Raw genomic sequence first — 115,343 nt, 5'->3', positions numbered from 1 at the left:
TGTGACGAATGCGCCGTCTTGGGAGCCGCAGGCGGTGCTCGACTTCTTCCGCACCTCGGCACGCAATCTCGGCAAGGCCGAGGTGGCTGCGGGGGTGCGCCATCACGTCGCGCTGTCGATCGTCGGCGCCGACCGCATGCCGGACAACGCGTATTTCACGGCCAAGGTTGCACAGGAAGCGGTGATCGACGCGGCCGGTGTGCCATACACGATCGTGCGCGCCACGCAGTTCATGGAATTCATCGGGGCCATCGCGGATTACGGTACGGATGGCGGCACTGTGCGCATTGGCGACGGGATGTTCCAGCCGATCGCTGCGGATGACGTCGCGGCGGCGCTTGCGCAGGTCGCGCTGGGGGCGCCGCTAAACGGCACCATCGACATCGCCGGACCGGACCGCGCGCCCTTCGCGCAGATCGTTTCGCGCTATCTGAAGTCGGTGGGCGACGCGCGCACCGTCGTGACGGATCCCGACGCGCGATACTACGGCGGCCAAGTCGAGGAACTGTCGCTCGTGCCGCTGGGCGATGCGCGGATAGGTCGCACCAGTCTCGATCAGTGGCTGGCGCGCGCTCATGTGAAGTGATCCATAAATTCGGCAGGTAGCTCGCGACGGAAGGCGCCGTGCTGAACCAACTCAACGGCGGACCACTTCGCACCTTCACGAAGGGGCAGAACTTCACCGATATGCCTGGCGACCGGCACGACGTCAGTGCCAACGCGAGCAAGACGGAGCCCGCCAAGCTGCTTGCGGTGTTCGTCGTGGACACGAATGAGACCGTGCTAACCACGCCATTGAAGCGTTAACAGAGCACAGCGCCTGATGTGTGCCGCGACTAACCCTTGCGAGGCGTACAGGTTTGTACGCCAAAGCCGAGGCCGGCGGGGAAAAGCAACCTGGATCATGGGCCAGATGGGACAGTTCCAGCACATCCAGTAAACGAAGCAATTGCCGGGGCGTATTTGCACCCAATGCAATCCACCCGTCAGTTGTTGCGCGTGCCGAGGCCGCGGACGGGATGCTTCCCGGCTGGCGATGATCAGCGCCAAAGGTGGCGCGCGAAGAACGTCAGCGTGCGGTCCCAGGCGACCTGCGCCCAAGCGGCGTCGTACTGGGTACCGGCGATGCGGCCGTCGCCGATGGCCTCCTCGTTGGCAAAGGCATGGTGCGCGAGGTAACGGTGGAACGTCGCGTCGACGCCGCCGGCGCGCAGCTTCTCCTCGAGCTTGTCGAAGTCCTCGGCCGCAAAGAACGCGTCCTGCGCGGCCGAGTGAACGAGCACCGGCACCTTGATATTGGCAGGATCGATCGCTTCCAGCGGCGGCATGCCGTAGAACGGCACACCTGCGTTCAGCTCGGGGATGGAGTTCAGCGACAGCAGTGTCAGCGCACCACCCATGCAGAAGCCGGTGATACCGATGCGGCTGCTCAGGGTGCCGAGGTACTGCACGGCGCCGCGGATGTCCTGCGCCACGGCGTCGCCGAAGTTCAGCTTGGACATCAGGTGGTGGGCCTCTTCCTGCTCGACCGTGCTGGCGCCGCGGTAGAGGTCAGGTACCAGCGCGTAGTAACCGGCACGCCCAAGGCGGTCGGCCACGCCGCGAATCTGGTTGTTCAGCCCCCACCACTCCTGGACAACGATGATGGCCGGCGCGCCGTCAGTGAGATCCGGCCTGGCAAGGTAGCCGTTGACCGACTGGCCGTCGGGACGGATGAACGAGACGGTCTGACCGATGTGTCGCATGATTGGCTGCTCCTGTCGTTTGCTGTGGACCAGATGGGCCGGATGATAGCGCAAGGGGGCGCTCCGGAATGCGCGGGCAGCGGCGCGCAGCGTGGCCAGCTCGCCGGTGGCGGCCTCGTTGGCCGCCTGCCAGATGGTCTGGACCGCCCCGGCCGCTGCTCGATCAGCGCTCAATGTCAGCTCGAGAGTGGCCGCCTACCACCCGAAGCACGTTACCTTCTGGCGTAACCTGCCGCGGAATGTCGTTGTATGTCAGCCTGCCGGGCCTTGCCCCTTGTGGCCGGCCGTAACGGTGAGATTTTCGCTACTCGAGGCGTCCGGCTGCTTGTTGCAGGAGGACCCACACGACTATTCTTCGGTTTGTGTGCCGATGGCTTCAGGTATTTCGTGGCGGAACTGCGCGCCTCCGGCGGGTTCCATACTTCTATGTAGCGCTCCCCGGCAAACGCCGATGTTGCAAGTACCATTGTTACCAGGCCGTACATTAGATTCTTGGCCAATATCGTCTCCGCGTTGTGTTTTGGCGACCGCAGCAAGTCGGCTTCTGGTCGCACCGTATTCTCGCACGCCGGGCGCGAGCCAACTCGGGTGTTCGCCGGACGCGACAGCCTGTTCGTGCACGACCGGAGACGGTCCTTCAGCGCCGGAGGATTGTTCTTGACGATTTCCGCGTCGCGCGGCATCAAGAAATCGACCACGACGTCGATCGCTTCCCCGCCATCTCGCGTTGTGACCTGGCGAACCAGCTGGAAGCGCCGAAGCCCCTCGCGCTGCGCGTATCCATGGCATTAAAGAGCGCCGATCAAGGTCGCGTATTCGCCATCGCCGAGTGCTTCCGCATCTAGCCCTACGTCCACATCGAGCTCCCCATTCCCGATCAATCAAGCCGTTGCGTACATTGCTGACGTGCCCCAGGCTGACTCCGGAGATTTCCGACAACTCGGTGACGCGCCAAGCACGGTCGGGCCCGCGCAGCATGGCGCGTAGAACCCGGGCCGACTTCGGCCTGAACAGCGACTTTAGTTCGCGTTGTTCGGCGGCGGGCTTGTCTGCCGCCCACCCGGGGGGCTGCTATCTGCCAGAATTGCGGGCTTCATCCCGTCCCAGGCAACACATGCAGGCTCAAAGCATTCTCTACGCCACGCTGACGCAGCGCGAACTTGAAGTCCTGGGGCTGATCGCATCCGGCATGAGTTGCCGCGCCGTTGCCGCTGCATTGCAGATCAGCGTGCTGACCGCCCGCAAGCATCGCAGCAACTTGCTGGCCAAGACGGGCTTGCGCAATGCGGCGCAGCTTGCCGCCTACGCGGTGGCGCACGGCTTTCGTCGATCTCGCGCGGCCCATCGAGGCGGCAATGGCGGCGCATCCGGCGGGCGTGCCACCGGCTGTGCTGACGCAGCGTGAGCGTGACATTGCGCAACGGGTAGCAGCGGGGCATACCAGCAAGCGGATTGCCAGGGAACTCGGCCTGAGCAACCTGACCGTGCGCAAGCATCGGGAGAACCTGTACCGGAAACTCGGCGTGGGCAATGCGGCCGGCGTGGCGATCTATTGCCTGCGCCATGGCCTCTGGCGCCATGAGTGAATCCCTGTGCTACCGGAGATACGGCATTGGCAGTATTGCAAGCCGCGTGCGCGCGGCGGGATGATGCTGCGCAAGGCTTGACCGCGAAGTCCGGAAAGCCAGAGCTGGCGCGGGATTCATGGAACTGTATGTCAATTGAATAATATTTAAAAGAGATTTTCGCGCGCTGGAGAGTTTGTTGGTTTCAATGGGGACAGGCATGTTGCAGAACAAGAATGCCGGGGCGGCGCCCGGGGACAGCGACGGGCTTGTCCCAGGGGGCGCGCCCGCGTACCAGGCCAATCGTCCAGTGCGCGGGCGGCGGCGCGAGCAACAGCAGGCCATCCTCGACGCCAGCCATGCGGCCCGGGAGTGTGAGCGGCAGCGCATCGCCTGCAGCCTGCACGACGAAGTGGGCCAGGCGCTTGCCCTCGCGCTATTGCGGCTGGGCCAGTTGGAGAAGCTGGCATGCCCGCCGCAGGCACGCGCGCTGATCGGCGAGGCGCGTACGCTGGTGGCGGAGGCTGCCGCCAGCGTACGCGCGGCGACGATCGATCTCGGCCTTGGCCTGCTGGCGCAGGGGCCGCTCGACGACGCGCTGCGTAGCCTGGCGCATTGCGCAGGGGAAGGATCGAGCGGGGTTCCCCGCCTGCTGCTGGATCTGCGCGGCCCCCAGGCGCCGCTTGAGCAAGCTGCCACCGCGGTGTTGCTGCGCGTGGTGAAGGAGCTGCTTGCCAACGTTCGCAAGCATAGCGGCGCATCCCAGGTGTGGGTGCGTACGGCCTGTAAGCGCGGCCACGTCACGGTCAGCGTGGAGGACGACGGCCGTGGCTTCGATCCGGGCTCTGTTGCCGGCCAGGGCAGTGCTGGGGGCGGTTTTGGCCTTCCCAGCAGCGCGGCACAGCTTCGCGCGCTGGGGGCACGCCTCGAAGTGGGCTCCGCGCACGGCAGCGGCACGCACGTGCGCATCGTGATGCCCACGGGGCACTGGCGGGCGGCGGGCGTCGATACCGGCGGCTCGGCGCACCGCGACGTAATCCACACCATGCCGCGAGGTTGAGCATGCCGCAAACTCGTGTTTTGCTTGCCGACGATCACACGCTCTTCCGGGAGGGACTTGCCGCCTTGCTTGAGCGCGAAGCGGACATGACCGTTGTCGGCCAGGCCGGCGACGGCATGGAAGCCTTGCGCATGGCGCAGGCCTTGCTCCCGGACGTGATCGCCCTCGATCTCGGCATGCCGGTACTCAACGGCATCGACGCGCTCTGCCGCATCGTGCCGGACGTGCCCTCGGCGCGCGTCCTGTGCCTCTCGGCGCATGGCGAGCAGCGCAGGATCGCCGCCGCGCTGGACGCCGGCGCGCTTGGCTACCTGCTCAAGGATTGCGCCTGCGACGAACTCGGCAAGGCCATCCGCACGGTGGCGGGAGGACGTTCCTATCTCAGTCCCGAGGTGGCCACCGCGATGGTCGCCAGCCTGCGCTGCGCGCGGCACCACGGCTCGATCGAGCCGAGCGCGCAGCTCAGCACGCGCGAGCGGCAGATCCTGCAGTTGCTGGTGGAGGGGCACTCCACCCGGGAGATTGCCGAACGGCTGCACATCAGCGGCAAAACGGTGGGTACCCATCGCGAGCACATCATGGCCAAGCTCCAGGTCAAGGGCATTGCCCAGCTGACGCGCTACGCGATTCGCGAAGACCTCTTCTAGGCGCTACGCCGCCGGCGGCCGCGATATCCGTGCTGCTGATGCGCGAATCAGCATTCCTGAAGGTGCGAATCAGGCCGCGGCACAGTTCGGCGGCGCCCGCGATAACCGACCATGAATGCCAGACGAACGGTGCATGCGCGATGGCGGCGGGGCACGGCGCGTCGGCGGAGGGTGGGGCCTGGATGCCGCCACCGTCCCTTCTCGGCAAACGATCTGGAGCAAAAAAAATGGCAAACGTCGATACCGTGGGTCTGTGGAAGCAGTGGATGGGCGCCCTGCAGGCGACCGCCTTCCCCAATGGCATGTCCGCACAGCAGCAGTTCAGCGCCGGCTCAACCACCCTGAACGTGGACCTGGGCAACGCCGACCCGGACATCATCAATGCCTATGTGTACGGCATCGGCGATGTCGTGCCTGCCAACAGCCCGGCCTATGCGCCGGTGGGCGGCCTTCTGGCCACGTACGCGACCTTCCTCGACTGGATCGACCTTGGCGCCATGGTTAATCCGAACCTGGACAGCCAGGTCAACCAGGCCGCGGCGGCGCTCAATGCCGCGCAGACCGCATTCAACAATGTCCAGGTAGCGGCCTATACGGCTTACGGGGCGTACAAGAACGTCAATCCCTCGCCGCCTCCCTTCCAGACTTGGGTGCAGCAGAGCTATCCGTCCTACCTGAGCGCCAACAATGCGCTGATCGGCGCCGCCAGCGCGTATGACGAGATCATGATCAAGGCCTATGGGGCCGGCTATAGCGTGGTGCAGCAGGCGCGGGCCAAGGTGGGCATCAACGGCGCGCAGAGCATGACGCTGCAGAACCCGTACAACATGCCGGTCAAGGTGGGCAGCGTCGCACCCGCAGGCAGCCAGCCGGTGGTGATCGGTGGCACCAATCCGGTGCCGGTGAACAACCTGATCTCGGCCTTCGCGCCGTCCTATTCCCTGCAGGCGTTTAGCGCCAAGTACGCCGAGTGGCAGCAGGCCAGCGTCGCCGGCAAGAACAACGCCGGCGCGTCGATCTCGGTGACTTCCGCTTCGAAGACTTACGACTTCGACGAGTTCGGCTGGAGCACCTCGGTAGACGCCAGCCTGTTCGGCGACTTCTTCTCCTTCTTCGGCAGCGGTTCGGCCAGCGGGCAAAAGACCAGCATCAATACCACCAGCAGTGACTTCAGCCTGACCGTGGACTTCACCGGCTTCGGCACCTTCCCGGTCGGCCCGGGGCTGTGGTGGGACAACGGCGGGCTGGTGTCGACCTACCATCAGCGGCTCAAATCCGGCGCGCCGGCCTTCTTCGCCGACAGCGGCTCGCTGGCGCGGATGGCGACGCAGATCGTGGTGGGCTTCCAGCCGACCGTGAAGTTGAAGATGGCGGCCAGCGACTACAGCAACGTCAAGAACACCTGGCAGGCGCAGGCGACCGCGTCGATCGGCATCGGCCCTTTCCGCATCGGCTCGGCCACGGTGTCGACCAACGGCACCAAGCAGGACATCAAGTGGGACGATGCATCTGCCACGGTCACGATCGGGCCGGTCAGCAGCACCCTGCCGATCCTGCTTGGGGTAGTAAGCCAGCAGCTGGGCACCTGAGGCCGTCGCGATCGCAGTCCCTCGCGCGCTCGGGCGAGGGGCTGCGCCGCCCAGCCGTTCATCCTGTCCATCCTGCCGGGAGGTCTCGCCGTGCTATCCGACCTTGCGCTCTGGCGCATGTATGCCGCGGCACTTGCCGGCCATGCGGGCGTGGCTGGCAACGACGTGTTCTCCGTCGCGGGGGCCGCCACCTTCAGCGGACTGGGCAACGCGGATGCGCAGGTGGGCAACTGGTGCACCTACCAGCTGGGCGACGGCATTCCCGCTGCCGCGGGTGTCTACGCGCCACACAGCGGCTTGTTTGCCGCCTACTGGCTTTGCCTGAGCTACCTGGTGGAAAGCGCCGCAGGGCAGCCCGCGCTGTTGCGGGCGGCTGCCGGGACGGGCAGCCTGCAGGCCGACCTCGCGCGCTACCGCCAGGCGGTGCGGGCGTGGCGGCCCGGGCCGCCCATGCCCGCGGGCGTCAACGCCGCGGCCAACGCCATGGCGCCTGCGCAAGCGCATCAAGCGCTGCTGGCGGCGTTGGGTGAACGCGTGCCGGCGCTCACGGCAGCCCTGAATCGCTGCTTGCTGGCATCGCAACAAGAGGCCTCGGACCTGAACATGGCCGCCAGCCTCTATGCGGCGGGCGTGGTATTCCGCTGCCCGCAATACGCGCTCGATGGCTGGCCTGCGGGGCTGGCCGCATGGCGCGCGGCGCCGGCCGGCGGCGCTACGGCCTGGTCGGTGTTCCTGCCGCCTCCGGCGCTGGCCGCTCCGGCCGGGGCCGCGCCTGCTGCTGCCTTGCCGGCGGCGGGAAGCTGGCCTTCCTTCCTGGGGCTGCAAGGCGCCGGCGGCGCGGCGGTCGCGGATGCAATCAACGCGGCGCCGCTAGCGGCCATGGTCGAAGGTGCGCCGAATGGCCTGCCTGACGGCGTCAACGGATTGGCTTTGTCGCTGGGTGGGTTCGGCGTCTTCGCGCTGACTCCTGGCAGTTGGTTCGACGCCGGCCTGCTGGATGGCGGCCAGGCCGCGCTGCCGGCGGGGGCGCCCGACTTCTTCGGGGCCGCCGGCGCGCTCGCGTTGCTGCCAACAGGAGCGGTCATCGGCTATCAGCCGCGCATCGCGCTGCGCGCGGGCAGTCCGCACCAGGCGCAGGCACTCGCTGCTTCGCTGACGCGGGTCGGCCCCTTTGCCGTTCAGGGCGCCGCCCAGGATGCCCCGGGCGCCGTGGCATGCCGGGGCTGCAACGGTACCGAAGTCTCGTTCGATGGCAGCGGCTCGGATGTCCCGGTCTTGCTGGGCGTGATCAGCAAGCCGGTTTCGTAGCGCTGGCGGGAATACGCCCACCGGCACGTCAATCGCAGTAGCGTTTTCAAGGAGAGCAACCATGATGGACGACTGGAAAGTCAGCGCGTATCGCGACCCCGCGAACGGCCAAGGCGTCTGGGTGTACTACGAGAATCCGAACTTCCCGGCTATCCATATGAGCCGTTGCGTTGACAATGCCACGCGCGACCATATGGCGACGAACGACCGCACCGCTTACTACTACGGCAATAACCAACCGCCCACGTTCAACAACGCCGCCGTGCCGATGCCTACCCGGATCACGCTGGAGGCCGCTTGGCGCGACTATTTCACCGTGATGTGAAGTTCACCGTTCCACACGTTGCATCCTTCAAGGAGCCAGCCATGGCCAAGTATTGCCAGGAAAAATTCACCGAAGCCAACAACGGAACAGAGGTCAAGGTCTGCTGGCGGCAGGACAAGCACGTCCACGACGCCACGCTCATCACCACCATCGAGCTCTGGCTCCAGGCCCAGCGGGGAGGGCAATGGGGTGTGCGCCCCGGCAGCTATGAGTCCAACCTGTCGTCCTGCGCCGTGAACGCGGTCAGCTTCGACTAGTGCGCGATCCAGGGCGGGGCCGGTGCTCCCGCCCGACAGGGCCCTGACGTTCTGCCGCCGTAGTCGCCTTCTCACCCAACGGTTCGAGCGAAGACTGTTATGCCTACGCTGAACAAGCTGGGTGAATGGTCCACCGCGCAATCGCGTTCGGCCTTTCATTCGTCATCCGAAGCAGGGTGATTACTACGGAATTCCAAACTTAACCGCTGACGTGCCGGTGACGTACAACGTCTCGAATGTGGCTCTGCCAAGCTCTAAGACCAATCTGATGACGGTCGACATGGCATGAGTGATCGGCGCGACGGCAGAATGACATTGCCGCGTCCATCGACTTCGAAATATGGGATGACTGGAGGATGGGAATCCACTGTCCAGTCGAATGCGATGGATCCGACCACCACCGCAGGCTTTTGCATATAGTTGGGCCCTGCCCCTTCGCAGGCAGCCTTGAGCTCTGGCGAAGCAGGCTTGAATTTGCCAAGAATCGAAGCAGTCAGCTAGCCGACAAGTAATGCGGCAAAGCCGGCCGGCATTGTGCTAGCCACGTGACCATTGCTGCGGCTTGCCGGTGTTCATATTTGATCCTCTTCAGACGGGGTTGGGCGCAAGGGCACGGCGGATGTCACGCGAAATGTACCGTTCTCGATAATAGTTATCAAATTTCAACGCAAAAAGTGGAATAAGACGCACTTAAGTCAGGGCTGCCAGTAAGGCAATGTTATCGGGGGACTCAGCGGCAGCAAGCGGCCACTTTCGGCCATTGCCCGGCGCTATAGCGTCGGCAGTTGTGCGTCGGCTCCGTACCAGGCACCGGACGCTCGCTACCCCGCCACCAGGATGTGTGGGGGTCGATTGGCCGAAGGTGGCCATGACCTTTAGCCTTCCACAATATCAACCACAATATGGAAAGAACGGGATTCCGGTGAGTTCGGTAGACTTCGCGTAAACTGCGCCGAATCCCCGTTCGCTAATTGGTCGGCGTGTGGCGACGGTCGAAGCTCCCGTTATACGAGGAGGCGTCACGCATGCATACAGTGCCTTTGCCGGATAGCCATGCCATCGACCCGCACGCTAATGCGCCCGTGCGCGACCTGCGCCGTGTGCCCATCCATCCCGATCACTGGTTCCCATTGGCTTGGTCAAATGAGGTCAAGCGGGGCAAAGCCCACGGGGTGCATTTTGCCGGCGATCCGATCGTACTGATTCGTACCGTGTCCGGTACGATATTCGCACTGGAGGATCGTTGCGCACACCGGCAGGTGCCGCTGCACGCGGGCGTGGTGGAAGGCGAGTCCATCCGCTGTGGCTATCACGGCTGGACTTATGACTGCACCGGCCGCTGCATCGATGTGCCATACCTCGGGCGTGAGCGCCTGCCCAACGGCGTGCGTGCCTATCCCTGCCGCGAGGTGCACGGCCTGATCTTTGTCTTTCCTGGCGATGGGGCGCTTGCCAAGGAGCGGCCGCTGCCCGCTCTGCCATCGGTGGCGGACAAGGCGTACAAGACGCGTCGCTTTGGCCGCGAGGTCAAGTGCCACTACTCCTTCATGCATGAGAACCTGATGGACATGAACCACCAGTTCCTACACCGGCGGCAGATGGGACAGATGCGCGCGCGCTCGCTGGGCCGCCGTCGCGGAGAGGACTGGGTGGAAGTGGACTACACGTTCGCGCGCATGGAAGGCAAGCAGCCTGTGGGCGAGGCGCTGGTGTTTGGCGCCAGCAAGAAGAACTGCGACCGGGACAACAAGGACGTGATGACGGTGCGCACCATATATCCGTACCAGACCCTCCAGATCCGCTCGGGCGACGGCACGTTGGTGATGGACCTGTGGATCGTCTACGTGCCGCTGGACGCGGCGCAGCGCACCAACCGGACGTTTGGCCTGCTTTCCATCCGCAAGCCCGGCATTCCGTTTGCACTGGACCTGGCATGGCCGCTGCTGGTCTGGTTCACAGAACGCATCTTCAGGGAGGACCGCTGGATCGTCGAGCGCGAGCAAGAGGCCCACGACAAGCAGGGGGGCGACTGGAATCACGAGGTATTTCCGGTAATCAACGAATTGCGAGACCTGCTGCGCAACTGCGGCGGCCGCGCCGTCATCCCGCTCCGCGAGGTGGTGACACGGCCTGACGGCGAGGCCAACGGGGACTAGGGTATCGAGATAGCAGTTGTACTTTGGACGCGGCCGTTCACCTCCCGGTACTCGCGATGGCTATGACGGGTCGGTGAGAGATTGTCGGAGCTTCGCACTTGTCATCCTGCGGAAGCTGGCGCGACTGCGGCGATTGGACGCGCTATCTTCCCCGAAATCCAGGCTTTATGTGAGGTGGCTTGGGGCACAGTAGCGCCGGGGGCGGAATTCAGCGGTTCGCCGACGTCAGGCGAATTGCTGGTAAGCGGACCGTCAATCGCTAACATTATCTCGGTTGGCTCTTATGGCTCGGCAATGCCCTGTTGGATGGGGCGTTGTGCCTTCACAGAACACGCGCATGGCGTGGTCAGAAAAGCGGCATGTCGCCCTGCCTTTTCGAACTAGAATCCTCAGAGGAGGTGCCAATCATGTCAGCGATCAAGTACATTAGTCCGGACCATCCTGCCTACCAGGCCGCGCTGCATAGGACAACCCGCTACCCTGCGGAGCACGTCACGTTGGCTGCTAGCACCAGAAAGCGGCTGCGCCCCGGTGTACCGCATCGCAAGATCGGGCGCGGTAAGGTTGGCATCGGCGGCAGGGGCAGCGGAAAGTAGGCGCTTGAAGCGCCGATGACCACGGCCGCAACAAACCAGACACCGACGGTTTCTGTGCCTGTATGCTGCCTGACCGCACTATTGTGCTCCGATAGTGCTGGCGCTGGATGGCCACGTCGCCACGCTGACGCTGAGCCGCCCGCCCGCCAACGCCTTCACCGCCGACGGCCTGTAGCAGCTGCGCGATCTGGTGGCGAAGATCGATGCCAACCCCGAGATCCGCGCCGTCGTCGTGACCGGAGCCGGTGAGAAGTTTTTCAGCGCCGGCGCCGACCTGAACGGCTTCGCCGACGGCGACCGTGCCCATGCGCGCGCGATGGCGCAGCAGTTCGGCAGTGCCTTCGAAGCGCTGCAGAACGCGCGCCCCGTGGTCCGTCTGCAATTCGAAGCTGCTGAGTTCACGCGGCACCCGTTTGTCACATACAGCCGCGCCGAGCATGAACTAATCGGGCGACGACGGGGCTCGATGATGAAGGCATCCCGCTTTTCTCGCTTACTGAATACTCGGCACGATTCCAAGCTTCTCGGCCAGCATTCGTTCGTAGACGCCGAAGTGCAGATCGACCTCGGCCTGACTGACTACCACGACGTCGAAATTCACCTGATCGGATTTGAGCCCGAACATGGTCGCCAACGCCACGTCGAGGTGAGGCGCGACATCCCTATCTTTCGGAAAGGTTGTGCCGACGCTTATTGTGTACGTCTTTTCACTGTCCGCGGTTACCTCGACCAGGCGCGCCGCTGCACTGAGATTGTTTTCGATGGCAATCCTGGCCAACTCCGCCACACTTCGCGTCTTCTCCGTAGGGAAGCCGCGCACGCACCGGATGCGAACGCGGTGTTTGCCCAATGTCATCCAGTCGGAATCAAACTCCATGTCTTATATCCTTTTGCAATGCCTATCTGCAAACCGGAGAATGCGCCATGCCGGCGCCTGCGGCGCGGCATGGCGCGTTCATCCTGGCTTATCCCAGCCCGGACTCAGGAAACACTGACGTCGATGCGTCGCGGACGCGCGGCTTCACGACGTGGAATCGTCAACCTCAGTACGCCGTCCTGCAGGTTCGCCTCGATCTTCGTCGAATCGAGGTCGGGACTCAGCGAGAACGTCCTCGCGAAACGCGGCTGCCGGATTTCAGCGTGTTGTACCCGCAGGCCCGAGGGCATCGATACGATAGCCTGCGCCTCGATGCGAAGGTTCCCGTCATGGACGCTGACTTCCAGCTGGTCGCGGGTCACACCAGGCAGGTCCGCCCACAACGTAACGCCCCCCGCATCCTCGACGATATCGACCGGCGGGAGCAACGTCACGGTAGGCATCGCCTTTTCATCCTGGGCTGGTGCGACAGCACCTTGAGGCTGTGCAACGACTTGATTCATCTCTGACATGGCAATCTCCCGGTTCACTGGACGGCAATCGCGCGTGCCTTGGAGGCTTCCCGCTTGCCCACGCTGATCGACAGGCAACCATTCGCGTAGCGAGCCTGAACCTTGTCAGGATCGGCGCTTTGCGGCAGCTCGATGACGCGCCTGAACGAGCCGACGAAGCGCTCACGCGCATAGCGCTTGCTATCTGGCGAGTCGTCCGCATAGGAAGGACCGCGCTCTCCACTGATCGTCAGTAGCCCCTTGTCGATAGAGACCTCCAGGTTTTCCCGTTTCAGCCCGGGCGCGAACGCAACGATCTCGATGGTGTCGTCCGTCGACCCGATATTCACCGGCGGGAAGGCGCCGGAGCGCCCGGAGCGGATACTGGAGGGGAAGCCGCCAAACACGTCCGCCATCTGCCTTTGCAGGCGGTCGAGTTCACTGAAGAGATCGGCTCCAAAAACTGCGTGACTCATGATCTTATCTCCTTCAAACAGCAAGGAGGCGAAGGGGCTTGCGCGCTCCCGTTCGCCTGCCTTGGTGGCAGCAAACAAACAGAAACGCAGCGCGACGTCGCGACTGCTTGAGCCGGAAATAAAAGCAGCTAGTCAGATTTCAAGAGTACGATGGAGCAATTATTTTGGGGGTTGCATACAGCACCCTCCCTCGGCCCGCCACTTGTGGCGGCCGCATCTGGCGCTGGCTCGCCATCATCTTCGGCTTGCACGAACCGCTCAGCGGCGCCGTTGGGCAGTACTGACGATTCCTGTGCAACCGGAATACGATCGTGCCCGTCAGCCCCAAAAGCGCGTACAAACAGGTCGCGATTTTCCCTGAGTTGCCTTACTGAGTGACGTAGATACCTCAGAACACGATATGCGGTGTCCGGGCTGTCACCCTCTGCCTGAATATGCCGGATATGGGTGATCTGTATGCGGACGCGCTTGCGAGATTCTTCGATTGCCCGGTCTTGCCGCAAGCGTCGCGCGTCAACAGGGCTATATGCAACCTTTGACATGGTGCGCTCCCAGATTGCAAAGGCATCACGAATGGTCACTAAAGCACAGGTGCAGAACGTCCGAGCTGGGTGAGCCAGTATCGGACCAATCAACGCACACCGGGCGACTCGTCGCCCTGCAAAAAAATTTAGGAAAAGAAGGCTGTTGTGTCAACGAAGCGGGGGCAGCAGCTTTGCGAGCGTCACGATTGCCCGTTCTGTTCTGCGCGCTGCGGCGAGCCGCTACGGGTCAAGCTGGCGGAATCAAAATGGCGTAGCCGGCCAGAAAGCGTGGCCACCTCGGCTTTGGCGTTCGCATCGTCACCGGATAAAAACAACACGCGGCGGCCACCTTCTGCTTGCGGATCGCCAGACACCAGTGCGGGTTGCAGGTGATTGAACGCCTTGACAACACGCGCGCCGGGCACGAGGTCTGCAAACACTGCGCTCGAAGAGCGGCCATGCAGGTCCGCGGGGCGAAACAGCGGGGCCTCAATTGGATTGTTTGCGTCGACGACAGTCCGCCCGCCAAATTCGGGCAGCCCGCTCAGTGCCAGTGGCAGCTTCGACCAGTTCGCAGCCACCAGCACGATGTCCTGCGCTGTGGCTGCCTCGCGCGTGCCCGGGCGAATCGAAGGCCCGATTGCTTTCACGGCATCCCGAAGCGTTTCAGGCCCACGACTGTTGGCCACCACCGCCTGGATGCCGTGCCGAGCCAGCGCCGTGGCGAACGCCATGCCTATCGCGCCCGCGCCGATGATGCCAATGGTCTTTCCGTAGCTTGCTTGCATGACGAACTCCTTGTTCAAGCGGTGAAGCCGCCATCGGCAACGATCTCGGCACCCGTCACGAAGGCTGCGTCCGGGCCGGCGAGGAATGCCACCACGCCGGCAATCTCATGTGGCTGCCCGTATCGGCCCAAGGCAATGCCGGGCCCTACGATCTCGCTAACCGGGCCGCCGGCGGGGTTCATATCGGTGTCGGTCGGGCCAGGGTGAACGGTGTTGACCGTGATGCCTTTCGGCCCCAGATCACGCACCAGACTGCGATTGAAGCCGGCAATTGCACCCTTGGTCAGCGTGTAGAGCGATGCCGTGGGAAACGCTGCGTAGCGCACCATCGACGAACCGATATGGATCACGCGCCCGCCCGCCTTCATATGCCGCACCGCTTCCTGAGTGGCCACAAATACGCCGGTCACGTTCACTGCAATCATGCGCTCGTAGGCGTCGAACGGGATGTCCTCGATAGCGCCGCCCAGGCCCATGCCAGCGTTGTTGACGAGGATATCGAGACCACCGAATGCGTCGACCGTCGCGGCCACGGCTAGGCGCACCGCCGCGGGATCGCCCGCGTCTGCGGCGAGCGCGATGGCCCGGCCGCCGGCCGCTTCGATCTCGCTTACTACCGTGGCGGCTTTATCCGGTGAGGCACTGTAGGTCAGCGCCACGGCCGCGCCGTCGGCGGCCAGGCGGCGGGCAATGGCGGCGCCGATGGAGCGCGAACCGCCAGTAACTAGGGCGATCTTGCCGGACAGGGAAAGCGTCTGTTGAGTCATTTTTAGCTCCGGTTAGGGTGAATCACGAGGTGTGAACGAAGTATGGGCGCGCGATTCCCCGGTGATTAGTCGAAAATGCCTGAAATCATCTTCAAGCAATCGTGTAAGCTGAGTCGGATGGAAACCCTCGCCAACCTCGAATCCTTTGTGCGCAGCGCCGAAACCGGTAGCTTTTCGGCGGCGGGTCGCCGACTGGCCCTGACGCCCGCGGCCGTCAGCCGCAACGTGGCCATGCTCGAGCGCAATCTGGGCGTGCGACTGTTTCAGCGCTCGACACGCAAGCTGACGCTTACCGAGGCTGGCGAACGCTTCCTTGCATCCATCGGCGGCAACCTGGACGCTCTCCAAGCCGCCATCGCCGCCATGTCGAACCAACACGGCGAACCGGCTGGCGTGCTGAAAGTCAGCCTGGCCCCATCGTTCGGCATGGCTTACGTGCTGCCATTGCTTCCCGATTTCCTGAAGCGTTATCCGGCGATCCGCCCGGAATGGCATTTCGAGAATCGCGCGATCGATTTGATTGCCGAAGGGTTCGACGCGGCTATAGGCGGGGGCTTCGAGCTGACGCCGGGTCTCGTGTCGCGCGCACTGGCACCGGCGCATGTCGTCGCGGTGGCGTCGCCTGCGTATCTGCGGGAACGCACGCTGCCTGCCGATCCATCCATGCTGAACGTCATGGATGGCATCGTCATGCGCTCCGGACGCACAGGACGCACGCGCCAATGGACCATGCGCGATGCCGCCGGCAACGAGGTTGCCGCGACCATGCCCGAACGCATTGTGGTGAGCGACCCGGCCGCCATGCGTGAAGCCGCGCTACTGGGGCTCGGTGTGACACTGCTGGCTGTACCGGATGTGTTGCCATGGATTGAACGTGGCGAACTGGTGCGCTTACTGCCACGCTGGTATGCCGATGCAGGCGCCATTTCGTTGTACTACCCTACGCGCACACTGATACCAACCAAGACGCGCGTATTCATCGAATACGTTGTGGAAGCATTTCGCCAAATGCAGATGGCCGAACGCCTGGCAGGCAGCCTCGGCATTTAGCGTTGCCTGCCGAGATATGCCGCTTCGGCGTCCGGTCTGGCCCGAATTTGAGTCATTCGCCTACGCCCGCTCATTCGCTGCCAAGCTCTCCTCGATCGAGGCCGGCGACTCGATCATCGCGCTCGCGTAGTAGCCAATACACCACTCCGAGAACGAGTGTCGCCCCTGAAAGCGCAGCGATTGTGGCAGCGTCGGTTGCCTTCGTATCTAGAATGACGAACTTTCGACTCAGTGCAATCAGCGAAATGAGAATGACTGTCTTGACCTGAACGATGCTCTCCCGGCGCAGCGCAACCCGAATGATGGAGTGCTTGAACTCCAGTGCGATGAGCAGCGTCGTCACCATGCCCCGAAGAGATTTTGGAACACTTCATGATCGAGCGGGCTCACCGTGCCGCTGAGCACATGTGGCAGCACACCAAGGGTCAATTGGACGAGAGCTATCGCGATCACTACGGCGATGATCAGGCTCAGCGCTACGACGACGACTTGTTCGAAGCGTTCGTACAGGGACAAGAGGCGCCATTGCTCGCGCATCTCTGCCAGGAGCTTCTGCGAGGTGCGAGGCTTTGCTGCCATTTGTTCCTCCAATTTGGCTTCGTGCTTGCCGTCCGAGCGTAGGAGACCGACTATTAATTCGTGATGCTGGGCAGAGATTCGAACCACCGCGAAGCGGTTTAGGCAGTATGCCTCCAAGTCGGTGGCTGGCCCGCCGTGGGGAATCAAACGCGGGTTAGCCTGGCTGCCAGAGCCGCATGGTGTGGCCTTAGTCCACACCCGGCGATTTCCAGCACGGAGGCCAGCATGGGAAACGATAGCACGGCGTACGTCGGTCTCGACGTACACAAGGGATCGATCACTGCAGCTTATGCCATCGGCATGGGAGAGGTGGAATTGCTCGGCAAGATCGGTACCTGGAAGACGGACGTCGATCGCCTATGCCAGCGCAGGCAGTCCAAGGCGCAGCACGTACGCATCGTCTATGAAGCAGGCCCTTGCGGCTATGGCCTCTACCGCTAACTGGTCCAGAGGGGATTCGACTGCATGGTGTGCGCGCCATCACTGATTCCACGAAAGCCTGGCGAGCGGGTCAAGGCCGACCGGCGCGACGCGCTCAAATTGGCGCGCTCGGGCTGCGACCAGGAGGCGCACTGGACCGTGCAGGTTCACAGAAACACCATCTCTCACGAGCGTGCCTCGGGTCATCCCGCGGACCTTCTCGCATAAGCAGCACAACATGACTTATTGATTAAATATATTGCCATACCTACATCAATGCAGTACATAAATGGCTACGTAATCATTTTTATGGTCAGCGAAGATGGAAGGAAAACAGTCAGTTGTTGTGCGAGGCACCAGCCAGCGAGAGTCGGGTGCTGGTTAGCGGGGGGAAAATTATAGGCAATCAGCCGAAAAGTTCTGCCCGAGGCCTTTCGGCTCTCCCCAAGTGGAATCGGTTCGTGAAGCGAAAGCCGCTTCTATTCGGCTTCACCTATTCCCTTCCGCAGCACGCCGTATCACTGTCGAAAGGTTGGCTCCGGCCAGTCTCTGCGCGGCAGTCCGGCTATCACCAGTCCAGAAGTCCCGTTCGGCAGCGAGAATCCGCTCCTCCGTATTGCGCATGTGCAGGAAGGCCGCCTGGCGGGCGCGTTGCGGATCCTGGGTTTCGATCGCAGCGCAGATCTCCGCATGCTCGGTGCGGACATGCGCAGCCAGATCACTTCGTCTGGCTTCATTGCCGCGCGTGAGACGAATGGCGTCTCTCAATGCCCGCGTCAACATGCCGAGTAGCTCGGTGTAGTGAGGATTGCCAGTGGCACGGGACACCGCAAGATGGAATGCCAGGTCTTCTTCAACGCCGTCGCCGCCCGCCCGCACTGCAGAGTCGATCTCGCGCAATGCGTTCCGGATGTCGTCCATTTGCCTTTCGCTACGGCGCTCCGCAGCCAATGCGGCCATTTCCGCCTCAATCCCACGACGCAGTTCCAGGATTCGCACGACCCCCAAGGCCGGGTCGGAACCGCCACGCCCAAGGCGGAATACCTCTGCGGTCGCCGGATTGAGCACAACCGTACCGCTCCCCTGCCGGCTTTCCACGAGGCCCTCGGACTTAAGGCGGGAAATGGCTTCACGAATCACGGTGCGGCTCACGCCGTACTGCTCGGTCATGAACTTTTCCGTCGGCAGACGAGCATTGACGGGGTACAGACCGCGTCGGATCTGCCCAGCGAGATGTTCGGTGACGCGGTCGGCCAATGTGGGCTCAAAACCGCCTTTCCCCGCTGGCTGCTGGTCTGCTTCCGTCAGATTTTCTGTTGTGCTCTGCAAGGTAATGCTCCACTTGTCGTTGCTTCGCCGCGCCTCAGCGCTGTGGCAGCCCTAGTTCACATCATAGCATCCCGAACAAATTTGCTTGACATCTTCATCATATGAATTTGTAATACAAATCACAAGAACACAACGACTTCGTGCGACGCTGTCGCGAACCAACGAGGAGACTGCATCAATGCCGGCCCAGGATCACAATCAGTCGCTTGAAAATGCTTACGTATGCAGGCGCATGCCTGCGGAGATCGAAGCCGCGCTGAAAGAGCGCTTCGTCGTAAAGCTGAATGAAAGCGACGAACTGACGGATTCCGCCACAATCATCGAGCGCGCCAAGGGCGTGAGCGTTCTGCTGGTGACCGCGACAGAGCGCATTGACGGCAATGTGTTGCGCGCACTGTCGCCCACCCTCAAGACGGTGGCCACTCTCTCGGTAGGCTACGACCACATCGACTTGGCCACGGCTCGCGAGCTCGGCATCGAGGTTCTGCATACGCCTGACGTCCTGAGCGATGCTTGTGCCGAAGTCGCGCTAATGCTCCTGCTCAATGCCGCACGGCGCGGTTATGAAGCAGATCGCATGGTCCGCAGCGGCCAATGGCCAGGTTGGGCGCCCACTCAACTGCTGGGCAAAGGCCTGGTCGGCAAGCGGCTCGGCATATTCGGCATGGGGCGCATCGGCCGAGCCATCGCGACGCGTGCCCGCGCATTCGGCATGCAAATCCACTACCACAACCGCTCCCGACTCGGGCCAGAGGTCGCCGAGGGCGCCATCTACCACACGACCCTCGAAAGCCTCTGCCGACACAGCGAGATGCTGCTGGTCGCGGCACCGGGTTCACCACAGCTCAAAGGAACGCTCGATCAAGCGCACATCCGAGCACTGCCCCCTGGCGCTGTCGTCGTCAACATTTCCCGCGGCGACATCGTGGATGACGATGCGCTGATCGAAGCGCTGAACGACGGCCACGTCTTTTCAGCTGGTCTTGATGTTTTCGCCAACGAGCCGAACGTCGATCCGCGCTATCGCGCTCTCGACAACGTCTTTCTCAGTCCGCATATCGGCAGCGCGACAGAGGAAACGCGCAACGCCATGGGATGGCTTCTGATCGACGGGATCGCGGCACTGCGCCGCGGCGAACGACCCGCCAACCTGCTTTCCTGATTCCCCCCTTCAAGTCAAAGCGACCGGAGTCCCTTTTCATGCAGATCCAGAATCCTTCTCTCTTCCGCCAGCAGTGCCACGTGAATGGCCAATGGGTAGACGCTGCTGACGGCGAAGTGGTGCCCGTCACAAATCCTGCAACAGGGCAACAGCTCGGTACTGTGCCCCGCATGACGGCCGCCGACGTCCAGGCAGCCATCGCGGCCGCGGACCGAGCCCTTCCAGCATGGCGCGCAACCAGCTCGCGCGAACGCAGCCGCCTGCTGCGTCGATGGTTCGATCTCTGCATGGCCAACCAGGAGGACCTGGCAACGATCCTCACGCTTGAGCAAGGCAAACCGCTGAAAGAGTCCCGGGGTGAAATTGCCTACGGGTCTGGCTTTATTGAATGGTTCTCGGAAGAAGCACGTCGAATCTATGGCGATGTGATTCCTGCGCCGTCATCGGACCGCCGCATCATCGTCATCAAGCAGCCCATCGGCGTCGTCGCCGCCATCACCCCGTGGAATTTCCCGAATGCGATGATCACGCGCAAGGCTGGCGCCGCCTTGGCTGCAGGCTGCACGATCGTGATCAAGCCTGCCTCTGCCACGCCCTTCTCTGCGCTGGCGCTCGCCGCTCTGGCCAAGGAAGCAGGAATCCCTGATGGGGTACTGAATGTGGTCACCGGTTCCGCCTCCGTTGTGGGGGGTGAGCTCACATCGAGCCCCGTCGTGCGCAAGCTGTCATTCACGGGCTCCACCGATGTCGGCAAGACTCTCCTCGAGCAATGCGCCGGTACGGTGAAGAAGGTTTCTATGGAACTGGGCGGCAACGCGCCATTCCTCATCTTCGACGACGCCGACCTCGACGCTGCCGTCGCCGGCGTCATGGCCTCGAAGTTTCGCAATGCCGGTCAGACCTGCGTCTGCGCGAACCGCATCTTCGTCCAGGACGGCGTCTACGACGCGTTCGCAGAGAAGCTCAGGATTGCAGTGGAAGCTCAAGTCGTCGGCGATGGCATGGCACCGGGCGTGGATCTCGGACCGCTGATTGACGACGCGGCGATCGAGAAGGTTCGCGAACACATCGACGACGCCGTCTCTCTGGGTGCTCAGGTATTCACCGGCGGCAAGGCCCACGCCCTCGGCGGCCGCTTCTTCAAGCCGACGATCCTCACGGACGTGTCGCCGAAGGCGAAGCTCATGAATGAGGAGACTTTCGGCCCGGTGGCCCCCCTCATCCGCTTCAAGACCGAGGAAGAAGCCGTCGCAATGGCAAATGACACGCCCTTCGGATTGGCTGCCTATTTCTATACAACTAACTACGCCCGCTCCTGGCGCGTGGCAGAAGCGCTCGAATGCGGCATCGTGGGCCTGAACGAGGGCCTGATCTCCACCGAGGTCGCACCGTTCGGCGGTGTGAAGGAGTCGGGTGTCGGCCGGGAGGGATCCAAATACGGCATCGAGGACTACATCGAGGTCAAGTACATCTGCGCTGGCGGCCTGGCATTGCGCTGAGCCGCGAGACAACAACAGGAGACAGAATCATGAAGAAAACAGTGGGCATGATTGGCATTGGCATGATGGGCCATGGCATCGCGACGAATGTGGCAAAGCATGGTTATCCCTTGGTGGTCCTCGAACATCCAGGTAATCAGCCACTCGACGCACTGCTGAAGGCGGGGGCGAAAACCGTACCGGCTATCTCGGAGCTCGCCGGCCAGGTCGACATCGTCATTCTCTGCGTTACCGGATCCCCCGAGGTCGAGGATGTGCTTTTCAGCGCCCAAGGCCTCCTCAGCGCCCTGCGGCCCGGTACCGTGGTCATCGATTGCTCGACGGCGATCCCCTCTTCGACCGAGCGCATCGCCGCCGCCGTGCAAAAGGCCGGTGGCAGGTTCATGGACGCGCCAATGACGCGTACGCCCAAAGAAGCGGCCGAGGGACGCCTGAACCTGATCGTCGGCGGCGACGAGTCGCTCTACCAAGAATGCCTGCCACTGCTGCAGAGCTTCGCCGAAAACATCACCTTCGCCGGGCCTGTCGGTTCCGGACACCGGCTCAAGCTGTTGCACAACTTCGTGTCTCTGGGTTTCTCCGCAGTCCTGGCGGAGGCTGCCGCCTGTGCAGCACGCGCTGATGTCAGTCCCGAGGTCCTTGTGGATGTGCTGGCCAAGGGCGGCGGTGCCGGTGTCATCCTGGAACGCCTGCGTCCCTTCATTGAGCGGGGCGACAGCTCCGGGTTCCGCTTCACCATCTCCAACGCGCTGAAGGACATGACCTACTACGACACCATGGCGAGCGAAGTGGGCGCCAGTCACGCGACTGCCTCAGCGATCCGCGAAACCTATGCCGGCGCCTATGACCAACGGTCCCATGGCACCGTGCCGGAGCTTGTCGCACTGCTGGCCGAGCCGGCATCCGTTCGCTGATCGTCCCCGGAAACCGACACCATGATTACAAACCAGCAATACAAGATTGCCGTCATTCCAGGCGATGGCATTGGCAACGAAGTGGTCCCCGAAGGCATCCGGGTCCTGGAAGCCGCCAGCGCTAAGTTCGGCTTCAAGCTCGCCTTCACGACCTATGACTGGAGCTGCGCCCGCTACCACGCCCAAGGAAGCATGATGCCGTCCGATGGAATCGAGCGGCTACGCGACTCTGACGCCATCTTTCTCGGCGCAGTCGGCTTCCCCGGCGTGCCGGACCACGTATCACTGTGGAACCTCCTCATCCCGATCCGCCGCGAATTCGACCAGTACGTGAACCTGCGACCGGTCAGGCTTCTGCCCGGTGTTCCCTGCCCGCTCGCCAACAAGGAGCCCGGCGACATCGACTTCTGGATCGTGCGCGAGAACACCGAAGGCGAATACTCGCAAGTTGGCGGACGCATGTTCGCCGGCACGGAACATGAGTTTGTCACGCAGGAGGCCATCTTCACTCGTCGCGGAACCGATCGAATCATGCGCTATGCGTTTGATCTCGCTAAGAAGCTAGGACGGAATCACGTGACATCGGCAACCAAGTCCAATGGCATCTTCCATTCCATGCCATTCTGGGACGAGCGGTTTGCCGCAGTGGGTGCCGACTATCCCGACATCCGCACCGACCAGTACCACATCGATATCCTGGCAGCGCGGTTTGCGATGTCCCCGGAGCGCTTCGACGTCGTGGTTGGATCGAACCTGTTCGGCGACATCCTCTCCGATCTCGGCCCCGGTATCACGGGAACGATTGCAGTGGCGCCGAGCGCAAACATCAACCCGGAGCGGAAGTACCCGTCGATGTTTGAACCGGTGCATGGCTCAGCCCCGGACATCGCCGGACAAGGCATTGCGAATCCCATCGGTCAGATCTGGTCTGGGGCCATGATGCTGGAACACCTCGGACAGCCTGAGGCAGCGGCCGCGATCATGAAGGCCATCGAAGCTGTCCTTACGCATCCCGATCGCGTACTAACGCCTGACCTGGGTGGAAGGGCCAGTACACAGGAAATGGGCGCCGAAATCGCCAGGGCGGTTCTCGCATGACACAAGCCTCCGGGGTAGCGAGTCGCCCGCTTGTGCTGCTGACTGATGCCATCGTCCCGGAGGCGCATGCTCGACTGGCGGCTAACGCCGACGTCGAGTTACTGCCTCCAGGACTGATCGGCGCGGCTAGTGATAAAGCCCTTCGAGATCGCATTGCGCAGGTTGACGGTCTGATCGTACGGCGACAACTCCCTGGCGATCTGTTCGAGCGCGAGCATCGTCTTCGCGCCGTCGTTCGTCATGGTGTTGGTGTGGACTTCATTCCAGTAGACCGCGCAACGGCTCACGGCATCCCAGTGGCCAATACGCCGGACACGAACTCGAACGCCGTTGCCGAATTTGTGGTATCTGCCATGCTCGCAATGACCAGACGGCTGGCAACCTTCGACAATGCCGTGCGTGACGGCGACTGGAACCGCCGCATGCTCGCGGCAGAGCAATCCAGGGAACTTCGCGGCTCCACACTGGGAATCATTGGCTTCGGTGCCATCGGGCGCCGGGTCGCGGAGATCGCAGGCGCGGGCTTCGGCATGAAGCTGCTTGCGCATACGTCGACACCATCCAGGCTCCCGCCGCACGTCGCCCCGGCGGAACTCTCCGCTTTATTCGCCCACAGCGATTACATCGTACTTGCGTGCCCTCTTACCGCAGCAACAAGAGGCATGGTGAACAAGACGCTTTTGGCGCATGCGCGTCCGACTACCGTGCTCGTCAATGTGGCACGGGGGCCAATCATCCAGCAGGCGGATCTGATCGACGCTTTGCGCAGCGGCACCATAGGCGGGGCCGTACTCGATGTATATGAACAACATCCGCTCCCGGACGACAGCCCGCTTCGAGATCTGCAGAACGTCCTTTTGACACCGCATATCGCTGGCCTCACCCAAGACGCCTCGATGGCCATGGGGCTGGCCGCCGCCGACACGATGCTCGCCCTGCTGCGAGGCGAACGACCACGCAACATCGTCAACCCCGAATTCAACGCCGTCAATCAGGAGACAATCCAATGAAGATCACCCGCATTACCGCAATTCCCCTGTCCTATTGTCTGCCCGAAGGCAAAACGGTCACCATGGGCGTGGGTAGTACGCTCAAGCGTGACGCGATCATCATCCGCGTTGAAACGTCCGAAGGCATCGTGGGCTATGGCGAGTCGCATCCCGGGCGCAGTCCTGGCGCCATCACCAGCCTTATTCACAACACGCTGTCGCCGCTGCTGGTTGGCATGGACGCCACGGACGTGGTCGGCACCTGGCAGCGCGTGCATCGCATGCAGTTTTCCAGCCACGGTCTTGGCGCCGGCGCCGCGCTGGCGCATTCTGGCATCGACATGGCACTCTGGGATATCCGCGGCAAGGCGGCGAACATGCCGCTCTACAAGCTGCTGGGCGGCTCGCGTCGACGCATTCCGGCCTATGCCGGCGGCATCGCGCTCGGATACCAGCCTGCGGCGTCGCTGGCCGAAGAGGCCCAGTCCTATATCGAACAGGGCTACAAGGCCGTCAAACTGCGAATCGGCGACTCGGTCAAGGCGGATATCGAGCGGGTACGCCATGTGCGCCGCGTGCTCGGCGATGACATCGACATCCTGACCGATGCGAATACGGCCTACACGATCGCCGACGTGCGCCGTGTTATGCCTGTGCTGGCGGAAATTCAAGCGGGCTGGCTCGAAGAGCCATTCGCCTGCAATGATTTCGCTTCGTATCGCGAGGCTGCCCTGATTTCCCCTGTCGTCCCGATCGCGGCTGGCGAGAATCACTTCATGCGATTCGAGTTTGCGCAACTGCTGGAAGCCGGGGCAGTCCAGGTCTGGCAGCCCGACCTGTCCAAGACGGGCGGCATTACGGAAGGCATGCGCATCGCCGCCATGGCCTCGGCCTTCCGCATCCCCATCCACGCCCACAGCTCCGCTACGGGCCTCAATCATGCCGCGACGCTGCATTTCCTCGCTGCAACCGAGAACGCCGGCTACTTCGAAGCCTGCGTTTCGCATTTCAATCCCTTCCGGGACATGTTCGGCAAGACCTTCGAAATCGGCAGTGATGGTTGCGTGGTCCCGCCGGAAGCACCGGGCCTGGGCGTCGAAGTCGACGAGGAAATCTTCAAGCAGTACCCGTTGATCGACGGCCCCGGTTACGTCGTCAAGTTCTGAGCAAATACGCTCAGCAGACACCGATCCACCACATACAAAGATGGTGAAGGAGACAAAGATGCCTAGCAGAAGAACCGCGTGCAAATGGATTCTGTCATCTCTGGCGGGCGCCGCCGGCGCGACCGCCTTCGGTGGCGCCATGGGCGCTGCAAGCGATGCGTACCCGGACAAGCCCATTCGCATCGTCGTGCCATATACCCCCGGCGGCTTCAACGACACGCTCGCGCGCACCGTGGGCGAGAAGCTGACCAAGCTCTGGAAGCAGCCGGTGGTCGTTGACAATCGGCCAGGTGGCAACACATTGATCGGCAATTCGATGGTTGCGAAAGCCGCTCCCGATGGCTACACGTTGCTGATTACGCCCCTGCCGTTCGCCGCACTTCCCGCGTTGTACGGCACGAAGCTTCCCTACAACGCGACCAAGGATTTTTCTCCGGTCATCTGGGCTGCCAGCACCCAGAACGTGCTGGTGGCGCGAAACGACCTTGGACTTGCGACCGTCAAGGACATCGTCGATTTTGCCAAGAAGAATCCCGGCAAGCTGAACTACGGCTCCACTGGATCCGGCTCCTCCAATCATCTGTCGATGGAGCTCTTCGAGAAGATGACCGGTACCAAGCTGACGCACGTCCCGTATAAGGGCAGTGGCCCGGCTGTTCTCGCCCTGCTCGGCGGTGAAATCGATGTGTTGTTCGACAACTTGCCCAATGTGATGAACCAGATCCGAGCCGGCAAGTTCAAGCCTGTGGCCGTCACCGGTCTGCAGCAATCCACGCTGCTGCCAGACGTGCCGACCGTCGCTGAATCGGGGGTGCCGGGCTACGAGGTAAACGTCTGGTTCGGCATTCAGGCACCCGCTGGCACGCCAAAGGAGGTCGTCCAGAAACTCAACCAGGAAATCGCGAAGGCATTGGCCGATCCGGAAATCATGAAGCGATTCCGCGAACAGGGTGTGGAGGTTGTGGGTAGCTCCCCGACCAAATTCGCCACACTCGTGGAAGCCGAGATCCAGAAATGGGGAAGCGTGGTCCGCGATGCGAACGTCCGATTGGAGTAACTGCTGCGTCGAGAAAGTGTCCGCACGGTAGCGGACACGCTCTGATCCGCGAGCATTCTTCAATATCCCGCCGTACGTCCGGCGGGCTTTTTGTTTATCCCCGATCTGTCGGCGGACGTTGGCAGCGAACCGTTGCAGTGCCGTGCAAGCTGTCGGACCAGATCACTTTCTGCGCAAGCCTGCCCGAAGCGGCGTCAGAGATCCCTTGACCGGCCAGGAATCAGTCGTGAACCAGAAAAAGGCCCTGCAGGTTATGTTTGCAGGGCCTTTTGCTTGCCGTTTCCTCTTTCCGCTCTGCTTGCCGAATTCCCGTACAGTGCGACCGGACAAACGCGATCGGCCCTTGAGACCAGACGAGGTCTCAAGGGCCGATCACAATCCGGGCTGGCTTATTCAGCGACCACGTTTGCCGACTTCGCGACAGCGCCCCACTTGTCGGCTTCGCTCTTGATATAGCGTGCAAACTCATCAGGCTTAGTTGCCACCACTTCGGCGCCAAGCGTCGCCAACTGGCTCTTCACTTCCGGCATGGCAAGCACCTTCATCAGTGCAGCACTCAGTTGCTTGATGATTTCTGGCGAAGTTCCGGCGGGTGCAACAAGACCGCCCCAGGAAGAGGCGTCGAATCCCTTAAGCACGGATTCATCGATTGTTGGTGCATTGGGGAACGCCGGCACTTGCTTCTTACTTGCCACTGCGATGAGCTTGAGCTTGCCTCCGGTCACGAACGGACGCGCAGCGACGGCCGTAGTGAACATCATGGAGACCTGCCCGGCCATCACATCGGTCATGGCTGGGCCATCGCCCTTATAGGGCACGTGCATCATGTCCAGCTTCAGCCCAGAGTTGAACATCTCGCCAACCAGGTGATTGGAGGAGCCATTGCCGGCCGAGGCAAATGTGTACTTCCCCGGATTGGCCTTGACTTCTGCCACCAGCCCCTTGATATTCGCCGCTTTGACCTTCGGTCCGGCCACCAGGACGATCGGCACCGTGGTGGTTTGCCCGATTGGGGCGAAGCTCTTGTTGACGTCGTAGCCGAGGTGCGGGTAGATCGACTGGCTGATGGCATTCGGGCCGACGTTCGCCATCAGAAGCGTATAGCCATCTGCCGGCGACTTGGCCACCATCTCAGCCGCGATGTTTCCGTTTGCGCCGGGCCGGTTCTCGACCACAAACGTGCCACCGGTGACTTCCTTCAGCTTTTCGCTCAGCACACGCGCGGTCGTATCGGATGCGCCACCCGGCGGGTATGGCACAACAATGCGCACAGGCTTATCCGGGTAGGCTGCCATGGCGATGCCTGACGCCAAGGCCGAAGCAGCGATGGCCGCACGCCACGCAGTTTTGATGAGTGCATTCATGATATGTCTCCTTCAATTCTAGTTTATCGAGGATGGATGGGAATCAGTACCGCGCCCCTGGCGAGCGGCTTCACCGTCTTGCTGTAGATGTTCAGCCAGCCTTGCTCCGTAGCACCCTGGATTGGTGCTGCGTCGACCCGACGCGAAGCCATCTCCTTCTCGTCAACAAGCAAGTTGATCTGCCGTCCGGGGATGTCGATCTCGATTTCGTCGCCATCCTTGACAAGAGCCAAGGGGCCACCGGCTGCGGCTTCAGGGCACACCTGACCGACCGCGACACCGCGGTTCAAGCCAGATAGCTGGCCATCCGTCACGACGGCGACCTTGCCGTTGAAGCCCGCGCCTTCGACGGCAGCAACGAATGACGACGCCAAGGCCACGCCTGGACCGCCAATCGGCCCCATACCACGCAGGCACGCTACGGTCCCCTCCGTGATACGTCCATCCGCCAACGCCGCGATAGCTTCCTCCTGAGAGTGAAACACCATCGCTTTGCCACGGAAGCTTTCCGCCTTCTCGCCGGCATTGCCGAGCTTGAGAATGCTACCCTCCGGTGCAAGCGATCCTTTCAGGATGACCAGCGACGGCTTCGTAGAGATGGGGTTGTCCAACGTGCGCAGGATCGACGGCGATGGCGCCTCGTATTCGTCGAGAATTGCCTTCCACGTCTTGCCGGAGACCGTCAAGCACTCCTGCTCGATCATGGACGCCAGATGTTTGATCGTCGCAAGGGTGCCACCCGCCGCTTCAAGCTCCTCCGTACGGTGCGGACCGTTGGGCTTGACGGTCGCAAGCAACGGCACCTCGCGGCCAAGCCGGTCAAAGAGATCGTAGAGATCCACATCCGTTCCGGCTTCCTCCGCAACACCTTGCAGGTGACGAAGCACGTTGATCGACGTCGACAGTGCCAATGCGACGCGCACGGCGTTTCGGAAGGCCGCCGGCGTCAGAATGCTGCGGGGCGTCAGACCTTCATTGACCATCTCGACAATGCGTGCGCCGGCTGCCCGGGCCTGGTCGACCATCGCAGGAGAGTTGGCCAGGACCGGACTGGCGCCCGGCAGCGTCAGACCCAATGCCTCGCAGACGATGTGCATGGAGTTCGCAGTCCCAAGACCAGCGCACACACCGGGGCTGCGCACGGCGCGCTTGCACATGCCGTCCAGGTCTTCGAAGGAGAGTTGACCAGTCACGTGCATGCCGACCTTCTCGAAGACATCTTCGATGTCCACATGCTCGCCCTTGTACTGACCACTGGCCTGATAGCCGCAAATCACCACCAGTGTCGGAATGTTTAGCCGCGCAGCGGCCATCATTTGTCCGGGCGTCGTCTTGTCGCAGGAAGCCAGGCAGACCATGCCATCGAGTTGTGCGCCCTCGACTTGCACCTCGATGTCGTTCACGATGAGGTCGCGGGACGGGAGGATGTAGCGGCCCTGCTTGCCTGCGCTGGTAATGAAGTCGCTCGGGGCGGCGGTGCGGACCTCGAAGGGTACGCCCCCCGCTGCGCGGATCGCCGCCTTCACGTGGGCGGATACGCCATCGAGGTGACTGAAGCAGCTCGACAGCTCCGACGAGGTGTTGACCACGGCAATCTTCGGCTTGTCCAGGTCGGCATCGCTCAGTCCCAGGGCTTGCCATTGGGCCTTGCGCAGAGCCCAACGGGTCGTACCCGGGGCGAAATTGCTACGGTATTTCGGGGAATTCATTGCAAGGCTCCAAGGAAGGCACCATTGTTTTCCAGTACCTGCTGGATATCGGACGCCGGAACATGGTGAACGCTAATGCCGCGTGCCGCTGCCGTTGCAGCGGTAAGCCCGGCCGCTTCGCCCATAGCGAAGCATTGCGCGGTTACTCTGATCGAGGCCTGCGCGCCATGAGTGGCCGATGCACAACGGCCAGCCACCATCAGGTTGTCGAAGCCTTCCAGCAGAAGCGAACGCAGGGGAATCTGGAAGTACGTGCCAGGCGGCAACCAAATCCATTTGGTCGCCCTACCCGCAGCGTGGTCCTCCATTGGCCATGCACAGCACCCGATGGCATCGTCGAAGCGCGCTCCTTCGAGAACATCCTTGTCAGTAAGGACGTAGCTTCCGACGGTACGCCGACTTTCACGGATGCCGATCACCGCGCCCGTATCCATGACGAAGGCCGACTCGAATCCCGGCACGTACTTTCGGAATGCCTTCAGGTATGTGCAGACTTGTTCCCGCCCCGCAATCTCTGCCCGTGACATGACACTGAGGTCGAACGGGTTGGGCGATTTACCGTCAACCGCCACTTTCGTGATGTTCAGATGCGCAAGCCCTGGCCGTTCGGCAAATACGCCGCCGGCGGTGCGAGGAAGGTCGTAGCCGTCGGCGACAGCCCGCTCAAGCCTTTCGCGAAGAGCCGGACGGCTCAAGCGGGCCAGCGAGTCGGTGTCTACGCCGCCGAACCGCACCATGGTGGTAGGAAACTGAAGATCGCCTTCCGAAATTTCGCAAGGCGCGCCAGCGAAGTTCACCAGGTCGGCATCGCCAGAGCAGTCCACGAACGACTTTGCCCGGATGGCGAGTCGCCCTTCCTTGGTCTCGATCAGCACGGCGTCCAGTTCGCGCTCTTTCATGGCGACACCAACCACCATTGCATGAAACAAGACCTCGACCTTTGCTTCCTGGACGAGCTGATCGAGAGCGACCTTCATGGCGAACAGATCGTAAGGCAACGAAGCCGTCTCGAGCCATCGAGTCGTTTCACCGAGGCCGTCAAGTGACCGCAGTCGCTCGATGACTTCGTTGCAGAACCCGCCCACAATCTGCTGTACCTCTGTATCGGTGACCGCGTAGAGGCCGCAGATGCTGCCCAAGCTCACCGACGTCAGGGTGCCACCTAAAAAGCCTTCGCGCTCCAGAAGCAGTACCTTGGCACCCGTCCGCGACGCGGCAATGGCGGCGGCCACCCCAGCAGCGCCACCTCCAACGACGCAGACGTCTGCAGTGCGAAACACGGATGTAGACCGAGCTGGCTCGGACACCGCCCCCAATGAATACGTAGTCATTTTGTCCCCGAAAAAATGCGTGATGCCGGGTCGCCGACCCGAATCACGCTTTCCACCGTTTTGGTTACGTAGTCATTATAAACAGAATCGCAAAACTGCCAAGCTCAAGATGTTGTGCGTCGCAATACGAGGTCATTAGGAAGCACAAACGTGTGCGGGGCCAATTCCGGCGAAGTCATACGACGCTGGAGCCGGTCTACTACCTGCTCAACCATGGCTGGCAAGGGCTGCTGGACAGTGCTCAAGCTGATGCACTCCCACCGCGCCATGGGAATATCGTCATAGCCGACGATCCAAATGTCGTTCGGGACTTGCTTGCCACTGCGCCGGGCGGCATCCAGGACACCGATCGCAACAATGTCATTTGTGCAAAACACTGCATCGACATCAGGGCGTTCTGCGAGCAGTGTCTGCATCGCTCGAAAGCCATTGTCGTAGCTAAAGTCGGCGGCATCAGCCCGCACAAATGCGTTCCCCTGGCTCAATTCGCCAAGGCCTTCCATAAAGCCTCGCTCGCGTTCGCGAATCGTGCTTGCCTTGGAACTCTTGCTGGACGCGGCTGAGATCAATCCAATGCACTTTCTGCCCGCGGACACGAAATAGTTTGCAACCCGCCGGCCGCCGGCATAGTTGTCGCTCACGATCGTGTCGAACAAGTCTGTTTCGACAGAGCGATTGATCAGGATGATCGGCTTCTCGGCCGCGACTCGGGTCAGCATCTCCCTGGATTCATCCAGCGCGGCGGCAAAGATGACGCCATCGGTTGCGCTTTCGGCAAGCGCACGTACCGTTGCCTCGTCCATCTTTCCTTCAAGCTCCCAGACCGTTGTGCGGAAGCCCCGACTAGCGAGCCGCTCAACTAACAGTTGGAGCAGCATCGGGTACAACGGGTTAGACAGGCTCGCGATGACGACCGCAACCGTCCCGCTGCGACGCGTCTTCATCTGTCGAGCTGCCGCACTGGGCGAATACTCGTGGTCTTGTATGACCTTCAAGACCCGCGCCTTGGTCTCCGGCTTCACCGATGGCAAATCCTGAAGCACACGGGAGACGGTCGTTTGCGAAACCCCTGCCAAGTTGGCAATGTCGATGCTGGTAAGCCTCTTGCTCATGGTGAGGTAGGAACTGCACACATTTCTGTAAATGCCCCGGATTCTAAACGAACCCTTCGAGGCCGCCACGATATCGACAGTGCCGGTGGCCCACAGGCTACTTTGATAAACCGATCAGAATGGTCCTGCGCGGCGCGGCAAAGTGTATTGCGAGAGACGACCGTCGACTGTCCGCGGGGTCCCTCGTCACAATCCAATACTTTCGTGATTGAAATTATTCATTGGGCATCTGGAACGGAGCGCTTGCGCGTCGAGGAACTCCTTTACAAGATGGGCATTTACCGGAACTGGCCAGCCCCAGCTAGCGCCCCGTCCGTCCAGCCGCATCATCGGTGAAGTGGTAGAGGTGCGTGTTGTCCGGCGCCTCGCCGATCCTCTCGCCGCTCGGGCGGAACTCGACCTGGCGCCGGTAGTTTTCGCTGTCGGCCCTGGCGTCGCGGGTCGCGAGCTTCAGCGCCTCGGGATAGGGCATGGGGTCCTTCGATTTCTCGATTTCGAGTAGCATCGTCTGTTCGTTGACACGAACGCTGTACCTGCCGAGGTTGAAAAGGAGGTACATCGCCAGAAGGTTGTCATAGTCTTGGTAAGCCCCGGCGTCGCGGCGGAAGTCTAGCGACAGGACCGAGGGAAAGCGGTCGGGCAAGTCCTTGAAGGCCACTTTCTCTTCCTCTTGTGGGTCGACATAGGCCGAACCCCGGTACTTTTTATACAGCACCACGTCCATGCTGTACTTGCGCCGGCCCCACTCCTTGATGAGCTTCATCGCCATATCGGTAGGGACGTTGGCGGTGGCTGCCGCCACCACGCGCCGTCCTGAAAGAACTCTCGCGCTGGTCACCTCCAGGTCGCGGTAGCCAGCCCCAAACCTGAAGGCGGCGCCGATGGTCTTGGCGCAGTTTAGGCGCAGGTAGTCGTACTTTACTTGGCCTCGGTGATACTCGGTGTTACTACGCTGCTGGTGATAGTCTTCGTTGATGCGCCGGAAAAAAGCTGCCAGTGCCGCCCTTTCCGCCGCTGGCACGCCGTAGACACGCACACCGATGACTGAGCGCTTGTAGATTTCGCCGAAGTCCAGCCCAAACGATGCTGTCTCGGCGACCATGGAGATTGTCTTGAACAGATATTCCTGCTTGGGTATGGCGATCATCAGATCGGCGTTGTAGTAGCCGCTCGCGTGCTTGATGTCTCGGTCCGCATAAAAGTTGGCCGAATACACCACCTCGTCGCCAGCCAGATCGTCACGGAGCGCCAGTGCGATATGGCCGGCCGATCCGCGTTTGGACGTGCCAAAGCTGATCAGCAACTCCAGATCATAGGGATCCTCGCGAAGCCTTGCTGCGATCTGCTCAATGTTGGCGGGCTCCGGCCCGCCCTTACTGCCGAATTCGGTGGCAAGGGCCAACCGTGGCGATAGAATCGCTACAGCGACGAACCAGAGCACCAGCCTCGTTCTCATTATTCCCCCAGCCCTCGGCCAGTGCGTGCCTTACGCAACCTGAACGTCGCGTGACGATTCATGGACGCCCAATGGCTAACCAATGCGAACACTCGAGTGCGCCCGCACCACGCCCCGCCGAGCCACGAGTGATTCGCGGCACGCGGGGCGCACGCACCCACATGCTGCCGTTGGGCTTTGAGTCGATATGGCGCAGTAACCCCGCTCGCGTCCAGCGCTAAGGTTAGCATCGCCTCGTTGCCGGCATGCAGGGTAAACGAGGGTGGATACTCAGTGAGGTGGGTCAGTGCATGTGCTCGGGGATCGATTTCCAATGCTGCCTCCCTTCCCGCCAACGCTCACAGCATATGCGCCTTCAGAACCATTTGGAACGCCTTTTCCGGAGACATCCCCTCCATCACCAGCATTACAAGCTCATCCCGGTAGTTGACGTGTTCCGTGTATGGTGTGGGCAAGGTGTTCAGTACTTCTCGCACCAGAAATTTGACGTCGGCAGTTTTCATTCGCTCCTCGCGTGAGGCCTATCGATCCGGCATTCATCAACTCGGCCAGCGCGCGGTGTCGCCTGGCGTCGGCCGGCACTCATTGTTGGAAATCCATGGGGCGCGCTAGCGTGCGGGGCCGATTCCGACGCCACAGTTTGTGGCACACAGTACTAAGAGGGACGCCCTGGATTCGCAAATATGTGACGCCTCACATATTTTCGAATCCCGGCCACCCCTCATCGTCGTCCCGCCTCTGCTGAAAATCCCCCTTTCGTCCTTGACATTGTTCTCCCTTCACCTAGGATGATGTAATCGATTGCATTGCCAGTTTTGCCATCCACTCTGCGGCCTGGCAATATTTTTCTCACTGAAATGTAATCGATTACATTTAACGGAAACCACGAAGGAGACATCGACATGCAGGAACGCCGTCGGAAGTTTTATGGCTGGGGCTACGAAGGGGACACCGTTACGCCGGAGGAAATCTCGGAGTTCGAGGCCGCGTGGAGCCGCCTGCTAGGTGTCGAGCATTTCGAGGCCATGCCCTTTCCCACTGCGGACGAAATCGAGCTTCGCGCGCCGCGCGTTCAGCCGCCGGCAACGCTGCGCGAGATCTGCACGACCGACCACTACGACCGCCTTTATCACACCTATGGCGCCGGTACGGTGGACGTGGCGCGGGCCATTCGGAAGGAGTTCCCGAATCCGCCAGACGTCGTCGCGTATCCCAAGACCGAACAGGAGATCGTCGATCTCTTCGACTGGTGCGGCCGCCAACAGCTCGCCGTTGTTCCCTACGGCGGCGGCTCCAGCGTGGTCGGCGGGGTGAACCCCCCGGAGCACGACCGGTACCGTGGCGTCCTCACGCTCGACCTCAAACACTTCGACAAGGTGCTGGAAGTCGACCAGACCTCGCAAGCCGCGCGCATCCAGGCCGGGGTGCTCGGGCCGAGCCTGGAACGCCAACTCAAGCCGACCGGGCTGACCATGCGCTTTTTCCTGCAGGCATGGGAGTTCTCGTCGCTGGGGGGCTGGATCGCGACCCGCGCTGCCGGGCATTTCGCCACTGCATACACGCAGATCGACGACCACATCGAAAGCCTAAAGGTCGTGACCCCCGCGGGCAATATCGAGTCGCGCCGCTTTCCAGTATCGGGCTCGGGCCCCAATCCCGACCGGCTGTTTCTGGGCTCGGAGGGCGCGCTTGGCATCATTACCGAGGCCTGGGTCAAGCTGCACCGCCGCCCAATCTTCCGCAAGCAGACCACGGTGCGCTTCCGCGATTATGCGAAGGCCGTGGAGGCGACGCGGCTGCTGTCCCAGTCGGGCCTGAACCCCGCGAACGCGCGGTTGGTCGAGCGGGAGGAGGCAGCCTACACCGGCTCAAGCGACGGCACCTATGACATCCTCGTGCTGGGCTTCGAGTCGGCGGATCACCCGGTCGATGCGTGGATGGCGCGCGCGCTGGAGATCTGCGCAGCATGCGCCGGCGAGTGGGATACCGCTGCGGCAACCAAGGAGGAAGGTGCCGATTCGGCCACGGCAAGCTGGCGCAACAAGTTCCTGCGCGGACCCTATCTGCGCGAGTACGCCATTGCACGCGGCGTCATGCGCGAGACCATGGAAACAGCCGTCACGTGGGACCGCTTCGCCGCACTTCACCAGCACGTCAAGGCCGAGACTCATCGCATCATCCACGAAGTGACGGGCCGCCCGGGCTCCGTGACCTGCCGCTTCACCCACCTGTATCCGGACGGCCCTGCGCCTTACTTCACCTGGTTTGCCTATGGGGACAAGGCCCGCATTCCCGAGCAGTACATGGCAATCAAGCGGGTGGCGGAACAGGCCATGGTGGACGCCGGCGGCACCGTCACCCACCACCACGCGCTCGGACGGGACCATCGTCCCTGGTATGACAAGGAGCGGCCCGAGCTGTTCTGCACCGCACTGAAGGCGGCAAAGCAAGCGTTCGACCCGAAGCAGATCCTGAATCCCGGCGTGCTGTTCGACCCGAGCTGAAGCTCGGGCATTCACAGGAGGCAAAACCATGGCAGGACCTTTGGAAGGCATCCGGGTGCTCGACCTGAGCCGCATCCTTGCGGGACCGTGGAGCACCCAGTTGCTGTCGGACCTCGGTGCCGACGTGATCAAGGTGGAGCGGCCCGGCAGCGGGGACGATACGCGCGCCTGGGGGCCGCCCTTCCTTGCCCGGGAAGACGGCACCCTGACGGCTGAGTCGGCCTATTTTCTTTGCGCCAATCGTGGCAAGCGCTCGATCACCGTGGACGTCAGCAGCGAGGAGGGACAGGCCGTGCTTCGCGAACTGGCGAAGACGGCCGACGTCTTCGTCGAGAACTATAAATGCGGCGACATGCGGCGCTATGGCCTGGACTACGACACGCTGGCGGAGCTCAATCCACGCCTGGTGTACTGTTCGATCACCGGCTTCGGGCAGACCGGGCCCTACAGTCACCGGGCCGGCTACGACTTCGTTGTACAGGCCATGGGCGGGCTCATGAGCATCACCGGCGAGTGCGACGATCTCCCCGGCGGAGGGCCGCAGAAATGCGGCGTACCTATCTCGGACCTGATGACAGGGATGTACGCATCGGTGGCCATCGTCAGCGCCTTGTTCGAACGGGTCGAGAGCGCACGCGGCCAGTACATCGACATGAGCCTGCTCGACACGCAGGTCGCGTGGCTTGCGAACCAGGCTTCCAACTACCTGGTAGCGGGTTCCGAGCCACGACGTTGGGGTAACGCCCATCCGAACCTCGCGCCCTACCAATCGTTCGCGACCAGCGATGGCGCGCTGATCGTTGCCGTCGGCAACGACCGGCAGTTCGGCGCGCTGTGCGGCGCACTGGACCAGGGCGAACTGGCACGCGACGAGCGCTACGCGACCAACGCCGCGCGCCTGAAGCACCGCGAGAGCCTGGTGTTCTTGCTGGCGGACCGATTCCGTGGCCGCGACACGGCAACCTGGCTGGTCGGACTGGAAGCCGCCGGCGTGCCGTGCGGACCAATCCATACGATTCCGCAGGCCTTGTCGGATCCGCAAGTGCAGTCGCGCGGCATGGTGTTCTCGCTTCCCCATGGAAGCGGAGCGATCGCGCCGCAGATCGCCAACCCAATCAAGTTCTCCCGCTCCACTGTCGAGTATCGGCGTGCCCCGCCAGTGCTCGGCGAGCATACGGACGACATCCTGAGCCGCGACCTCGGCTGGTCCGCGGACCGGATCTCGGGATTGCGCAAGGGAGGAACGATTTGAACCGCAGGTAGCACAAGCGCGGTCCCGAAGCAGGATCGCATCAGGAGACAGGAGACCCATCATGCATCGATATCTACGACAAGCGTCCGCCGCCCTGCTTTGCCTGGCAGCGATCTCCGCGTGGCAGCACGCGGCGGCCAAGGACTGGCCCGTCCAGCCGGTCCGCGTGGTCCTGCCCTATCCGCCCGGCGGCGCTTCGGATGTCACCGCCAGGCTGCTGAGCACAAAGCTTAGCCAGGCCTGGGGAGAATCGGTCGTCATCGAGAATCGGCCGGGGGCCAACGGCATCATTGCCAACGAACTCGTGGCGAAATCGGCCGCGGACGGATATACGGTGCTGATGGCCAACCTTGGTCCGAATGCGATCAATCCTGCGGTCTATTCGAAATTGCCTTATGACTCGGTCAAGGATTTCGCGCCCGTGATCCTGGCGACTAGCGTTCCGCTGGTCATTGTCACGGCGGCGAACTCCCCCATCAAGGATCTGAGGCAACTGATCGCCATGGCCAAGGATAAGCCTGGCGAGATCACCTTCGGCTCGGCAGGCAACGGGGCGAGCAACCACCTCGCGGGCGAGCTGCTCAATACCATGGCGGGCGTCAAGATGGCGCATGTCCCTTACAAGGGCGACGCACCCTCCTTGACCGACGTGCTGGGCGGGCAGATCCATGTCGCGCTGCCGACGGCCCTGGCCGGCATGCCGCAGGTCAAAAGCGGCAAGCTACGCGCGCTTGCGGTCACCAGCAAGATGCGCCTCCCGTCCTTGCCGGATGTTCCCACGGTAGACGAAGCACTGGGCATTAACGGCTATGAGGCCGTATCCTGGGGCGGCTTCATGGTGCCGACGGGCACCCCGGCGGCCATCATCACCAAGATGAATGCTGAGTTCAACAAGGCGCTGCAATATCAGGACATTCGGGAGAAGCTGCTGGCTCAGGGCGCCGAGATCGTCGGCGGCACGCCGGAGTCGTTTGACGCCTTCCTTCGCGCCGAACTCGCCAAATGGAAGAAGGTTGCGGACTCTGCGAAGGTGCGGCTCGACTAGCCGCGGCAAGCGCCGGTCGCATTGCCTCGACCGGCGCTTGCGTGGCGTTCCTCACCAGCGGACTTGCCGCCCGACGATACAATGCGGCGTCAGGCTGGGCCGCCAGGGCACCCTTGGATGGGCTCATCCTTCATTCCAACCTTACTCTTCCCTTCGCTTTCGAGGCATGCCGAATATGGTCAACGTGAAACAGGTCGCTCTCCTTGCCGGCGTGTCTTCTGCCACCGTATCGCGCGCGTTGTCGGCACCCGAACTGCTGCGGCCTGAGACTCTGAAGCGCGTGCAGGAAGCGATTGCCAGCCTCGACTACGTGCCTTTTGCCGCTGCCCGGATCCTGCGTTCGGGACGGACCATGTCCATCGGCATCATTGCGCCGACGCTGATGAACGAACTGTACGCAAGAGCCGTGGACACCCTGGAGAAGCAGCTCGAAGCGCTCGGCTATACCGTTCTTCTGACGTGCCATCGCGACAACAGCGAAATCGAGTTGCGCTGTGCGCGGGAAATGCTGGAGCGGCGCGTGGACGGCATCGCCATCATCGGCTCGCAGCACCACCCCGACGTCTTCTCCCTTATCCATAAGCACAATGTCCCCTATGTGCTGATGTGGGCAACGGATCGCGAAGGCAGCCATCCGACGGTTGGCTACGACAACCGGCTCGCGATGCGGCGGCTGACCGCCTATCTGGTAGGCCTTGGGCACCGCGAATTCGCCGTCCTCCCGGGGCCGCTGAACACCCAGCATCTGTCGGTCCAGCGGCTGGAAGGCGTCAAGGACGTGCTCAGCGAACATAGCATCGCACTGCGCGAGGAACTGGTCCTGCCCACGCCCTATGAGGTCGAGCCGGCCCGCGCCGCAGCGCGCGCCTGTCTGACCAGTCCACATCGGCCTACCGCACTGATCTGCATAAACGACTTCATCGCGGTCGCCGCCATCGCCGAGTGCCGCGCTCTGGGCCGGTCCATTCCGGACGATATCTCCGTGACCGGTTTCGGGGACTGGCAGGTCGCAGAACTTATCACGCCTACCCTGACAACCATGCGGTCGAATCCCGTGCGTATCGGCGAACTGACCGCGAGGAACATTATTGCGCAGATAGAAGGCGCGGCACGGCGGGAAGATCTGCAGGACGAATTCGAGCCGGAGCTGATCGTTCGGGAAAGTACTGCTGCGGTGAAAATCGTTGCGGCGCCTTAGTCCCGTGCGGGCGCGGAAAAACAGCGCTCCAAATTGTAGGGGGCGCACGCCGTGCGGACTTCCGCCAGCCGTGACCGCGAGAGCGCCCCTCCGCCGGCGTCACGGCGCAAGGCGTCTGGGCCTCCATTTGCCGCGCGGCAGGCATGCCGGAATCGTGGGCAGGCACGGCTTCCGCCCAGGTGGACCACCGCGGTCACCAAAGCCGAGCTCGCAAATCGTACGGTATCCCCGCCGTCCGATAGCAGAAAATTCAACATCCGATCGGTCGGGCGGTGCTCCAGTTTGTGCACCTAGGCAAAACTGTGGCCGGCATCTTGATCCCGCATTGATTGAAAAGGAATGCCAGCCCTAGGATTGCTTTCACTTGTGACCCTCTTCTTCTTGTTTGAGGGCGATGCTAAGCGCTGGGGCAAGTTGCCAGCACCCCTCCATAGTGGGGCGGATCGGGGCTGCGCAAACCGGCCCCTGCCGCCCCGCGTCTTCGTAGAAAATGGCAGCGCACGAACTACCTCATTAGCATGTCAAAACGTGCACTGGAGAGGCGGCGTCTCACATGGAATACCGTCACTATCGCCGTCCATTTTTACCGCTGGGCAGTTCTTTAGGTAGAAGCGGGCTTCCGCGCAGGAAGACATCTGGCTACAGTGCTGTTTGCCCTCGCAGCGGAAGACTGGTTCCGGCGTTGGGGCAATAATCGAAACCGCGATCGACTGTGGCTCGGCGGCGACTCCCACATTGTCCAGCGGCGCGTGAGTTTTGTAGTAGATGAAAACGGCCGCGGCGGCCGCGACTAGCAGCAAGCTCTTGTACATGTTGACCCCAACCCTGCTTTTTTTATCCAACTGCAAGCATGCCACAACAACATCGTAGTCGATCTGCCGCCCTACCCGGATAAGGTTCCAGGAGGAACTGATGTGCAATTGACAGCCCATAGCCTTAGTCGGCCCGACCCCACGCAGCTGCATCAGGCGCTTGCTGCGCTCGCCTTCACGCGCAATCTCGCTGATAGCTTGATCATATTCGTCCAGCTTCTCCTCCAGCCTGCCCGCATGGCTCAGCAGGTCCTGGATGCATCGATTCGCCCAGCCGGGCAAGGCTTTCAGATGGGGGCCGATCTCCTTGCGCAGTCGCTCCGGCTTCTGCGGCAATACCACACCGAATTTGGCCAGCAACCCCCGCAGGCGGTAGTAAGTAGCGGTACGCTCTTCTACGAATCCCTGTCGGGTTCGATGCAAGCTCAGGGTTGCTTGCTGGTGCTCGTCCTTGACCGGCACAAAGCGCATGCTCGGCCGCGTCACCGCCTCGCAGATGGCCGCCGCGTCGGCGTGATCGTGGATTGGGCGGCGGGCTTTTCGGGGGGCGGTTTAAGCCACTAGCGGGGCGCGACATGAGGCCGACAGCCGTGTTCAACTGGGGCCGACTTCGTTCGTGAGCGGCTTGCCGCTTTCGAACTCCGTCACGCTGCGCAAGGTTGTTTCGCAAATGGTCGTCACGGCCTCGCGCGTGAGGAAGGCTTGGTGCCCGGTCACGATCACGTTAGGAAACGTGATTAGCTGCTGCATGACGGCGTCGTCGACGATGGTGCCGGACAGGTCGCGGAAGAACAGCTCCGCCTCTTGCTCGTACACGTCGATCGCCAGCCCGCCGAGTTGCCCGCTCCTGAGCGCTTCGATGACTGCTTCCGTGTCGATCAGCCCGCCGCGGCTGGTGTTGATCAGCAGGGCGCCGCGCTTGGCGCGCGCCAGCGTTTCGGCGTTGATGATGTGATGGGTCTCGGGCGTGAGCGGGCAGTGCAGCGAGATGCAGTCCGCGCTTGCGCCGATTTCTCCCTCGTCCGCGTAGCGGCCGCCAAGGGCCTCGAACTCCGGCGATGGGTACTTGTCGTAGCCGATCACGTTGCAGCCGAAGCCGACCATGATTTTCGCAAACACGCGCCCGATCTTGCCGGTGCCGATCACGGCCACGGTCTTGCCGTACAGGTCGAAGCCCATCAGGCCTTCGAGCGAGAAATTGAAATCCCGCGTGCGGTTGTAGGCCCGGTGGATCTTGCGGTTGACCGCCAACAGCAGCGCCACAGCATGCTCGGCGACCGAATTTGGCGAGTAGTCGACCACGCGCACTACCTTGATGCCGAGCGCCTGCGCGGCTTTCAGGTCGACGTTGTTGAACCCGGTGCAGCGCAGCGCGACCAGCTTGGTGCCGCCGCGCGCGAGCGCTTCCAGCACAGTCGCATCGGCCCGGTCATTGACGAAGATGCAGACGGCGCCGTGGCCGGCGGCGAGGCCCACCGTTTCACTGTCCAGGGGGACTTCGAAGTATTTGAGCCGATGGCCTTGCGCCGCATTCGCGGCGTCGAGATGTTGACGATCGTAGGACTTTGCGCTGAAGACGGCGATTTCCATGATGTGTCTCCGCGGCGAATCGCATGGCGCGCTTCGCCCAGGTTGCGCCACTATCCGCCAGCCAGTGTGGCGGCGACCTGTACGAACAGGATTTTCACGATGGTCATAGACGGGAAGATCATCGAGTAGCCGAGGTCGGGCCGGTCGGTGGGGGCGACGCGGTTGGCAAAGGCAAGGATGGCGGGATTGCCGGTCGCACCGCAGATCACGCCCACCGCCAGGTCGAACGGCAGCCTGAAGACCCAGAGGCAGAAGATCGCAGTGATCAGCAGCAGGGCGAGCAGGATCACCACGCCATAGATCAGGAAGGACACCCCGGTCACGCCGATGGTGGCGAAGAACTTCGGCCCGGATGCAATGCCCACCTGGGCGAGGAAGATGGTCAGCCCGAAGTTGCGCAGGACCAGGTTGGCCGACAGCGGCATGGTCCAGACGAACGGCCCGAAACGGCGCACCTGGCCGAGCACAAGGGCTACCAGCAGCAGCGCGGCGAGCCCCAGCGCCAGCGTGCCGACGCCGGGAATCGGCACCGGGATCAGCCCGACCAGCAGCCCGAGGGCAGCGCCGATGCCGATCGAGATAAAGCTCAGCTCGGCGGTGCCCTTGATGGAGTCGCCGAACAGCACGCGAATCGGCTTCATGTGGGCGCGATTGACCAGCAGGCCGACACGGTCACCGAACTCGAGGATGAGGTCGTCGCTGGGCATCAGGTCGGCATCGCCGCGCCGCACGTGGGCGATCGAGCAGACCATGCCTTCGGGAAAACGGATATCGCGCAGCCTGTGCCCGACCACGAGCCGGCTTGAGGCGAACACGCGCATATAGTCCAGGTCTTCGCGATGGCTCGTCATGCGGCCCGGCTGCAGTTCCCCGCACAGCGAGGTGGCTTCACGCAGCACGGCCGGGTCGGTGGCGGTCGCGAGCAGCACGTCGTTGGCCTGCAGGACCATGTCGTCGGCGGACGGCTGGTTATGGTGGGCGCGACGCACGGCGGCAATCGCCACCCCGTCCGGCAGGCAGGCTACGAGCTCCGACAGCCGCGCGCCGATAAACGCCGCGTTTGACAGCACAATCTCGGCGGTCTCGATCAGCTTTGGCGGCGGCCGCACGATATTCGGCTTGAGCAGCGCGGTGAGGGCATACAGAAACAGGATCGGCCCTGCCACGCCGACCGGGTATGCGACGCTGTAGCCCACCGCGGCGCCGTCGCTCTTCATTGCCGCCATCGCGGCCTGCAGGCTTGCCGTGCTGGTGCCCGCGCCGGCGAACATGCCTAGCGACTCGTCTAGCTTCACGCCGACCAGCGGCACCAACGCAACCGCGACCAGTCCGGAGCCAACCACGCCAAGGACCGCAGCGGCGTTGGCCTTGATGCCATCGGGGCTGGTCAGACCCTTAAAAAACTGCTCCCCGTACTGGATCCCAATGCCATAGAGAAAGAGCAGCAGCCCTAGGGTGCCAAGGATGGCAGGCGGCGCAGACTTCGGCGCGAACCCGCCGATCGCCAGCCCCACGAACAGCACTGCGCCCGAACCGAGCGACACGCCCTTGATATTGATCTCGCCGAAGACATAGCCCAGTGCAACCGTGAGGAACAGCGTGAGCAGCGGTTGGGTTTCGAGCAATGTCCGGACTGCATCCATGGCAGCTCTTTTCTGATGGGCAGGAGCGGGCAGCGATAAGCATCCGCGCAGGGTCACGGGCGCACTGCGCGGACGGGGTTGACAGCCCTTGTTCCGGGCATGCGTTATCGAGTGGTGGCTTGCATGAATCCGATCATCGTGACAGGCACCGGCCGGCGCGGCAGCAACCACTGGAATGCCCCTCGAAAATATACGATGCGCCGCACGAATTCAAGAATTGAAGCGGCGCGGCAGCGGGGCTATCAAACTTGCTCGCGCGTCCCGCCGCAGGCTGACGGAGGGCCGATTGCAGGTTTGGCAGAGTTGGGGGCTATTGAAGCCCCGATAGCTGGCGGCGTTACCCAACCCGAAAACATTCCTTACTCTGCCCCGCATTGACCGCGCGCCGCAGCCAGTCGGGCATGTCACCTGCCCGTCCCAACTCTGCCGCGCGGCGTTGCGGTAGCAGACCACCGGCGGCGGCGCGGGTGGGGTGGCGGAGGGGGCGGCGATCGAAGCACCCCGCCGCTGCCAGCTCCTCCATGGTCAGCCCGTAGTCAGCCATCTCCGCATGGATCCGGCGGATCGCTGCCGCCCGCTCACTGAGTATTGGGGGCGTTCCGATCTGGCCTCGTCAGACATGATGTCGTTGGAAACTGCTTCAATCGGGATGTACACTCACGTTCGCGATCGGTGGGGCATCTTCTATGACCAGCCAATTTTGCTCAACGAGCGCCAGGCCGGTTGCTGGGGGCAGCTATCCGGGGAGTAGGCCCGCTCGGACGCGGGGCGGTCCGTTCGGAAACGTGGATTTGTGACACATTTCAGGACACAATTCCGGAATGAGACCATCTCTGCATCCAACCCGGACCGTTGCCCTGGGTTTCCTGCTGGCCATCGTGGCAGGCAGCGTGCTCCTGATGTTGCCCTGGTCCCGAGTCGATGGCGGGAGCGCGCCCTGGCTGACCGCATTCTTCACCGCAGTCTCGGCCGTCTGCGTGACTGGCCTGGTGGTCGTGGATACAGGAACTTACTGGTCCGGCTTCGGCCAGGCGGTCATCATGGTGCTATTCCAGCTTGGCGGCTTTGGCATGATGACCGCGTCTACGCTGCTTGGCCTGATGGTCAATCGCTCGCTGCGATTGCGGACCAAGCTGATTGCCCAGGTCGAAACCCATGCGATCGGGCTGGGCGACATCGCCGGCGTGGCCAGGCTGGTGCTGGTGGTGACGTTGAGCTTCGAGATGGTCATCGCGATGTGGCTAGCCTCGAGGCTGCATCTCACGTACGCCCTTCCCTGGCCCGAGGCAGCATGGAATGGCTTGTTTCATTCGATCTCAGCCTTCAACAACGCTGGCTTCTCGACCCACGCAGACAGCCTGACGCGCTATGCGGCCGACCTGTGGATGCTGGGACCGGTGATGGCGGCGATCGTCGTAGGCGGCATCGGGTTTCCTGTGCTGCACGACTTGCGGAACAAGGCATCCGATCCGCGTCGATGGTCCCTGCATAGCAAGCTCACCTTGTCGGTTACGGCGGTGCTGCTGGTCACGGGCATTCTTGGCCTGCTATTGTTCGAATGGAATAACCCAAAAACGCTCGGCGCGATGCCGCCTGCCGGGAAGCTGCTGTCCGCAGCGTTTGCCTCTGTCTCCGCCCGTACTGCCGGATTCAACTCGATCGACATCGGCGCGCTGACTCATGAAAGCCTGGCGCTGCATTTCTTCCTGATGTTCGTCGGCGGAGGCAGTGCCAGTACTGCCGGCGGCGTCAAAGTCGGCACCGTCGCCATCCTGGCCTTGTTGGTGATTGCCGAGATCCGCGGGCGCGTCGACAGCGAGGCATTCGGGCGGCGCGTCAGCGGCTCGGCGCAGCGGCAGGCGATCACCGTGCTGGCGTTGGGAAGCGCCTTGATTACGCTGGGAACGCTGACCATCCTGTTCGTTACCGAGTTGCCGACCGATCAAGTCATCTTCGAAGTGATTTCAGCTTTCGGTACAGTTGGCTTGTCGACTGGTATCACGGCCGACCTTCCCGCTTCCGGCCAGCTTACGCTGATAGCGCTCATGTACGCCGGCCGGGTCGGCACCATTACGCTCGCGGTATCCCTGGCGCTGGGCGAACATCGCACACCATACCGTTACCCGGAGGAGCACCCAATTGTTGGCTAGATTGTTTACCGAGCAGTTCGCCTTCTCTGCAGGCGACAGCGTCGTCGTGATCGGGCTTGGCCGCTTTGGCAGCTCGGTGGCGCAATCGCTCATCCGCCTGGGCCACGATGTCATGGGCATAGACAAGGATGCCGAGCTTGTGCAGCGCTGGTCGAATGCGTTGACCTGCGCCGTCCAGGCCGACTCCACCGATGTGAACGTGATGCGCCAGCTCGGCGTGGCCGATTTCTCACACGCCATTGTCGGGATTGGTACAGACATGTCTTCCAGCCTGATGACCTTGATGACGCTGACCGAGCTTGAGATCAAGGATATCTGGGTCAAGGCGTTTACCGCTGAACATGGCCAGATCGCGCAACGCATCGGCGCGCACCACGTCGTCTATCCGGAAGCGGACATGGGGGCGCGAGTTGCGCATCTGATCACCGGCCGAATGATCGATTTCATCGAATTCGACGATGGCTTTGCCATCGCCAGGATCCATGCGCCGGCGTCAACCCACAACAAGACGCTGTTGGTGTCCAGGGTACGTGAGCATTTCGGCGTCACGGTGGTTGGCATCAAGCGTGCCAACGAAGAGTTTGAGCACGCGACAGCCACCACCCTGATCCAGCCGGGAGACTTGCTGGTCGTCTCGGGACCGACAAAAAAAATCGAACACTTCGCGGGCAGCGCAGAAAAGCGATAGCTGCGCATGGGTGCCAGACTACGGCTTCGACCGTAAGCGGGTAGAAGAAGGCCGAATTCGGAGACGGGTCATGGTTCAATCCACGCCCCTTGCCTGACCCGTCCCATGCAGGTTGACCGGCCGTAGGTGAAGTCGAATCTGTTTCTCTGTTTCCACTATAGCGAATAGTGCGATGCCTATACCGATCACCAGCACGCCGTCCCAAAACGGCACAGATTCAGTGGCGAACACGTCTTGCAACGCAGGCATGTAGGTAATGGCAAATTGTGCCGCCGTGATGGCAGCAACCACCGCCCATACCACCTTTGTGCCGCGCACGGCTTTCCATGTTAAAGACGTGCTGTAGAAATTGCGGATGAAGAACAAGTGGAAAATCTCCATCACGACTAGCGTATTCACGGCCAGCGTACGTGCCAGTTCCAAGGAGTGGCCTTGGTCCAACGCGTATGAGAAAACACCGTAGACACCGCAAAGGAACAGCACAGAAACCAGCACGATATGCCATACCAGTACACCACTCAACAGAGGCTCCGCGCGCGATCGAGGCGCGCGGCGCATGGTAGCTTCTTCCGTCGGCTCAAAAGCCAATGCAATGCCCAGCGTGATGGCCGTGATCAGATTGATCCAGAGTATCTGGACGGGCGTGATGGGTAGCGTCAAACCGAAAAGCAGCGCTACCACAATCGTCATGGCTTCACCGGCATTGGTAGGTAAGGTCCAACTAATAACCTTCTTGATGTTGTCGTATACGGTACGGCCTTCGCGTACAGCGGCGACGATGGAGGCAAAATTGTCGTCCGCCAATACCAATTCGGCAGATTCCTTGGCGACCTCCGAACCTTTCTTCCCCATGGCGATCCCCGCATCGGCTCGTTTCAAAGCGGGCGCATCGTTTACGCCATCGCCGGTCATGGCTACTGTCATGTCATGGGATTGCAGCGCCATCACCAGCCGCAACTTGTCCTCCGGACTGGTGCGGGCAAAGATGTCGCAACTCAACGCCACTTGCCGCAGCGCGGCATCGTCCATCGCGCCCAAATCAACCCCTGTCAGCACGGTATGCGGGTTTTGCAGCCCGATCTGCTTACCGATCGCGGCGGCGGTTTTGGCATGGTCTCCCGTGATCATCTTGACGCGGATACCTGCTGCATGGCATTCCGAGACCGCGGTAACGGCTTCGGCGCGCGGTGGATCCATCATTCCCACCATGCCGAGCATGGTCAGCTTGCCTTCTACATCGGCATGTTCCAGCACGGTTTGCGTCGGGGCTACTGACCGCAAAGCAAAGGCCAGTACGCGCTGCCCTTGCGTCGCAATGAGCTCTGCGTTTTCATTCCAGTAATCGGCGTCGAGTGGCTCGATTGTTCCGTCCGGTCCGCGCTGGTTCTGGCACATAGCCAGTATCCTCTCGGGCGCACCTTTGACAAATACGAAGGCGTGGCGATCGTGATCATGGTTGAGTGTTGCCATGAATCGGTGTTTTGCATCGAAGGGGATCGCGTCGGTTCGCGCCCACGCCCCTTGCTGGTTACGCGCATCTACGTCCATTTTTCCGGAAAAGGCCAGCAACGCCCCCTCCATCGGGTCGCCCTCCACATGCCAAATTCCATCTTTCTGATGGAGTGCCGCGTCGTTACACAGCACGGCAGCACGGGCGAGTTCCTCAAGCACCTGATGCTCAAGCGGGGACACCCGCACTTCTTCAAGCCTGAGTTCGCCTTCTGGGGAATAGCCATCGCCGTCCAGCGCAAAGCGATGTTGATGGGTCAGTACGGAAGCCACCATCATCTCATTCCGGGTCAACGTACCGGTCTTATCAGTGCATATGACAGATACTGAGCCAAGCGTCTCAATGGCAGGCAAGCGACGCACGATGGCATTGCACCGGGCCATCGCTTGCACCCCAACAGCGAGCGTGATGGTCAGCACTGCGGGTAGACCCTCCGGGATTGCAGCCACCGCCAATGCTACTACCGCCATGAACACTTCGCTGAATTCGTGATGACCTACGAAATAACCATATGTAATCAGCAATGCAGCAATCAGCAGAATGCAAATAGTCAGCCATTTTGCAAAGGCACCCATCTGCTTGACCAAGGGGGTGGTGAGGGTTTCAACCTCGGAAAGGAGGTTACTGATATGCCCGATTTCGGTTCGAGCTCCGGTCGCTACGACAACGCCTTTGCCCTGGCCGCTGACGATCAGGGTGCCGGAAAACGCCATGCAAGCGCGATCCCCAAGTGGCGCGTCGGCCAGGACAGCCTCGCTTCGTTTTACAACAGGCACGGATTCTCCGGTGAGAATCGCCTCCTGCGCTAACAGAACGTGCGCGGTGATAAGACGCAGATCGGCAGCGACTTTGTCGCCCGCTTCTATCAGCACGATGTCGCCGGGGACGAGGTTATCACCTTCAACGCTGACGCGCTCGCCTCCGCGAATCACATTCGCTCTCGGTGCCAGCATATGGCGAATAGCATCCATGGCTTTTTCCGCCTTGCCTTCCTGAATGAAGCCGATCGCGGCGTTCGCAATGACAACCGCCAAAATCACTCCGGTATCAATCCAGTGCCCCAAGAAAGCCGTTATCGCAGCAGAGCCAATCAGTACATAGATCAGGACATTATGAAATTGGAGCAGGAAGCGAGCAGATGCGCTGCGACGCGATGTTTCTGGCAAGCGGTTGACCCCGAAATCCTTCAGTCGCGCCTGCGCTTCGGTTTGACTTAAGCCTGTGGTGGATGTCTCCAGTTTGTTGAGGGCGGTCGCTATGGAAATGCTATGCCAGGAAACCTGAACCCCTTCCGCATTTGACTTTCTCATGACAGTCCTTTTTGCTTCTTTTTCGGTGTCGCTTGCCGCTAGCTTTCATGGCAGGCGCGGCGCCCACGCATTGCCTCGAAGTGAAGTGGGGATCATTTCATCGCTGGCTCCTGGCCGACCGTTTGAACGACATTTCGGTCCGCCCGACCACAATGGAGCGGCGGACGAGCGCCCGGCATCAAACTCTTGCCGTCATCCTTCGACACGAATGACTGCGGGGGGCTCGAAGACTCAAGTCGGCATTCTTAAGAGCTTTCGACTTTCTTCGGCACCAGCAAAATCGGAACCGTTGCTGTCGCCACTACGCGTGAGGCGACCGAGCCCAATACCGCTGCCAGGAATGCACCTCGGCCATGGGTACCCATCACGATTGCATCTGCCCCACAGGCGCGGGCGAGTTCCACAATGACTTCGGCAGGTTCACCCGTGCGGCGATGCTCTGTCACGATGACATCTGCCGATTGGAGTAGCGGACGCATGGCAGCGAAGGCTTCCTCCGCTGCCTCGTCGGCCCATTGGTCGATCTGCTCCTTCGAGAAGTAAGCCTGCGGCCTTCCCACAATTTCCGGCGATGCGTGAACCATATGCACCGCCAGGGGCCGCTCGAAAAGGCCGGGGAGAAGCAGCCTCCGTGCCGCTGCAGCGCTGAAAGATGAACCATCGGTCGGGAGTACAACTACGGTCATCACACCCTCCTGTTCATCCGGAAACAACTTGCGTAAGAAATCGTGCCGGCAGCGGGCATGCACTGCGCCCGGGCCAAGGCTGATTTGGGGTGTTTACCAGCCAGTCGTGGACGGCCGGATAGACTCGCCGATCCGCGCCCCGGTACCCCGAGGACACGATATGCGTCCCCAGTGCGTCGAGCCAGCTTGGAGGCAGGCTTCCAGCCATGCGGGTCAGCGGGGGTCGGATTACAGCATGGATCAATGGGGCCGCCTAGCAACACCAATGAGCGCGGCTCAGGATAGCCTGCCCCAACCAGGCGCGCCGCCGCGGCAAGGGCTGGTACAGTCGCCTGGCAGACTGCGAGCACGTCCAGCTCCGCAGGCTTCAGCCCCACCATGAAATGCTGCAATGTCAGCACAACATCGTCCAGATGCAAATCTCCCGCTGTCCGTTGAATGTCCCTGGCATTCACCCAGTCGGAGACATAAACGTCGCCCAAACCCGTCGAGTGAATCCATCCGCTCCATAGGGCGGGCGGGGTGAACAGGGCTTGATGTGGGCGCTGCCTGCCTATATCCATGGATTCCCTCCGTCGGGCGAGGGTGCTGGCCGATCGCTTTTTAACTACATTAGCTTACGTACCCGCATCGCCCTTGATCCCCAGCAAGAATGCTGGTGGGCGCTGGATTCGCGAAACAGTCCTTTCCAGACACCATGCGTTGTTCCTAAGCTGCACTCATACCTTTGTTGGGAGGTGCCCGATGAAGAATGCACAGGCAGTGGGGAGGACGGGCCCGGAACTCAGCCGCCCTCAGGGATCCGATTCGAGGCCGGCGGCTCTGAACGCGCTTGCCACGCATCTCGACGAGCCGGGTGGGTTCGAGCTGTTTCGCGCCATCGACCGGGTTGCTGCCGCCATGGCAGCGAATGCGACGGGCGGCATCTCACCAACTGCGTTGTGGCTTGCCTATTCCGATTGGCTGGTTCATCTTTCCCGTTCTCCGGGAAAACAAGCGGAGCTTGTCAACAAGGCGTGGAAGAAGTTGGGCCGATTGGCAGCATATGCCGTCCGCCGGGCATTGACTGAGAATAAGACATCCAACTGCATCGAGCCACTTCCGGGCGACACGCGGTTTCGTGCCGAAGCCTGGCAAGAACTGCCATTCGTGCTCTGGTATCAAGCATTTCTCCTTACGCAGCAATGGTGGCACACCGCCACACATGATGTGCCCGGGGTCTCGCCGCACCACGAGAATGTCGTCTCGTTCTCCACGCGGCAAGTGCTGGATGTCTTTTCCCCGTCGAATTGCATCTTTACCAATCCGGAAGTGATTAATCGGTCTCTGCAGACCGGGGGGCGGAGCTTCGTCGACGGAATCCAGTGTTTCATTGAGGACCTCAGTCGGAACCTGAACAGCGAGCCACCCGCCGGGACCGAGAACTTCCGGGTTGGCGAAGACGTCGCGATCACGCCGGGCAAGGTCGTCTACCGGAATCACCTGATCGAACTCATCCAGTACACGCCGTCGACCGAGAGTGTCTACGCGGAGCCACTACTGATCGTTCCGGCCTGGATCATGAAGTTCTACATTCTTGATCTGTCGCCGGAAAACTCGCTGATCCGCTACCTCGTTGGCAAAGGGTTCACGGTTTTCTGCATCTCCTGGCGCAACGTCACCGCCGTTGATCGCAATCTCGGCTTGGATGACTATCGCCGCCTCGGCGTCATGGCGGCACTCGGGGCCATTGGCCCCATCGTGCCGAAAAGCAAGATCCATGCAATCGGCTACTGCCTCGGGGGCACGCTGTTGTCGATTGCCGCGGCGGCCATGGCGCATGTGGAGGACGAGCGGCTCGCCTCTGTGACACTGCTCGCCGCCCAGACCGATTTCAGCGAGCCGGGAGAACTCGAACTTTTCATCGATCACAGCCAGGTCGAGTCACTGGAGGGCCTGATGTGGCAACGGGGATACCTTCCGGCCTTCCATATGGCGGGGGCCTTCCAGCTACTGCGCTCGAACGACCTCATCTGGTCGCGCATGCTTCGCCATTACCTAATGGGTGAGCCGCCCCCGATGAACGCCCTCATTGCCTGGAACGCGGACGCGACCCGCCTTCCCTACCGCATGCATTCGGAGTATCTGAGGTCGCTCTTCCTAAACGGCGACCTTGCCGCCGGCAGGTATGTGGTAGACGAACATCCGGTTGCAATCCAGAACATCCGGGCGCCGATTTTCGCGGTCGGCACAGAATGGGATCACATCGCGCCATGGCCGTCGGTCTACAAGATCCACTACTTGAGTGACACCGACGTCACGTTTGTGTTGACCAGCGGCGGTCACAACGCCGGTATCGTCAGCGAACCCGGGCATCCGGGACGGCGCTACTGGCTCGCGCACAAGAAGGCGGAAGACCCGTGCCTTCACGCAGACCGGTGGCTCGAGCGTGCTGGACTCCGCGAAGGCTCCTGGTGGCCGGCATGGGTCGAGTGGCTGGAAGCCCGGTCGTCGCGCCAGCGCGTCCCGCCACCGGCAATGGGGGCGCCTGGGCGCGGCTTACCGATTCTGGCTGATGCCCCTGGGACGTATGTTCATCAACGTTGAACTGCGCATCTCCGATTGTGAGCACAAGGAAAACGGCCCTCTGAGCGCAACAATAACTGCTGTAAGGGAGGAATGCCGTGAGTATGGTGATCTCCCGAACTGCGGGACTTGATCGTCAGATTCTATGTTCCCTTCCTGCTTGCGGCCTGCTCCACCCGCTCAGGTGACGGGCCGTTGAGAACGTCGATCGGAAGCGGGAAGACGATGGTGGACTCCCGGTCGCCCGCGATCTGCGTCAGGGTCTGCATGAGCCGCAGCTGCATCGCGGCCGGCTCCTTTGCTAGTATCTGCGATGCCGCCAGCAGCTTGAGCGAGGCTTGCATCTCGCCTTCCGCGTGAATGACCTTCGCTCGCCGCTCGCGCTCGGCTTCGGCTTGTCGGGCAATGGCACGCACCATGGATTCATCGAGATCAACGCGCTTGATCTCCACGCTTGAGATCTTGATACCCCAGGCATCGGTCTGGAGATCAAGTACAGCCTGAAGGTCGAGATTGAGCCTTTCTCGCTCGGCCAGCATCTCATCAAGCTCATGCTTGCCCAATATCGATCGGAGAGTGGTCTGCGCAAGCTGGCTTGTGGCTTCGCGGAAGTTCGCAACTTGGATGATGGCACGCTCCGGATCCACCACGCGAAAGTACACCACGGCATTAACCTTTACCGAGACGTTGTCATGCGAAATCAGATCCTGCGCTGGCACGTCCATCACCACCGTCCGAAGGTCGACCCGCACCATCTGCTGGATTGCCGGCAGAACCAGCACAAGACCCGGCCCCTTGGCCTTCCAGAAGCGCCCCAGCATAAATACGACACCGCGCTCGTACTCGCGCAAGACGCGGAAGGCGGAGATGATGACCACCGCGACCAGGAAAAAGACGCCGGCGGCCGCGATCTCGGACACCATGATCTGGGCTCCCTTGTTGACTGATTCCTATTACACGCGAATGGCAGGACCCACGCCAATGTGGCAACACTTTCAGTGTAGGCGAAGCGACACCCAACGTCTGTTCGGCAGGGCAAAGTATGCACGTGGACGGTACTGCCGAAGTTGCACCTGAAGCAGGCGGCCCATGCCTTGGGAACGCAAGCCGGGGTTTTTTAGTTTTTCAGTGCCGCCGGCGCTCGTTGCACAAAGCTGTCGGCCGCAGGCGCGCGTTGGGGTCGCTTGGTCCCAGTGTCCGGCCAATGCCCGCAGGGCCGACCCCGTCATTCGGGAGTGGCTTTGCGGACGAGCTCTTCAGCCTTGGGGCGCTCGCTGACTAGGCAGTATAAGCGCTTGTATCCCACTTGAATCTCTCTGTACAATCGCCGCAGGGTGTCGGCACTGCGGCGTCGCAGTGAGACAGGTCGATGCGTTGGTCGGGCCGCCAACGCTGATTCGCTACGACCGTGGACCGACTCCCACCTCCACCTCCACCTCCCCCACCACAGCAGCCGTTGCCGCGCGCGCAGGTCTTGGCTGAAAAGGCCTTCTCGGCGCTCGAGCACTTTCTCCATATCGAAGCCGTCAGCGGCATTGTCCTGCTGGCCGCTGCCGGGATCGCGCTGCTCTGGGCGAATTCATCAGCCGGCGATAGTTACCACGCTCTGTGGCACACGCCGATCTCGTTCGGCGTGGGCAGCCTCATCGTGTCGCAGCCCCTGCATTTCTGGATCAACGACGCACTCATGACGATCTTCTTCCTCGTCGTGGGAATGGAAATTCGGCGCGAGATCCATGAGGGGGCGCTGGCGAACGTGCGACTTTCGGCCCTGCCAATGGCAGCGGCGCTCGGTGGCGTGCTTGTTCCCGCGTTGATCTATCTCGCGATGAATGCAGAGATGCCCCAGCGCCAGGGTTGGGCGGTGCCGACCGCCACCGACATTGCCTTTGCCGTCGGCGTGCTCGCGCTACTCGGCAAGTCCATTCCCGGCAACGTCCGGGTGTTCCTGCTCGCGCTTGCGATTATCGACGACATTGTCGCCGTCCTGATCATCGCGGTCGCCTTCTCGGGCGGGCTGGACTATGGTGGGCTTATCGTTGCTGGCGCAGGGATTCTGATGGTTCTCGGACTGCAATGGATTGGCGTCGGGACTGCCTACGCGTACGTTATACCTGGTGCCGTTCTGTGGCTGGGAATGCTGAAAACCGGCGCCCACCCGACGCTCGCTGGCGTGGTGCTCGGCATGATGACGCCGGTACTGCCCGGTCGCACCCGAGAGTGGCCGCTGGATATGGCCATGCGTGCGCTCAACGAGCTGCGCGCACGCGCGACCGCCCCAGCACCGCAGCCGGAACATGTCGCGGCACCGCTTAAGCAACTCCGTCAGGCACAGCGGGAGCTGCTGCCGCCCGTGACGCGCGTGCAGATAGCGCTTCACCCCTGGGTTGCCTACATTGTTATGCCGCTCTTTGCCCTGGCAAATGCGGGGGTGAGCGTTGATGGCGTCGATCTCACGAATGGCGGCTCACTAGGCGCGATGCTTGGCGTTGTAGTTGCTCTGGTCGCAGGCAAGCCTCTCGGCATCGTGTCGGTCAGCTGGCTGGCGGTGCGCTTGGGCTGGTGCCAATTGCCGCCCAACGTGACGTGGCGCGGTGTATGGTTGGTTGGCCTGCTGGCCGGCATTGGTTTCACGATGTCGATCTTCATCGCCACGCTTGCCTTTGAGGAGGCAAACCTCCTTGGCGCCGCCAAGCTTGGTGTGCTCCTGGCATCCGCGATGGCTGCCACCATTGGGCTGACTTGGGGTTTCTTCTACGCAAGACGCTTGAAATTGGTCCCCGAGGATAGCGCCGGTGCGTCTGCTGCCAGTTCCACAAACTGAAAAGAGCTAATGCTGATGAACTCGCGCGCGCCTCGACCAGCTGTGCCGAGATCGCGGCCACCTCCTCCCGCGCGCCCGCGGTCTCGGCCCGCGCCGCGTCGCGCTCGGCCGGTCGGCCTGCAGCGCGGCGTCAGTCAAATCCGAGGGTTGACCGCTATTCGTGAAGTATCCGCCACATCTCCGTCAACCCACTGATTATGGGAAATCAGCTGTTCTCGCTGCGTAGGAACGGACGTTGAGGGTGCCGAGGCAGGCTACTGCGCAACAAGTGTTGGCCCCAACCGCGAGGTGGTAAAGGCGCCGCTAGAAAGGCATGAGATCGAAGTCCGGCACTCGCGGTTCGAGCTTGAAGGATTTCAGCCCGAGCTTCAGCTTCTTGATGTCTTTGAACGCAATCAGATCGTCCTGAAGGGCGCGGATGTTGTGTCGGAGATTGGTCATCTCTGCGGCAAGATTGCGCAGGACCGAAACCTTCGAAAGGGATCGACCACACTGCCTACTGCATGGTCCACTGCAGCAAAAGAATCGATTGAGACACGGATAGGCGTTGTAGTCGGTGGCCGGAATCGCCGGCCTCTACTGCTGAGCGGTATTAAAAGATATGGCGAACACCTGCGGCAACGCCGATCATGGACGTTTGCCCGTTCGCAGGCGCGTAAGTATTATTGAGTAAAAGGCTCGCGCCATAGCCAGACGCCGCCGATTCGAGCATCAATCCGGCGTTCCGCGTATAGGCAGTGGACACATACAAATCTGTCCTCTTACTCAGACTATATTTCGCCATGAAGAGCAGTTGCCAGGGGTTCGCCACCGTAGCGTTTCCGTACAGATTCCGGACATTCTGGTAATCATACTCAACCGTCAGCTCGACGGCTGGAGTCAATTGATAATTCGCCCCTAACCAGTAATAGTCATCGCGCAGGACTGTCAGGCTATTCTGATCCTTGTTTTGTCCCCAACGATACCCACCCATGACCTTGGCCTTGCCATCGAACGTATAGCTCGCAGCGACCGCTATCCGCCGATTGGTACCGCTGCCTTGGGCGATCGACGGGTTGTACTGATCGTAGTCGATGGTGAAGCCGAATGCGCCGGGCGTATAGATCAGTGCTGCACCATACCCTGTATCAGTTCTGGCCCGCCCCGGCACCTCGCCATTGCCTCCGACCATGACTTGCTGAGCGAACGGACTGGTAGGCGGCAAAGTAATGCCCACACCAAAGGACCAATGCGCAATTGCGGTTACCGGCCCGACTGCAGCGGCGTACTGGATGGTATTGTTCTCGCGGAAATTCGCACCGGCTATCACACCGATCGGCTCATACTGAACCGAGTAGGCCGCAGGCATGAAATTGGCCAGCCCAAGAAAGAGTGAGGTGTACTGCCGCCCGAACGTCAGTTGGCCAAACTTGTCGCTGCGCAAGCCAACGAACGCCTGTCGGTCAAACAGTGTGTTGTTCAATTCCAAGGCCCCTGTATCGGCCTGAATGCCGCTTTCCAGTACGAATAGCGACTTCATGCCCGCACCAAGGTCCTCCTCTCCACGCAAGCCCCAGCGGGATCCCGCAACACCACCGCTATTCACTCGGGTGACGCTGTGCCCTGCCCCGGCATTATAGAGATTCGTGGGTAATGGAACGGATCCAACTCTATTGACGTATTCGAGATTAGTGTCAACGACACCGTACAGCGTAACACTGGACTGTGCGTAGGCTGCGCCGGAAAAAAATCCGACGGCTGCACAGGTAAGAAGGCGCTCTTTCATGCTGCTATGTCTCCTCGTTGTCGTAGCGGTGGTAAGGAAGGCACGTGGAAAGAGAGCTGGCGAGGCCCGCCACAGTGGTCAGCCACATACCATCGAAACGCACGAAGGCGACTGCTGGGCGCGCTTCGTCGCTGTTGTGCCCAGGCATTCACCCACTCCCGCTGCTTCCGTGACGGGCGCGTCTATATCAGCCGTGGTGTCCGCTCTTCTGCGTGACGCATTCAGTGGGGGCGCGATGAGTAGGGACGAGCATGATTCCGCCGAGATAAACGCTTTCGAGGAGTTCGCAGTCCCTGTGCGCCTTTCCCGCGCTGTGATGGATTTCAACGCGATAGGCGCCGCTTTTTCCAGGCAGGCCGCCAAAACGGAAGTCGCCAAAATCGTCGCTTTCTGTAACGGCAATCTTCTTGTCTTCCTGATAAAGCGACACTTGGGCGCCCGCAACGCAATCGACGTTGCCAGATACCTCAACGCTGACGCTGCCGCCGATGAAGCACGCTTCCCAGCGCTCCAGCCCGCGGTAATAGACTCGCGGCCTCGCGCCCAGCTTAGGCAGCAGTACTTTCAATCCCTCAGTGAGTGCCTTCTGTGCCATGGCGTTGTCGTCAAGCTTCACCGCCTCGAAAACATCGGTTGGGCATGCTTGCTGGCAGCGCGGGCGCTGCCAGCCGCTGTCGAGCAGATGGGCATCGAAGATCCAGGTCTGAGGGACCTGGAGCTCCTCGTTCCAGACAATGGCCTTGTAGGGGCAGGAACGGGCAATGTCCTTGCGGCCCTTGGCTTTGATAGGGTCGATGATGACGATGCCGTCCTTGCGCTTCCTGATCGCGTCACCACCGACCTTCATGCATGGCGCGTTGTCGCAGTGGTTGCACATGACCGGCAGGTAGGTCGTTTCGACCATTGGTGCCTGACCCTCGACGCGGCGCAGAATGCGGATTGTGCTTTCGCCGGACACTGACGCAGGTGCCGAATACCCGGGAAAGTCGTTTCCGACGTGTTCGTCCCTCTCGGCAATGACGCAGTTGTAGCAATTCTCGCAACGGCCGACGTTGATGATGAGATTCCACTTACTCATGAGCGATACCTTTCTCGGCGCGGCTGCGCTTGAATTCCTCGGCACCATGCCATCTTTCAATCTGCACCAGACATGAATTGGGGCTCATGCTGCTGGTACCCCGCGTCTGAGGCCGGTCCGGCGTAAGAATGTTCATGCAGCCGCCGATTTCGACGGTTTCGCCTCCGATTTCCACCATCTGGAATTCGGCACTGGCCTCATGCGACTTCACCACGCCGGGAACCATCAACGGCGAAATATCTGCCGCACAGATCACCGCCCCGCGGTCGTTATAGACCTTGACCAGGTCGCGGTGCGCGATCCCGCGTTCATTCGCATCGACGGGATTGATGCGCAGCAGCCAGAAGTCATGGCCTGCGATATCGGCACGGTGGTCTCGCACGTGGTTCACTGCGCTGTTCTTGCCATCGCTCGACGTGTGGAAGCTATAGCGCGAGTGCGTGGCGATCATTTGTATCGGATACTTGCCCACCAGCGTGGCGGTCCCAAGACCTTCCCACGAGCGGATGTAGCGATTGAGCGCGGGCCGATCGGGATTGTCTGCCGTGTGGCGCTTGAGGATTTCGGGAACGAACTCAATCTTGCCACTGGGCGTTTGCACGCCCTTGCCGAACTCCTCCGCAAATTGGCTTGGCAGCGGGTGCGGCTCGGGGACGTCCTTCTGGCGGCCCTCCGCGAACCACCGCATATCCACCGGCTGGCGGAAATCCGGCCGTTCAGGCGGGACAACGTAGTAACCCTTGCGGCAGAACTCTTTCCACGAAATGTGGTTCGCCAGATCGGAGCCATCGAAAACGCGCTTGACCCAGTCAAGTTCCGAGCCGCCCTCGGTAAACAAGGCGCCGAGACCCAGCCGCTCCAGAATTGCGGTGAATATGTCGTAGTCGGAACGCGACTCACCGAGTGGCTCAATGCACTTGTGCTGCAGCGTTACGACACGATGATTGACGCCGGCAATCCCATGATGCGCATATCCCCCCGAATTCGACCATTCGCCAATGTCCCAGCGCTCCAGCGAGCTGCAGGCCGGAAGAATGATGTCCGCGAACTGGGCTTCGCCCTCCATCCAGATCGACTGATTGACGACAAACTCGATGCTGGGGTGACGATAGGCATCGATCCATCGTCCGGACTTGGTGACGGTGCTGAATGCCGAGCCTCCATACCGGTAGATCATGTGAATCGGCGAATAGCCCGGCATCGGATAGGTGAACGGCGCGAATTGCGCCTCCTGCGAAATGCCGTCCCAGAGATAGCCACTGGCGTGCCCGTTGATGATCGCGTCGGGAAGCTGTTGCCGCGAAACCATTTGCTTGACGGGGTTCATCGTCAGGATGTGCGGCATCCGCTGATAGTTGCTGACGGCATTGCCGGTCCACATCAGGTCACCGGAAATCCCGCCATCCGCGTATCCCGGGAAGTAGAAATGGAGGTCCACTGGCGTGCCGAGCTGAAGGCATCCGAAATTGACCCCCGGCTTGCCCCAGCCCTGCATCGCCATCATCATGATCATGCAGCGTGCCCACTGTTGGCCGGTCGCGCCGCGGCCTGCGCCGCCGAACCCCGTGCCCGTCATGCCGGCCGCCAGATAGACCTTCCTGTTGCCCCACTTTCGCGCGAGTGCGCGCACGTCCCGGGCGGGCACTCCCGTTTCGGCTTCTTGCCACTCCGGCGTCTTTGGGATGCCGTCGGTTTGCCCGAGTAGATAGGCCTTCCACTCTTCGAAGCCCGTCGTGCGGGCCGCGACGTAATCTTTGTCGTACAGGCCTTCGACTGCCCATACGTACATGATTGCAGTTGCCAGCGCGGCGTCGGTTTGCGGCCGAATCGGAATCCAACGGCCGCCGAGCAATTGAGCCGTCGGATTGTTGTGCGGGTCGATGTGTATGAACTCGATGCCGAGTTCCTTGGCCCACAGGCGCCGTTGCGTGCCTTCGAAACCGGCATAGGCACCATTGGTGCTTTCGGGATCGGAGGACCAGAACACAATCAAGTCTGCTTCCTTGAGGCAATCCTCGATTCCGCCATAGCCCGCCGGGACGCCGATCCGCATGGAGTTGCCAAAATGATGCATCGCCCCCCAGTACCAGCCCTCCCAACTGTCGGGATTGGCGGCGACCCGGGTGAAACCGATCAGATTGGCGAAGCGCGTCAAGGCGCTGAGGTAATAGCCGACGTTGCCCCACTGATGGTGGGACGACATCGGAAACGTGATGGCACCGGGACCGTGGACGCGTTTCTGCCGGTTGATCTCTTTGGCCACAATGTCCAGGGCCTCATCCCAGGAGATGCGCACGTAATCCGATTTCCCTCGGTTCTGCGGATTGCGATCGCCATCGGGATCGTAATCCACGCGCTTCATCGGATGAAGAATGCGCTTGTCCGAATAGACGACGGACTTCAGCGTCATGGCGTGAGGCGCCACCAGCGCGCGGCGCTGCGGTCGAAAGGTTCTCCCGCGCGCCTGGATCTCCCAGCCCTGCGCATCGTCGGCGTCGAACTCGATGGGTGTCACGCGTACGATGCGTCCCGCTTTTACGTAGACGAACAGCGGCCCGCCATTCGTGCAGGTGGCAAAGCGGCGCATGCCATCGGCCATTGGCGTACCCATCTCGACGCCCACCGTCTGGCTGAGGTTCAGCGTTTGCATGAACCAGACCACCACGGGGTCTGGCCCCTTCGTGATGACCTTGAAGTTTTTCGCGGCATGGATAATATCGCCCTGATCCGGGTTGGGCATCAGGAATTTCAGGGCCGTCGGCAAGTCCCTGAACAGCAGGCTGGCGTCGGCGTCGGCGCTCTTCGCATTCCGCGACCGCACCTTCCCACCCTTGATTTCGACGGTGATCCCAATGCTGCCGTCGAGCAGCCCAATGAAGGCGGTACAGTTCTTCTGTTTCAGGCGCCGGCGGAAGTCCGCGTGCTTCCACGCGGTCAGGTTCAGAACCCTTGGCAAGGCGAACAAGATGGTTCGAAGGACAATCCTTTTCATCGCTAGATCGAGCCTCGGGTCACGCCGGATGCGTGAAGTCGAGCGGGTATGGAAACCGACCTGCCAGGAGATCCCGCACCCGTGCTGCGTCGGCAGCGGCGCATTGAACGAATGCGACGGTACCCCGCCTGATATCCGGCCCGACACGTACGCTGGCGGGTACACCGGCCTGCTCCAGTTGTTCGCGGAAGACTTCCTCGACGGCGCGCATGCGCAACTCCGCGCGTGCCACTTTGCCAATGGGAGTCAGCGGCAGCGTTTGCAGAACTTCGATGCGTGCAGGTACAGCGGCGCGCTCCGGTACTAGCGTGCGTGCCGCGGCCAGCAATTCGTCGGCCGTGAGAAGGTGCCCCGGCTTGAGCGTGACATAGGCAACAGGCAATTCACCGGCGTGCACATCCGGCTGGCTGACGGCTGCAACCATCGCCACGGCCGGATGCTGAAGGAGCGCTTCTTCGATCATTGCCGGATCGATATTGTGGCCGCCTCGAATGATCAGTTCCTTGGCACGGCCCGTCAGGTGCAGGTAGCCATCCTTGTCCAGATAACCGAGGTCGCCAGTGTTGAGCCAGCCAGGCTTTAGCCAGATGTCGCGGTTATCGTGCTCCCGCAAGTAGCCGGGGAACACATTGGGGCCATGAATACCGATAACACCCGTTTCGCCCGGAGCGGCCGGCTCAGTGGCAAGGCCCGCGCGACCAGTCCTCCAGACTCCGATGGCCTGGTGAGGCAGGCGCAACCCAACGCTGCCAAGGCGGCGCTCGCCCAGAGGCGGATTCAGGGCCGAAACGCAGGCGCCTTCAGTCATCCCGTAACCCTCGTACAACGGGATGCCGGCGGCCGCTTCAAATCGCCTTGCCACTTCGGCCGGCAGCGGCGCCGCACCGCAGAATGCGAAACGAAGCGAGGAAATATCGGCACCATCGCGAGGCAGGTCGGCGAGCGCGCTATAGATTGTTGGCACACCACTGAAGCTGTCCGCCTTGAATCGTTCGACCAGCTTCCAGAAATTCGGCATCACGCCGTGACCGCGATAGCCGGCCGCGGTCAGCATGACGACCTCCCAGCCACTATGGAAGGCGGCCAGGCCGGTGACCATCGCGCCGTTCACATGGAACAGCGGGAGACCGCACAGGATTGTGTTGGGAGACGGGGTGAGAACGCCCAGCATGACGGCGACGAACGCCTCATTGAGATGCGCGTGCGTGGCGACTTTCGGCAGGCCGGTGGTGCCACCGGTGTGGAAGTACGAACAGATGTCGCCCGGCAAAATGCGTCGCTTGGATACCAGCATGTCTGAAGGCTCCGCAGCCAACGCGTCTTCGAAGCTGACCACCTTCACTTCCACGCGAGCCGGCCGCGACGCAAACTGGAAGGCCGCTTCCAGGCGTTTGCGCTCGTCGTCGCCAACGTAAGGCCTGGCGCTGACGACAAATAGGGTCTGCACCGCAAGGCAGCGGTCAACCACCGCGACCGCCTTATCCCATAGCGTGCTGTCTTCCATCGGTGCGCAGGCGACCAGCGCCCGGGCCCCGGTTTCCTCGACGATGGCTACAATATGATCCACCTCGAGCATGGGGTTGATGGGGCTGGCAATACCCGCGGCCTGCGCGCCAAGCAAGGCGAAATGCGTCTGCGGCAGGTTCGGAAGCAGCAGGCTCACGGCAGTGCCCGGGGCAATGCCACTACGGTGGAAGGCATTGGCCGCCTGCGTCACGCGCGCCTTGAGTGTGGCGTAGTCGACAGCAAACTCTTGCGCATCCGGTTCGCCGTTCATCACGAAACGAAGCGCTGTCCGTTCTGCATAGCGATCGCAGGCCCGGCACAGGAGTTCGTATGTGTTTTGCGCGGGAACCTTGTCTTCCCACGGTGTGCGCTCAAAGGCGTCGATATCGGCCTGGGTCCGGATTTCGCCGGACAAGGTCCCGCCGCCCACTGTCGTATCGGGCATGCTTGTCTCCTTGATTGATGGCTGTTTTGTCAGGATTGCTGTGGCAGCAGGACGGCGCGCCCGGGCTCGCGCCGGGTGACGTGCTGGTATGCCTGCTCAACGTGCGAAAGCGGGAAGGTCTTTACGCAAATCGGGCGAAGGGACGTTGCGCATGTGGCAAGCGATTTCAATACAGCCTTGTTCGAGCGGAACGTCGTCCATCCATACCGTGCGCCATGCGGAACCAGGGCGTGTTTGGCCCGTTTGCCAGCCAGCGAAGCAACGCCGCCCGCGACGAGGCCCAGCCTGTCGAAGTTGCCAAGCAACGGATGGACCGTTGTTGCATGGCCCACCGCGTCAGACGAGAGCAGGTGCAGCAGCTCTGCTTCGTCGTCCCAGTTGGCGAAGTTCAGCGTGGCGGCAAAGTGCCGCGGCAAACTGGCGAGCGATTGAGCATGGCGGTCAACCACTTCGGTGGCACCAGCATCCAAACAGGCCTGGAGCCCGTTCTTTGAGCCGACCGCAGTGACATTGGCTCCCAGCAGGCGGAGCAACCTGACAGCAATTTGTCCGAGGCCGCCAGTCGCCCCATACACAAGTACGGCCCGTCCGTTCACGGTATCACGCGAAATGCCAGCATCCGCGAATGCTCTGGCCACGGTTTGGAAGTTGTAGGGCAACGTGGCAAGGGCGTCAGCGGGAATCGACGAAGGGCTGTGCGCAACGTGGTCAGGCCGGACGATTACGTGCGTGGCATGCGTCCCTTCGCTTGACGGCGGCTTGGCCCCGAACACAGCGTCGCCTTCACGCAGGCCTGTCACGCCAGCCCCTACGGCACAAACAGTCCCGGCGAAATCATTGCCGAGAACGAGGGGCAGGCGCGTTGCTCCCAATAACGAGAAGATTCTCCTGCCATAGCCGCTGCGTCGGCGCACATCGATAGGATTCACCGCCGCTGCCTCGACCTTCACCACGATCTCGCCTTTGCGCGGTTTCCGGTAAGGCATTGGACGAACCTCGAGCGCGAAGTCCTCGCCAAATCCGTCGATCGCGGCCACCGCGGCAGTTGGTTCGCCGTATGGGATGTTCATGCCGACACCACGCGATTGCGCTGCTCACCCAGCTCGATTGCCCCATCGTCAGTGCGTATCGAAGCGGTCATGATGTCGCCCGGCTGCAGATAGGCGGGGTTCGAGCGGCCCTTCTTGATGAAAAGTTGCCACTTCGTACGCTCGGACAGTACGTGGCGGAACATCCACATCGCGAGCTTTCCCGGCGCTCGGGCTGCGCAGCCTGCTGGCGTGCCGGTAGCGATGAGGTCGCCTGGCTGCAGATCATGCAGGGCCGACAACTCGGTCAGCGTCTGGTGCGGTTTGAAGATCATGTCGCCGCAGTACGTGTCCTGTCGTGGCTGCCCGTTCACATGGAGCCGCATGCGCAGTTCAGGCCAGCGTGCCCACTCTTCTGCGTTCAGCAGTACCAGGAAGGGACCCACGGGGCCAAAGCTGCGATAGCTTTTTCCTTTGTAGAACTGAGCCTGTGGCAACTGGACGTCGCGTGCGGAAACGTCATTGACAATCGTTACACCTGCCAGAAACTCGTGAAGCTGGTCCGGCCCGACACGCAGTGCGTCCGTCAGGGGTTTGCGGACAACCAGACCAAGCTCGATCTCGTAGTCGAGCAGGTGCACATGCCCCGGCCGCACCACGTCGGCATCAGCCGCGGCAAGACAGGATGGAGCCTTGGTGAACAGCGTGTTGAAGCCAATCTTTTCGGGGTCCATGCCAGATTCGCGTACATGACTGGCGTAGTTAATGCCCTGGCACAGGAACTGGCGGTCTGGCGTGACTGGCGGCAGCAGCGTGACGCCATCAAGCGCAAGTGTTGCCTCGCCCGCGGTGCTGCGCCAGGCGGCTTCCAGGCCATTGGTAACGAAGTCCGCAGTACTGGCGCCATCGCAGCGCAATGGTGCGATAAGGCGGTCGTGGACCACACCCCAGTGTGACTCGCCGGCGTGGATATATCGGACGACCTTGACAGCCATTTGTTCTCCTTGATGTGTTGGTTCTGCAGCGCCTGCAATAGAGCATTCACAGCCAGGGTCTGGCAGGGCTCATGGCGCGGCCAAGCAACTTCAGGCGCTCCAGGGACAGCCGACCGGTCCGCAGCAATCCAGCCACACGGAGCACCGTGTCGAAATTGCGCTTGACGCCCATGCTTGCCGGCACGTCATCGCCCCAGGCCCAGATGCCGGCCATGTCGAGGGGGACGTAATGCGTTTCATGGTCCGCGGTGAAAACATCGCCGTCGGTGTAGTGCTCGAACTCCATGCCGTCCGGATCGAACCAGTAATCGAAGAGTTGGCTTCCGAGGACGTGCCGTCCGATGCCCCACATATGCCGGTGGCCGTTCGCACGCAGCACGTTGTGGCCCTGTCCGAGCGCATCAAGGTCGAGCACCTCGTACGCACTGTGCTCATACTTTTCCTCAATGCCTCCCGCGAGCACGAAGGAGTGATGGTCCGCGGGCGTGCTTCCCAGATCCAGGCGGAAGAAGCAGAGGTTCGGAGACCCGTCCTCGAGATACTGAACATCGGTCGGGATCAGGCCGAGATGCCGCATGTACCAGCGGGCCATGCCAGCAAAGTCAACGGTCTGCAGAACGACGTGGCCGAGCTTCACCACGGCCGCAGGCTCCAGCGGCGGCCGCACCATAGCGTTCACCCTGCGGAGCTGGCCTGGATCATTGGTGAGAACGTGTGTCGGTGCGCGCAATGGGAGCCGATCGAGCGGCGCCTGCCCAGTGACAAGCCACAGCAGGTTGCCGGCCGGGTCGGTCAGTTCGACGCCGGTTCCGCCTCCGGGAACGGCGTCCGGCGGAAGTCGGCGGGCATTCGCCTCGGCTTCGAGGCGAACCAGGTCCGCCTCGCTGCGAACGGCAAACGCGGCGCCGACATAACGTGAGCGCTGACCCTTCCGTATCGACAGCAGGCATGGTTGCGGCCCCGCGCCGCGCATCAGCAACTGCTTGTCCGTGCGCGACACGCTACACATGCCGAAATCCGTCAGGAAGGTCTCTGCAGCACGCAAGTCATGTTTTTCAAAGATGAGAAAAGCAAGCGCCTGGGCTTTCACCAGGGCTTCTGGCCGCTGGAGTTTCTGGACCGAGGAAGGCAGTGCACTTTCTGGAAATGCTGGCGGCGTGCGCAGCACGCTGCGAGGCTGGCGGGTCATGTCGTCTCCTTGAAGTGGCCGGGCACGCTCTGCAGCGACGCCCTATCTTTTGATGACATTATGGTCATCCTGACCTATAAGTCAATATGAAAATAAAGATCCAGATGTCGCAGCCGGTACCGTTTCACCGGTTGCGCGGGAGCCGGCGCCGAAAATCAGAGAATCCAGCAGCTGGGGCGTCACGGGCACCCGGTCGCTACGGTCAATGCGCTCGGCGGTGTCCCGTTCTGAATTCACGCTGATCAGTACGATCTTGTGTACTGAGCCAGCCGGAAGATTTCCGAAACTCGCGTCGAGCGAGCCGCGCGCAGCAGTACGGTCCGGCAGGCCTTGCACGCCGAGGTTGTCCACCAAGCCTCCGTCCACGAGATGCAGGTATGGCCTGTTCTCAGCATCGAGACAGCTTTGGGCATTGGCATGCAGCAATCCTTGCCTGCAGATTGCGGTCGCTGCGTACCGTATCCGCGAGTTGGGCCGCCTGGGGACAGGCACCGGCATAGTTGCGCAGCGTTACCGGACTGAGCGGAATCGGAACCGATGACGACGCGGCGACCGCGAATGACAGGGGCACGCTGCTCAGGTCTGAGCAGATCAGGGCAAACTGCTCGGGGGTGAACTCGAACGCCGCTCCGGTGGTAAGGCCGGTCGCGGTTACCAGCAGATGCAGCCCGCGGCTTCGGCCGCGCAGGTCGCCGAAGGTCTTGCCCCGGCAAAGCGCGTCAAGCTTTTCCTGCAGGACATTGGTGCGGCCGAACCATGGCGAGGTCATCCTGTACAGCGTGCCGGGCGAATATCCGACAAAGGTTCTCGTCAGGTGGGCCGCATCAGCGAATCCGGTATCGCTTGCAAGGTGGGTCAGCGTGGTCCGGTCTGAAAGCCGTGAAAATGCGAACCGGTAGCGCTGCCATAGCTGATATGTCCGCAGCGGAATGCCAATTTCATCGACGAACAAATGCGAGAGCCGGCTTTCTGACAAGCAAAGTCTGTCCGCCACTTGTGGCAATGGCACGCGATTCGGAAAATCAGCGTCAATGGCTGCCAATTGTTCGTTGCTACGGTTACGCAGTCCACGGGACAGTTCGACGGCAAGACCTGCGCTCTGGCAGAGAGCCACGAGCGCCTCAACCTCGGGCTCGTCCGGCACTTCTGCGTCGAAGCAGTGCCGCAGGGAATCCAGCACCTCATGCAAAGCAATCGTTCGCAACTCCCGTAGCCCGTTTGCCTGTCGCCGACGTTTTCCGACTCCGCATTCATTTTGCGAGACTTTCTTGACGGCAATCGCTCACATCGACAGGCGCGGGCTTGCGAGGCGCGCATGCCGAGCGTGTCCTTCTTGTCCTGACAGGATCCTGCCAGCAACTCTAGCCGAGCTGCGCAATTGATCGGTGACGCTGCTGCTCGGCGGCGCGGCCGCAGCCAGCACGCTGGCGGCTTCCGGCGTGCCCGGACCTGCTGCGGCAGCAGCGTCGGCAGAAAGGGCGAATACCGCAAAGGCTAGCGGCAAGGCCTCGGGCAGCTACAGACATGGTGAGAATTATATGTGACCAGTCGGCTATTTAATATGAAAAAAATCAGTACAGCAATCGCTTTAACGTGACTTGCTGGAACCGGCGGCAGGCGTCGCCATTGCACTCAACCTTGCTGCGCAGGACCGCCCCTTCCCAGGCCTCGATGATGACGGACGCGAGCTGCGCGGAATCACTGTCCGCCGGCAGTTCCTGGCGCGTCCTGGCCTCGTCAAGACAAGGCGTGATCATGCCTTCCCAGCGCGCCAGAATGCGCTCCAGGGCCTTTCGGACTCCATCGCTGGTATTAGACAATTCGAGGGAAAGGTTGCCTACAAGGCATCCGATCCTAAAATTTTGTGCTGCGTGGTCGGCCACCAGCAATTCGAATAATTTTTCGATCCTAGCCAACGGCGGGATGCGCGCGTCATACATCACTTTGCCGTGGCGTTGTTCAATGGACTCCCAATAGGCTTCGAGCACTTCAGCGGCAAAGGCTTCCTTGCTGTCGAAATAGCTGTAGAAGGAGCCCTTGGGGACATCGGCGGCAGCGACGATGTCCTGCACGCCGGACCCGTTGAAACCGGCGCTGTGAATCACACGACCACCGTCGATAAGCAGCCGGCTACGGATCTCGGGGTTAGCGGGTCTTGGCATGTTCGCGATGGTTGGTGAGCAGTCGAGAGAACAATAGACGACTGGTTGGCTATTTGTCAAGCATACGATGACGATCGTCTATGCTTGTCCATCTGCGAAGCACACCGCGGTCGACTGTGGGCGAGCGCGAACGTGCCCGGCACGATCTATCAATTCACGGTGCCTGCCCATCCATACGCTTCATCGTGATTGCACAGCGCGACGACATCAGTTGTCCCCGACTTGCGCGTGCCAGTTCAGTGAGACTGCGCGATAAAGATTTGACAATAGCCAACCAGTCGTCTATTATTTATTCACTGCTCACGATTCACCGAGACGTGCCAAGACCCGCCAACTCAAGCCGTTGGCCAGAATTGAAAAGTTGTTCGAGTTGCTGCTGGCGGACCGCGCGAGGCAAGAGTTCGGGTGCCTCGCGGTGGCGACTTTTCGCGCGAATTGTCCAATGTCAGCGGCGAAGCGTTGCGCTCGATCTTGCTGCGCAGGACCGCCCCAGATTCCCGGCGCGCCAGAGTGCGCTCCAGAGCCGTTCGGATGGCGAGGTTTGCCGACGATTTTGCAAAGTGACGCTCAAGCGGTTGTTGTACTGAAATTTTTTTATGGTTTTAAATAGACGACTGGTCGCGTATAAAATAACGACAGGCTCAACGCGGATCTGTTGACATTCATCCTTAGTTGAAACGAGGCCCACGGGGCTCACCATTAAGAGGTACTTTGCATGTCCAATTTCCCCACCCAGTATGCAGATCCCGTTGATCCGGCTCTGCCGAAGTCCACCATTACGCTGGACCTGCCACGCACCGCGCTCGTCGTGATTGACCCGCAGATCGACTTCATGAGCCCCGCAGGCCGCAGCTGGGGCGTGGTCGGAGAAAGCGTGACGGAGCAGAACCTCGTGCCCAACCTGGTCCGTCTGTTCGAGGCCGCAAAACAGGCCGGTATCACGGTCGCCATCTCTCCCCACTATTACTTTCCCCATGATCACACATGGAAAGTGCAGGGCCCCGCCGAAATGTTCCAGCATGCCATCGGCATGTTCGACCGTCCGGGCGCGCTGAACCTGGACGGATTCCGTGAGTCGGGCGCGGACTTCATGCCGGAGCTCAAGCCGTATATCGAGGATGGCAAGACCATCATCTGCAACACGCACAAGCTGTACGGCCCGCAGGCCAACGACCTTGTCCTGCAGTTGCGCAAGCAGCGCGTCGATCAGGTGATCCTTGCGGGCATGGCCGCCAATCTGTGCGTCGAATCCCATCTGCGCGATCTGCTGGAGCAAGGTTTCGAAGTTGCTGTCGTGCGCGACGCTGTAGCAGGGCCGAAGCTACCCGAAGGGGACGGGTATCACGCGGCACTGGTCAACTTCCGCTTTATCGCAAACGCGCTGTGGGATACCAACGAAACCGTGCAGCGGTTGGCAGGAAAGGCTGGAGCCGCCGCGTAGCGCCTGTCATGCGCCAGGGGCGACAGCCCGTGGCGCGGCAATGGCAGGGTGCATGAACGGTTCAAAGAATGCATAGGGGCGACTCACATGCCTAAGATTCCTTTGCGCTACAGCTATTTCGCATATGGCGTTATCCAAGCCGGACTGACCTGCTCCATCGCTGCTGCCATCGCAAGCATTCCATTTGCAGACGAAGGCCAGTTCTTTCAGCACTGGCTAAGGTCCTGGAGCGTTTCCTGGCTGACCATGCTGCCCGTTGTCGTGTCGGCCACGCCCATCATTCGCCGCCTGGTCGATCGCATGACAAACCACCCTTAGGTCATAGCAAATTCAAAGCACCCGCAAACCCACGCAGGCGGGAGTCGATCGGCGCGCCTGAATGCCTCACCCCACGTTCCATCCTCTCAAGGAGTCAGCATGACCCAATCCCAATTCAGCCAATCCTCCCGTCAAGCCCTGAGCGATGACATCATCGACGCCAAGATCCGCAAGGGGCTCACATTCGAGCAGATCAACGAAGGCACCGGACTGAGCCTGGCATTTGTCACGGCCGCCCTGCTCGGCCAGCATCCGCTACCCTCCCCCGCGGCAAAGATCGTCGCCGACAAGCTGGACCTGGGCGAAGATGCCGTGCGCCAGTTGCAGACCATTCCTGTGCGCGGCAGTATTCCTGGCGGCGTGCCGACTGACCCGACTATCTACCGCTTCTACGAGATCGTGCAGATCTACGGCTCGACGCTCAAGGCCCTGGTTCACGAGCAGTTCGGCGACGGCATCATCAGCGCCATCAACTTCAAGCTCGACATCAAGAAGGTGGACGACCCCGAGGGCGGCCACCGCGCGGTGATCACCCTCGATGGCAAGTACCTGCCGACCAAGCCGTTCTAATGTCTTAATGTGACGCGACCCCTTGTCGGATGACGCGCGCAGCCTGGCGGCGGCAGCCGCAGACGAAACCACCGGACAGCGAGTGACCAGTGCTTCCAGCTGTTGATCTGCAGCGAATCTGGACCCAGGATTTGCATCGAAAACTGACCGTAAACCGTCATTGCGCGTGCACTTCGGCATCTATGGCAATGCAGCCAGCGCTACTCGAGGCATGCGCTCAAGACGCCTATGGATCAAGCCGTCCAGTTGCCTCGGATTTCTTACTATCACGAGTTTCCCGACATGGCTATCAAGCTGCTGCATCCCCTGGCCGGCCCACGCCACGGCAACAAGGTGGTACAGCGACTGACTTGCGCTGGCGACGACGACCGATGCGTTTTTGTGCTTGAGTGTCGCTACTTCACGTCAGTGATGACACCTAGAGGCCTGCGCGTCTATCCAGGCGCAAAAAATTGGCGCCTGTCCAGCGGAGAACTTGTCGAGTTGATCGACAGAGATCTGTTTCTCGTCCCTCACACCGGGGAAATGCTCACGAAAGTTGGATGATTCGAAAACGGTCGGATGGCTCGCCAGGCCGCGGTCAAGCACAACATGCAAGCTCGTTTGACGTCTTCTTCATAGGCTCCATTCTCACTGAAGAGTGGGAGCCTCCGGAAAAACCGGCACGGTTCACATTGAGCAGTGTGCGGTGTGGAATCACAGCGCCGCTAGCGTTCGGGGCGGGTGCTAGGAATAGTTTGTTCGACCAAGCCGCAAGAGCGCGGAGGCATGATGTGCGGAATTGTAGGAATCGTCGGGGCAGGACCAGTCAATCAGTTGTTGTATGACACACTCCTGTTACTACAACATCGTGGGCAAGATGCCGCTGGCATTGCGACTTCGCGGGGAAGTCAGTTTTATTTGCACAAAGCGAAGGGACTTGTACGCGATGTGTTTCGTACCCGCGACATGCGCTCACTCTACGGGCACAGCGGAATAGGCCATACACGATATCCAACGGCAGGTTCAGCTGCGAGCGACGAAGAGTCCCAGCCGTTTTATGTAAACGCCCCTTTCGGCATTACGCTATCGCACAACGGCAACCTAACCAATACGACGCAGTTGCGCGCCGAACTTCAGTCGCTCAATCACCGACACGTCAATACCCGGTCTGACTCAGAGGTCCTGTTGAACGTCCTCGCGAGCGAGTTACAGGATGTGACCTGTGGCACAGGTATTGATAGCGACGCCGTATTCCGCGCAGTCTCCGGCGTCCATCGTCGCGTGCGTGGAGCGTACGCCGTAGTTGCGAGTATCGCCGATCAGGGGTTGCTCGCATTTCGCGACCCTAACGGTATCCGTCCCCTGTGCATTGGTTACCGTGAATTCGGGCCGACGAGGGAATGGATGGTCGCTTCAGAATCCGCAGCCCTGGAAGCGAGCGGGTTCACCTTGATGCGCGACGTAGCGCCCGGCGAAGGTATATTCATTGACCACGCTGGGAAATTGTCTTACAAGCAATGTGCATCAAGTGCGCGCAACCTTCCATGTGTATTCGAATATGTCTATTTCGCTCGGCCGGACTCGGTGATTGAGGGAGTGTCAGTGTATGCCGCACGGATGCGGATGGGCGAATACCTTGCCAGATCGGTCGCGTCGAATTTCCGCTCGGCCGACATTGATGTGGTAATGCCAGTTCCCGATTCGTCCCGTCCCGCAGCCATGCAGCTTGCAGCCAGCCTAAACCTTCCTTATCGCGAGGGGCTGGTAAAGAGCAGTTACATAGGTCGCACTTTTATCATGCCTGGCCAACAAATGCGCCAAAAATCCGTACGCCAAAAGCTTAACGCCATGGGCGTAGAGTTCAAGGGGAAGAACGTTCTCATCGTTGATGATTCAATCGTTCGTGGGACTACCAGCCGTGAAATCGTCAACATGGCACGCGCTGCGGGCGCCAATCGAGTCTACCTTGCCTCTGCGGCAGCCCCAATCCGTCACCCAAACGTTTACGGAATCGATATGCCCTTGCGAAAGGAACTGATTGCAAGCGGCCGCGATATCGACCAGGTTAGCACCATCCTCGGCGTGGATGGTTTGGTGTATCAGGACATCATGGACATGCAAAGATCGGTAACCGATCTTAATCCGGCCCTCAGAGGGCTCGAGACGTCATGTTTTGATGGCCGATACGTAACGGGCGACGTTACGCCCCAATACCTGGAGAAGCTAGGTGAGCTGCGGCGATGCTAGCTCTCTCTCCAGCGCCGGATGCTGGTCCAGCGCCACCATCGCAGTCATCAGCTTTGTCAGCGAGGCAACTGGCGCGAGGGGCTTGTCCTGTAGTTCCCCAAGCAGTGCTTCAAACTCTGCAAGTCGGGTTTCCGCCGGGCGCGTATTGTCACGAACGAGCGCTTTGATCGCAACCAGTTGTTGTCGGTATTCAACTGCCGAGCGACCCTGTTTCGTTGTGGTCTTGTTGTAAGCGTGCCGAACCAGATCGGAAACGCGACGTCCGATTTGATAGAGCAGCGAATCGGTCAACTCGAGCAGCGTCACGCGTAGGAAAAACACCATGCCGCTTGACGTGCGGCGGACGGCGACACGTGCCGCACTTGAACACCATCCCTAAGCAACCATGGGGAGGCGCTCGCTGTCCTCCGGCGCCGCGCTTTCCGCGCGCGACGGCATGCCACCAAACGCCGCGTACTCGGCGCGCAGGTATTGCTCGAACGGCGCGCCGACCTCGGCGTGGCGCAGCCCTAACTCGACCGTGGCCATCAGGTAGCCGAGCTTGCTGCCGCAGTCGAAGCGGCGCCCATGGTAGCGATAGGCGAGCGCCTGCTCGTCGGTCAGCAGCGCCTGGATCGCGTCGGTGAGCTGCAGCTCGCCGCCAACGCCCGGCTTGAGCGCATGCAGGTAGTCGAAGATGCGCGGCATCAGCACATAGCGCCCTACCACGCCGAGGTTGGATGGCGCCGCTTCCGGCGCCGGCTTCTCGACGATACCGGACATCTTGAAAACCCTGCTGTCCCAGGGCTTGCCGTCGACCACGCCATAAGAGCGCGAGTTCTCCGGCGCGATCTCCTCCACCCCGATCACCGAGCTGTGGTAGTGGTCGAACACCTGGATCATCTGCTTGAGCACCGGCGTGGGCGCGTCAAGCAGGTCGTCGGCCAGGATCACGGCGAATGGTTCGTCGCCCACCAGCTTGCTCGCGCAGCGCACCGCATGGCCGAGCCCGAGGGGCTCGGACTGCCGCACGTAGAAGCAGTCGACATGGCTGGGCTTGATGCTGCGGACCAGATCGAGCAGTTGCTGCTTGCCGCGCGCCACCAGTTCGGCCTCGACCTCGTAGGACTTGTCGAAGTGATCCTCGATCGCGCGCTTGCTGCGGCCGGTCACGAAGATCAGTTCGGTGATGCCGGCGGCAACCGCCTCCTCCACCGCATACTGGATCAAAGGCTTGTCCACCACCGGCAGCATTTCCTTCGGGCTGGCCTTGGTGGCCGGCAGGAAACGCGTGCCGAGACCCGCTACCGGAAATACTGCTTTCTTGACCTTGAGCATGGCCTACCCCGACGTATGTTGGTTATTGGTGAATGCAGCGTATTCCCTGGGCCGGTTTCCGGCCTGCCAACAGTTCGCCATATTCCGACATGGATGTGCATTGCCGTGCGCGGCCACGGTGAAGCCCACCGTCGGCATGGCGCTGGTTTTTGGCGGATTGTGCCGGCATCGGGCGGTTAAGCTTGCGGTACCGGCACCGGGCGGCTCCGGTGCAAATGACGGTCGCGAGCGAAAAACGGCTTCCCACGCGCTACGACCGCGGTGCGTTCTGCCAGGTCCTGGCCACCAGCATCGACGACACGGGCGTGGTGCTGTTCAGGGCGATGCCGCGGCACACCCTGTCGGACCCATGAACCGTGAATCGCCGCAGCGGCGAAGCGCAGGGGCGAGCATCGCCCGCGGAGCAAGGACATGAGCAGGCTGAGACGGAATCTGCTGGCCGGACTGGCCACCACCGCAGGCGCCGCGCTGGCGAACCCATTCTCCCCCCCGGTCCTGGCGGCAAGCGTGCCGGATGGCCGCAAGCCCGAATCTCCGAGCGTGCTCGATTTCATGTCCCCCGCGATGCGGCAGGACGCCCTGTCAGGCGCCCCAATGCTCGATCACACCCGCGCCATCCAGGCCGCGCTCGACAGCGGCGCCGCGGAGCTGGCCGTTCCCGGGGGGTGCACCTTCAACCTGACCGGGCCGCTGACCGTAGGCAGGAAAACCCGCATCTGCGGCGCGGGCGAACTTCGATTTTCGGCCGGCATTGCCACCATGGCCGCCATTACCGTCAAGGCGGATGGCTGCGAATTCGACGGCATCGTGCTCACCAATCCGAACCGGCTCCAGGCGCCGGCAGGTGGCCGGAATACCGGCATTCTGTTCCGCGCCGATCTGGGCACGGTCACGCGCTCGACCATCCGCGGTTTCCAGAATGGCATCACGGTCGAGTCGGAGGGGGAATACCACGACTTCATCATCGCCAACAACCGCATTCTCGATTGCATTGGCGCGGGGGGCGGCCCGGGCGATTCCACCTCCGGAACCGGCGAGGACCGGGGCGACGGCATCACGATCTGGGGCTGTGCGGCGACCATCACCGGCAACCTTGTCACGGCCATGGCGGGCCAGGATTGCCGGATCGGCATTCATGTGGAAGGGCTGGCTCACTATCACAACGGCGCGTCGCCGAGGCAGGACAATCTCTGCACCATTGTCGGCAACATCGTGCTGGGGCCCTTCCGGCGCAGTATCGTGACGGAGAACCTGAACAACGCATCCATCGCCGGCAACACCTGCGAAGGCGCCACATGGTGGGGCATCGCGGTGGCACGCTCGCTTGCCTGCTCCATCACCGCCAACACCGTGAAACTGGATCGCGCCAGCACCGACAAGAGCGGCGCCAGCTGGAGCCCCATCCATGCAGGCATCGCAGTGTACGGTGGCGCCGTGCAGTGCGTGATTTCCGGCAATACCGTGGACCTGACCCAGGGGCATGCCGCAGCGGCAATTTTGCTGCAGGGGCTGCAGACCGACACGGTGGTGGTGGGCAAGCAGGCGTGCATCGCCGATGGCACCAGGCGCGTACGGCTCGCCGCGCCGAATCCCACGATTCAGGTCGGCCAGCTCTTGACCGGAGGCGGGGTGCCGGCGCAAACCTATGTCGCGAACATCGATGGCACCACGCTGCTGGCAAGCAAGCCCATCGCGGCGGGTTCGCCAATGTTGACGGTCACATGGCACGACCGCGGCCAGGGCATTGCCGTCACCGACAACAGCATCCTGTGCAATGCGGCGATTGAGACGATCGGCATCTGGGCGCAATACCAGGACCACCCGACCATCAGCGGGAACAACATCCGCTTTATGGGCAAGGTCGGCATCAGCTGCCATGACGTGGCCGACCCGGTCATCAACGGCAACACCGTGCTTGGCCTGAATGGCACCAAGAGCGGCATCGACCTGGCCTGGAGCAGGACCGCCGCCGTCGTCGTGAACAATGTCGTAGCCGGATTCGACGCACCGGGCGCATACGGCATCAATGTGGTCAACCGGACTGGCGGGGTCGTCTCGGGCAACTTCGTGCGCGACTGCGCCACGAACATCCACCTGTACGGCTGCACCGGCATGTCGGTGACGGGAAACAGTTCGGTCAGTTGCGCCAGCCACTACGCGGCCGGCAACGGCTCGGGCATGATGCTGGCCAATAACGCCAGCCTCTGACGCCCGCGGCTGGCCGTGCCGCTGCGGCGAGGCGTCCTTTCAGCTCCCTTCCGATCCGAGCGCTTGACGAACTCCGGCGTGAAGCGTTGGACCCAGCGCATGATCGTCGTATGCGCAGGTACCAAGATGAGTTCGCGGTCGCAGTGCCGCCCGTTGAACGACCAGTCGATATCTCTGAGCGTACTCATTGCAGGCTCGCGCTCGTCAAAAATCCGAGCTTACCCACCGGCCCCTACGATTTGCACCGGAGCCTCCCCTGCTACCCGGGCTGCAGTTGCTCGACACCAGCGACGCACCTGCGCAGCGCGAAACAAATTGAAGGGGAATTATTCTCATTAAAATATGCGTTTCCTGTTTCATTCCTGAAACAGCGGCAAAAAAATGACTTCTATTGGTGAACAAATCTTTGAATAAATATTCGGCATGCACCGAATCGGTTAGTTATGTGGATTTCCAAACATTCATTTTGGTGCGTGGCATGCTGCGTTGCAGCGCAGGCTCTATAGTGCCCAATAAGAAGTTCTTCCCAATGCTTGCACCAAGGTGATCACCAATTCTCTTAAGTCATATTTTCTTTTATTACAGGCACTTGCATCGCATTTTTAGAATTTTTTGCATTCCTTCCGCCAAGATCTCGTCAGTATCAGACAGGGCGCACTCCGACGATTGCAGAGTGGCTACGCTGCAATGCAGCACGACAAAGTCCGCTGCGGAAGCGATCAGTAATAATGGGGTAATCAAAATGCCGGACGCGCAATTAGCACCAGCCTCCATAAACTGGTTCTCCACCTCCACCGATCGTTTCAAATGCAGCGCCAGGCGCGTCGGTATTCTGTTATTCGACGGTTTTTCCCTATTGGGCGCCGGCCTGGTGGCCGAGCTCTTCCACACGGCCAACAAGGTCTCGTCTCCCGCCAGCGGCAAGAAGCTGGCCTACGATGTCTGCTTCATCTCCGTCGATGGCGGCAGCATCGCCTGCTCGGCCTCGGTGCGGGTCTGGACCGACGGCCTCGATGCGCGCCAGCAGCCAGGCTTCGATCTCCTGTTTATCGCCGGCGGCGATGGCGCGCGCACCGCGGCCGCCGACGAGCGGCTGCTGCGCTGGCTGCGCGCGGTCCATCCGAAGACCGCCGCGGTCAAGCCGATCGCAGAGGGGCGCGCCGTGCTGATCGCGGCCGGCATCCTCAAGCCGATGGAGCCGCCGCACGGCGCCACCGTCCATCCGCTGCGAGCCGCCGAGGCCGCCGAGGCCGCCAGCGACCAGTACGAGCCGATGAAAGGCGCGTTGACGGTGATCAAGCGCGATCTCGGCCTGGACGTGGCGCGCGCCGTGGCCGCGCGGGTCATGCCGACCTGGAGTGCCAAGCTGATGCCGCCGCTGGCGGATGTGGGCATGACCAGTGCGGCTGACAAGATTCTCGCCGCCGCGCGCTGGCTGCAGAACCACTGCGAGCAGTCGATCTCCATCGCCGATGCGGCCCAGGTCGCCGCCATGAGCGAGCGCAATTTCCTGCGCCGCTTCAAGGTGGAAATGGGCGTGACGCCGTCCGACTACCTACTGCAGGCGCGGCTCGACTCCGCCTGCGGCCTGCTGGCCGAAACCGACCTGCCGGTCGACAAGGTGGCGCGCCGCTGCGGCATGGGCAACGGCGATCGCCTTGCCAAGATCTTCCGCAAACGCATGTCGATCTCTCCCACCGTGTTCCGCCAGCGCAGCAAGAGCCAGGCCGACGGCTGACGGCTGACGGCTGACGGCATGGGCGGCACGCGGCGCGCCAGCGCCGCTGCCTCGCGCACGGGGCAAGCCGGGGACGGCATTGAAGACGACCTCGTGCGCGTGGACCGATACCTACGGGGCTGCGCCTGAGCGGTGGGATGGCAGGGGTCGGTGGCGGTACGGCTTTGGGAAAGACGGGAGAGGCGAAATGCTCAAGCTCGAGGGGTTGCTGGCGCGCGTGCTCGACGTCGCGCTAGTCTTTGCCGGGGCCGCGCTGGCCTCCCAGATACGCTTCGACGAAGCGACGCAGGGCGGCTTCTACGAAGTGGTCATCGCGCTGGCGGCCGCGTTCACGCTGGCGCTGTTTCCCGCCTTCGGCATCTATGCGTCCTGGCGCGACCGCTCCATGCTCGGGCTGGCCGGGCAAGTCGCGCTGGCCTGGCTGCTGGTGCAGTTGTGCGGCGTGATGGTGATGTTCTCGCTGCACCGCGCCGACCTGATCTCGCGCCTGTGGTTTACTTACTGGACCGCCACTACCGGCGGCCTGCTGATCCTCTCGCGGCTCGCCACCCACCTCGTGCTCGGCCATGTGCGCAGCGCGGGCATGAACCTGCACCATGTGGCGGTAGTCGGCAGCGGCGCGCATTGCGACGCCGTGATCCGGCGTGTCGCCTCGTCGCGGGCCTCGGGCTTCCGCGTGGCGGCCGCCTTCAATGTGGCGCCCGGCGTTGGCGGCCTCAACGCAAAGGTGCCCACTTTCGAGGACCGCGCCGCCTTTCACCGCTATCTGCGCACCCAGCAGATCCACGAGCTGTGGCTGGCGCTGCCGCTGTCGCAGGAACCCGCCATCCTCGATTTCGTGCGGGAATACCGCGATGAGCTGATCAATATCCGCTTCATGCCCGACCTGCGCAGCGTGGCGCTGTTCGACGCCGGCATGATCGACCTGATCGGCATGCACGCGATCAACCTGGTGGCCTCGCCGATCTCGCCGAATGCGCTGATGCAGAAGGACATCTTCGACCGCCTGTTCGCCGCGGCGGTGCTGCTCGGCCTGGCGCCGCTGCTGCTGGCCATAGCCGTGGCGGTCAAGCTGTCGTCGCGCGGGCCGGTGCTGTTCAAGCAGAAGCGCAAGGGCGCCGACGGCCGGGTCTTCACCATCTACAAGTTCCGTTCCATGCGCGCGCACACCGAGCCGACCGGCGTGCTCACGCAGGCCACCCGCAACGACCCGCGCATCACGCGGGTGGGCGCCTTCCTGCGGCGCACCAGCCTGGACGAGCTGCCGCAGTTCTTCAATGTGCTGCGCGGCGACATGTCGGTGGTGGGGCCGCGCCCGCACGCCATCGAGCACGACGACCAGTACCAGAAGATCGTGGCCGGCTATATCCACCGCTACCGCATCAAGCCCGGCATTACCGGCTGGGCGCAGGTGAACGGCTACCGCGGCGAGACCGACCGCATCGAAAAAATGGAAGGCCGCATTGCCTACGACCTCTACTACCTCAGTAACTGGTCCTTTGCGCTGGACCTGCGCATCATCGCCGCGACCATCTTCAAAGGGTTGAGGCAAAGCAACGCGTACTGAAACCGAAGCTTGCGTTTCTCGAACGGGAAGGTTCACGCCATGCTTACAAAACTCGATACCCAATGCGCCGAGGCCGCCACGGCGCAATCGCCGGTCACGTTCTGCGCAGCTGCTCTTGATCAGTCCTTCCCCATGAAGATCACGCACTTGATTGAGTCAACAGCGACAGGAACGCTGGCGATGGTTTGTCTCGCCGCCAACCACTTTGCGGCCCGCGGGCACAAGATAAGCGTTGTTTATTCCCAGCGGCCTGAAACTCCATCCAACCTCGCCGGCCTGTTTCATCGCGATGTGGCACTCCATGCGTTACCGATGGGCCCCAAAGACCTGCCTGTCAGCCTGATTGAAGTTCGCCGCAAGCTGAAGGAACTCAACCCGGATGTGCTTCACATGCATTCTTCGTTTGCTGGATTCGTCGGTCGCATGGCCACACTAGGTTGGCGGTCTGACCTGAGAGCGCTGTATAGCCCGCATTGCATCTCCTTCATGAGAACCGACATCTCGCGCACCCGGAGGCGAATCTTCACCTTGCTCGAAGCCGTTGCGGCACGGGGTCGGGCTAGCTATGTGGCTTGCTCCCGCAGTGAGGCACAGGCCATCGAACGCTCACTGGGACGACCCGCCATCCTGCTCGAGAACGCCGTCGACGTGGACTTCTTCGCCCCGTCCCAGTGGGAGGCTTCAACCAGCGCTATGAGGTCCGGCGCACGATTCACAGTTGTGACTGCCGGCGGCATCCGGCGGCAGAAGGGCTTCGAACTGTTCGCCGAGATCGCGCGGCGGCTGTCAGGCCAGGGATTCGACTTTCTGTGGATCGGTGACGGTGACACAGCCAGCAAGGCCGTGCTCATCGATGCCGGCGTTCGCGTGTCAGGATGGCGTACTCGCCAGGACGTACGTGACATCCTCCACGCCGCGCACACTTATCTCTCTACCGCCGCCTGGGAGGGGATGCCCATATCTGTGATCGAAGCCATGGCTGCCGGCCTCCCCGTCCTGGCCAGTCGCTGTGCCGGCAACGTAGATGTCATTGACGATGGCATCAATGGCCTTCTGTTCTCGGTGGCTGACGAGGCCGTGAGCTGTCTTGAGCGCTTACGCGGAGATTCTTCCCTGCACACCGATCTTGCGAGCGGGGGGCAGCAGGCGGCCCGGCAGCGCTTTGCGCAGGGCAGGTTTCTGGATGAGCTTGAGCAGATATATATCGGACCTTCCAAGCCCCACTAGTGTGGGAGTTCACTATGGACGAAATCTCGAATGGCAATTGCGCTGTCATCTTCGGCGGCAACGGCTTTATCGGTGCATTCCTGGCAGAAAGTCTCGGACGGAGCGGCCGATATCGCAAAATCTATCTGTTCGATCACGAGGCTATTGAGACCAAGCATAACCGCTTCCGACTCGATATGGTCCGGTCCACCCCAGGCGCGACCGAGGTGCTGGGTGACGTGCGTCAGCCGATCAAGTGGATGCCGCAAGAGAAAGTTGATTTTGTCGCCAATCTCGCCGCAGTACATCGCGAACCGGGTCATCTGATCCACGAGTACTACGAGACGAATATCCTTGGCGCAGAGCACGTCTGCGAATGGGCGAGTCGCGCAAATGCGAGGAGCATTGCCTTCACTAGCTCGATCGCGCCATACGGGCTAAGCGATGAGAAGCGCGACGAGAGCTCATTGCCGGTTCCCACCTCGGCCTACGGCGGCTCCAAGCTGGTAGCCGAGAAGATCCATCTCGCTTGGCTCAATGAAGATCGAGCACGGCGGGTGCTGACGATCGCGCGTCCTGGCGTCGTATTTGGCCCAGGAGAAGGCGGCAATGTGTCCCGACTGATTCAAGCCGTTATGCGCCGATACTTCTTCTACATGGGCAACAAGAATACGCGCAAGGCCGGAGTCTATGTCAAGGAACTGGTCGATGCGCTTCTCTGGGTGCACCAGCAGCAGATCGAGAAGCAGGATCCTTATGTCTTGTTCAACATGTCCATGGAGCCGGCACCGTCTATTCGCGACTACGTCGACGCAGTCTGCGATACGGCCGGCATCAAGCGCCACGTTCCGGAGGTTCCCTTCTCACTTCTGCTGTTCGCATCCCATAGTATCAGTCTGGTTGCTCGTCTGGTCGGGATGAGACAACTGTTCAGCCCGGTACGGGTACGCAAACTGGTGCAGCCCAACTATATCGTTCCCAGCTATCTCCTGTCGTCGGACTACTCCTTCAAATACAACCTGACCAGCGCATTCCGCGATTGGCAGGCCCTGTGTCCGGACGACTGGAAATGACTACTGCCGACACCAACATGCAAATTGACATTGCAGTGCTTCAACCGGCAGCCGCTTGTGGTGATCGGCGGCTTGAACGTCAGGGAGGATTCAGAGCAGGTGCTATTGCTCAGATCTTCCCTCATGAACACCGCCACTCTCGACCTGACTCCCTTCACCACTGCTGCTCCTCAGGCGCGGAGCGGCAATTGCACATTGGCTGTACTCCTTCCTCTCGACCATGAAGAAATCAGTTTTCATCTTGCACCCGGGAAAGGCCCACTATCCGGAGGTTCCCGCCTATTCCAGCCACCTTGCAGACTGGGGCTTCCACGTCGGTTCAGGCACCCTGGATGACCTGGCGCACCTTCCGGACCGACTGAACACAATCCTCTGGGCCCTCATGGGCTTCTACCACCAGGCCATACCAGCAGCCTGTGCTATCCATGACTATCGCTCCCTTTCGGTCGGCAGACTCGCCCAGCTCAAGGATCTTGCCAAGCGCTACCTCAACACCAAACCGGACCTGCGCATATTCCAGAACGATCGGCAACGAGAGTTAATGCGCTTCAATGACGGAATTCCTTCAATCCTCCTGCCGATGGGCGTTCCGAACTGGATTTTCGGGCCCGAATTCTCGGCACCGCAGGCCGGGGACCTCGTGGCGGATTTTTGCTATGTAGGGGACATGAGCCGGGAGCGTCATTTCGACATGGTGCTTAAGGCGTTCGAACGACGCTTCGCCAAGAGCGGGCGCAAGCTGCTGTTAATAGGCCAGCCGGAGCCACAGCTCCATGCGCAGTTCCGCTCCGTACCTGGCATCCACTTTGCCGGCAGACTTCCTCAGCCGGATGCCCTGAAGCTCGTCGCCAGTTCACGCGCGGCGATCTGCTACTTCCCGTATCACCGTCCACACTGCTACCAGACACCAACCAAACTATTGGAGTATGCAGCACTCGGAAAACCGGTCATCTGCAACGACGCCCCCGCCAATCTTGAATGCTGCAAACAACTGAGCATAGAAAGCATTGTCACCGGCGCGGATATCTTCGGCTCGCTTACCGGCGAGCAGATAGATCACGCCAAACCAAATGACCGGGAGCGCTTCAAGGAACTGACCTGGCAGACGGTCATCAATCAATCAGGTGTCCGTGCCTTTCTTCATCCACACGCTATATACTGATCCTCATTAGCTTCCATCTCGGGATGCCAGGCAGCAAAACAAGATCAACGGAGAAATCGCTGATAGATGGCGAAGGAAGGAACCGTAGTCCGGCTCGAAGATTGCCTGCACACAAAGAAAACTAATAACGAATGACAACATTTGCCTGTGTTCGACCGAGCAATTTGGTGGCATCTTGAGAATTCGACGCCAGGACGCGGAAAGCATGTGGAAAGTCAACAAAAGTCCGACGCCACCAACAACTTGCGACGCACTACCCGACAACAGCAGCGGAACCGGCACGACGCACGTAGCCAGAATAATGACAACGTTCACAATATCAAAAATAAACCCGCGGAACGGAAGTGGCGACTCAATTAACGACGCCACTTCAGTCGCCGATCTCCACTCGTTTCCCACTTCCCGCCCTAACGGCAGCCCGCCGCCGAGATATTTCTGAAATACCACGGAAAGCACCGCATACCAAAGCAGGATCAGCAATATCAATCTGAGCGGTCGCAACGCTTTCACCCCCAGCACGTACAGTGACAACCACCCAGCAATAATAATTGCCCAATACCCCCTAAAATAAAGCGAAAAGGAAACGGCCAACACCAAAAACATCAGAACGCGCGCCATCTTACCCTTGCAGCACAGCGCAATTCCAACAATAGCCAGCACTACAATTTCTTTGGATGGCAACCCCGCATACACGACCGCAGTAACCATCCAGAACACCAGCACCAGCCACTCCACAACCTTCAGTTCGCGAACCCCAGCTGCTCGAATGGAAAGAATGAAAGCAGTTAATGAGACCAAACAGCCCAAAACAGAGAGCGAAAAGGTATCCAAGCCAGCCGTTCTGTAGAGCCAGGCAAAATTATCAAAGGAATCACCAAACACGACTGGCGACTGGTGTTGCGCCATGCGTTCAAGCAGCACATCCTTATCAAGCATGAAGCGCGCAGGCAATAGTGATTCATGCCAGATCGCGGCACCGAGAAGCAATCCGGAAATCAGAAGCCACAGACTCAGGGACATGCCCGCACTTAATCTTCTGCGACTGCCAATTTTAAATTTCGCTACTCGCATCGAATGTTCACCATAGGCAACGCCATCGACCGTACGAACGGGCTTTCCCCGGATCCACTCGCCAGGAGCTCAGAAGGCACATCGCCATCAGCTTGCGATCCCGCTCCTCGCCAGCCGGAGCGCAGCCAGCACGCCCAGAACAGCAAACACCGTAGTTGACAAACTCAATAGGGATGCGGTCATCTTTGGTTGAAAATTTCCTTGCCACGCGCTGGCGAATATAAGCAGTACTGCCACCGCAGATGCAAGCTGCAACAGAAATTCATGGCGTTGATTCCGGAATACGATAAATACCTGTGAGATCGGCCCAAAGACAGCGGCGGCGACGAAGGATGGAGCGAGTATCGTAAAAAATTGAATTACTTCGTTCCATTTTCCTCCCAACGCTTGTCTCACCAGCATATCGATGCCTATATAGATTGCCCCGACGGAAAGCAACGCAACCAAGCTCATTATCCCCAGGTACTCGCTTACCTTCTTGAACGCCGGCTTCGAGTAGTTGTTGTCAAGCAGATCCCGACGCAAGACTGCCCCTATACTTTGCGTGAAGAGTGCTACCGGGAACATCCCGACCCGATACCCCAATGCGAATATTCCAGCAATCTCCTTGCCATAGATCACGGGAATACAAATCGGCATCGCATAGATGATGCATGAGTTCAACAAAATTGCCGGAAATCCGTACTTCGCGAACCCATAATTTTCCCTGAAAAATCTGATCCCGATGCCGGCACGGGGGATATTCTTAAACGCCACAAACCAGGGAATCGATGTAAACGTAATCAATGCAGCCATCAGCGCGTGTAATTCAAAAACATGCGGCTCGATTATTTCATTAAAACCAATACCGCAGGAAATAATCAAGAATACCAAAAATACAAGATTTGGCATCAATCGTACGAGAGCCATGCCAAGGTATCTCTCACCGGTGTTGAGTACAAAACCCAGCGCGTTTTGCAAGAATACGGAAAACGCCATTGCAATCACTGCAAGCGCGACCCCGCCATAGATGGGGGCGGCAATGAAAATTAACAGAACCGATAGCAAAGCCGCCAATGCGCAGGCATGAATGAATGCGCTCATGGCAGATTCCGACTGGCGCGAGACGCAGGCCAGCTCATAACGGAGGCCAATGCCGGAACCGATAAACAGTGCTATCGCCACCAGAAAACTGTATCGCCCCAGATTAGCGGGGCCAAAATTCTTGCCAATCAAGAACATCACCCCGAAATTTGCGAGCTGACCGCCAATCACGCCCGCCATGGCGATCAGAGAATTACGGATTCTCGGGCTTTTCTTTTCGGGTTCCATTGCCGTGGCTGTACCCGTTTGAAGTTCTGCCGTGGTCATGCTATCTCGACCTTCCGTCAATTGCCCCATCGCCGAAGTATGCATGTCGATAGCGCTCATATTTATTGCCATAGCCATATCGGAACGCCATCGGATCCAGTGCGTTAAATATCACGCCTTTCACCTCTGCATTCGCATGCCGAAAATGATTCCCGGATTCGGCTATGTCCTCTATTGTTGTTTTCCCGAACCGGGAAACCAGGAACACAGTGCCGCATTGCGCAGCGAGGATGACCGCATCTGTCACCGCCAGCACCGGCGGCGTATCGACCAGCACAAGGTCATAGCGACCGCTGACCGCATCCAGCAGCTGCAGGATGCGCTCGCTCAACAAGAGGTCGGCAGGATTTGGCGGGACGGTTCCGGCGGAAATCAGATCTACCCCTTCCACCACCTCCCGATGGATGACTTGTTCTATCCCTGCAGAACCGGCCAGCACATCTGATAGGCCAGGCTCCCGAGCCTTGCCGAAATGCCGGTTCAGGCAGCCCTTGCGCATATCTGCGTCCATCAACAGTACGCGTTTGCCGCCTCCCGCGATGACCGCCGCCAGATTGGCAGACACAAACGACTTTCCCACACCCGGGGTCGGGCCGCCAACAAGAACGCGGTTGTTGCCAGCATCGAGCATGGCAAACTGCAGAGCGGTACGCAGGCTGCGCAAGCTTTCGATAGCGGGATCGTTGGGGCAGCGACTGGCCAAGAGACGGTTGCCGCGCTTGCTGGAATGGAACTCTTCGGCAATTGCCTTCTGCGCTTGCGATAGCACCACGGTGGCGTAAACATTCAGCCCCGTATGCCGCTCGATGTCCTTTGGATCCTTGATGCCACCATGAAGTGCATTGCGGACGAAGGCCGCCACCACGCCTAAGGTCACGCCGAGTACTGCAGCCAGTGCGAGAACTATCACCCTTCTCGGCTTGACGGATTCTTCCGGCACGCGCGCTGTATCGACAAGGCGCACATTGCCCACTTTGCCAGCCTTCACCAATCTAAGTTGCTGCATACTATTGAGCAACCCCACATACAACTCGTTGTTGACTTTCACATCACGCATCAGGCGCAGAGTGTCCTGCTCCATGTTAGGCAGGGCTTTAATACGGTTGGTCACGCTGCCAACCTTGGCGCTGAGCGAAGCAATCTGCTGGTCGATGACGACTATCGCCGGGTGGCTCGGCGTGAAGCGGTTCACCAGTTCGGTTCGCTTTTGCTTGAGCTCCTGCAACCGCGCTTCGACGGCCGCACTCTCCTGCAGATAGGCCTTGCCTTCTTCGCTCAGGTCGAAAGTGCCCCGCTTGTTGCGCATGGCGTTGTAGCTTGCTTCGGTGCGTTCCAGCTCACTCTTGAGTTGCGGGAGCAAGTCGCTCAGGAACACGAGCGATTTCTCTGCCTCGGCGGCCTTGCGCTTGACGTTCTGCGCTACGTATTCTTCACCGATCTCGTTAAGGATGCGGGCAGTCAGCTTGGGATCGGAGCCCTCCAGCGATGCGCCGATGACGCCACTTTGCTTGCCACGCTCCGCGATAACGAGATGGCGCTGCAACTCCTGCAGCGTCTTGAGTCTGGACTTGCGCACGAGAATGAATTCAGCGCCGGGGTTGGCTTTAAGCTCCGTTACCTCCAACTCGATGACACCGGCCGATTGTTCCACCTTCAACGCTTCGCCAACGCGGCCTTCGATCGGCTTGTCGAGATCACCCTGCTCGATGCGGAAGCTTTCATTGCCAAGCGCCAGCAGGGTGAAGGCCTTTCCTTCCAGTTCGGCAGGTACGTCGAAAATGGCTACCTGGATCGCCTCACTACCCCACACGTATCCACCGAACCCTCGCAGACCGGGCACGGAAAGACGTTTATTCCTGCTTGCCAGCCAGTTTCCGATCAGGGGGAAGTATTTTGGATGCGCCTCGATATAGAGGTGCAAGCTTTCGACCGCCTTTTCCACCACCATGCGCGAGTGCAGGATTTCAATCTCGGCAGCAGCCTCAGCCTTCACATCGAACAGGTTTGAGACATCGCCCAGCAAGCTCTTCGCATTGTTGGGACTGTCTTCGACTTGTATCAGGATGTCGGCTTGATAGACTGGGCGAGCCAAAAAGGCATAGGCGGCACCGAGCGCAAGCACCATGGCAGCGATCGCGAGGATCAACCAGCGGTTTGCGGTCAGGACGTCCAGGTATCGGACGAGATTGATTTCGTCGTCCTGCGGCGCCGCTACGGAGAAATAAGGAGGGCGTTGGGTCATTGCGATACCTTGATGCAAGCAACACGGTTTAGCCGAGCGCCTGGATGCGACGCACCCAGGCGCCAATGCCCTGCTGGATCAGCTGGAACGCCTGCTCAAATACCTGGCGCGGTTCGCGATAGGGGTCTGGAATATCCACGTTGCTTTCCTCGCCCAGGCGGAAGACCTTGCCAGATATTTGCGGATAGAGGCACTGGACATCGCCCTTCTGGTCGTTGTTCATTACCAGGATGAGATCAGCCTGAACCGCGAGGAAACGGGTGAGTTGCTGGGCTCGATGCGTGGAGATATTGACACCTCGTTCCGCGAGCAGGCCCACGGCAATGGGGTCCGGCGGCTCGCCAACCAAGGCGCCGAGACCAGCCGACTGCGCGGACAACCCGGGCAAGGCCTCGCGCAGCAGCCCTTCTGCCATGGGACTGCGGCAGATATTGCCGTTGCAGACGACCAATACCGAGCGAATCATCTCAGGAACCCCGCATGGTGGTTCGTCGTGAGCCACAACTTACCGTACGCGCATCGCCGGCAATCGCCATCGCCTAGCTGCTTTCGGCCAGCCGCCGGCCGGTGGCTCGAGGCATCGTGCGGCAGCGCACACGATCCGTTCATATCCGCCATGGCCGGCACGCAGATTGGCGTTTGGCGCGCAACGGACAATGCTAGTGTTTATGCATCCAGCAGTCTTGCAGACCCCGGGAAGCGCCACGTCTGAGCCAACCGTACTTATTGTCGAGCCTGACTTCACCGGCCACCGCCAGCGCTATGTCGAGTGGGCGGTGCAGGCGTTTACCGAAGCCGGCCGGCGCTGCCTGGTGGCCACCGACGGTAGAGCCCTGGGCCGGGCTTGACCAGGCCCGTGCCGCCGCCCTGGCAAGGAACCACCATCACTCATTGCCATGAACCCCTCTCCCCGACGATTTGCCGGATTCAAGACGGCATGGCTGCCTGGCTGCATCGGCCCCGTTTGCATGGTCTTGGCGCTGTCCGGGCCAGCGGTGGCGCAATCGCCCGGTGCCGCGCTCAGCTCGCTGCGCCTCAGTGGAACCACCTTGTGTGCCGATGTCACAGGAATTTCGCAGGAAGACGCAGCGGCAGTGATTGTCTGGGCGTGCAATGGCCAGGCAAACCAGATTTGGGCGCTCAGGCTGGACGGCACCCAGTATGAGTCCATCGCCCAGCACAGCGGAAAATGCCTGGACATCTTCGGCATCAGCACTGCCCCGGGCGCTCCGGCGATTCAATGGGCCTGCCACTCGGGCGCGAACCAGCGCTTCACGCTGCGTGAGCAGAGCACGGGCTACGCGATCGTAGCCGCGCATAGCGGCAAATGTCTCGTCGCAGAGGGGGGCGGGAATCCGCAGGCAGGCCAGGCAGTCGTGCAGATGCCGTGCGACGGCACCACCAGCCAAGCCTGGACAATCGATGGCCTGGGCAGCCAGCCCCCGCAGGCCAACACCCTGCCGTCAAAGTGGACAGCGCCACAGACGCTTCCGATGGTACCGGTCGCGGCGGCCAACCTTCCCAGCGGCAAGGTACTCGTGTGGTCCTCCTATGACCGCTTCAATTTCGGCGGCGACGGTGGCCAGACCTATACCGCCATTTTTGACCCTGCCACCGGAAGTTCCACCGAAACGCTTGTCAGCAACACTGGCCACGACATGTTCTGTCCGGGCATTGCGAATCTTCCCGATGGGCGGATCTTGGTCAATGGCGGTTCCAGCGAAACAAAGACTAGCATCTTCGACCCCGCCACGTCCTCGTGGTCCGCGGGCCCGCTGATGACACGTGGCCGCGGATACAACAGCAGCGTCACGCTAACCAATGGCGGCGTATTTACCCTGGGTGGGTCGTGGAGTACCACCACGGGTAACAAGGATGCCGAAACCTGGCTCCCGGGTGCTGGCTGGCAGTTCAACGCTGCAGTGTTGGACGACTACTTCCTCACCGGTGATATTGCCGGCCCTTATCGTGCGGATAACCATGCCTGGCTGTTCGCCGTGTCCAATGGCCGTGTATTTCACGCAGGCCCGAGCCGGCGCATGAACTGGGTCGAGACTGCCGGCAACGGCAGTGTTACCTGGGCCGGCGAGCGCGGCGGGGACGCCGATGCCATGAACGGCAACGCAGTCATGTACGACATCGGCAAGATCCTCACCATAGGAGGCGCGCCGAATTACGATTATGTTTGGGCAAGCGCGAACGCCAATCTCATCGATATCAACGGTGGCATCGCCACGGTGCGCCAGATCGCCTCAATGGCGTATGCACGGGCTTTCCATAACAGCGTGGTACTTCCAAACGGCCAGGTTGTCGTGCTCGGCGGCCAGACCTACCCGATGCCGTTCTCCGATGACCGTGCCGTGCTCACCCCTGAGCTTTGGGATCCCGCCACCGAGAAGTTCCGGCCGCTGGCGCCGATGGCCACGCCGCGCACTTACCACAGCGTGGCCCTGCTGTTGCCCGACGGGCGGGTATTGAGCGGCGGCGGCGGCCTCTGCGGCGGCTGCTCGACCAACCATCCCAACGTCGAGATCCTGACGCCGCCCTACCTGCTGAATGCGGACGGCTCGGAAGCATCGCGGCCCGCCATTGTCTCGGCACCGTCGGAGGCCAGCCTCGGTACTTCTATCGCTGTCACCACCAGTAGCGCCGTGAGCAAGTTCTCGCTGGTTCGCCTGGCATCGGCAACGCACTCGGTGAACAACGAGCAGCGCCGGGTCCCGGTGAGCTTCACCGTCGGTACGGCGGGCGAATACCTGATCAATGTCCCGTCCGATCCCGGCATCGCCCTCCCCGGCTATTACATGCTTTTTGCCTTGAATGCGAATGGAGTGCCGAGCATCGCCAGGACGCTGCGCATTCGCTGATGGACCGCGCAATATGCAAACGAGGCTGGTTCGCCGCCTTCAGTCTGGCGCTGGCCGCCGAATGGAGACGCGCGGCCTTCCACGGCGAGTCCGCGCTCACCGCGGATTTGCGGGGTGGCACCCGCCCGCTGCGATTTGAGCGCGGGTTGCTGCCGGATTGGCCGGGAGCCAGGCAGAAACGCGTCGTTCGCTCAGGCCCGCGTGCGACACCCACGCTCACGCGTGGGCTGATGGCTGATTTCAGCCCGATTGCCAACGCGGGCGCTTGCTTTGACGAACACCGCCTGCGCGTCACTCGGCGCAAGCCCGATTACTGGGTCAGGAGAAAGGTCCACAACGCCGTGCACTCGTCATCCGACAACACGTACTGCGGCATCGACTTCGCCAGCATCACTGTCGCCGGATCGATACTGGTGGCGAGTACCCTGCAGAACGCGTCCCGGTCATACCGCGTGGCTGGCCCTCCTCGACGGGGAATCGCACCAAGCAAATAGCCCGCCGTCAACTGCGGGGCAAATGCGGGTGCCCCGCTCGATGGCGTGTGGCAGCTGGCGCACCGCTTTGCGATTGCTGGCAGCGGGCGGGCATCACCCCGCAAATGCGCGGCAACGTCCAAATTCCCTTGAAAGATGGCTTGCCCCAGCTCGGCAACCGGGCTGGCATCCGCAGCCGCCGTCGCGCTGGCGGCGACCAACGCCAGGCCTAAGACCGCATACAAACGACGTACGCACATCGCCGAAATCATCAGTGAACGCGCAACGTCTTTGCGACGCTCAGCACGCCCTGCTTGTTGAGAGCAAACAGCAGGTAATAGCCGGGGACGACGATGCCGGGATTGGACGGGACATTGATCAGGTATTCGCCCGCCGTACCGACGGTGCGGCTCACCGGAACCCGGCGTAACTCGTTGTTCAACGAATGCGTTACCGATGAACGCCGAATGAGAGAAAACGCAGTGACGGAGGTATTCATGGTCACAGCGAAGGAAATACCCGGCGTTGGGAAGCAGGAGTCATGACAGTTGGTGGTTGTGGTTTGGTGCTGTCTTGCCTGGGGACCACAGCAGTCAAGCTTGGGCCAGATGCGCCAGAACGCGCAGGACTTCTTCCGCCCGTGGCAAGGGGGTGCTGCGCCAGCACAGTTGCGCAGCCTCGTTGAAGAAATAAACTTGCGTGGAATGGCTCTCCATGCCCGGGCGCGATGCGCCGCCGGCGAGCGCCGCCCTGATCTGCTCTACCTCGCCAACGGGCGACGTCACGGCATGCCAGGCTGGGCCGGCGTCGAATCGCTTGAGCCATGCGCGCAACGCGGCCGGGGAATCGGAAAGCGGATCGATGCTGAGCGACAACAACTGAACTGGATGGCGTGAACGCAGTTGAGCTATCCCCTCCTGGGCCGCGCCAAATATCGCGCCCTGTAGCGGGCAAACCGAACTGCAGCCTGTGAAGATTGTCTGCACCGCGGAAACGCCGCCAGACAGGACCTTTTGCAGGCGCCGCCTTCGGCCGGCCTCGTCGATGACCCAGATGTCGGGAATAGGCAGTGGTGGCTTGACCGGACCGATGCCGACGTGCGCGTATATGTCGCGAGACGCGACAGCGAAGGTGCTTGCGAAAATGCCCCGAAGCCACGCACGCCGGGTCCATGACGTCATGCTATTACGCCTCCAAGCACAAGTTTTTCACCGGCTCGCTGGTATAGGACACTGGCGCTGCTAGACAGGAACCAGGCCAAGCCTTTCCCCGGCAGGGGAATTGCGATTCCCAGAGCGCGATGCCGAAGTCAATTAATCATAAAAGAAGGCTGCGACTTTTCAAGCGACGCCATCTGTGCGGAGTCGCTCACAGAATGCCGATCTGTCTGAACCAAAGCTCATGCACTGCTGCATGGCGAGGAAAGCGATGTGTTCAGTGATGCCGGATACCAAGCCGTTGAAAGGCGCAGTGAGGCGCAAGACATCGCGCTCAACTGGCATCTTGCGAGGCGCAGCCTGGCTGCCGTTGGCGGCATATTGGCGCACACAGGCGAAAGCCACATAGGAAGATGCAGGACAAGGCATTCGCCCCCAAAACCGGCAACTAGGGAGAAGGGATGCTTATTGATACCAGAAGGGTTGAGCAGGATAGCGTGCTGCACACGACGGTCTGCATCATCGGCGCGGGGTTGGCGGGCATCACGCTGGCCCTGGAGATGCAGCAGCCGGGCATCGACGCCGGTGTGCCGGAGAGCGGTAGCTGTACTGGCCCGGCACGTTCGCACGGCGCCGCACGGAGGATGCAAAAATGGAAAATCGGGGTTCGGGTGTGCCGGGTTCGCACGTCAATCACCTGCTGGGCGCCTTGCCGGGCAAGGAGTGGCAGGCCATATCGCCTCACCTTGAGCTGATACGGATGCTTCCCGGGCAGTTGGTAAGCGACGTGGGGCAATGCATCCATCATATTTATTTCCCGACCACGGCCGTGGTCTCGATGCTGGTCCAACTGGAAGACGGCGCGAGCATGGAAGTCGCCATGATCGGCCATGAAGGCCTGATCGGGATCCCGGTACTGACCGGCGGCGGCTCCATGCCATACCGGGTGGAAGTCCGCAGCGCGGGTCTTGGCTACCAGCTGCCAGCCGACACGTTCAGGCAGGCGTTCATTCAGTCGGCTGCGATCCGGCGCGTCTCCTTGCTCTATCTGCACGCCGTGCTTACGCACGTCGCACAGACCGCTTTTTGCATTCGCCACCACTCTGTCACCGAGCAGCTGTGCCGCTGGCTATTGCTCGCCACCGACCGGCGGCGGGCGAACGCGCTTGCGATCACCCAGCAGTCGATCGCCGAACGGCTCGGCGTGCGGCGCGAAGGGGTGACGGCGGCGGTGGGAAGGCTGGCAGAGCTAGGCTTGATCCAGCATAGCCGTGGCCGCATCGCGGTGCTTGACCGCGGCGGCCTGGAACTGTGCGCCTGCGGCTGCTACCGGCTGGTGCGGCACGAGTACGAGCGGCTGTTCCCGGCCGCTACGCCGGAGCCCGCGCGCGCCGAGGAGAGCGAGGCGCGCTTCCGCCCTGCCGCATCCCTTCATCCGGGGGGCTGCCTGTGAATACCTTTGTCCGATCCGATCAGCCGGCCGCGCACAGGCTGCTTGCGCTGGACAAGGTGGCGGAGGCGCTCAGGCGGCTCGGCCAGGCCCGCGCCAATGTGGTGGGGGGGCGTGCCCAATGGCGTGCAACTGCGCCGAAGCAAACCGGGAGTGCCGCGCGGCACGAGCGAGTACTTGCGCGTGCAGGCCGGCTCCAGCTGGTCGCTGCCGGCGCAAACCACGCGGTGATCGGGCCGCGGTACACGGCAAGCCAGATCTTGAATCGGGCCGGAGGGTTTTCATGACACGTCGCATGGCCTGGGGCATGCCATTCCTGTTCGCGCTCGCCTTGCTGGTGGGCACCCAGATCCCGGGGGCCTGGCGCGACAGCATCGAGCGCAACCTGCATGCGCCGTTTCCGCTATCGTCCCTGGCGCACCTGGTGCTGTTCGCCGCGATGGCCTGGCAGCTTGCCGCGCGGCCGTTTGCCTGGCGGGCGTCGCGCATTGTGCTGGCCCTGCTGGGACTGGCCTTGCTGAGCGAGGGGCTGCAGGTATTCGCGATCAGCCGGCACCCACGCTGGCTCGATATCGGCATCGACCTGGCAGGCGTGCTGCTTGGCCTGGGCTTGTCCGCGGGGTTGTCCGCGGGGTTGTCTGGATATCGCGCCCACCGCACAAATGGCCGACTCAATCGGTCCAACCAGGGCTCCAACCATGGCTCCAACCAGCCCCCCCACCATCTCTGAAGCCCTGCTGCTGACCGGCGCCACCGGTTATATCGCCTCGCATACCTGGGTAGCGCTGCTCGAAGCGGGCTACCAGGTGATCGGGTTCGACAATCTGTGCAACAGCAACGGCGTGGTGGTCGAGCGGATTGCGGCCATTACCGGCAAAACCCCGCATTTCGTCGAGGGCGATGTGCGCGACCGCGCCTTGCTGGAGCAGGTGTTCGCCAGCCACCGGATTGCCGGCGCGATTCATTTCGCCGCGCTCAAGGCGGTGGGCGTTTCGGTGGCACAGCCGCTGGCCTATTACGACAACAACCTGAACGGCCTGCTGACGCTGTGCTCGGCCATGCAGGCGGCAGGGGTCAGGCAACTGGTGTTCAGTTCCTCGGCCACCGTCTATGGCAACCCGCACAGCGTGCCGATCCTGGAGGATTTCCCGCTCTCGGCCACCAATCCCTATGGCCAGACCAAGCTGATGGGCGAGCAGATCCTGCGCGACCTGGAGCGCTCCGACCCGTCCTGGCGCATTGCCTACCTGCGTTACTTCAACCCGGTCGGCGCGCACGAAAGCGGCCTGATCGGCGAGGACCCGGGCGGCGTGCCGAACAACCTGATGCCCTATGTGGCGCAGGTGGCGGCCGGCCGGCGCGCACAGCTGATGGTGTTTGGCGGCGACTATCACACCATCGACGGCACCGGGGTGCGCGACTATATCCATGTGTGTGACCTGGCCGACGGCCACCTGGCGGCGCTGGTCTACCTGCGCGAGCGTGGTCAGGGCCTGACGGTCAATCTCGGCACCGGCCGGGGCTATAGCGTGCTGGAGGTGGTGGCAGCCTACGAGCGCGCCAGCGGGCGAGCGGTGCCCTACCAGATCGTGGCGCGCCGGCCCGGCGACATCGCCGCCTGCTATGCCGATCCAGGCCTGGCGCACCAACTGATCGGCTGGCGCGCGCGCCACGATCTTGACCGCATGTGCGTGGATTCGTGGCGCTGGCAGTCGATGAACCCGGATGGCCTCGCGTCCTGAGGGCGCTCTATCCTCCATCCCCATCCCTGTTTGCAGCGGACGCGCGCCACAGTGCTGGCCTACCGGTCGGCGACCTTGATTCGAAGTTGTGCTTACTTGAGGGTCGGCCGGAATTCATGAATATGTGACGCCTCACATATTGCAGAGGATTTTTTCCCGGCGCCTCCCTTCGGGGGACACTGTCGGCCTAACCTGACACGTGGAGGTTCATCATGGAGATCGACATCCTCGGCATCGATCTCGCCAAACATGTGTTCCAGCTCCATGGCGCCGACCGCGGCGGACGGCCTGTGCATCGAGCGATGGTCTCTCGTGGCTCGCTCCTGGAGGACGTGCGCACACTAAAGCCGGGGATGTAAGGACAGGATGCGCGGATCTCATCAAGGCTGCGGGCATGCTTCGGCAAGAGCCCATCAGGCAAGCCGGATACATGCATGCAGACCGTTTCGACAGCACGAACAAGAAGCTTGCAAAAGGCATCGGGTCCATACATGCACAAGAAGGACGACTACCCCGAGACGACGGTCGGCTCGTGCGGGACCGCCGAGCTCTAACCGAGGCCTCTTGCTGCCTTGCCCACGCCCTGCTCCGCGCATGGATGTATGACCGCACACCGAGGAAGCCGAACATGGCGGCGGGAACCCAGGCTAACGACTGGCTTAACAAAGCAATGCCCGTCAACAATGGGCTCGATCCGAATATCGCGGGGATGACCCCGCGCAACACAATGTAGGTACCCACGGCCAGCACTGCAGATACCCACCACGGCGCATCGATCAATATCTCGCTAAGCGACGGCTCCTTGCTTCTGCGACCCATTTCTCTATCTGTTGTTGTTCTTTATCGCAGCCCGCGGCATACTCGGCGACCGCATCAAACGCTTGCGGAAGGCTCAGGGCCTTGGCACGGTTGAGATGGCCAAGCGCGTCGGCATCTCCCGGACGACCCTCGCTGCGGTTGAAGCAGGCGACCCCGCGCCAACCATGGGCACATATCTGCGTGTCATGTCCGTGCTGGGGGTTGCCGGTGACCTTGCCCTATTAGTCAGCGATACTTTTCAACCGGCGCCCGCGAACTCTGCGGCTGCCTCATCAAAGCGCGCCATTCCGCAGGTTCAGGTTCGGGTAAGGACTGATCCAAGCCGCCATGAGGCTCAGGACTTGCAGAGCATGGCGCTTCACAAGGAAGCAATCCGCCTGATTCAGGATGACCCAGCGTTACTGGACCGGGCCCGAGATGTCCTCAGGCGATGGCGCGCGCAGGGAGACTCACGGTCTGATTCACTTTGGTCCGAGTGGGAAACGATTCTTGCGAAACAGTCGTGGCGCAAAGCGCTTGGCCGAACTAGGCGTGCTCAAGAGCTGCGCCAAGCGTCTCCGCTACCCACGCTTTTACCAGATGCCATTCGGCAGGAAGTGCTAGCACAGGTTCAGGCGTTGAAAAAAGGCGTTGTCCTCGGGGACCAGGAATGAAGAGGGAAGATCTGGAACACATCATTCGCGCTGCTGCCGACATCACGGACGAATATGAATTCGTTGTCGTTGGCAGCCAGTCCATCTCCACCTCTCGCGAGGAAGCTGCTCGTCGGCAGCGGACCGGTTCACGCTCGCCGTCTGATCCCAGCGCATTGGCTGGATGGAAAGCGTTGCCCTTGCCGCCCGCAAGTACCGCTGCGCCGAAACCGCTAGAGTCGCCCACGCCGCGGTTGCCGCCGTCCGTGGGCGTCGTGAAGAAAATTTGAGGTTTGTGCGACGCAAGCGTGAGCCCTGTTTCTCATACTGCAGCACAGAGACAGCTACCCCTCCTGTCCATCCAAATCTGATGTCGGGGTATGAATCATGAAGAGAGAACAGATCAGCCGCAGTGCCAATGCAACCATGCTCGCGCTGTGCATCGCCGACGCTGCCACGCAGGTACTTGCCGCGCTAGGCGACGGCGAGCAAGCAATGAAGGGTAGCGAGGCAGGCTGGCAGGCGCCGGTCGCGCAGTGCGAAGCGGCAGGCGAGCCGCCGCTTGGCGCACACTTGGTCACGCAGCGTCGCGGCTACAGCCACCACGGCATATATGTGGGCAACGGCCGCGTGCTGCACTATGCGGGCCTTTGCCGTGGGCTGCACACGGGGCCTGTGGAAGAGCTGAGCCTAGAACACTTCGGCGCCGGCCACGGCATCGAGGTAAGAACCGAGTCGCTGCCGCGTTTTACCAGCGACCAAGTGGTCAGGCGGGCACGCTCGCGCTTGGGCGAGAACCGCTATCGCCTGCTGAGCAACAACTGCGAACATTTCTGTACCTGGTGCCTGTATGGCGAAGCCCGCAGCGAGCAGGTCCGCCAATGCGCCATCCACCCCATGCGCATACTCCGCGTGCTGAACTCCCTGCTCTCAGTGAGGTAGCCTGATCGAGGCGGACACGCTTGGTCCTTAGATTAAGATCGTGGATCAGGAGTGTGCACAGATGAGCAAGGCAAGACAGACGTACGGGGAAGAGTTTCAGGCAGAGGCCGTGAGACTGGTGCTGGAACAGGGACTGACGCTGCAGTCGGCCGCGCAGCGTCTGGGGATTCCGAAGGGCACGTTGACGAATTGGGTGTCGAAAGCCAAGGCGCCTGGAACAGCAGCGGCACCAGGGGGCGTGACAGTGGCAGAGTTGGCGGCGGAGAATGCGAGGCTGCGCAAGGAGCTGGCCGAGGCGAGGCTGGAGCGCGATATTGTAAAAAAAGCCGCGGCGTACTTCGCCAGGGAATCACTGCCCGGTACGCGTTCGTGAGTCAATGGCGAGAAGTGTATCCGGTGAAGTTGATGTGCCGGGTATTGGGGGTCTCGCGCAGTGGCTACTACGACTGGACACACAGACCTTACGGGCTCAGTCCGGAACAGGAGCGGCTGCGTCTGGCGATCCGGGCAGCCCACAAGCGCACGCGTCAGACGTACGGTACGCGGCGCCTGCAGCGCGAGCTGGCTGGCGATGGATTCGTGGTCGGCCGTGATCGGCTGGCCAGACTGCGCAACGAGATGGGGATTCGGTGTCGGCAAAAGCGTCGATTCGTAGCGACAACTCGCTCGGCTCATAATCTGCCAGTGGCGCCCAACCTACTGGAGCAGAAATTTGAAGCCGACAGGCCAAATGCCGCGTGGGTGACAGACATCACGTATATCGCGACCGATGAGGGTTGGTTGTACCTGGCAGGAATCAAGGACCTGTACACGTGCGAGATCGTGGGCTACGCGATGGGGCCCAGAATGACACAGGAATTGGTGGGCGAGGCGCTGTTCCGGGCGGTGCGCAGCAAGCGGCCACGGCCCGGCCTGATTCATCATTCAGACCGGGGCAGCCAATACTGTGCTCACGGCTATCGCAGGTTGCTAGCGCAGTTCGGCATGCTGGCTTCGATGTCACGCAAGGGAAACTGCTACGACAATGCGCCCATGGAAAGCTTCTGGGGCAGCCTGAAAGCAGAGTTGGTGTACCACCATCGGTATGCCACCCGGCTGGAAGCCATGGCCTCTGTCCGTGAGTACATTGAGATTTTTTACAATCGCCAACGGCGCCATTCGAAGTTGGGGTACCGAACGCCAGGCGAAGTCGCTGCAAGCTACCTCAGTCGACTAGCTGCAGCATGAACCAGACGTGTCCGCGCTGGACAGAACACCTCACAGTTTGGTGGAACAGCCGGCCAGCCCATGCGCTGCTTGCATCCGGCTTCAAGGATCGCTCCTCCCTAGAGCATGACCTTTCCGGTGGCCTATTCGACTAAGCCGTTGATTTATAAAAATGTAGGGCCGTTGCGATACGCTGCCCCAATGTCGCCGACCCGCCGGTCGTTCATGGCGTCGTCGCGACCGACGCCCCGGGCCCATTCAGGCCTTGTTGCCGAAGCTAAGATCGGCGTCCAAGTCGCAGGCGGTTCGGCGCTGCGCCTGCTCGGCGACCACGAGCCGATCGGCGATCGCCACCGCCTCGGCTTGAGACCGCGCCAAACCGGGGCTGATTAAGCGGCAAAGCGGTGGTCGGCGATGGAGGGATACCACCGTTCAGAATGATCGGGGCTGGTCATTGAGCACGGCCGTACGGATCTGTAGCAGTGCGCTGCAGTTGCCAGGCCATCTGTTGCCGTTTGACGAATCGCTTGCTGATCACCTGGTTGACGGCCGATTCGACGAAACCCGATGCGGTTACGGTTCCGTTCAATATGATTTGCGCACTGCAGCTTAAGCAGTTGAGTAGACGATTCGGGATGACATTCCCGCGCAGGCGGGAATCCAGCGTCTTTTTAAAGTCACTGGGTTTTTGCCTTCGCGGGAACGACAGTGGTTATCTGAACGGCATCGCCCCGGGTGGCGCAGTTGCCGTGGGCACTCGTCATTCTTGCCGGATCAGCGTGCGGCGGCCTCTCTCTGGGCCGCCCGCAGGCTTTCATAGACGGCAAATCGCCGTTGATATTCCGCGCTGTTGACATCGGGGCCGCTATCGCCGTGCCAGTACTCGGCCAGGCCTGCGCGTGTCCAGGCTTCAAGGTCGGCACGCACTTCGGCGCGCGTCAGGGGAAGGGCCGCACCGCTGGCGTCGGCGGCATGTGCCGCGACAGCGAGCGTCGAGAAGAGCAGGGCAGCGGCGAGGGAAGAGATCGTGATGGGTTTCATGTTGGTCCAGGTCCTGTTTCCTAGGCATTAAGAGGGGTTGAGCCGGGCCGGCGCAAGCGCACTTCGACATTTTCATGACGGTCCACGACGGGTTTAGACTCGGACAGACTGATTGTCTGTCCTTGGTATGTAGTGTGCGCAACAGAACTCACGCCTTTATCCGTTAAAGATCAAATTTCCGTCACGGCGCACCATTGAGCGCCTATTTGTCCCCCGCTATCGGCTATCCATGCAGAAGCGATGAAGCTAGCCGCGTCACGCTCTGATGGTTAAAGCCGACACCCCATCGAGCAACTGGTCAAGCAGCAAACCGGTTACGCTGTCATGCGACGTAAGAGCGGGACGGTGGCAAGAACAGATTCGTGATTCCTTATGTGGGCATCGCCATGCTCGATCGCGTGCGGATGGAAACGCTGCATCGGGGGGATGTCTGATCTGCTGGCGCCGCGCATCGGACCATGACGCGTCAGGCGGCGACACATGGCGTGGCCCACAAGCGGCGTTCCCGCGCCGCCCGTCGCTGCGCTACCCGGCACCGGGCGCTGCCTGCGCCCGGGTCAGGTGTTCAAGGACGGCTTTGCGCTCGATCTCGGCGGCGGCACTCCGTACGCTCCACTCGGTAGTAACGGTCGAACACACCCTGCACCTGGCTCGTGTCTATGCCCTCGCCGGTATCGCGCACGGTCAGTTCGACGCGTTCCCCGGCGGCCTGGACGTCGACGCTGATCTCTCCGCCGGCAGGCGTATAGCGCATGGCGTTCTCGATCAGGTTCTCCAGCACCCGCTCGATCATGCCGATATCGGCGCTCACCGGCGGACAACCGGGACCTGACATGGCCAGCAGGGCCAGCCCGCGCTTGTTCGCCGCCAGGGCGAACTTCTGGACCACGTCCTGCGCCAGTTCCGACAACGGGAAGCTCTCCAGCCGCGGCTGGACCTCCCGCGCTTCGAGCTTGGTCAGGTCAAACAGGTCCTGCACCAGCTTGCCGAGCCGTTCGCAATGCCTGGTCGCCACCTGCAGGTAGCGATTGCGGTCCTCGGGCGTCATCTCTTCGGCTTTCAGCAGCAGCATTTCCAGGTAACCCTGCATCGATGCGAGCGGCGTACGCAGGTCGTTGCTGGCAAAGTAGAGAAGCAGCTGGAATTCCTTGGCAGTGAGGAAGATAGGCGCGCCGCGCACGGTTACTTCTCACTTGTCGATATCGATGTGCAAGGCCTTGACCTGCACCGTCCTGGGGCCATCGGATGGCGGGTTGGCCAGGGTGTCGACCAGCCGGAAGATCGCCTTGACCCGCGCGGTCAGCTCAAGGACGCTGAACGGCTTGTCCTGGCGCGACATGGCTTTACCTCATCTTGAAACATGTGGGATGTCGGCAAGACCGTCCTTGCATGCCCGATTTGCGGCCGGGGAGCCACTAGAACGCATTTCATGGATGGCAAGCCATTCGCCGGTTTCGCTGATGCCCCGGCCCGTCGACACCTGCGCACTCGTGATGGAAATTTGAAATTTGAGCGAAACAAGCGTGAGCTCGCCTTTCCATACTGCCATCCAGAGACAGGTATCCCTCCCCTCCTGTCCTGAACCCAACCGAAGACGGAGTGTGCATCATGAACAGCGATCAAATCATCCGCGGCGCCGTTGCAGGCATGCTGGCGCTTGGCATTGCCGGCGCCACCTCGCAGGCCATGGCAGCGGCAGGCAACAACGAAAAATGCGCGGGCATTGCCAAGGCCGGCAAGAACGACTGCGGCACCAGCAAGAGCTCTTGCGCCGCCACAGCGAAGGTCGATCGTGACGCGGAGGCCTGGATCCTCGTGCCCAAGGGCACTTGCGAAAAAATCGCGGGCGGCCGGCTGCAGATGTCCGAGTTCGCCAAGCCAGGTGGCAAGAGCGGCGAATTCAGCCCGGCCGCCAAGGCGGCCCACCCGGCCTGAGCGGCACCCGAGCCTGCAGCGGAATGCCGTGCCACGAACCGCGTCACGGCTGACCAGCGCGCCCCAAGTCCTTGACCGCTTCGCGAGGTAGCCCAAATGAAATGCACCACCCCTCTGTCGTCTGCGCCGCTGGATGTGGCCGGCGCAAAGCCTTCGCACATCATCGCCGCTGGGCAGGCGGCGATCCGCCTGCTGGAAATGCTGGCTCCTGTGCTCGATCTCGGCATTCGCGTACTGATCGGCCTGGTGTTCTTCCAGTCCGGGCTGACCAAGCTCGCCAGCTGGTCCAGCACGCTTGTGCTCTTCGAAAGCGAATACGCCGTGCCGCTTTTGAACCCGACCCTGGCCGCCTATCTTGGTACCGCAGCGGAGCTGTGCCTGCCGGTGCTGCTCATGCTCGGGCTCGGTACGCGGGCAGCCGCGCTGGCCTTGTTCGTCTTCAACATCGTCGCGGTGATCTCGTATCCGGGATTGGGCGAAGTCGGCCTGAAGGACCACCAGTACTGGGGGCTCCTGCTGCTGGTCACGATGCTGCACGGCCCGGGCCGGCTGTCGCTGGACCACCTGATCGACCGCTTCCTGCTGCGCGGCAAGGGCAGCCACTAGCTCGAAAGCCCAGGGCGCCATGCCAGGGGCAAAAGGAACCGTCATGCTTGCAGAGAACAACATCGTCATCATCGGTGGTGGATTCGCCGGCACCACGCTGGCCCAGGCGCTGGAGAAGCTGCTGCCGACGACTCACCGGCTGATGCTCGTCAGCAACGAAAGCTACACCACCTTCAACCCGATGCTCGCCGAGGTGGTGGGTGCCTCGGTCTTCCCTGAACACGTGATTGTGCCGATCCGCCAGATGCTCAGGCGGACCCAGTTCATCATGGGCACCGTGCAGGACGTCAACTACGCCCAGGGCAAGCTGTCCTGCACGACCCTGGCCGGCCTGCGCGAGATTCCCTTCGACCATCTGGTGTTTGCCTTCGGCACCCGTGCGAATCTCGACCTGGTGCCCGGCATGGCCGAGCACGCCCTGCCCCTGAAGCTTGTGGGTGACGCCCTGTTTATCCGCAACCGCGTGTTGCGCCAACTGGCCCGCATGGAACTGGAGTCGGACCTGGTCCTGCGCCGCCGGCTGGGCCATTTCATCGTGGTGGGCGGGGGCTTTTCGGGCGTGGAGGTTGCCGGGGAACTCGCCGATTATCTTTGCAGCATCCGGCGCTTCTACCCGCGCGTGCAGCGCGAAGAGCTGGCGGTGACGCTGCTCCATGACACCGGGCAACTGCTTCCCGAGTTGCCCGCCTCGCTTGGTATGGCCGCGGCACGCCACATGGCCGCGCGCGGCATCCGGCTCAGGCTCGGTACCCGGGCCGTCCGCTTCGAAGCCGACACGGTGGTGCTGGCTGACGGCGAAATGATCGAAGGTGCAACGGTGGTCTGCACCGTCGGCACCAAGCCGAATCCGCTGGTCGCCACCCTGGAGCGCAATCTCGCATTAGCCACCCGGCGCGGACGCATCGAGACCAACCCGGATATGTCGGTGCGCGGCATGCCCGGACTGTGGGCCATCGGCGATTGCGCACGGGTCGCCAACGCCGCCACCGACGAGGATTCGCTGCCAACCGCGCAGTTCGCCGTGGCTCAGGCGCGCCAGCTTGCCCACAACCTCGCCGGCCACCTGGAACAGCGTGAAAGCAAACCGTTTTCGTACCAGAGCAAGGGCGCGATGGCCAGCATCGGGCATATGAAGGGCGTTGCCCAGGTGTATGGCTTCAGCTTCTCGGGCTTGCCGGCCTGGCTGGCCTGGCGTGCGCTGTACCTGATGCGCATGCCGACGCTCGGGCGCAAGCTGCGCCTCTGGGCGGAATGGACGTTGTCCATGTTCTTCCCGACTGACATCACCCACCTGCGCTTTACACGCACCAGCGAGGCAGACGAATCGCCACCCGATGGGCTGCCACCCCACCGCCCACAAGCGCCGGGTGCATCGGCAACCCGCATTGCAACGCATGACCTTTCCGGGATACCGCGGGCGCCCTACGCCACCCCCGCCGCCCCCACGCTAACAGGAGATCAACATGCTTGAAGGAAAATCAGCCATCGTTACCGGCTCCAGCAGCGGTATCGGGCTTGGCATTGCGCGCGCCTTTGCCGCCCATGGCGCTGATGTACTGCTGAACGGCTTCGGCGATGCCGAGCAAATTGAAGCTACGCGTGCAGGGCTGGAGGGCGAGTATGGCGTGCGCGTGCGCTATTCGCCGGCGGACATGAGCCAACCTTGCCAGGTTCGCGAAATGGCCGAATTTGCTGCATCCGAGTTCGGCAAGGTTGACGTCATCGTGAATAACGCGGGCATCCAGCATGTTGCCCCGACCGAAGAGATGCCGGACGACAAGTGGGACGCCATCGTTGCCATCAACCTGTCCTCGGCGTTCCACTTGATCAAGGCCGTCCTGCCCGGCATGAAGGCCAGGCGCTGGGGCCGCATCATCAATATCGCCTCCGCCCATGGCCTGGTGGCTTCGCCGTTCAAGGCGCCCTATGTCGCCGCCAAGCACGGGCTGATCGGCCTGTCCAAGGCTGTGGCGCTGGAGACGGCCGAGTTTGGCATTACCAGCAATACGATCTGCCCCGGCTATGTCAAGACGCCGTTGGTGGAACAGCAGATCGCCGACCAGGCGCGCGCGCACCGGATCTCGCCCGCCGACGTCGTGCGCGATGTCCTGCTGGTGCACCAGGCGCGCAAGGAGTTCGTGCGGATTGACGAACTTGCTGCCCTGGCCCTGTTCTTGGCCTCGGACAATTCAGCCTCGATGACCGCCACTGCGCTCGCAATGGATGGTGGCTGGACCCAGCACTGAGGGCGAGCCATGTCGACCAATCCTGGAATGCGAGATGCCGGAGAAACCGGCCAAGCCGTGAAGCCGATCACGCTGGCGTTGCAAGGCGGGGGTGCCCATGGTGCCTTTGCCTGGGGCGTGCTGGACCGCCTGCTCGAAGACGGCCGGCTTGCAATCGAGGGCGTCAGCGCCACCAGCGCCGGCGCGATGAATGCCGCGGTGCTCGCGTACGGCCTGCTCCAGGGCGGGCCGCCACGCGCCCGCACCGCCCTGCACGACTTCTGGCGCGACGTTGCCAACGCCGCGCGCGCCAGCAACCCGTTCCGCAAGCTGCCATGGGAGACCTTGCTGCACAACGGCTACGGGCTCGATTACTCGCCGATGTACCTGCTGACGGACATGATGCTGCGTGTGCTGTCGCCCTACCAGTTCAACCCACTCAACTTCAACCCGCTGCGCGACGTGCTGGCCCGCCATGTCGACTTTGACGCGCTTAACCAGCACTGCCCGATCCACCTTTACCTGTGTGCGACCAATGTCGAGACCGGCAAGGTACGCGTGTTCTCGCGCGACGACATCAGCCTGAAGGCTGTGCTGGCTTCTGCCTGCCTGCCGTTCCTGTTCCAGGCGGTGGAAATTGGCGGCGAACACTACTGGGACGGCGGCTATGTCGGCAACCCCGCCATTTTCCCGTTGATCTACAACTGTGGCGCGCGGGATGTGGTGATCGTCCATATCAATCCCATCGTGCGCAAGGGTGTGCCGAAGACTGCCGCGGAGATCCTCAATCGCATCAACGAGGTCAGCTTCAACTCCTCTTTGATCCGCGAACTGCGCGCCATCAGCTTCGTCACCAGGCTCATCCAGGATGGCAAGGTCAACCGCGGGGAAATGAAGGAGATGCTGATCCACTCGATCCGCTCGGACCAGACCATGATGGCGCTCGGCGTCTCCAGCAAGCTCAATGCCGACTGGGACTTCCTTTGCTATCTGCGCGATCAGGGCCGGGACGAGGCCGGGCGCTGGTTGCAGCAGAACTACAGCGCAATCGGTGAACGGTGCAGCGTCGACTTGCACCAGGAATTTCTTTGATCCACCACGTAGCGCCACCGAAGCGGTCGGCGCGGATTCCTCAACCCACGGAGTTTAGGACCATGACTACCACCAAGCAAGCCGTACCCGTCTGGCATCGCGTGATGCGCGGCGCGATCGTCACCGTCACCCTGTCCCTCGTCTCAGTGATGGCCTACGCCGGCCAGTGCCCCGCCGACAAGCGCGTCGCGGATGGCCAGGGGCAGCGGCCTGGCGCGACAGAACCCAAGGGCGTCACCGATACAGTGCGCGCCTCGACCGACCTTTCGAAGGAGCCGGCAGCCGTAGCGGGACGCCTGCTGCGGCTGCGCCAGCTCGACGTGCAGCCCGGTGGCATCGTGCCATGGCACAGCCACAACAACCGCCCGGCAATCATCTATATCGTCTCCGGCGAGATCGTGGAGTATGCGAGCAACTGCGCGGTTCCGATCGTACACCGCGCCGGCGACGTGACCGCGGAGAGGAACGGGACTTCCCACTGGTGGAAGAATGAAGGCGGCAGCCCCGCAGTCTTGCTGTCGTCCGATCTCTTCCCGGTCGAAATGAAGATGGACCCGCATACTATGTGAACAGGTGCGGGGACGGCTACCTGCGCATGCCCGAGGATGATGCGCCCATGAAACTCATGCTGCTGAGTCTGTCCTTTGCGGGCGCCCTGCTTTGCGCCGCCGTGATGGGATTCGCCATCCAGCGCGGCGCAACCTGTGCGGTCGCCGCGGTCAGCGAGATCACGTCATCGCGTAGTTGCTCGCACCTCCGTGCCATGGCAGAAGCGTCGCTGTACGTGTGTGGCGGACTGCTGATCGCGCAGCGGTTGCATCTGCTTCCGGCCATGCCGTCCGGCTATCCGGTCGATGGCCTGACCGTCCTGGGAGGTGCCCTGCTCGGGCTGGGCGCCTTCATCAATGGCGCATGCGTATTCGGCGCCATCGCCCGGCTGGGCAGCGGGCAATGGGCGTATGCTGCCACACCCCTCGGATATTACGCAGGCTGCGTGGGGCTGCTTGCGCTGTGGCCGCAAGCCGAGCGCCCGGCGCTCGCAGCCACCTCGCCGGTATGGGGTGCTGCGCCGCTGCTGACAGTGCTTTTCCTTCTGTTCGTCGGATGGCGCCTGCTCCGTCTGTGGCAGCGGGCGCGACGCCATGGCGCTCCTGCACCCTTGGAGCAAACGTGGCATGCACGCGTTGGCGCCCGGATCTGGTCACCGCACCATGCCACCACGGTGATCGGTGTCACCTTCTTGCTGCTCCTGTTGCTGGCAGGCGCGTGGTCATACACCGAGGTGCTGGCCGAACTGGCACGTGGCAGCGCTGCCATGCTGCCGGCACGGGCATTGCTGTCGCTGGGGCTGCTCGCTGGTGCCATCCTCGGCGGGATGAGCGCTGGCCGCCGCGAAGGTCCCGCGACTTCCAGTGCGCAGTGTCTCCGGTGCTTCGCAGGCGGTGCCTTCATGGGCTGGGGTGGCATGCTGATTCCGGGCGGCAACGATGGACTGCTGCTGGTCGGCATGCCCCTGCTGTGGCCGTATGCATGGGTCGCATTCGGCACGATGTGCGTCACCATCGCGCTCGCGCAATGGCTTCAGCGTCGGCTTGGCCAGCCGCTGCGACCCCGGGCGCCCCGCAATCCTAGGCCAGACTAGCACGACCAGTCGTGTTGCACTGCTGACAATCTGAAGGAGTAAGCATGAGCCACCGTATCGGGAACGCGCTGGTGATCGCGACCGCGCTCACTGCCGTCGGGCTTGCGATCAAGCAGAACACGCATCTGCTGGCCAGTTCCCCGGCACACTTTGCCCTGGACCGTGAACGGTGCTTCGGCGTAGCCAGGGCAGGCAGGAACGACTGCGGCACCGCGTTGCACGCTTGCGCGGGCCGCGCCCGCCACGACGCCGCCGGCGATGAATGGCTGATGCTGCCCGCCGGCACCTGCGCCCGGATCGCGGGTGGCAGCCTCAGGTCTGCCGCACCCTGAACGGTGGCTGCGGGACAGCGCGATGAAACAGGAAGAACAGACACTGACGGCACCGCACCGGCAGAAGTCGGAACGTATTGCGGCAAGCATGGCACGGAAAATCGCTGCGGGGCTAGCAGCGAAGCTCGCTGCGTTGGGCCAGGGCATGCAGTTGCCGCCACGAGTACGGCGGGAGCTGGAGCGTGAACAGTATCTGAGCGAGTTGCTGGTGACCTCACTGCAACTGCTGGTGCTGCTCCTGTTCGCGGTCCTTTATCTCGGAACGCCCCCGGGCTTTTCACCCGACGCGCCCGTACGCGCGGTACCGCTCGGCGTCTCGCTGTTCGCGGTGCTGGCGTTGGTCCGGCTCTACCTTGCCATGACCCGGCAACTGGCCAACTGGATGGTGGGACTGAGCGTGGTGGCCGAAATGGCAGTCCTGATCTTCGTCATCTGGGCCTACCACCTGCAGTACGAGCAGCCAGCCCAGATGTACCTGAAAACCACCGAATTCGCCTATATCTTCGGCTTAATCGCCTTGCGTGCCTTGCGCTTCGAGCCGCTCTGGGTGGCGCTGTCGGGCCTCACAGCGACCTTGGGCTGGCTGCTGTTGCTGCACTACGCGCTGACACACGCGAGCGGCAACCCTGTCACCTGGGACTATGTCACCGCATTGCGCTCGACCCAGATCCACTACGGAGCGGAGTTCGACAAGCTGCTTTCCATCCTGATCGTCAGCGCCACGCTGGCATTGGCCCTGGCCAGGGCGCGCGGCTTTGTGGTCAAGGCCGTCAAGGGCCAACTGGCGGTCGCGGACCTGTCGCTATTCTTTGACGATTCCGTGGCCCATCGCATCACCGACTCCGAAGCAAGCGTCATGGTCGGCCACGCCGAACTGCGCGAGGCGTCGGTCGTGTTCCTCGACATGCGCGGCTTCACTCAGGCGTCTGCCATGTTGCAGCCCTCCGCACTGATCCAATTACTGGGCGAATACCAAAGCCTGGTTGTGCCGATTGTGAAAGCGCATGGCGGCAGCATAGACAAATTCATGGGCGACGGCATCCTTGCCAGCTTTGGCGCCGTCACTGCCGACGATTGCCATGCAGCAAATGCCTTGCGTGCCATCGATGCCATCCTGGAAGCGGTTGACCAATGGCGGATTCGGCGGCAGTCCAGCGGTCAGCCTGCACCTGACGTTGGCGCCGGGATGGCAAGCGGGCCGGTGCTGTTCGGCATACTCGGGCATGACAGCCGTCTTGAGTACACGGTGATTGGCGACACGGTCAATCTTGCGGCCAAGCTTGAGAAGCAGAACAAGATCCAGGGGACGCGAGGCCTCGCCACGCGAGCCAGCTATCAGCGGGCTCGCGTGCAGGGCTATCTTGGCGAGAAGCACGTCCTTCCCCAGCAGTCTGTAGGCGGCGTAAGCGGCACGATGCAGCTGGTGGCCCTGGCGAGGCCACAGAGCATGTTGTGAACGCTATCCGCGAGGTGCTGGCAGGCAATATCTACCTGAGTGCCTCAATGCATGAAAAGCTGGCGCGGACTCTGACGGCTTCCAGGAAGATGCCGACGGGTCTGATTTCGCGGCTGTCGGAGCGGGAATTCGAAGTCCTGCACCTGATCGGACTCGGCTTCAGCACCCGGGAAATCGCCGAGAAACTGAATCGGAGCATCAAGACCATCGACGCACACCGGGCCAACATCAAAGAGAAGCTGGATATCCCGAACGGCAAGGAGCTGATGCGCTTCGCCATTCAGTGGATCGAGAGCCAATAGGGCGGAGCCCGCCCACCGAATAAGGCAATCCCCTAGCCTCTTTTTGGGGCGATACCTTATCCATACGCTCACGGTCATTGCGTACAGTGCATTCGTACCTGCCGGCGTGCCGCGATTCGTGGACGGGGTGGGCAAGCCCAACCCGACAGCTCCATGAGGATCGCCGCCATGAATGCCAATATCCAGCATACCGTCTTAGTCCTGATCACCGCACTCATTGCCGGAACGGCCATTGCGGGCCCGGATTTTACCGTTATTGAGGGTGCCCGCCAGGCCGCAAGAGCGGCACAGCTCGCCGCTCAGACCGCAGCTCCTCCCGCACCCCGGAACTACGGCCCTCGTCCTCAGCACGTCGGGCAGCCCGCGAAGCCGAACCCCGCCCTGCTTGAAGCGCAGCGCACGCGCTAAGCGGTTGCGGCAGCCCAGCGAACAGAACGCCATTCACCAGCAGCGCCTTCACAGACGTGGGCTCGACCATCGCATCGCGCTATCGATGATGCGCGCATTGTAGGTACCTCATTGGCCTCTCAGTAGCGGTCCGGACGTCAGCCCCCGTTTTGGCGCGCTCTCCTGTCCGACGCCTTGTCTCTGCCCACCGCGATGGCGGTCATGCCCGCTTTCTCACTGCTGGCGGCGCTGGGCTTTCTGATCGCAGCGCGCAGCTATGAACAGGACATATGGCGCATCCAGGAGCAAATGGCTGCTGAAAGCGCTGCAGCGGACTCCATCCCGGGTGTTGACATTCTCAAAAGCTCTTGAGTTCAGCGATCAGCGCGTGCGCGCTTCCATCTGCGCGGGTTTGTTGGCGTAGCGGAGCGGTGCAGGCTATGTACCCGGACCAGCCCCAGCAATGCTGTAACTTTCCGCTCGACAATTACCCAAAATCAGCATCGTTCTGCATCCAGCCCGCAACAGGCACCCCGAACTCGTCGCGGAACCAGCGCGTGAAAGACTGGGCAGCGCTGAAGCCCAGCAGCATTGCCAGTTCGTTGCGCGAGCGCGGCGGGCCAGCCAGGTAGCGCTGAGCGAGTTCGCGCCGGACTTCGCGCATCAGGGTATTGAACGAAGTGGCCTCGCTATCCAGGTGCCGGCGGATGGTTCTCACATTGATGCCTAACTGCGCGGCAATGAGGCTCTGGGAACAATGGCCAGTTCCCAACGCCGTCAGGATCAGGCGGCGCACTTGGGCCGTGGTTGATAACGGAATGTCCGCGCTCAATGATTGCACGTAGTCATGGGCATAGCGCTCGAGGTGGGAACTGGTTGACAGAGGAAGTTCCAGATCCGCACGCTTGAGGACTATGCCATTGATCGCATCCTTGAAGCTTGTCTTGGTCGTGAACACGCGCCGGATAGCCCGCAGATCCTGAGGAGCCTCATGCATGAAGCACACGCGAATAGGCACCCAACTTTCGGGCAGCGCTTGTTTGAGAAAACGATACCCCATGGTGATCGACTGATCCAGCGCTTGGCGCGCAGGCGAGCTGCGCCCCAGGTACTCAAAACACAAGCACGCCTGCAGTGCGTCCTCTTCCAGCCAGAGCTGAAGGGCTTCGCTGTGCAAATGGATGTAGTTGGAGAGCACCTGCAACGACGCACGCACGTTGCGCTGTTCCCGCACCAGAAAAGCCAGCGGCCCCAGCACGAGAAACGGCCTGGATTCGGCCAGCCGTATGCCGAAATCCTCCCAGCCCGATCGCTGGGCCGAGTGCTCCAGCAGCAGGCCGACGGCCTCGGAAGATACCTTGACGTCCGGATTCTTGAGGAGGGCCGGATCGATTCCGACTTCGCGCAGCATCGCCTCGGGGTCGAGTCCGGCGGCTTGTGCCAATGCAGCGTAATTGGTCAAGGAAGCACTACCGTGCATGGATCCATGCACGACTGCTGCAAATTCAGCGCAGGTCAGTATTAAGTTTCATGCAATTGCTCATTGAAGGCGATCTTCTACGATCCATGCATTGCCGGACAGTCCGCGGTCGGCCTTCCGCGCAACAAAAAGAGGCAATGCGAGGGGGCGCCTGCGATGACGTCATGCATATCTACAGGTCAGGTCTTAGGCCAGCCCAGGAGACGGCATCTACCGCGCTTGCGGTATTGCGTACCGTCCCCGGAGGTAAGTCGAGCTCTACGACTGGGACGCAATTCACGCCAAAGCGCCCAACCGCTCACGTCTATTGCATCCACATGCCCCTGGCGCCTGCCCCCCGGGCCGCCAAGCCAGAATTGGTTCCGTCTGGAAAGGGCCTCATCAACCGTTGGTTGGTACCTCTATTGAAGCTCGGCAGGCGCTACCCTTCGCTGTGAGTCGATGGTCATTCACGTTGAAAGAAGGAGAAATCCAAATATGGCGACGATCAACCATTTCGGACCCTACTACGTTACGCCTGCCGGAGGCTTGGCTCCCGGCGCCGCGTATAACGTGGTCTGGGGCCCCAGCGATGTATTCAAGGGTTCCACGATTAATGTGACGGCTCACCCTGGTGGCAACCGCAGAGCTAGGTATGCGGCTTGGATCAGCGACATGTCGATCGAGAACGTCATTAGCGGCACAGGGGACATCAGCTTTGTGGAAACAAACGCGTATGCCACGTTCGCCAACGACGGACAGGAGACCATTGACTATGTTTCTTTGTATCTGACCGTGACAACGGCTTAGGGGATTTCCATGCGATTGACGGTTATTCATGACAGCAGCGGGAACATCGTTTCCATGGTTGCTTATCCCGAAGGTTCGCCTCCGATGTACCCCGAGACAAAGCCCGGGCAGCATATGACTGAGATGGAAGCGCCAGCACATATCAGGCTTGATCTGGATGCCAGACAGTTACATGAGCGCCTGTCCGAAGTGATGCAGAATTACCGGGTGGACATGGGATCGATGAAGTGCAGCCTGACGAGAAAGTCCTGAGCTTCAGCGCCTGGGTTAGCGGGCATACGCTGTAGCGGGACGAACTGCCGCTAAACCCAGGCTCGTTGATCGAAACACAGTTCTCGCTTCAGCCTCTCCTGCGCGAAGGTTCGTGCTGGCCATGCGAGCCATGAAACTATTCATTGGGGATTCGGAGCTGAACACCTGTGCGTCGACTGCCGACGGCAGGCGGCACCGCCGATGTCGGCCTTCCTGAGCCACCGTCTAGGCCCCTTCCGCCGTACCAAGTCAATTCAATTATTTTGAATCGGCAACTTACCGCTACCGCAAACTTCGAAGCGATCTGGTGCCGCGGCCGGCTGACCAGGCGGCCGTCGGACGGGGTGGTGATGGTATGGCAGCGAGCGGGATGGCTGCTTCTACAGAAGAATCGGAGCTGCCTTTGATGGCAGTCTAATATACGTGGATGCTGCGAACCAAGTCTCTCTGCGGGCGCGGACCACATGCGGAAAGCTCGGAGGCCAGGCAATGAACGCGACCACCAGACTCCTTCTCCCCGAAGATGTAGCGTTAGCTCCAGTCGCTAATCTTCCCTCAGAGTTGGGGCGTCGTGTTTCCAATGATTCTGGCGACTTCTATGTGACGCGCGCGCGTACCCGCTCGGGATCAATCATCGTCGATGCACAGACTGCTGCGCTATTGACGCACTTCCGTTCGCCGTCGACGGTCGTGGATGCAATCCTGGCCTATTGTCATGCAAACGAACTGGATCCGATGCGCACGCTTGTCGCCGCGTTCGCTATGCTGAGCGAGTTGGTCGCCGCAAGGGTGCTAGTACCGGCCGAGTCGATTCTGGCTCAGCCCATTGCATCGTCATTGTCCGTCGGTGAATTTGTAGGAGACGTCGAGATTCTCGAGGCCATCCATCTTCTTGATGACACCGAGGTCTACCGTGGACGTTCCGCTGACGGAACTGCTGTTGCGCTCAAGATCGTGGGAGCCAACATCAGGCGGACTACCACCGCCACCATTCATAATGAAGCCAATGTCCTGTCATGCCTGGATGGGAAGGTTAGCCCTCGCCTGCTGGCGGCCGGCCGACTTGATGGGCGCTCGTTCATCGTGACGACATGGCATTCTGGGGTAGATTTGTACCGTGCTGTGGCGGAGGCCCATGCATTACCTGAACCGGAACGCAGCGACACACTACTGAAGCTTGCCGAGCACGTCCTTCGATCGTATGCGCAACTTCATTCACAAGGCGTATTGCATGGCGACGTTCACCCTCGCAATATCGTTGTTGACGAAAGCGACAAGATTACTGTCCTCGATTTTGGCCTTGCGGTCATGCCGGCCGCCGGCACAATGGGCTTGCACGGTGGTATCGATCTATTCCTTGCACCTGAAATCGCCCGCGCGAATCTTGCATCGGTAGAGGTTCCGCTTGCCTCCCTCGCCTCGGAGCAATACTCGATTGGAGCATTGCTTTACTTTCTTTTTACCGGCGCCCACACGCATTCATTTTCGCTGCAGCAAGATGCCATGCTAAGCCAGGTGGTCAACGAGCCACCACAGCCTTTCTCTCATCACCGCGCCGACAGGTTCTTCTGCCTGGAAGGCTGCCTCAACCGTGCGTTGGAAAAAGACCCGGCCGACCGTTTCTCGTCCTTAGACGAAATGCTGCAATCGTTCCTGCAGGCTTCGCCGCGAAGACAGCTCGTAGGGGCGACATATTCCGTCAGCCACAGCACGGACGTGCAGTCTCAGCTAGTGCTGGACAATGTGCTAAGCCGTCTCCGCGTACCAGAGCGCTTGTACCGCGACGGGTTGGAAGCGCCCACGGGATCGATCACTTATGGCGCCGCTGGGATCGCCTATTTCTTGCTCAGAATCGCGCGTAGCAGGGACGACGAGACCTTACTCGCCGCCGCCGACCAGTGGCTGACCCGCGCGGCGTCCGCAATCTCGAGCGACGCTACCTTTTGGAATGCCGAACGTGGCATTGTCCCGGAAGTCCTCGGGCAGAGCTCCTTGTTCCATCACGCCTGCGGCATTCATTGCGTGCAGGCCCTCATTGCTCATGCGCGCGGCGATGATGTCGCACAGCAGCACGCGCTGGAAGCTTACGCCGCCGCTTGCGCACTATGCGATCAGCTCGACGTTGCGTTTGGTCGGTCGGGATTGTTGATTGGTTGTGCCATGCTGTTGGACATAGCGCCCCAACATTTCGAGTGCGATGCTTTACTCGCATTGGGGCAGAGACTGCTGCATGGCATCTGGGTACAACTGGATGCTTACCCTCCGTTGGAGCGAGTGTCGCAGGCGACGTTGGGCGCGGCTCATGGATGGTGTGGGTACCTTTTTGCCACCATGCGATGGTGTGAGGCGTCCGGCGCCGCCGTGCCGCCGCGCCTGGTCGAACGACTGCAGCAACTTGCGGCGCTCGGACAACCTTCAGGCCGCGGCATGCTGTGGCCACGAAAGATCCAACATACGGCCACTACTGGAATACTCTCAGCCAGTTGGTGTAATGGTGCCGCAGGGTACGTCCATCTTTGGACGACGGCGTATGAACTGCTCGGCTCCGACTTCCAATTTGAGCGTCTTGCCCGCATGGCTGCCTGGCATTCCTACGATGGATCGTCCGATGCCCCAGGCGATTTGTGCTGTGGATTGGCCGGACGAGCCTATGCGTTGTTGCGGCTCCATGGGTCTACTGG

104 protein-coding genes and 14 pseudogenes (2 of these 118 only partly in view) are annotated in these 115,343 nt (G+C 61.4%); 69 read left to right on the top strand and 49 right to left on the bottom strand.

The features are described from left to right. Together E0W60_RS30220 and E0W60_RS30215 are read left to right on the top strand one after the other, a co-directional pair. Positions 1–586: the 3' portion of an SDR family oxidoreductase gene (locus E0W60_RS30220; protein WP_135706599.1), read on the top strand. It extends 167 nt beyond the left edge of the window; only the last 586 of its 753 coding nucleotides appear in the window; the start codon falls outside the window, past its left edge; its stop codon occupies positions 584–586. A 29-nt stretch (positions 587–615) separates the two neighbouring features. Continuing rightward, a pseudogene (locus tag E0W60_RS30215) lies at positions 616–807 on the top strand (cupin domain-containing protein); the annotation flags it as partial. Positions 808–1,040: 233 nt separating this feature from the next. Here the strand turns inward: E0W60_RS30215 and E0W60_RS30205 are convergent. From E0W60_RS30205 to E0W60_RS37735, 3 genes and pseudogenes are all read right to left on the bottom strand, one after another. Then, positions 1,041–1,745 (bottom strand): dienelactone hydrolase family protein, encoded by a 705-nt coding sequence (locus E0W60_RS30205; RefSeq protein ID WP_195428368.1) that lies wholly within the window; start codon positions 1,743–1,745, stop codon positions 1,041–1,043. A 632-nt stretch (positions 1,746–2,377) separates the two neighbouring features. Beyond that, positions 2,378–2,614, bottom strand: a pseudogene (locus tag E0W60_RS37740) (hypothetical protein); the annotation flags it as partial. Beyond that, positions 2,613–2,795: pseudogene (locus E0W60_RS37735) on the bottom strand (hypothetical protein); the annotation flags it as partial. The pseudogenes E0W60_RS37740 and E0W60_RS37735, both read right to left, overlap by 2 nt. Before the next feature lie 64 nt (positions 2,796–2,859). Between E0W60_RS37735 and E0W60_RS37180 the strand changes: the two are divergent. From E0W60_RS37180 to E0W60_RS30140, 10 genes and pseudogenes are all read left to right on the top strand, one after another. Continuing rightward, positions 2,860–3,150 (top strand): response regulator transcription factor, encoded by a 291-nt coding sequence (locus E0W60_RS37180; RefSeq protein ID WP_167884641.1) that lies wholly within the window; start codon positions 2,860–2,862, stop codon positions 3,148–3,150. Further along, entirely contained in the window at positions 3,134–3,331 is a 198-nt protein-coding gene (locus E0W60_RS30185) for a response regulator transcription factor (protein ID WP_240746092.1), read from the top strand. Before E0W60_RS37180 ends, E0W60_RS30185 begins: the two co-directional genes overlap by 17 nt. A gap of 199 nt (positions 3,332–3,530) precedes the next feature. After that, positions 3,531–4,370: a sensor histidine kinase gene (locus tag E0W60_RS30180; RefSeq protein WP_240746091.1), complete on the top strand. Its 840-nt coding sequence runs from the start codon at positions 3,531–3,533 to the stop codon at positions 4,368–4,370. Between the two features lie 2 nt (positions 4,371–4,372). Then, on the top strand, positions 4,373–5,017 hold the full coding sequence (locus E0W60_RS30175) for a response regulator (protein ID WP_135707097.1): 645 nt from the start codon (positions 4,373–4,375) through the stop codon (positions 5,015–5,017). Between the two features lie 227 nt (positions 5,018–5,244). After that, positions 5,245–6,606 carry a hypothetical protein gene (locus E0W60_RS30170; protein ID WP_240746090.1) on the top strand — a complete coding sequence of 454 codons (1,362 nt, stop codon included), beginning with the start codon at positions 5,245–5,247 and terminating at the stop codon, positions 6,604–6,606. Between the two features lie 90 nt (positions 6,607–6,696). After that, a complete protein-coding gene (locus tag E0W60_RS30165; RefSeq protein ID WP_135706596.1) occupies positions 6,697–7,914 on the top strand; it encodes a hypothetical protein in 1,218 nt (405 codons plus the stop codon). Between the two features lie 61 nt (positions 7,915–7,975). Continuing rightward, positions 7,976–8,239, top strand: a complete 264-nt coding sequence (locus E0W60_RS30160) for a hypothetical protein (RefSeq protein ID WP_092140914.1) — start codon at positions 7,976–7,978, stop codon at positions 8,237–8,239. A 41-nt stretch (positions 8,240–8,280) separates the two neighbouring features. Then, the gene (locus E0W60_RS30155; RefSeq protein ID WP_133093121.1) at positions 8,281–8,496 is read left to right on the top strand and encodes a hypothetical protein; all 216 of its coding nucleotides are present in this window, start codon (positions 8,281–8,283) and stop codon (positions 8,494–8,496) included. 1,025 nt (positions 8,497–9,521) lie between these two features. Next, entirely contained in the window at positions 9,522–10,652 is a 1,131-nt protein-coding gene (locus tag E0W60_RS30150; RefSeq protein ID WP_133093122.1) for an aromatic ring-hydroxylating oxygenase subunit alpha, read from the top strand. A gap of 687 nt (positions 10,653–11,339) precedes the next feature. After that, positions 11,340–11,621, top strand: a pseudogene (locus E0W60_RS30140) (enoyl-CoA hydratase-related protein); the annotation flags it as partial. Positions 11,622–11,741: 120 nt separating this feature from the next. On the opposite strand, the gene E0W60_RS30135 reads toward E0W60_RS30140, so the two are convergent. From E0W60_RS30135 to E0W60_RS30115, 5 genes are all read right to left on the bottom strand, one after another. Then, complete coding sequence (locus tag E0W60_RS30135; protein ID WP_133093124.1) at positions 11,742–12,125, bottom strand: hypothetical protein; 384 nt, start codon at positions 12,123–12,125, stop codon at positions 11,742–11,744. A 104-nt stretch (positions 12,126–12,229) separates the two neighbouring features. Continuing rightward, positions 12,230–12,637 carry an Hsp20/alpha crystallin family protein gene (locus E0W60_RS30130; RefSeq protein ID WP_133093125.1) on the bottom strand — a complete coding sequence of 136 codons (408 nt, stop codon included), beginning with the start codon at positions 12,635–12,637 and terminating at the stop codon, positions 12,230–12,232. A 14-nt stretch (positions 12,638–12,651) separates the two neighbouring features. Continuing rightward, positions 12,652–13,092: an Hsp20/alpha crystallin family protein gene (locus tag E0W60_RS30125; RefSeq protein WP_135706594.1), complete on the bottom strand. Its 441-nt coding sequence runs from the start codon at positions 13,090–13,092 to the stop codon at positions 12,652–12,654. 724 nt (positions 13,093–13,816) lie between these two features. After that, positions 13,817–14,404, bottom strand: a complete 588-nt coding sequence (locus E0W60_RS30120; RefSeq protein ID WP_240746089.1) for an NADPH-dependent F420 reductase — start codon at positions 14,402–14,404, stop codon at positions 13,817–13,819. A 14-nt stretch (positions 14,405–14,418) separates the two neighbouring features. Next, entirely contained in the window at positions 14,419–15,171 is a 753-nt protein-coding gene (locus tag E0W60_RS30115; protein WP_135706593.1) for a 3-oxoacyl-ACP reductase family protein, read from the bottom strand. Between the two features lie 117 nt (positions 15,172–15,288). Between E0W60_RS30115 and E0W60_RS30110 the strand changes: the two genes are divergently transcribed. After that, positions 15,289–16,221, top strand: a complete 933-nt coding sequence (locus E0W60_RS30110) for a LysR family transcriptional regulator (RefSeq protein WP_135707095.1) — start codon at positions 15,289–15,291, stop codon at positions 16,219–16,221. A gap of 70 nt (positions 16,222–16,291) precedes the next feature. Here the strand turns inward: E0W60_RS30110 and E0W60_RS30105 are convergent. Beyond that, a pseudogene (locus E0W60_RS30105) lies at positions 16,292–16,800 on the bottom strand (phosphate-starvation-inducible PsiE family protein). A gap of 225 nt (positions 16,801–17,025) precedes the next feature. Here E0W60_RS30105 and E0W60_RS30100 point away from each other — a divergent pair. Then, positions 17,026–17,352, top strand: a pseudogene (locus E0W60_RS30100) (IS110 family transposase); the annotation flags it as partial. Between the two features lie 357 nt (positions 17,353–17,709). Here E0W60_RS30100 and E0W60_RS30095 read toward each other — a convergent pair. After that, positions 17,710–18,549 carry a FadR/GntR family transcriptional regulator gene (locus E0W60_RS30095; protein WP_346769569.1) on the bottom strand — a complete coding sequence of 280 codons (840 nt, stop codon included), beginning with the start codon at positions 18,547–18,549 and terminating at the stop codon, positions 17,710–17,712. Positions 18,550–18,727: 178 nt separating this feature from the next. Here E0W60_RS30095 and E0W60_RS30090 point away from each other — a divergent pair, with 178 nt between their 5' ends. From E0W60_RS30090 to E0W60_RS30060, 7 genes are read left to right on the top strand one after another with little or no spacing between them, the layout of a single operon-like run. Beyond that, a complete protein-coding gene (locus tag E0W60_RS30090; protein WP_135706592.1) occupies positions 18,728–19,711 on the top strand; it encodes a 2-hydroxyacid dehydrogenase in 984 nt (327 codons plus the stop codon). A 38-nt stretch (positions 19,712–19,749) separates the two neighbouring features. Beyond that, positions 19,750–21,210, top strand: coding sequence for an NAD-dependent succinate-semialdehyde dehydrogenase (locus E0W60_RS30085; protein ID WP_135706591.1), 1,461 nt, complete (start codon positions 19,750–19,752; stop codon positions 21,208–21,210). 29 nt (positions 21,211–21,239) lie between these two features. After that, complete coding sequence (locus tag E0W60_RS30080) at positions 21,240–22,124, top strand: NAD(P)-dependent oxidoreductase (RefSeq protein ID WP_205751687.1); 885 nt, start codon at positions 21,240–21,242, stop codon at positions 22,122–22,124. A 21-nt stretch (positions 22,125–22,145) separates the two neighbouring features. Then, positions 22,146–23,222 (top strand): tartrate dehydrogenase, encoded by a 1,077-nt coding sequence (locus E0W60_RS30075; RefSeq protein ID WP_133093133.1) that lies wholly within the window; start codon positions 22,146–22,148, stop codon positions 23,220–23,222. Next, positions 23,219–24,232 (top strand): hydroxyacid dehydrogenase, encoded by a 1,014-nt coding sequence (locus E0W60_RS30070; protein ID WP_135706590.1) that lies wholly within the window; start codon positions 23,219–23,221, stop codon positions 24,230–24,232. The genes E0W60_RS30075 and E0W60_RS30070 overlap by 4 nt, the downstream gene beginning before the upstream one ends. Beyond that, positions 24,229–25,377: a mandelate racemase/muconate lactonizing enzyme family protein gene (locus tag E0W60_RS30065; protein ID WP_135706589.1), complete on the top strand. Its 1,149-nt coding sequence runs from the start codon at positions 24,229–24,231 to the stop codon at positions 25,375–25,377. The genes E0W60_RS30070 and E0W60_RS30065 overlap by 4 nt, the downstream gene beginning before the upstream one ends. Before the next feature lie 58 nt (positions 25,378–25,435). After that, complete coding sequence (locus E0W60_RS30060) at positions 25,436–26,434, top strand: tripartite tricarboxylate transporter substrate binding protein (protein WP_240746088.1); 999 nt, start codon at positions 25,436–25,438, stop codon at positions 26,432–26,434. A gap of 389 nt (positions 26,435–26,823) precedes the next feature. Here the strand turns inward: E0W60_RS30060 and E0W60_RS30055 are convergent, their stop codons facing one another. The 6 genes from E0W60_RS30055 to E0W60_RS37175 form a co-directional block, all read right to left on the bottom strand. After that, on the bottom strand, positions 26,824–27,798 hold the full coding sequence (locus E0W60_RS30055; protein ID WP_135706587.1) for a Bug family tripartite tricarboxylate transporter substrate binding protein: 975 nt from the start codon (positions 27,796–27,798) through the stop codon (positions 26,824–26,826). Positions 27,799–27,821: 23 nt separating this feature from the next. Beyond that, positions 27,822–29,507: a dihydroxy-acid dehydratase gene (locus tag E0W60_RS30050; protein ID WP_133093138.1), complete on the bottom strand. Its 1,686-nt coding sequence runs from the start codon at positions 29,505–29,507 to the stop codon at positions 27,822–27,824. Further along, positions 29,504–30,838, bottom strand: a complete 1,335-nt coding sequence (locus E0W60_RS30045) for an FAD-dependent oxidoreductase (RefSeq protein WP_133093139.1) — start codon at positions 30,836–30,838, stop codon at positions 29,504–29,506. The genes E0W60_RS30050 and E0W60_RS30045 overlap by 4 nt, the downstream gene beginning before the upstream one ends. Before the next feature lie 104 nt (positions 30,839–30,942). Then, complete coding sequence (locus E0W60_RS30040) at positions 30,943–31,950, bottom strand: LacI family DNA-binding transcriptional regulator (protein WP_133093140.1); 1,008 nt, start codon at positions 31,948–31,950, stop codon at positions 30,943–30,945. A gap of 301 nt (positions 31,951–32,251) precedes the next feature. Next, positions 32,252–33,391 (bottom strand): hypothetical protein, encoded by a 1,140-nt coding sequence (locus E0W60_RS30035; protein ID WP_240746086.1) that lies wholly within the window; start codon positions 33,389–33,391, stop codon positions 32,252–32,254. Between the two features lie 353 nt (positions 33,392–33,744). Then, the gene (locus E0W60_RS37175) at positions 33,745–33,909 is read right to left on the bottom strand and encodes a hypothetical protein (protein ID WP_165971431.1); all 165 of its coding nucleotides are present in this window, start codon (positions 33,907–33,909) and stop codon (positions 33,745–33,747) included. A gap of 399 nt (positions 33,910–34,308) precedes the next feature. Here E0W60_RS37175 and E0W60_RS30030 point away from each other — a divergent pair, with 399 nt between their 5' ends. From E0W60_RS30030 to E0W60_RS30015, 4 genes are all read left to right on the top strand, one after another. Continuing rightward, a complete protein-coding gene (locus E0W60_RS30030) occupies positions 34,309–35,910 on the top strand; it encodes an FAD-binding oxidoreductase (RefSeq protein ID WP_135706585.1) in 1,602 nt (533 codons plus the stop codon). Between the two features lie 28 nt (positions 35,911–35,938). Continuing rightward, positions 35,939–37,162, top strand: a complete 1,224-nt coding sequence (locus E0W60_RS30025) for a CaiB/BaiF CoA transferase family protein (protein WP_135706584.1) — start codon at positions 35,939–35,941, stop codon at positions 37,160–37,162. Positions 37,163–37,223: 61 nt separating this feature from the next. Next, positions 37,224–38,207, top strand: a complete 984-nt coding sequence (locus E0W60_RS30020) for a tripartite tricarboxylate transporter substrate binding protein (protein WP_135706583.1) — start codon at positions 37,224–37,226, stop codon at positions 38,205–38,207. 175 nt (positions 38,208–38,382) lie between these two features. Continuing rightward, positions 38,383–39,405, top strand: a complete 1,023-nt coding sequence (locus E0W60_RS30015) for a LacI family DNA-binding transcriptional regulator (RefSeq protein WP_135706582.1) — start codon at positions 38,383–38,385, stop codon at positions 39,403–39,405. A 521-nt stretch (positions 39,406–39,926) separates the two neighbouring features. Here the strand turns inward: E0W60_RS30015 and E0W60_RS38130 are convergent. From E0W60_RS38130 to E0W60_RS30000, 4 genes and pseudogenes are all read right to left on the bottom strand, one after another. Then, positions 39,927–40,217 carry an excalibur calcium-binding domain-containing protein gene (locus E0W60_RS38130; RefSeq protein WP_133093146.1) on the bottom strand — a complete coding sequence of 97 codons (291 nt, stop codon included), beginning with the start codon at positions 40,215–40,217 and terminating at the stop codon, positions 39,927–39,929. Positions 40,218–40,277: 60 nt separating this feature from the next. After that, a pseudogene (locus tag E0W60_RS30010) lies at positions 40,278–40,751 on the bottom strand (IS110 family transposase); the annotation flags it as partial. A 60-nt stretch (positions 40,752–40,811) separates the two neighbouring features. Next, a complete protein-coding gene (locus E0W60_RS30005) occupies positions 40,812–41,807 on the bottom strand; it encodes a 2-hydroxyacid dehydrogenase (protein WP_133093147.1) in 996 nt (331 codons plus the stop codon). 50 nt (positions 41,808–41,857) lie between these two features. Further along, positions 41,858–43,450: an aspartate:alanine exchanger family transporter gene (locus E0W60_RS30000; RefSeq protein ID WP_133093148.1), complete on the bottom strand. Its 1,593-nt coding sequence runs from the start codon at positions 43,448–43,450 to the stop codon at positions 41,858–41,860. A gap of 123 nt (positions 43,451–43,573) precedes the next feature. Between E0W60_RS30000 and E0W60_RS37165 the strand changes: the two genes are divergently transcribed. After that, positions 43,574–43,828, top strand: coding sequence for a hypothetical protein (locus tag E0W60_RS37165; protein WP_167884640.1), 255 nt, complete (start codon positions 43,574–43,576; stop codon positions 43,826–43,828). Here E0W60_RS37165 and E0W60_RS37725 read toward each other — a convergent pair. Beyond that, positions 43,788–43,994 (bottom strand): annotated as a pseudogene (locus E0W60_RS37725) (H-NS histone family protein). The gene E0W60_RS37165 and the pseudogene E0W60_RS37725 overlap by 41 nt on opposite strands. A 277-nt stretch (positions 43,995–44,271) precedes the next feature. Between E0W60_RS37725 and E0W60_RS29985 the strand changes: the two are divergent. Together E0W60_RS29985 and E0W60_RS29980 are read left to right on the top strand one after the other, a co-directional pair. Then, the gene (locus E0W60_RS29985) at positions 44,272–45,600 is read left to right on the top strand and encodes a TrkH family potassium uptake protein (RefSeq protein WP_135706579.1); all 1,329 of its coding nucleotides are present in this window, start codon (positions 44,272–44,274) and stop codon (positions 45,598–45,600) included. After that, a complete protein-coding gene (locus E0W60_RS29980) occupies positions 45,590–46,288 on the top strand; it encodes a potassium channel family protein (protein ID WP_133093150.1) in 699 nt (232 codons plus the stop codon). The genes E0W60_RS29985 and E0W60_RS29980 overlap by 11 nt, the downstream gene beginning before the upstream one ends. A gap of 75 nt (positions 46,289–46,363) precedes the next feature. Here the strand turns inward: E0W60_RS29980 and E0W60_RS29975 are convergent, their stop codons facing one another. Both E0W60_RS29975 and E0W60_RS29970 read right to left on the bottom strand, forming a co-directional pair. Continuing rightward, complete coding sequence (locus E0W60_RS29975) at positions 46,364–49,108, bottom strand: cation-transporting P-type ATPase (protein ID WP_135706578.1); 2,745 nt, start codon at positions 49,106–49,108, stop codon at positions 46,364–46,366. A gap of 245 nt (positions 49,109–49,353) precedes the next feature. Beyond that, the gene (locus E0W60_RS29970; RefSeq protein WP_133093152.1) at positions 49,354–49,794 is read right to left on the bottom strand and encodes a universal stress protein; all 441 of its coding nucleotides are present in this window, start codon (positions 49,792–49,794) and stop codon (positions 49,354–49,356) included. Between the two features lie 900 nt (positions 49,795–50,694). Between E0W60_RS29970 and E0W60_RS29965 the strand changes: the two genes are divergently transcribed. Continuing rightward, the gene (locus E0W60_RS29965) at positions 50,695–52,380 is read left to right on the top strand and encodes a PHA/PHB synthase family protein (RefSeq protein ID WP_240746113.1); all 1,686 of its coding nucleotides are present in this window, start codon (positions 50,695–50,697) and stop codon (positions 52,378–52,380) included. Between the two features lie 122 nt (positions 52,381–52,502). Here E0W60_RS29965 and E0W60_RS29960 read toward each other — a convergent pair whose 3' ends face one another. After that, positions 52,503–53,282: a slipin family protein gene (locus E0W60_RS29960; RefSeq protein WP_133093153.1), complete on the bottom strand. Its 780-nt coding sequence runs from the start codon at positions 53,280–53,282 to the stop codon at positions 52,503–52,505. Positions 53,283–53,767: 485 nt separating this feature from the next. Here E0W60_RS29960 and nhaA point away from each other — a divergent pair, with 485 nt between their 5' ends. Further along, the gene (gene nhaA / locus E0W60_RS29955) at positions 53,768–55,183 is read left to right on the top strand and encodes a Na+/H+ antiporter NhaA (RefSeq protein ID WP_135706576.1); all 1,416 of its coding nucleotides are present in this window, start codon (positions 53,768–53,770) and stop codon (positions 55,181–55,183) included. 303 nt (positions 55,184–55,486) lie between these two features. On the opposite strand, the gene E0W60_RS37160 is transcribed toward nhaA, so the two are convergent. The 11 genes from E0W60_RS37160 to E0W60_RS29895 form a co-directional block, all read right to left on the bottom strand. Next, entirely contained in the window at positions 55,487–55,624 is a 138-nt protein-coding gene (locus E0W60_RS37160) for a hypothetical protein (RefSeq protein ID WP_167884639.1), read from the bottom strand. 151 nt (positions 55,625–55,775) lie between these two features. Continuing rightward, entirely contained in the window at positions 55,776–56,948 is a 1,173-nt protein-coding gene (locus E0W60_RS29945) for a porin (RefSeq protein ID WP_135706575.1), read from the bottom strand. Between the two features lie 187 nt (positions 56,949–57,135). Beyond that, positions 57,136–58,026: a 4Fe-4S dicluster domain-containing protein gene (locus E0W60_RS29940; protein WP_135706574.1), complete on the bottom strand. Its 891-nt coding sequence runs from the start codon at positions 58,024–58,026 to the stop codon at positions 57,136–57,138. Further along, a complete protein-coding gene (locus tag E0W60_RS29935) occupies positions 58,019–61,018 on the bottom strand; it encodes a molybdopterin-dependent oxidoreductase (protein WP_135706573.1) in 3,000 nt (999 codons plus the stop codon). Before E0W60_RS29935 ends, E0W60_RS29940 begins: the two co-directional genes overlap by 8 nt. A gap of 19 nt (positions 61,019–61,037) precedes the next feature. Next, positions 61,038–62,969 (bottom strand): acyl-CoA synthetase, encoded by a 1,932-nt coding sequence (locus E0W60_RS29930; protein ID WP_135706572.1) that lies wholly within the window; start codon positions 62,967–62,969, stop codon positions 61,038–61,040. 29 nt (positions 62,970–62,998) lie between these two features. Beyond that, positions 62,999–64,039, bottom strand: a complete 1,041-nt coding sequence (locus E0W60_RS29925; RefSeq protein ID WP_135706571.1) for an alcohol dehydrogenase catalytic domain-containing protein — start codon at positions 64,037–64,039, stop codon at positions 62,999–63,001. Then, the gene (locus E0W60_RS29920) at positions 64,036–64,992 is read right to left on the bottom strand and encodes a fumarylacetoacetate hydrolase family protein (protein WP_135706570.1); all 957 of its coding nucleotides are present in this window, start codon (positions 64,990–64,992) and stop codon (positions 64,036–64,038) included. The genes E0W60_RS29925 and E0W60_RS29920 overlap by 4 nt, the downstream gene beginning before the upstream one ends. Before the next feature lie 46 nt (positions 64,993–65,038). After that, positions 65,039–66,181, bottom strand: coding sequence for a VOC family protein (locus tag E0W60_RS29915; RefSeq protein WP_135706569.1), 1,143 nt, complete (start codon positions 66,179–66,181; stop codon positions 65,039–65,041). Between the two features lie 81 nt (positions 66,182–66,262). Then, complete coding sequence (locus tag E0W60_RS29910) at positions 66,263–66,532, bottom strand: hypothetical protein (RefSeq protein ID WP_135706568.1); 270 nt, start codon at positions 66,530–66,532, stop codon at positions 66,263–66,265. A 37-nt stretch (positions 66,533–66,569) separates the two neighbouring features. Then, the gene (locus E0W60_RS29905; RefSeq protein ID WP_240746085.1) at positions 66,570–67,385 is read right to left on the bottom strand and encodes a helix-turn-helix domain-containing protein; all 816 of its coding nucleotides are present in this window, start codon (positions 67,383–67,385) and stop codon (positions 66,570–66,572) included. Positions 67,386–67,752: 367 nt separating this feature from the next. Continuing rightward, positions 67,753–68,343 (bottom strand): TetR/AcrR family transcriptional regulator, encoded by a 591-nt coding sequence (locus tag E0W60_RS29895; RefSeq protein ID WP_133096740.1) that lies wholly within the window; start codon positions 68,341–68,343, stop codon positions 67,753–67,755. 715 nt (positions 68,344–69,058) lie between these two features. On the opposite strand from E0W60_RS29895, the gene E0W60_RS29890 reads away from it, so the two are divergent. The 5 genes from E0W60_RS29890 to purF all read left to right on the top strand — a co-directional run bounded on the left by E0W60_RS29890 (position 69,059) and on the right by purF (position 72,901). Next, positions 69,059–69,784, top strand: a complete 726-nt coding sequence (locus tag E0W60_RS29890; protein ID WP_135706566.1) for a cysteine hydrolase — start codon at positions 69,059–69,061, stop codon at positions 69,782–69,784. Positions 69,785–69,871: 87 nt separating this feature from the next. Continuing rightward, the gene (locus tag E0W60_RS29885) at positions 69,872–70,102 is read left to right on the top strand and encodes a DUF2798 domain-containing protein (protein WP_135706565.1); all 231 of its coding nucleotides are present in this window, start codon (positions 69,872–69,874) and stop codon (positions 70,100–70,102) included. A gap of 99 nt (positions 70,103–70,201) precedes the next feature. Beyond that, positions 70,202–70,672: a cyanase gene (gene cynS / locus E0W60_RS29880; RefSeq protein WP_133096743.1), complete on the top strand. Its 471-nt coding sequence runs from the start codon at positions 70,202–70,204 to the stop codon at positions 70,670–70,672. A 282-nt stretch (positions 70,673–70,954) separates the two neighbouring features. Beyond that, entirely contained in the window at positions 70,955–71,218 is a 264-nt protein-coding gene (locus E0W60_RS29875) for a hypothetical protein (protein ID WP_135706564.1), read from the top strand. 225 nt (positions 71,219–71,443) lie between these two features. After that, positions 71,444–72,901 carry an amidophosphoribosyltransferase gene (purF, locus tag E0W60_RS29870; protein ID WP_135707092.1) on the top strand — a complete coding sequence of 486 codons (1,458 nt, stop codon included), beginning with the start codon at positions 71,444–71,446 and terminating at the stop codon, positions 72,899–72,901. Positions 72,902–72,943: 42 nt separating this feature from the next. Here the strand turns inward: purF and E0W60_RS37385 are convergent. Together E0W60_RS37385 and galU are read right to left on the bottom strand one after the other, a co-directional pair. Then, positions 72,944–73,225: pseudogene (locus tag E0W60_RS37385) on the bottom strand (hypothetical protein); the annotation flags it as partial. A 51-nt stretch (positions 73,226–73,276) separates the two neighbouring features. Continuing rightward, positions 73,277–74,218 (bottom strand): UTP--glucose-1-phosphate uridylyltransferase GalU, encoded by a 942-nt coding sequence (galU, locus tag E0W60_RS29860; RefSeq protein WP_135706563.1) that lies wholly within the window; start codon positions 74,216–74,218, stop codon positions 73,277–73,279. A 215-nt stretch (positions 74,219–74,433) separates the two neighbouring features. Between galU and E0W60_RS37155 the strand changes: the two genes are divergently transcribed. Continuing rightward, positions 74,434–74,571 carry a hypothetical protein gene (locus E0W60_RS37155; protein WP_167884638.1) on the top strand — a complete coding sequence of 46 codons (138 nt, stop codon included), beginning with the start codon at positions 74,434–74,436 and terminating at the stop codon, positions 74,569–74,571. A 154-nt stretch (positions 74,572–74,725) separates the two neighbouring features. Next, complete coding sequence (locus tag E0W60_RS29855) at positions 74,726–76,426, top strand: right-handed parallel beta-helix repeat-containing protein (RefSeq protein WP_240746084.1); 1,701 nt, start codon at positions 74,726–74,728, stop codon at positions 76,424–76,426. A gap of 50 nt (positions 76,427–76,476) precedes the next feature. Here the strand turns inward: E0W60_RS29855 and E0W60_RS38425 are convergent. Continuing rightward, positions 76,477–76,614 (bottom strand): annotated as a pseudogene (locus tag E0W60_RS38425) (IS6 family transposase); the annotation flags it as partial. A 554-nt stretch (positions 76,615–77,168) separates the two neighbouring features. Here E0W60_RS38425 and E0W60_RS29845 point away from each other — a divergent pair. From E0W60_RS29845 to E0W60_RS29825, 5 genes are all read left to right on the top strand, one after another. Continuing rightward, positions 77,169–78,164, top strand: a complete 996-nt coding sequence (locus E0W60_RS29845) for a GlxA family transcriptional regulator (protein ID WP_135706561.1) — start codon at positions 77,169–77,171, stop codon at positions 78,162–78,164. Between the two features lie 187 nt (positions 78,165–78,351). After that, entirely contained in the window at positions 78,352–79,731 is a 1,380-nt protein-coding gene (locus E0W60_RS29840; RefSeq protein WP_133096748.1) for an undecaprenyl-phosphate glucose phosphotransferase, read from the top strand. A gap of 39 nt (positions 79,732–79,770) precedes the next feature. Continuing rightward, positions 79,771–80,958, top strand: coding sequence for a glycosyltransferase (locus E0W60_RS29835; RefSeq protein WP_240746082.1), 1,188 nt, complete (start codon positions 79,771–79,773; stop codon positions 80,956–80,958). Between the two features lie 14 nt (positions 80,959–80,972). Beyond that, positions 80,973–82,010 carry an NAD-dependent epimerase/dehydratase family protein gene (locus E0W60_RS29830; protein ID WP_133096749.1) on the top strand — a complete coding sequence of 346 codons (1,038 nt, stop codon included), beginning with the start codon at positions 80,973–80,975 and terminating at the stop codon, positions 82,008–82,010. Between the two features lie 220 nt (positions 82,011–82,230). Continuing rightward, positions 82,231–83,172: a glycosyltransferase gene (locus tag E0W60_RS29825; protein WP_135706560.1), complete on the top strand. Its 942-nt coding sequence runs from the start codon at positions 82,231–82,233 to the stop codon at positions 83,170–83,172. A gap of 6 nt (positions 83,173–83,178) precedes the next feature. Here E0W60_RS29825 and E0W60_RS29820 read toward each other — a convergent pair whose 3' ends face one another. From E0W60_RS29820 to E0W60_RS29805, 4 genes are all read right to left on the bottom strand, one after another. After that, entirely contained in the window at positions 83,179–84,192 is a 1,014-nt protein-coding gene (locus tag E0W60_RS29820; RefSeq protein WP_135706559.1) for a hypothetical protein, read from the bottom strand. A gap of 138 nt (positions 84,193–84,330) precedes the next feature. Beyond that, positions 84,331–85,593, bottom strand: a complete 1,263-nt coding sequence (locus E0W60_RS29815) for a lipopolysaccharide biosynthesis protein (protein ID WP_135706558.1) — start codon at positions 85,591–85,593, stop codon at positions 84,331–84,333. 1 nt (position 85,594) lies between these two features. Further along, positions 85,595–87,835 (bottom strand): polysaccharide biosynthesis tyrosine autokinase, encoded by a 2,241-nt coding sequence (locus tag E0W60_RS29810; RefSeq protein ID WP_135706557.1) that lies wholly within the window; start codon positions 87,833–87,835, stop codon positions 85,595–85,597. Positions 87,836–87,863: 28 nt separating this feature from the next. Then, positions 87,864–88,301: a low molecular weight protein-tyrosine-phosphatase gene (locus tag E0W60_RS29805; protein WP_135706556.1), complete on the bottom strand. Its 438-nt coding sequence runs from the start codon at positions 88,299–88,301 to the stop codon at positions 87,864–87,866. Between the two features lie 202 nt (positions 88,302–88,503). Between E0W60_RS29805 and E0W60_RS29800 the strand changes: the two genes are divergently transcribed. From E0W60_RS29800 to E0W60_RS37150, 3 genes are read left to right on the top strand one after another with little or no spacing between them, the layout of a single operon-like run. After that, a complete protein-coding gene (locus E0W60_RS29800; RefSeq protein WP_205751685.1) occupies positions 88,504–88,683 on the top strand; it encodes a hypothetical protein in 180 nt (59 codons plus the stop codon). A gap of 48 nt (positions 88,684–88,731) precedes the next feature. Continuing rightward, complete coding sequence (locus E0W60_RS29795) at positions 88,732–90,702, top strand: RICIN domain-containing protein (protein ID WP_135706555.1); 1,971 nt, start codon at positions 88,732–88,734, stop codon at positions 90,700–90,702. After that, positions 90,702–91,196, top strand: a complete 495-nt coding sequence (locus E0W60_RS37150; RefSeq protein WP_167884637.1) for a hypothetical protein — start codon at positions 90,702–90,704, stop codon at positions 91,194–91,196. The genes E0W60_RS29795 and E0W60_RS37150 overlap by 1 nt, the downstream gene beginning before the upstream one ends. Positions 91,197–91,446: 250 nt before the next feature. Here E0W60_RS37150 and E0W60_RS29780 read toward each other — a convergent pair whose 3' ends face one another. Then, entirely contained in the window at positions 91,447–91,674 is a 228-nt protein-coding gene (locus E0W60_RS29780; RefSeq protein WP_135706554.1) for a galactose oxidase early set domain-containing protein, read from the bottom strand. A gap of 94 nt (positions 91,675–91,768) precedes the next feature. Continuing rightward, positions 91,769–92,356 (bottom strand): SCO family protein, encoded by a 588-nt coding sequence (locus tag E0W60_RS29775; protein ID WP_135706553.1) that lies wholly within the window; start codon positions 92,354–92,356, stop codon positions 91,769–91,771. A gap of 210 nt (positions 92,357–92,566) precedes the next feature. On the opposite strand from E0W60_RS29775, the pseudogene E0W60_RS37715 reads away from it, so the two are divergent. From E0W60_RS37715 to E0W60_RS29730, 9 genes and pseudogenes are all read left to right on the top strand, one after another. Then, positions 92,567–92,689, top strand: a pseudogene (locus tag E0W60_RS37715) (IS5/IS1182 family transposase); the annotation flags it as partial. A gap of 295 nt (positions 92,690–92,984) precedes the next feature. Beyond that, entirely contained in the window at positions 92,985–93,785 is an 801-nt protein-coding gene (locus tag E0W60_RS29765) for a Crp/Fnr family transcriptional regulator (RefSeq protein WP_135706552.1), read from the top strand. A gap of 280 nt (positions 93,786–94,065) precedes the next feature. Continuing rightward, positions 94,066–94,512 carry a hypothetical protein gene (locus E0W60_RS29760; protein ID WP_135706551.1) on the top strand — a complete coding sequence of 149 codons (447 nt, stop codon included), beginning with the start codon at positions 94,066–94,068 and terminating at the stop codon, positions 94,510–94,512. Then, the gene (gene galE, locus E0W60_RS29755; RefSeq protein ID WP_135707089.1) at positions 94,505–95,524 is read left to right on the top strand and encodes a UDP-glucose 4-epimerase GalE; all 1,020 of its coding nucleotides are present in this window, start codon (positions 94,505–94,507) and stop codon (positions 95,522–95,524) included. Before E0W60_RS29760 ends, galE begins: the two co-directional genes overlap by 8 nt. Before the next feature lie 212 nt (positions 95,525–95,736). Next, positions 95,737–95,874, top strand: a pseudogene (locus E0W60_RS37145) (IS110 family transposase); the annotation flags it as partial. 477 nt (positions 95,875–96,351) lie between these two features. Continuing rightward, on the top strand, positions 96,352–96,996 hold the full coding sequence (locus E0W60_RS29745) for a helix-turn-helix transcriptional regulator (protein WP_135707088.1): 645 nt from the start codon (positions 96,352–96,354) through the stop codon (positions 96,994–96,996). Beyond that, a pseudogene (locus E0W60_RS38420) lies at positions 96,993–97,082 on the top strand (DUF6036 family nucleotidyltransferase); the annotation flags it as partial. The gene E0W60_RS29745 and the pseudogene E0W60_RS38420, both read left to right, overlap by 4 nt. A gap of 388 nt (positions 97,083–97,470) precedes the next feature. Beyond that, complete coding sequence (locus E0W60_RS29735; protein WP_135707087.1) at positions 97,471–97,917, top strand: lecithin retinol acyltransferase family protein; 447 nt, start codon at positions 97,471–97,473, stop codon at positions 97,915–97,917. A gap of 61 nt (positions 97,918–97,978) precedes the next feature. Continuing rightward, positions 97,979–99,144 (top strand): IS3 family transposase gene (locus E0W60_RS29730; RefSeq protein WP_135706549.1). Its coding sequence is split into 2 segments (ribosomal slippage): positions 97,979–98,243 and positions 98,243–99,144, totalling 1,167 coding nucleotides; the frame shifts between segments, so codons are not numbered across the junction. 368 nt (positions 99,145–99,512) lie between these two features. Here the strand turns inward: E0W60_RS29730 and E0W60_RS29725 are convergent. From E0W60_RS29725 to E0W60_RS37140, 4 genes and pseudogenes are all read right to left on the bottom strand, one after another. After that, positions 99,513–99,694 (bottom strand): annotated as a pseudogene (locus E0W60_RS29725) (ISKra4-like element ISBte1 family transposase); the annotation flags it as partial. 203 nt (positions 99,695–99,897) lie between these two features. Next, positions 99,898–100,164, bottom strand: coding sequence for a DUF4148 domain-containing protein (locus E0W60_RS29720; RefSeq protein WP_133096763.1), 267 nt, complete (start codon positions 100,162–100,164; stop codon positions 99,898–99,900). A 565-nt stretch (positions 100,165–100,729) separates the two neighbouring features. Continuing rightward, positions 100,730–101,344 carry a sensor histidine kinase gene (locus E0W60_RS29715; protein WP_240746081.1) on the bottom strand — a complete coding sequence of 205 codons (615 nt, stop codon included), beginning with the start codon at positions 101,342–101,344 and terminating at the stop codon, positions 100,730–100,732. 9 nt (positions 101,345–101,353) lie between these two features. Beyond that, positions 101,354–101,503 (bottom strand): hypothetical protein, encoded by a 150-nt coding sequence (locus E0W60_RS37140; RefSeq protein WP_167884636.1) that lies wholly within the window; start codon positions 101,501–101,503, stop codon positions 101,354–101,356. Positions 101,504–101,772: 269 nt separating this feature from the next. Between E0W60_RS37140 and E0W60_RS29710 the strand changes: the two genes are divergently transcribed. From E0W60_RS29710 to E0W60_RS37135, 12 genes are all read left to right on the top strand, one after another. Then, entirely contained in the window at positions 101,773–102,099 is a 327-nt protein-coding gene (locus E0W60_RS29710; RefSeq protein WP_135706548.1) for a BufA1 family periplasmic bufferin-type metallophore, read from the top strand. 198 nt (positions 102,100–102,297) lie between these two features. Beyond that, positions 102,298–102,705, top strand: coding sequence for a DoxX family protein (locus E0W60_RS29705; RefSeq protein ID WP_135707086.1), 408 nt, complete (start codon positions 102,298–102,300; stop codon positions 102,703–102,705). A 43-nt stretch (positions 102,706–102,748) separates the two neighbouring features. Further along, positions 102,749–104,176, top strand: a complete 1,428-nt coding sequence (locus E0W60_RS29700; RefSeq protein WP_135706547.1) for an NAD(P)/FAD-dependent oxidoreductase — start codon at positions 102,749–102,751, stop codon at positions 104,174–104,176. Continuing rightward, positions 104,169–104,951 (top strand): 3-hydroxybutyrate dehydrogenase, encoded by a 783-nt coding sequence (locus E0W60_RS29695; RefSeq protein ID WP_133096766.1) that lies wholly within the window; start codon positions 104,169–104,171, stop codon positions 104,949–104,951. The genes E0W60_RS29700 and E0W60_RS29695 overlap by 8 nt, the downstream gene beginning before the upstream one ends. A gap of 9 nt (positions 104,952–104,960) precedes the next feature. Continuing rightward, positions 104,961–106,022: a patatin-like phospholipase family protein gene (locus E0W60_RS29690; RefSeq protein ID WP_133096767.1), complete on the top strand. Its 1,062-nt coding sequence runs from the start codon at positions 104,961–104,963 to the stop codon at positions 106,020–106,022. Between the two features lie 62 nt (positions 106,023–106,084). Next, a complete protein-coding gene (locus tag E0W60_RS29685; RefSeq protein ID WP_135706546.1) occupies positions 106,085–106,591 on the top strand; it encodes a cupin domain-containing protein in 507 nt (168 codons plus the stop codon). 47 nt (positions 106,592–106,638) lie between these two features. Beyond that, on the top strand, positions 106,639–107,664 hold the full coding sequence (locus E0W60_RS29680; RefSeq protein WP_240746080.1) for a YeeE/YedE thiosulfate transporter family protein: 1,026 nt from the start codon (positions 106,639–106,641) through the stop codon (positions 107,662–107,664). A 44-nt stretch (positions 107,665–107,708) separates the two neighbouring features. Beyond that, entirely contained in the window at positions 107,709–107,996 is a 288-nt protein-coding gene (locus tag E0W60_RS29675; protein WP_135706545.1) for a BufA1 family periplasmic bufferin-type metallophore, read from the top strand. A gap of 22 nt (positions 107,997–108,018) precedes the next feature. Beyond that, positions 108,019–109,452: an adenylate/guanylate cyclase domain-containing protein gene (locus E0W60_RS29670; protein ID WP_135706544.1), complete on the top strand. Its 1,434-nt coding sequence runs from the start codon at positions 108,019–108,021 to the stop codon at positions 109,450–109,452. Beyond that, entirely contained in the window at positions 109,449–109,754 is a 306-nt protein-coding gene (locus E0W60_RS29665; protein WP_240746079.1) for a response regulator transcription factor, read from the top strand. Before E0W60_RS29670 ends, E0W60_RS29665 begins: the two co-directional genes overlap by 4 nt. A gap of 168 nt (positions 109,755–109,922) precedes the next feature. Then, positions 109,923–110,162 carry a hypothetical protein gene (locus tag E0W60_RS29660; protein WP_135706543.1) on the top strand — a complete coding sequence of 80 codons (240 nt, stop codon included), beginning with the start codon at positions 109,923–109,925 and terminating at the stop codon, positions 110,160–110,162. A 201-nt stretch (positions 110,163–110,363) separates the two neighbouring features. Then, positions 110,364–110,513: a hypothetical protein gene (locus E0W60_RS37135; protein WP_165971540.1), complete on the top strand. Its 150-nt coding sequence runs from the start codon at positions 110,364–110,366 to the stop codon at positions 110,511–110,513. A gap of 115 nt (positions 110,514–110,628) precedes the next feature. Here E0W60_RS37135 and E0W60_RS29655 read toward each other — a convergent pair whose 3' ends face one another. After that, positions 110,629–111,603, bottom strand: a complete 975-nt coding sequence (locus tag E0W60_RS29655; protein WP_167884635.1) for an AraC family transcriptional regulator — start codon at positions 111,601–111,603, stop codon at positions 110,629–110,631. A 495-nt stretch (positions 111,604–112,098) separates the two neighbouring features. Here E0W60_RS29655 and E0W60_RS29650 point away from each other — a divergent pair, with 495 nt between their 5' ends. The 3 genes from E0W60_RS29650 to E0W60_RS29640 all read left to right on the top strand — a co-directional run. Further along, positions 112,099–112,410: a hypothetical protein gene (locus E0W60_RS29650; RefSeq protein ID WP_135706541.1), complete on the top strand. Its 312-nt coding sequence runs from the start codon at positions 112,099–112,101 to the stop codon at positions 112,408–112,410. A 9-nt stretch (positions 112,411–112,419) separates the two neighbouring features. Further along, entirely contained in the window at positions 112,420–112,662 is a 243-nt protein-coding gene (locus E0W60_RS29645; RefSeq protein WP_133096773.1) for a hypothetical protein, read from the top strand. Positions 112,663–113,151: 489 nt separating this feature from the next. Next, positions 113,152–115,343: the 5' portion of a lanthionine synthetase LanC family protein gene (locus E0W60_RS29640; protein ID WP_135706540.1), read on the top strand. The gene runs 235 nt beyond the window's last position; the window shows 2,192 of its 2,427 coding nt (coding positions 1–2,192); the start codon lies at positions 113,152–113,154; its stop codon lies off the right edge, out of view.

Origin of the sequence: Cupriavidus oxalaticus (assembly GCF_004768545.1) — a bacterium.
Classification (GTDB): Bacteria; Pseudomonadota; Gammaproteobacteria; order Burkholderiales; family Burkholderiaceae; genus Cupriavidus; species Cupriavidus oxalaticus_A.
This window is presented reverse-complemented; position numbering and strand designations above follow the sequence as displayed.

Coding starts and splice junctions, on each gene's coding strand:
- E0W60_RS30205 (WP_195428368.1), bottom strand. CDS start 1,745: ATGCGACACATCGGTCAGACCGTCTCGTTCATCCGTCCCGACGGCCAG.
- E0W60_RS37180 (WP_167884641.1), top strand. CDS start 2,860: ATGCAGGCTCAAAGCATTCTCTACGCCACGCTGACGCAGCGCGAACTT.
- E0W60_RS30180 (WP_240746091.1), top strand. CDS start 3,531: ATGTTGCAGAACAAGAATGCCGGGGCGGCGCCCGGGGACAGCGACGGG.
- E0W60_RS30175 (WP_135707097.1), top strand. CDS start 4,373: ATGCCGCAAACTCGTGTTTTGCTTGCCGACGATCACACGCTCTTCCGG.
- E0W60_RS30170 (WP_240746090.1), top strand. CDS start 5,245: ATGGCAAACGTCGATACCGTGGGTCTGTGGAAGCAGTGGATGGGCGCC.
- E0W60_RS30160 (WP_092140914.1), top strand. CDS start 7,976: ATGATGGACGACTGGAAAGTCAGCGCGTATCGCGACCCCGCGAACGGC.
- E0W60_RS30155 (WP_133093121.1), top strand. CDS start 8,281: ATGGCCAAGTATTGCCAGGAAAAATTCACCGAAGCCAACAACGGAACA.
- E0W60_RS30150 (WP_133093122.1), top strand. CDS start 9,522: ATGCATACAGTGCCTTTGCCGGATAGCCATGCCATCGACCCGCACGCT.
- E0W60_RS30135 (WP_133093124.1), bottom strand. CDS start 12,125: ATGGAGTTTGATTCCGACTGGATGACATTGGGCAAACACCGCGTTCGC.
- E0W60_RS30130 (WP_133093125.1), bottom strand. CDS start 12,637: ATGTCAGAGATGAATCAAGTCGTTGCACAGCCTCAAGGTGCTGTCGCA.
- E0W60_RS30125 (WP_135706594.1), bottom strand. CDS start 13,092: ATGAGTCACGCAGTTTTTGGAGCCGATCTCTTCAGTGAACTCGACCGC.
- E0W60_RS30120 (WP_240746089.1), bottom strand. CDS start 14,404: ATGCAAGCAAGCTACGGAAAGACCATTGGCATCATCGGCGCGGGCGCG.
- E0W60_RS30115 (WP_135706593.1), bottom strand. CDS start 15,171: ATGACTCAACAGACGCTTTCCCTGTCCGGCAAGATCGCCCTAGTTACT.
- E0W60_RS30110 (WP_135707095.1), top strand. CDS start 15,289: ATGGAAACCCTCGCCAACCTCGAATCCTTTGTGCGCAGCGCCGAAACC.
- E0W60_RS30090 (WP_135706592.1), top strand. CDS start 18,728: ATGCCGGCCCAGGATCACAATCAGTCGCTTGAAAATGCTTACGTATGC.
- E0W60_RS30085 (WP_135706591.1), top strand. CDS start 19,750: ATGCAGATCCAGAATCCTTCTCTCTTCCGCCAGCAGTGCCACGTGAAT.
- E0W60_RS30080 (WP_205751687.1), top strand. CDS start 21,240: ATGAAGAAAACAGTGGGCATGATTGGCATTGGCATGATGGGCCATGGC.
- E0W60_RS30075 (WP_133093133.1), top strand. CDS start 22,146: ATGATTACAAACCAGCAATACAAGATTGCCGTCATTCCAGGCGATGGC.
- E0W60_RS30070 (WP_135706590.1), top strand. CDS start 23,219: ATGACACAAGCCTCCGGGGTAGCGAGTCGCCCGCTTGTGCTGCTGACT.
- E0W60_RS30065 (WP_135706589.1), top strand. CDS start 24,229: ATGAAGATCACCCGCATTACCGCAATTCCCCTGTCCTATTGTCTGCCC.
- E0W60_RS30060 (WP_240746088.1), top strand. CDS start 25,436: ATGCCTAGCAGAAGAACCGCGTGCAAATGGATTCTGTCATCTCTGGCG.
- E0W60_RS30055 (WP_135706587.1), bottom strand. CDS start 27,798: ATGAATGCACTCATCAAAACTGCGTGGCGTGCGGCCATCGCTGCTTCG.
- E0W60_RS30050 (WP_133093138.1), bottom strand. CDS start 29,507: ATGAATTCCCCGAAATACCGTAGCAATTTCGCCCCGGGTACGACCCGT.
- E0W60_RS30045 (WP_133093139.1), bottom strand. CDS start 30,838: ATGACTACGTATTCATTGGGGGCGGTGTCCGAGCCAGCTCGGTCTACA.
- E0W60_RS30040 (WP_133093140.1), bottom strand. CDS start 31,950: ATGAGCAAGAGGCTTACCAGCATCGACATTGCCAACTTGGCAGGGGTT.
- E0W60_RS37175 (WP_165971431.1), bottom strand. CDS start 33,909: ATGAAAACTGCCGACGTCAAATTTCTGGTGCGAGAAGTACTGAACACC.
- E0W60_RS30030 (WP_135706585.1), top strand. CDS start 34,309: ATGCAGGAACGCCGTCGGAAGTTTTATGGCTGGGGCTACGAAGGGGAC.
- E0W60_RS30025 (WP_135706584.1), top strand. CDS start 35,939: ATGGCAGGACCTTTGGAAGGCATCCGGGTGCTCGACCTGAGCCGCATC.
- E0W60_RS30020 (WP_135706583.1), top strand. CDS start 37,224: ATGCATCGATATCTACGACAAGCGTCCGCCGCCCTGCTTTGCCTGGCA.
- E0W60_RS30015 (WP_135706582.1), top strand. CDS start 38,383: ATGGTCAACGTGAAACAGGTCGCTCTCCTTGCCGGCGTGTCTTCTGCC.
- E0W60_RS38130 (WP_133093146.1), bottom strand. CDS start 40,217: ATGTACAAGAGCTTGCTGCTAGTCGCGGCCGCCGCGGCCGTTTTCATC.
- E0W60_RS30005 (WP_133093147.1), bottom strand. CDS start 41,807: ATGGAAATCGCCGTCTTCAGCGCAAAGTCCTACGATCGTCAACATCTC.
- E0W60_RS30000 (WP_133093148.1), bottom strand. CDS start 43,450: ATGGATGCAGTCCGGACATTGCTCGAAACCCAACCGCTGCTCACGCTG.
- E0W60_RS37165 (WP_167884640.1), top strand. CDS start 43,574: ATGAATCCGATCATCGTGACAGGCACCGGCCGGCGCGGCAGCAACCAC.
- E0W60_RS29985 (WP_135706579.1), top strand. CDS start 44,272: ATGAGACCATCTCTGCATCCAACCCGGACCGTTGCCCTGGGTTTCCTG.
- E0W60_RS29975 (WP_135706578.1), bottom strand. CDS start 49,108: ATGAGAAAGTCAAATGCGGAAGGGGTTCAGGTTTCCTGGCATAGCATT.
- E0W60_RS29970 (WP_133093152.1), bottom strand. CDS start 49,794: ATGACCGTAGTTGTACTCCCGACCGATGGTTCATCTTTCAGCGCTGCA.
- E0W60_RS29965 (WP_240746113.1), top strand. CDS start 50,695: ATGGCAGCGAATGCGACGGGCGGCATCTCACCAACTGCGTTGTGGCTT.
- E0W60_RS29960 (WP_133093153.1), bottom strand. CDS start 53,282: ATGGTGTCCGAGATCGCGGCCGCCGGCGTCTTTTTCCTGGTCGCGGTG.
- E0W60_RS37160 (WP_167884639.1), bottom strand. CDS start 55,624: ATGACCAATCTCCGACACAACATCCGCGCCCTTCAGGACGATCTGATT.
- E0W60_RS29945 (WP_135706575.1), bottom strand. CDS start 56,948: ATGAAAGAGCGCCTTCTTACCTGTGCAGCCGTCGGATTTTTTTCCGGC.
- E0W60_RS29940 (WP_135706574.1), bottom strand. CDS start 58,026: ATGAGTAAGTGGAATCTCATCATCAACGTCGGCCGTTGCGAGAATTGC.
- E0W60_RS29935 (WP_135706573.1), bottom strand. CDS start 61,018: ATGAAAAGGATTGTCCTTCGAACCATCTTGTTCGCCTTGCCAAGGGTT.
- E0W60_RS29930 (WP_135706572.1), bottom strand. CDS start 62,969: ATGCCCGATACGACAGTGGGCGGCGGGACCTTGTCCGGCGAAATCCGG.
- E0W60_RS29925 (WP_135706571.1), bottom strand. CDS start 64,039: ATGAACATCCCATACGGCGAACCAACTGCCGCGGTGGCCGCGATCGAC.
- E0W60_RS29920 (WP_135706570.1), bottom strand. CDS start 64,992: ATGGCTGTCAAGGTCGTCCGATATATCCACGCCGGCGAGTCACACTGG.
- E0W60_RS29915 (WP_135706569.1), bottom strand. CDS start 66,181: ATGACCCGCCAGCCTCGCAGCGTGCTGCGCACGCCGCCAGCATTTCCA.
- E0W60_RS29895 (WP_133096740.1), bottom strand. CDS start 68,343: ATGCCAAGACCCGCTAACCCCGAGATCCGTAGCCGGCTGCTTATCGAC.
- E0W60_RS29890 (WP_135706566.1), top strand. CDS start 69,059: ATGTCCAATTTCCCCACCCAGTATGCAGATCCCGTTGATCCGGCTCTG.
- E0W60_RS29885 (WP_135706565.1), top strand. CDS start 69,872: ATGCCTAAGATTCCTTTGCGCTACAGCTATTTCGCATATGGCGTTATC.
- cynS (WP_133096743.1), top strand. CDS start 70,202: ATGACCCAATCCCAATTCAGCCAATCCTCCCGTCAAGCCCTGAGCGAT.
- E0W60_RS29875 (WP_135706564.1), top strand. CDS start 70,955: ATGGCTATCAAGCTGCTGCATCCCCTGGCCGGCCCACGCCACGGCAAC.
- purF (WP_135707092.1), top strand. CDS start 71,444: ATGTGCGGAATTGTAGGAATCGTCGGGGCAGGACCAGTCAATCAGTTG.
- galU (WP_135706563.1), bottom strand. CDS start 74,218: ATGCTCAAGGTCAAGAAAGCAGTATTTCCGGTAGCGGGTCTCGGCACG.
- E0W60_RS37155 (WP_167884638.1), top strand. CDS start 74,434: ATGACGGTCGCGAGCGAAAAACGGCTTCCCACGCGCTACGACCGCGGT.
- E0W60_RS29845 (WP_135706561.1), top strand. CDS start 77,169: ATGCCGGACGCGCAATTAGCACCAGCCTCCATAAACTGGTTCTCCACC.
- E0W60_RS29840 (WP_133096748.1), top strand. CDS start 78,352: ATGCTCAAGCTCGAGGGGTTGCTGGCGCGCGTGCTCGACGTCGCGCTA.
- E0W60_RS29835 (WP_240746082.1), top strand. CDS start 79,771: ATGCTTACAAAACTCGATACCCAATGCGCCGAGGCCGCCACGGCGCAA.
- E0W60_RS29830 (WP_133096749.1), top strand. CDS start 80,973: ATGGACGAAATCTCGAATGGCAATTGCGCTGTCATCTTCGGCGGCAAC.
- E0W60_RS29825 (WP_135706560.1), top strand. CDS start 82,231: ATGAAGAAATCAGTTTTCATCTTGCACCCGGGAAAGGCCCACTATCCG.
- E0W60_RS29820 (WP_135706559.1), bottom strand. CDS start 84,192: ATGTCCCTGAGTCTGTGGCTTCTGATTTCCGGATTGCTTCTCGGTGCC.
- E0W60_RS29815 (WP_135706558.1), bottom strand. CDS start 85,593: ATGACCACGGCAGAACTTCAAACGGGTACAGCCACGGCAATGGAACCC.
- E0W60_RS29810 (WP_135706557.1), bottom strand. CDS start 87,835: ATGACCCAACGCCCTCCTTATTTCTCCGTAGCGGCGCCGCAGGACGAC.
- E0W60_RS29805 (WP_135706556.1), bottom strand. CDS start 88,301: ATGATTCGCTCGGTATTGGTCGTCTGCAACGGCAATATCTGCCGCAGT.
- E0W60_RS29800 (WP_205751685.1), top strand. CDS start 88,504: ATGCATCCAGCAGTCTTGCAGACCCCGGGAAGCGCCACGTCTGAGCCA.
- E0W60_RS29795 (WP_135706555.1), top strand. CDS start 88,732: ATGAACCCCTCTCCCCGACGATTTGCCGGATTCAAGACGGCATGGCTG.
- E0W60_RS37150 (WP_167884637.1), top strand. CDS start 90,702: ATGGACCGCGCAATATGCAAACGAGGCTGGTTCGCCGCCTTCAGTCTG.
- E0W60_RS29780 (WP_135706554.1), bottom strand. CDS start 91,674: ATGAATACCTCCGTCACTGCGTTTTCTCTCATTCGGCGTTCATCGGTA.
- E0W60_RS29775 (WP_135706553.1), bottom strand. CDS start 92,356: ATGACGTCATGGACCCGGCGTGCGTGGCTTCGGGGCATTTTCGCAAGC.
- E0W60_RS29765 (WP_135706552.1), top strand. CDS start 92,985: ATGGAAAATCGGGGTTCGGGTGTGCCGGGTTCGCACGTCAATCACCTG.
- E0W60_RS29760 (WP_135706551.1), top strand. CDS start 94,066: ATGACACGTCGCATGGCCTGGGGCATGCCATTCCTGTTCGCGCTCGCC.
- E0W60_RS29735 (WP_135707087.1), top strand. CDS start 97,471: ATGAAGGGTAGCGAGGCAGGCTGGCAGGCGCCGGTCGCGCAGTGCGAA.
- E0W60_RS29720 (WP_133096763.1), bottom strand. CDS start 100,164: ATGAAACCCATCACGATCTCTTCCCTCGCCGCTGCCCTGCTCTTCTCG.
- E0W60_RS37140 (WP_167884636.1), bottom strand. CDS start 101,503: ATGTCGCGCCAGGACAAGCCGTTCAGCGTCCTTGAGCTGACCGCGCGG.
- E0W60_RS29710 (WP_135706548.1), top strand. CDS start 101,773: ATGAACAGCGATCAAATCATCCGCGGCGCCGTTGCAGGCATGCTGGCG.
- E0W60_RS29705 (WP_135707086.1), top strand. CDS start 102,298: ATGCTGGCTCCTGTGCTCGATCTCGGCATTCGCGTACTGATCGGCCTG.
- E0W60_RS29700 (WP_135706547.1), top strand. CDS start 102,749: ATGCTTGCAGAGAACAACATCGTCATCATCGGTGGTGGATTCGCCGGC.
- E0W60_RS29695 (WP_133096766.1), top strand. CDS start 104,169: ATGCTTGAAGGAAAATCAGCCATCGTTACCGGCTCCAGCAGCGGTATC.
- E0W60_RS29690 (WP_133096767.1), top strand. CDS start 104,961: ATGTCGACCAATCCTGGAATGCGAGATGCCGGAGAAACCGGCCAAGCC.
- E0W60_RS29685 (WP_135706546.1), top strand. CDS start 106,085: ATGACTACCACCAAGCAAGCCGTACCCGTCTGGCATCGCGTGATGCGC.
- E0W60_RS29680 (WP_240746080.1), top strand. CDS start 106,639: ATGAAACTCATGCTGCTGAGTCTGTCCTTTGCGGGCGCCCTGCTTTGC.
- E0W60_RS29675 (WP_135706545.1), top strand. CDS start 107,709: ATGAGCCACCGTATCGGGAACGCGCTGGTGATCGCGACCGCGCTCACT.
- E0W60_RS29670 (WP_135706544.1), top strand. CDS start 108,019: ATGAAACAGGAAGAACAGACACTGACGGCACCGCACCGGCAGAAGTCG.
- E0W60_RS29660 (WP_135706543.1), top strand. CDS start 109,923: ATGAATGCCAATATCCAGCATACCGTCTTAGTCCTGATCACCGCACTC.
- E0W60_RS37135 (WP_165971540.1), top strand. CDS start 110,364: ATGCCCGCTTTCTCACTGCTGGCGGCGCTGGGCTTTCTGATCGCAGCG.
- E0W60_RS29650 (WP_135706541.1), top strand. CDS start 112,099: ATGGCGACGATCAACCATTTCGGACCCTACTACGTTACGCCTGCCGGA.
- E0W60_RS29645 (WP_133096773.1), top strand. CDS start 112,420: ATGCGATTGACGGTTATTCATGACAGCAGCGGGAACATCGTTTCCATG.